The sequence below is a fragment of the Sphingomonas sp. S6 genome (assembly GCF_043498045.1).
GTDB lineage: Bacteria > Pseudomonadota > Alphaproteobacteria > Sphingomonadales > Sphingomonadaceae > Sphingomonas.
In genome coordinates this window covers 452486-567828 of sequence record NZ_JBIEOE010000001.1, presented here as the reverse complement: position 1 = coordinate 567828, position 115343 = coordinate 452486, and the positions used below count along the sequence as shown (strand labels likewise).

Below are 115343 nucleotides of genomic sequence, written 5' to 3'. Positions count from 1 at the left end.
TTTCCGCCCGCTGCCGCGTTGGGGATCAGCGCGGTGCTGTCCACAGTCTATCCGGGTTTGCCGACGGTGCCGGTGGCGATCGCGGTCGTGGCGGCATCGACGCTGATCGCGCTGCTGCAGATCCGCGTAAATGCGTGGATCACCGGGCTGTTTCTGGCGGGCGAGGTGCTGGCGCTGCTCGTCGTCATCGCGCTCGGCTGGTCGGACGTGGTGCGGCCGTTCGCCGTGCTGTTGACCGCGCCGGTGATGCCGGAAGGCGGCGCGATGGTGCCCGCATCGGCCGCGGGGATCGGCCTTGCCACCTCGATCGCGATCTTCGCACTCAATGGTTATGGTGCGGCGGTCTATTTCGGCGAGGAGATGAAGGAGCCGTCGCGCCTGATCGCGCGGGCGATCCTGGCGAGCCTTGTCCTGACGTTGCTGTTCGAGATCGTCCCGACGATCGCCGTATTGATGGGCGCGCCCGACCTGCATGCGCTGACGACCGCCAACGATCCGTTCGGGCTGATCGCGCGGCTGCGCGGCAATGGCTGGGTGGCAGACGCGACCGCGATCGGGGTGGTCATCGCGATCGTCAATGCGATCATCGCCTGCATCCTGGCCTGTTCGCGCTTTTTCTACGGCACCGCGCGTGACGGCAGTTGGGGGCGGCCGATCGATCTGTGGATGACGCGCATCCACCCGCGCTTCGGGTCGCCCTGGGTGGGCACACTGATCGTCGGCGGGGTGGGGGTCGCCTGTTGCTTCCTGCCGCTGACGCTGTTGCTGGTGCTGAGCGGGACCGGCCTCGTCGCGATCTACGCCGGCATCGCGATCGCCGCGATGGTCGGGCGGCGGACCGGTGCGACAGCGCATGCGCGCTATCGCATGCCGCTGTATCCGATGGCCCCGATCGTGACGCTGATCGCGCTCGCCTATGTCGTGTGGACGAGCTGGCAGGACGTGCACGAGGGGCGGCCCGGCCTGCTGATGACGGGCGCGCAGATCGTCGCGTCCGCGGCCTATTACTGGTTCGTCCTGCGTCGTCGCGGCGACTGGAGCGTTCACGTTCCTGATGAGGGTTAGGAGCGAAAGGACGGACCGACGCATGATCGACCTGCGCGATTACGACAAGAAGCAGGCCTATAAGGGCCATTACAAGCGCGACCTCGCCGCGCTGCAAGAGCGGCTGGAGCGGATCCTCGTCGCCCATATCGTCCATGGCCGCCGCGCGGTCGTGATGCTGGAGGGCTGGGACGCGGCGGGCAAGGGCGGCATCATCCAGCGGCTGACGGCGGAATGGGACCCACGCTATTACGAGGTGTATCCGATCGCCGCACCGAGTGCGGAGGAAAAAGCCCATGATTTCCTGTGGCGCTTTCGCACCCGCCTGCCGAAACCGGGCAATATCATCGTCTTCGACCGGAGCTGGTATGGCCGTGTGCTGGTCGAGCGGGTCGAGCGCTTTGCCAGCGAGGCCGAATGGCGCGCGGGCTATGACGCGATCAACGCGTTCGAGGCTGAGCTGGCCGAGGGCGGCACGACGCTGGTGAAGCTGTTCGTCCACGTTTCGCAAAAGGAACAGGACAAACGGCTGGAGGCGCGGCTGGACGATCCGTGGAAGCGGTGGAAGACGGGGGTGGAGGATTATCGCAACCGCGCCAAGCGGGACGAGTATCTCGCCGCGATGCACGACATGTTCGCCCGCACCGACACCGGCGGCGCGCCCTGGACGGTGATCAACGGCAACGACAAGAAGGCGGCGCGCATCCACGCGCTGACGGAGGTCGCCAACCGGCTTGAGGCCGCGGTGGACATGACGCCCCCGCCGCTCGATCCGGAACTGGAGCGCGTCGCGCGGGCCGCATTGGGGCGGTAGGGTTCGATCCGATCGCCTGCCCTCGTCACCCCAGCGCAGGCTGGGGCGACGGCTGGTTAGAAGCTCGCCTCATCATACACGCGGGAAAGGTCGCCCGCCCAAGCGCCGTTGTAGCGATCGAGCAGCACCTGTGCGGGCACCTTGCCGCTCCGGACCACTTCGCGGAGCGGATCTAGGAAGCCGGTTTCGTTTTCGCCGATGCCGTTGATCCGCGCGCGCGCGGCGAGGCCGGCGTGGGCGATATCGAGCACGGTGCCGGCGATATCGGCCAGCCGTCCCCCGCCCGGCAGCGGCGCGTCGAGCGCCATCCGCGGCACCGCATCGCGCAGCGCCTGCCGTTCGGCGAGGCTCCAGTCCTTCACCACGTCCCATGCCGCATCGAGCGCCGCATCGTCGTAGAGCAGGCCGACCCAGAAAGCGGGGAGGGCGCAGATGCGGCCCCACGGACCGCCATCGGCGCCGCGCATTTCGAGGAAGGTCTTCAGGCGCACTTCGGGGAAGGCGGTGGACAGATGGTCGTTCCAGTCGTCCAGCGTCGGCTTTTCGCCGGGCAGCGCGCTGAGCTCGCCCGTCAGGAAGTCGCGGAACGACAGGCCGGCGGCATCGATATAGCGACCGTCGCGGTAGACGAAGTACATCGGCACATCGAGCATATAGTCGGCGTAGCGTTCGTACCCGAAGCCGTCTTCGAACACGAAGGGCAGCATGCCGGTGCGGGCGGGATCGGTGTCCGACCAGATATGGCTGCGGTACGACAGGAAGCCGTTGGGCTTGCCATCGGTGAAGGGGGAATTGGCGAACAGGGCGGTCGCGAGCGGCTGAAGCGCCAGCCCTACGCGGAACTTCTTCGCCATGTCGGCTTCCGACGCATAGTCGAGGTTCACCTGGATCGTGCAGGTGCGCAGCATCATGTCGAGCCCCATGCTGCCGACGCGCGGCATGTGGCGCAGCATGATCGCATAGCGACCCTTGGGCATGATCGGCAGCTGTTCGCGCGTCTTGTCGGGCCACATGCCCAGGCCGAGGAACCCGATGCCGAGTTTTTCGCCCGCTGCCTTCACCTGATCGAGGTGCCGCCCGGTTTCGGCGCAGGTCTGATGCAGGTTGTCGAGCGGTGCGCCCGACAGTTCGAACTGGCCGGCCGGTTCCAGGCTGACGCTGCCGTCCGCTCCGGTAAGGGCGATAAGGTTTCCGCCTTCCTCAACGGGTTGCCAGCCATATTGCTGAAGCTCTGTCAGGAGCGCGCGGATGCCGCCGGGTTCGCCCCAGCTCGGCGCGTGATGATCGGTCGTGCTGTAGACGAACTTCTCATGCTCGGTGCCGATCCGCCACCGTTCGCGCGGCTTTTCCCCGCGGGCGAAACTCGCGATCAGCTGCTCGCGCGACTCGATGAGGGGTGAGCCCTCGGCGATAACGGTCTTGGTCGTCATGGCGCGCCCTTACGCGGGGATGAACAGCGACGCCAGCAAGCTTTGCTACCAGTCGCCCGCAGCCGCCATCCATAATGCGACCGCCGCGGCCGCGGCCGTATCGGCGCGCAGGATGCGCGGCCCAAGGCTGATGCCAATCGCTTGAGAATGTTCGCGTATCATGGCGCGTTCGGCATCGGTGAAGCCGCCTTCCGGCCCGATGAGGATGGCGGCCGGGCCGGGATGCGCCCGCATCGCCGCGACGGCAGAATCGCCGCCCGCTTCGTCCGCGAAGAACAAGGTGCGCTCCGCCGGCCAGTCGCGCAGCATGGCGGCGAGCTTCACCGGCTCATCGACCGCGGGCAAGGCGGTGCGGGCGCATTGCTCGGCCGCCTCGATCATGTGGGCGCGCAGGCGATCGGTCTTCAGCTTGTCGACGATGGTGCGCGCGGTGACGACGGGGACCAGCCGGTCCACCCCCAATTCGCAGGCCTTTTCGGCCAGCCAGTCGATCCGCCCCTTCTTCAGCGGCGCCGCGCACAGCCACAGGTCGGGCACCGGCTCCCGCTCGCGCAAACGTGTCGACACGTCGACGGTCAGATCGCGCCGCCCGACCTGCATCGCGGTCGCCAGCCATTCGCCGGTGACGTCGTCGAACAGCTTCACCGGATCGCCCGGCGCGGTCCGCATCACCGACAACAGATAATGCGCCGCCGGCCCATCGATGCGCAACGGACCGGGCGCGAGGGGCTGCTCGACGAACAGGCGGGGGGTGGATTGCGGCGGCCAGGCGGGCGTGGCGGTCATGGTCGATGCTCGGATTGGGCCTTCAGGCGCTTCTGCCGCGCCCAGATCTTGCGCGCGACGATCGCGACGAGCAGAGCGCCCACCGCAATCGCCACGACGACGACGGTCACTACGCCCGCAACGCGCAGGATTGCCCAGAACAGCGCCTCGACGAAGCGGCCGACCGCGACGGACAGGCCGATCATCGGTCGTGCCGGCAGGGGCAGGAGGGGCGGGTGGCGTCCATCGCCGACGATCTGCCGCATCTTCGCGGCGATAGCGAGGCAAAAGCCCGGGAACGGCCTTGCCCGCGGGCGGTATCGCGCGGCAAAGGCGGATCATGGCCGCGCATCCCCCCACCGATATCGTCCCCGACAGCGAACATCGTGGTCTGGTCGGTCGCCTGCCGCCCCGCGTGCGGGGGCTGGCGCTGCTGGCCCGGCTCGACCGGCCGATCGGCTGGTGGCTGCTGTTCTGGCCAGGTGCGTGGGCGATCGCCCTGGCCGGGGGCGGGATCGCGCGCTGGCCGCTGCTGTTGTGGTTTCTCGCCGGTAGCATTGCGATGCGGGGCGCGGGCTGCGTGTACAACGACATCGTCGATCGCGATCTCGACGCGCAGGTCGCGCGGACGCGGGCGCGGCCGATCCCGAGTGGGTTGGTGTCGGTGCGGCTCGCCTGGGTGTGGCTGGTCGCGCTGTGTCTGGTCGGGATGGTCGTGCTGCTCCAGCTCGACACGCTGGCGACGATCGTCGCGCTGGCGAGCCTGGCGCCGGTGGCGGCCTATCCCTTCATGAAGCGGATCACCTGGTGGCCACAGGCGTGGCTGGGACTCGTGTTTTCCTGGGCGGCGTTGGTCGGCTGGGCGGAGGTGGCGGGTGCGCTGTCTACGCCGCTGTGGCTGCTCTACGCGGGCTGCATCGCCTGGGTGATCGGTTATGACACGATCTACGCACTGCAGGATCGCGAGGACGATGCGCTGATCGGCGTGCGATCGTCCGCGCTGCGGATGGGCGCGCGGGTGCGATCGGGGACGGCCGGCTTCTACGCGCTGGCGTTGCTGTGCTGGGCGGGGGCGATCTGGCTGGTTCGTGTCGATCCGCTTGCGCTGCTCGCGTTGTTGCCGGTTGCGCTGCATCTCGGCTGGCAGGTGGCGACGTTGGTGCCGGACGATGGCGCCAATGCGCTGGCACGCTTTCGCAGCAACCGCTTTGCCGGGTTGCTGATGTTCCTCGCCTGTCTGGTCGTCGGATCGACGGCCTGAGCCGCCGTCGGGCCTAGCATCGCGCCGGCCCCGCCCCTAATTGGGGTCGATGCTGACTCCCGACCAAGCGCGTGATCGCGCCGCCGATATCGTTTCCCGCGCCGTTCGGGCGGGGGCAGATGCCGCGGACGCCGTCTTCGCGGCGGATGCTTCGACCGACGTGGGTGTTCGGCTTGGCGCGCTCGAGGATCTGGGGCGGTCGGAAAGCGAAGAGCTTGGGCTGCGGGTCTTCGTTGGCCACCGCTCGGCGAGCGTCTCGACCTCCGATCCGTCCGCCGAGGCGCTCGGTGCGCTGGTGGAGCGCGCGGTGGCGATGGCGCGCGAGGCGCCGGAGGATCGCTGGGCGGGCCTCGCGCCGCAAGAGCGGTTGATGCACGGGGTACCGCCTCTGCTCGATCTCGACGATGGCGGCGACGTTTCGCCTGCCGATTTGCGCGCCTGGGCCGAGCAGGCCGAGGATGCGGCGCGCAGCGTCGCGGGCGTCAGCAACAGCGAGGGCGGCGGCGCGGCCGCGTCGCGGTCCGTCTGGGGCTTGGCGACCAGCCACGGCTTTGCCGGCGCCTATGCCACGACCACCTACAGCCTGTCCGCAAGCGTGCTGGCAGGGGACGTCGCGAGCGGCATGCAGCGCGATTATGCGCATCACGCGGCGCGCAAGCGGGCGCATCTCGAAACCCCCGAGTCGATCGGCCGGCGCGCCGGGGAGCGCGCCGTCACCCGGATCAACCCCGGTCGGCTCGCCAGTGGTGCGATGCCGGTCGTGCTCGACCCACGCGTCGGCTCGTCGCTGCTCGGCCATCTGACCGGCGCGATCTCCGGCCAGGCGATCGCGCGTCGGACCAGCTTTCTGCTCGACGCGCTGGGGACACGCGTGTTCGCCGACGGCGTCACGATCTGCGACGATCCGCATCGCCCGCATGGGCTGCGGTCGCGCCCCTTCGACGGAGAAGGGCTGCCGGTCTCGCCGACTGCGATCATCGCGGACGGTATGCTGGAGACCTGGTTGCTCGATAGCGCATCGGCACGACAGCTGGGGCTGGAGCCGACCGGTCATGCCGCCCGCGGCGTGGGTGGATCGCCCGGGGTTTCGCCCAGCAACCTGTACATGCAGGCCGGCGTGATCCCGGTCGAGACGCTGGTCGGCGACATCGCCGATGGCGTCTACATCACAGAGCTGATCGGCCAGGGGGTGAACTCCGTCACGGGCGATTACAGCCGGGGGGCGTCCGGCTTCCGCATCGTCGACGGGGCGATCGCCGGGCCGGTCGCCGAATTTACGATCGCGGGCAATCTGAAGGACATGTTCCTCAACCTGACGCCCGCGAGCGACCTCGAATTCCGCTATGGCATCAACGTGCCGACGCTGCGGATCGACGGAATGACGATCGCGAGTGGCTGATCCCGCGTTCGACCTGACGGCGGCCGTCGCCCAGATCGCGCACGAGGCGGGGCAGATGGCGCTTGCCCGCTGGCGCACCGATTTCCGTCGCTGGGAAAAGACGCCGGGCAGTCCGGTGTGCGAGGTCGACCTGGACGTCGATCGTATGTTGCGCGCACGCCTGGAGGGGCTGCTGCCCGACGCCGGTTGGCTGTCGGAAGAGACGGTGGACAATACCGATCGGCTGGCGCGTGAGGCGGTGTGGGTGGTCGACCCGATCGACGGCACCCGCGACTACATCCGCGGACGCGAGGGCTGGGCGGTTTCGGTCGCGCTGGTGCGCAACTGCGAGGTCGTGCTGGGGGTGCTCGATGCCCCGGCCCGTCGGGAACGCTGGACCGCGACGCGCGGGCAGGGGGCATGGCGCAACGGTGTAGCGCTGCACGCCGGTACGCGATCGGCCTTGTCCGGTGCGCGCGTGCCCACCGATGCGCTGCCGAAGATCGACCGCCATCTGACGATCGTCCACAAGCCTAACTCGATCGCGCTGCGCATGGCGATGGTGGCGGCGGACGAGGCCGATCTCGTCGCGACGCTGCGCTGGGGCAACGAATGGGATATTGCGGCCGCGGCGGTGATCGCGGCGGAAGCGGGGGCGGGAGTGAGCGACGCGCTGGGCGGACCGCTTCGCTATAACAAGCCCGATCCGACCGCGTTCGGCGTGATGGTCGCCGCGCCGGGCATTCATGACGAGGCGCTTGCATGGATCAGGCCGCGGGCGGAGACCGCCTCCATTCGCTGACCGCGCCCCATAAGCGCCTTATAAACCATCACTCTTCGGCCATTACGGAACCGGTATCGCCTGCGTAACGTTTTGTTGCCGACGCCGGGCGCTGGGTCCGGCGAAGAGAGGGATGCCAACCATGTTGTGGACGATTGCCGTAATCCTGCTGATCCTGTGGCTGCTGGGCTTCTCGCTCCACATCGCCGGCGGCCTGATCCACATCCTGCTAGTCATCGCGATCATCGTTGGCCTGATCCAGCTCTTCACCGGCCGCCGCGCGTTATAAATCGATTGGGGGCGGCATCGACCGCCCCCGCCTTCGTTAGTGGACGAAGCGCGCGACGACGTCGCGATAGCTGCGGCTGACCTTCACACTGGCGCCCGAATCGAGCACCAGGAAGCATTCGCCGTTGGTGTGCGGCTTAACCTGTTTGACCAGGTCCAGATTGACGATCGTCGAGCGGTGGACACGCTGGAACCGGCGTGGATCGAGCCGCTTCTCCAGATCCTTCATCGTCTCGCGCAGGATCAAGTTCCGGTCGCCGGTGTAGATCACCATGTAATCGCCCGCCGCATCGATCCGCTCGATCGTGTCGACGTCGACGCGGAAGATCTGGCCCTGATCCTTGATGTTGATGAGCTTTTCGTAGCGATTGGCGGACAGGTCGCCCGCGTCGGCGATATCGGCGGCCGCCTCGGGCGCATGCTCGGCGAGCACCTCCTTCAGCTTCTCCACCTCTTCGACGCCGCGCTTTTCGCTAAGCCTTTGCCGCACCCGTTCGATCGTATCGGCCAGCCGCGATTCCTCGACCGGCTTCATCAGATAATCGACCGCCTGCGCCTCGAACGCCCGCAGCGCATGGTCGCTATAGGCGGTGACGAACACGAACAGCGGCGGCTCGACCTCCATCAGGCCCTGCACGACCGAAAAACCGTCGAACCCGGGCATCTGGATGTCGAGGAAGACGAGGTCGGGCTTGTGCGTCTTGATCGCCCGGATCGCCTCGCGCCCATTCGAGCACTTTTCGATGATCTCGATGTCTTCATGCGCCTGGAGCCGGAGCTCCAATCCCTGGATCGCGAGCGGTTCGTCGTCCACCAGGATGGTTCTGATCGTCATGCGGCCTCTCTACTCACATCGTCGAGCTGGAAGGGAATTTCGATCTCCACCGAAAACCCGCCAGCCGGCGCGGTACGCGTCTCGAAACGGTGATCCGGGCCATAGGCCTGGAGCAGCCGCTCCCTAATATTGGGGAGACCCACGCCGGTTGAAAGGCTTGGCATCGCACGACCCTCCTGCAAACCCGGCCCCGTGTCGGATACGCCGATCTGCACGCGATCCCCGGCGAGCCGCGCGCGGATGCAGATTTCGGCGCCCTTCTCCTGCGTGCTGACCGCATATTTGATCGCATTCTCGACCAAGGGCTGCAGCAGCAGCGAGGGCAGGCGGGCGCGTTCGGCGCGCGGATCGACGTCGAATACCGGGCGCAGGCGATCCTCGAACCGCATCTTTTCGATCTCGAGGTACAGCTTCAGCGTCTCGACCTCCTGCAATACGGTGACGTGTGCGGTCGGTTCGTTGGCGAGCGTGTAGCGCAGAAAGGACGACAGCCGGCTGAGCATCGCATTGGCCCGCTCGGTCTGCTTCAGCAGCACTAGGGTCGAAATCGAATTGAGCGTGTTGAACAGGAAGTGCGGGTTGAGCTGATAGCGCAGCATCGCCAGCTGTGCCGACGAGGCCTGGCTTTCCAGATGCTGCATCTGGTCGATCTGATCCTCGACGATCAGGTAGAAGTTGATGCCGAAGTACAGCGCCGACCAGCCGAACAGCGCGGTGAAGGCGACGTAGAAGGCGACGACCATGCGCGGCAGCGTGACGCCCGGCTGTCCGTTCTGGATCAGCGACCAGGTGAAGGCATCGACGAAGGTCGAGAAGATCGTCGCGACCACGAAGGCGAGGATCGTCAGGATCAGCCCGCTGACCCGCGGCAAGCGCCGAAAATAACCGTAGAAGGTCGAGAGCAGCAGCGTGACGCAATAGCCGACGATCGCTTCGACGATCACCGGGATGATCGTGTCGAGCGACAGGTTGGTGAGCGTCGAGGCGCCGCGCAGCAGCAGATAGCCGGTCCAGCCGACTGCCTGCAGCGTCCAGAAGGCGCGGCTCTTGTTCTCGAAGAAGGGGCGCACGTTGAGCGCCGGGCGGGTGGGGGCGGGAAGGGTCGCCATATAGGCGGCGTCTCTACACGCGTGGCGCCGGGCGTGCAAAACAGAAGGGCCGCCGCTGCCCGAAGGAAGCGACGGCCCTGTCCGTCAGACTGTGTCGGTCAGGTCGATCAGAAGGCGGTGTTCACCGACAGGATGAACGCGCGCGGGCTGCCGATCTGCACGAACGGGATCGAGTTGTTGACACTCAGCGTCTGGCCACCGGTGAAGCCGCCGACGTAGAACTTGTTGAAGGCGTTCACGACGTTCAGCTGCAGATACGTCTTGTTGTTGCCGCCGATGCCGACCCAGTCGAGCGCCAGGCGCGCGTCGAAGTCGACCGTCGTGTAACCCGGGGCATAGGCACCATAGGTCTGGTAGATAATGCCGCGGGTGCCGGTGTAGCTCGCCGGGACGTTATCGACGGTCGGGCAGACGTTGTTCACGAGCGCGACGGTGCAGGCGAAGTTACCGAGGTTCTGGTCGTTAAGGTAACGACGGCCGGTCCGCTTCGCCTGGACGCCTAGTTCGAGCGGGCCGAGCGTCGCCTGGACCCGACCACCGAAGGTGTAGACCGGAGCACCCGATTCACGCTTGCCCGCCGTCTGCGCCAGGATGGGAGCGCCCGCGACCGTGCAGTTATTGGTCGTGTTCGCCGCGGTCAGCGTCGTCGGGCAACGGCCGATTTCGACGTTCGTCTTGATTTCCGACTTCAGGTACGAACCGTACGCATAGAACAGCAGTTCGCGGATTGGACGATAGGAGATGCTGCCATCGATGCCGTACTTATCGACGCGACCCAGGTTGCGGTAGATCGTCTGCTGCGTATCGACGTCATACGCGCTTGCCAGACGGTTCTGGAAACGGGTGTACCACGGACCCAGCGACGCGGTGACGCGGCTGGTGGTGTAGCGGATGCCGGCGTCGAAGTTGTCGGTGGTTTCCGGCTGCGGGTTCGCAGGGGTGGTGTTCTGCGGATAGTAGAACGCCTGATACAGGTTGTCCGTACCCGGAACCTGGATGCCCTTCGAGTAATTGCCGAAGATGCTGAACGCGTCGGTAACTTCGTATGTCAGGCCGCCGGCCGGCAGGATGCGGTCGTACTTGTAGACGCGGTTCTGCGGAGCGGCGTAGCCCGAAATGGTCGGAACGGCGGTGGTGCCACCGACGACATAGGGATTCGCTGCCGCATAGGCCGCATTCTGCGACGACGATGCCAAGCAGTCGAGGTTGCCGTTGGCGGCCGTGACGAAGCAATAGTTCGTCAGATCGCGCTTGAACCACTTGCCCGTCACCGACGCTTCGACACGCAACTTGCTGTCGAAGAAGTTGCCGATGTACTGCGCGAAGCCCTGGTTCAGGATCGCCTTCGAGAAGCGATTGCGCTTTTCGACCAAACCGCCGTTGATGGCGAGAATGCCGTTGTTAACCGGGAAGACGTCGAACGGCTTGCCATTCGCCTGCAGGAAGCCGAGTTCACCAGTCTGCTTGTGGCGGCCGTAGTCCAGCGTGTAGCCGACGCGGATGCTTTGCGTGTCTGAGAACTCGTACCGCAGCGAAGCGATCACGCCGTAACGGTTGGTTTCCGTCTGGCTGGGCGCGAGCAGCGTAACCTGATCAAGCGCGTCACCGTCGCCGTTCAGGTCGCGACCGAAGTAATACTGACCGCCGATGAAGCCGTACTGCGGGGTCGTGATGGGCACGCCCGTGGTGCGGGTGTAGGCCGTTTCCCGCGCCGTGACCGTGCCGCCGCCATTCGCCTTCGTGTACTGGTACGACGGGTCAACGAACAGGACGAGACCGTCCGCGAGCGTGAAGCGCGAGTTGATACGGATGTTGGCGGTGTTGGACGGATTATAACGCTCGTCGAAGCTCGTGCCGCAACCGCTGCCGTTGTTAGAAGCGCCCGGCGCATTGACCGTCGCAGGCGTGTCAGCGACACCCGCGCGCCCGATTGCGATCTGGCAGCGGGCGACCGAATAGGGCAGTTCGTCGCGGCTGTTCGGGAAGCGGTTGCTGCTGCCCGTGCCGGCGGTGCGGATCGCGCCGACGTTTAGCACCGGCGGATTGGCCGCCGAGGTGCCGGTGCCCGTCTGGTTGCTGTAGACGTTGGTGTCGTTGCGTAGGGGCGCCGAACCGAAGAAGTTGTTGCGGTTCTGGTTGTAGTGGCCGGAGATCGAAATGAAGTCCTTGCCGCTGCCGATCGGCTGGTAGATCTTGGCGTTATACTGCTGCTTGTTGATGCGGCCGAAATCGTTGAACACGACGTCGTTGGTCGCACTGGAACCCGAGAACCACGCCTTGGTGCCCCAGGGAGTAAAGACGCCGGTGTTGACCAGGCCGAAGACGCGGAAGAAATTGTAGTCGCCGATCGAGCCGACCATACGTGCACCGAACTGGTCGGTGGGGATCAACGTGCGGTAGTTGACTGTCGAGCCCGAGGCCGAAGCGGTGGGCGAGTCGGGATCGGTCGAGCCGAGGTTGACGTTGACCTGCTCGATCAGCTCGGGATCGAGCTGCTGATTGGAATAGATGGCGTAGTTGCCGGTGTCGTTCAGCGGGATACCATCGAACGTCTGGCTGATGCGGCTACCGTCGAACCCGCGGATGGTGAGCGTGCCGCCCGCCGAACCGAACGGATCGTTGTTCTGGAAGCTGACGCCCGGCAGCTGGTTGATGATGTCGTTGATCGTCTGACCAGGGGTCTGGTGCGAGATGAACGTCTGGTTGAGGACCTGCTTGTTCTTCGCGGTCGCGGGAATGTCCACGCCGCCGACGCCGGGTTCACGCGCGCCGGTGACGACGATGTCGCCCGTGCCGACGTTGTCGGCTTCGGTCGAACCGGTCGACTGCGCGAAGGCGGCGCCCGGCAGCATGAGCGCGGCGAAGGCAACGCCGCAAGCGAAAGTCATACGCATCTGATCTTGTCCCCTTTGAGCATGGTGCTCTTGGATTCGCGGCTCGTGTTTTTTGCCGTTGCCGCGGCCCATGTGAGATCAATATTGCGAGTTTGTGACAATCAAAGGGCAGCGATGATGACCCGCGTCGCTTCGTTCCGCTGCGTTGCAAAAAGGCAACGCCCCTGATCCATCATGCGGCCGTTTCGGCAACGATATCAGCCCATTGTGCCTCGGTAATCACCGCCACGCCGAGGTCCGTCGCCTTCTTGAGCTTGGACCCCGCATCGGCCCCTGCCACCACCAAGTCGGTCTTGGCGGACACCGAACCCGACACGCGCGCACCCAAGGCCTCGGCTTGCGCCTTGGCTTCGTCGCGACTCAGCGTTTCGAGCTTGCCGGTGAAGACGACGATCTTGCCGCTGACCTGCGAGGCACGGGTTTCCCATACGACGTCGGCGGGCGTGACCTCGCTGAGCAGGTCGTCGACGACCTCGCGGTTATGCGCCTCGGCAAAGAAGTCGAGCAGCGCGTCGGCGACTTCGGGGCCGATCTGGGGCGTGTCGATCGCCGCGACGATGGCGCGCTGGCGGCGCAGCTCGAACTTCCGGTCGGGCTCGCCCAGGGCGGGAACGGTGTCGGCCCGGACCCGAAGCGCGGCGTCGATCATCGCGCGGAAGCCCGCCATCGACACGAAGCGGCGGGCCAGATCGCGCGCGGTGATCTCGCCGACATGGCGGATGCCCAGCGCGAAGAGGAAGCGGTCGAGCGCTATGTCGCGTCGCGCGTCGATCGCGGCGAGCAGCTTGTCGACCACCAGTTCGGACATGCGCTCGCGCTGGATCAACGCCTCGCGATGCTGGTGCAGACGGAAGATATCGGCGGGCGAGACGATCAGGCCATCGCGGAAGAATTCCTCGACGCGGACAAGGCCGAGACCCGTAATGTCGAAGGCGTGGCGCGAGACGAAATGGATCAGGCGTTCCACGCGCTGCGCCGGGCAGATCAGGCCGCCGGTGCAGCGGATGACGACCTCGCCCTCCTCGCGCGTCGCCAGGCTGCCGCACTTTGGGCAGCGTTTCGGAAAATGAAATGCCCTGAGCGGCTGAGGTAGTGCTTTGCCCCCGGCGGGACGCACGGATGGGCGGCTTGCCAAATGCAATCTATACAACGTTGCCTTCGCCACCCGAACCCGCTTCCTAGAGCGGTGAAGGACGTCGATAATTTGTGGGATTACGTCGCCTGCCCGCTGCACAACGACGCGATCTCCTGGACGTACTCCTAGTCTCTCAATTTCATCTGCATTATGGAGGGTGGCGTTGGTAACAACTACTCCCCCGACAGTTACAGATTTCAGGCGGGCTACGGGCGTGAGCGCGCCTGTTCTGCCCACCTGAATCTCAATCGCTTTAAGCGTGGTCTGGGCGCGCTCGGCCGGGAATTTGTGCGCGATCGCCCAGCGCGGCGTACGTCCGACGATGCCGAGCCGGGCCTGCCAGTCGAGCCGGTCGACCTTGTAGACGACTCCGTCGATGTCGAAGGGCAGGTCGGCGCGCTGCGCCTCGATGGTGCGATAGATGGCCAGCGCGGCACCGGCATCGGGCACGCGGGCAAAGGCGTCGGCGATGGGAAAACCCCAGCGGCGCCACGTCTCGACCATGTCGAACTGGGTCTCGACCGGCACGTCGCTCGCCTCGCCCCAGCCATGGGCCAGGAAGCGCAAGGGACGCCCGGCGGTGATCGCCGGGTTCTTCTGGCGCAACGATCCGGCGGCGGCGTTGCGCGGGTTGGCGAACTGGCGCGCTTCCTTGCCGGTTTCGGCCGCTTCCTGCGCCAGCCGGGCGTTGAGCGCGGCGAAATCGGCCTTGCTCATATAGACCTCGCCGCGCACCTCAAACACGTTCGGCGCGTCGGCGGGCAGGGTCTGGGGGATGTCGGCGATGGTGCGGACATTCTCGGTCACGTCCTCGCCGATCGCGCCGTCACCGCGGGTCAACGCCTGGACCAGCCGCTGGTCGACATAGCGCAGCGAACAGGACAGGCCGTCGATCTTGGGCTCGGCGGTCAGGGTGACCGGCTCGTCCTCGGGCAGCTTGAGATAGCGGCGGACGCGGGCGACGAACTCCTCAACCTCCTCGTCGGTAAAGGCATTGTCCAGGCTGGTCATCGGCCGGGCGTGCGGCACCTTGGCCAGGTGCGCGGCGGGGGCGGCACCGACCTTGCGACTGGGCGAGTCGGCGCGGATCAGGTCGGGGAAGGCCGTCTCGATCGCGGCATTGCGGCGGACCAGCGCGTCATACTCGGCATCCGAGATCTCGGGCGCGTCATGCGTATGGTAAAGGCTGTTGTGGTGCGCGATCTGCGTGGCCAGCGCCTCCAGTTCGGCGGCGGCATCGAGCGGCGTCTGCGGCAGGTCGGTCATGGCTGCCGACTAGGGGAGAGAAAGGCGGTCGGGCAAGCGGGGAGTGGAATACCCGCGATCGACGACGGTAGATCGTTGATCCGTCGAATGAATTTCCGCCACCGATGAACCAACCACGGCCCCCGGCGATTGCGTCTTCATCTATCCGCCATCGAAGGCCGCATTATGACCGATCAGACCAATCGCCGCGATCTGTTCAAGGGCGCCGCTGTGGCGGGCGTCGCCGCCGCTGCGGCGCCGGCCTTCGCGCAAGCCGCGCCCGCACTCAGCGATCCGCAGACCCGCTACACCAGCCAGCCGTTTCCCGAACAGCGCCAGAAATGGCCCGCGCTGCAACGGGATATGAAGCCGGTCCCCGACAGCGGTGAGCGTAGCTATCGCGGGTCGGGACGGCTGGCCGGGCGCAAGGCGCTGGTCACCGGCGGCGATTCCGGCATCGGCCGGGCCGCGGTGATCGCCTTCGCGCGCGAGGGCGCCGATGTCGCGATCAATTACTATCCGACCGAGGAACCCGATGCGCAGGACGTCGCGAAGTTGCTGCGGGCCGAGGGGCGCAAGGTCGTGCTGATCCCCGGCGACCTGACCGACGAAAAGTTCTGCCGCGACCTGATCGCGCGCGCCAACCGCGAGCTGGGTGGCCTCGATATCCTGGTCAACAATGCCGCCTATCAGCAGTCGAAGGCGTCGATCGCGGAGATCAGCACCGAGCAGTTCGACCGGACGATGAAGACCAACGTCTATGCGATGTTCCACCTGTGCAAGGCGGCGATCCCGCTGATGCCGCGGGGTGCGGCGATCATCAACACCGGGTCGGTCAACTCGGTCAATCCCGGTGAAGAGCTGCTGGATTATGCCACGACGAAGGCGGCGATTCTGGTCTTCACCAAGGGGCTGGCGAAACAGCTGGGCCCCAAGGGCATCCGCGTGAACATGGTTGCGCCGGGTCCCGTGTGGACGCCGCTGCAGGTGGCGGGCGGTCAGTTGCCGGGCAAGATGGGTGAGTTCGGGCAGGACACGCCACTGGGCCGCGCGGGGCAGCCCGCGGAGCTCGCAGGGCTGTATGTGGCGCTGGCCGAGGCGGGGAACAGCTTCACGACCGGCAGTGCGTTCGGGGCAAACGGCGGCACCGGCGCGATCTGACGTTGTCCCCTCCCGATGAGGGAGGGGAGGGTCAGGCCGTCTCCAACAGACGGTCGGCCTGTGCGCGGGCTTCATCGGTGACGGTCGCGCCGGACAACATCCGCGCGATCTCTTCGCGTCGTTCCGCCTCGTCCAGCACCCGAACGCCCGTACGGGTGACGGTGCCGTCGTGGCTCTTGGCGATCAGCAGATGCTCGGCGCCGCGTGCTGCCACCTGGGGCGAATGCGTGACCACCAGCAGCTGCGTGTGTTCGGCGAGCCGCGCGAGGCGTTCGCCGATCGCGCTCGCCACCGCACCGCCGACCCCGCGGTCGATCTCGTCGAAGATCATCGTTGCCGCGCCGCCTTCTTCCGCCAGCGCGACCTTCAGGGCCAAGATGAAGCGCGACAGTTCGCCACCGCTGGCGATTTTGGCGAGCGGGGCGAAGGGTGCGCCGGGATTGGTCGCGATCTCGAACTCGACGCGGTCCTTGCCGTGCGCAGACCAACCGTCGGCACCGACCAATACCACCGTGGTGCGGAAGCGCGCCGCATCGAGCTTCAACGGCGCGAGTTCGCCCGCGACCGCTGCGTCGAGCCGTTCGGCCGCAGCACGGCGGCGTTGCGACAGGATATCGGCGGCGGCGTCATAATCGGCGCGGGTAGCGGCGACGGTCGCTTCAAGCAGCGCGATCCCGTCCTCACCGGCCTCCAGCCGCTCGAGCCGGCCGCGCAGGTCCTCGGTCAGCGTAGCGAGATCGTCGGGCTGGACGCGGTGCTTGCGCGCCATACCGCGCAGCTCGAACAGGCGCGCCTCATCCTCTTCCAGCGCCCGTGGGTCGAAGGCGAGGGCACGGCGCGCCTCCACGAGCTGCTCCTCGGCGGCGGCCGCCTCGATCACGGCGCGATCGATCGCCGCCAACGCTTCGCCGAGCGCGGGATGATCCTCGGCGATCCGTTCCAGCACACGCGCCGCCTGGCGCAGCTGGGCAAGGCCGCCGTTCGATCCTTCCAGATAATCGTCGATGGCGGCCAGTTCGTCCGCGATCTTTTCGGCGCGCTGCATGCCGCGCCGCTTGTCGGCGAGCGCTTCCTCCTCGCCCGGTTCGGCGGCCAGCGCGCTGAGTTCCCCCACCGCATGTTCAAGCCATTCGCGATCGCGCGCGGCCGTCTCGATCTCGGCCTGCGCCGCGGCGAGCTTTGCCTGCGCCTCCCGCAAGTTTGCCCAGGCGCGCGCGGTATCGCCCGGATCGACGCGCCCGAACGCATCGAGCAGCGCCCGATGTCCGCGTGGATTGAGTAGGCCGCGATCGTCGTGCTGGCCGTGGATTTCGACCAGCATCGGCGCCATCTCACGCAGCAGCGCGACGCCTGCGGGCTGGTTGTTAACGAGCGCACGGCTGCCGCCATCGGCCTTGACGATGCGGCGGACGAGTAGGGGTTCGCCCGGCTCCACCTCGACGCCATTCTCTTCGAGCAGAACGCCGAGCGCGCCGACGGGCGGATCGAAGGTCGCGGTGACGATGGCCTGTGCCGCACCATGGCGCACCAGCCCCGATTCGCCACGCCCCCCCAGCGCCAGCCCGAGGGCATCGAGCAGGATCGACTTGCCCGCCCCGGTTTCCCCGGTCAGCACGTCGAGCCCGGCCCCGAATTCGAGGTCAAGCGCCTCGATCAGCACCACATCGCGAATGGACAGCGCGGTCAGCATCGCACGCGCTATAGCGCGCCCGCGCGGCGATGTTGATCCTTAAATGTTCTCATCGCCGCCATGACGGCCGGGGCGCCGATCAGTTGGTCGGCGTCTCGGTGGTCGGCACCGGCGCGCCTGCAGTGCCACCGCTCGGAGCGACCGGCGTCGGCGGCGTGGGGGCTTCCGCCTTGGGCTTGGCGGCTTCCACCTCGCCCGGTTCGGCTAGCTTCTTGGTGCCCGGCGTGTTGGGCGGGATGATCGGCTGGCCGGCCGGGATCGGCGCGGTCGGCGTGAAGGGATGCTCCTGCATCAGCTTGTACGCATGCGCGTACCAGTCGCTGCCGGGATAGTTGGTACCGAGCACCGCCGCAGCCTTTTCGGCTTCGCCGCGCAGCCCCAGTTCCAGATAGCATTCGACGAGGCGCATCAGCGCTTCGGGCGTGTGCGTCGTGGTCTGATATTTGTCGATCACGGTGCGGAAGCGCAGCGCCGCGCCCAGCCACTGACCGCGGGTTTCGTAGAACCGCCCGATCTCCATCTCCTTGCCGGCGAGGTGATCGTTGACGAGGTCGATCTTCAGGCGCGCGTCGGAGGCGTAGCGGGTGTTGGGATAGCGGCGGGTGAGTTCGCCCAGAGCGCTCAGCGCCTGGAGTGTGATCTTCTGGTCCCGCGTGACGTCGCGGATCTGTTCGTAATAGCTCAGCGCGATCAGGTAATAGGCGTAGGGCGCGTCGCGGTTGCCGGGGTGGACCGACAGGAATCGCTGCGCCGACTGGATGCTCGCGGTGTAATCGCGGTCCAGATAGTAACTGAAGGCGCTCATCAGCTGCGCGCGGCGCGCCCAGATCGAATAAGGGTGCTGGCGCTCGACCTCGTCGAACAGCAGCGCCGCCTCCTTGTAGCGGCCCTGATCCAGTCGCGTCTTCGCGGTGGAATAGAGCGTGCCCACGTCGCGGGCGACATAGGGCAGGTCGGACTTCGCCTTGTTACGGGCGCAACCGGCGACCGGAAGCGCGAGGACGGCGATCATCGCGGCGGCAAGCGCCTTGGACTGTGGGATACGCATCGGCTAAGGCTCTTAGCGTAAGCGCGTGCCAGCGAACAATCCCCTCCGTCGCACGTTGGCGCGCCTGTTACGGACTCGAAAGGACCCTCATGCCTGCTACGTTGCTCCACACCCACCGCGTCGAAAAGCCGTGGGGCCGGCATGACCTGGGGTTCGGCTTCGAGGATGCGCCCAAGGACGGCGAGCCGATCGGCGAGATCTGGTTCCAGGAGCCGGGGGACAGCACGCCCGATCTGCTGATCAAATATCTGTTCACCGATCACAAATTGTCGGTGCAGGTCCATCCCGACGACGAGCAGGCGCATGCCCGTGGCCTGCCGCGTGGCAAGGACGAATGCTGGACGATCCTGGCTGGACGCCCCGATTCGACGATCGCGCTCGGGCCCAAGCAGCCAATTACCGCGGAGCAACTGCGCGCCGACGCGCAGGACGGCAGCATCGAGGACGATCTCGACTGGGTGCCGGTCAAGGCCGGCGACTTCTATTACGCCCCCAGCGGCACGATCCATGCGATCGGCGGCGGCCTGACGCTGATCGAGGTGCAGCAGAACAGCGAGACGACCTATCGCCTGTACGACTACGGCAGCGATCGGGAATTGCACCTGGACGACGGCGTCGCGGTATCGCACCTGACCCCATACCAGCCGATCGTTTCGCCGGGTGCGGCGGGCGAGGGCCGCGACATCCTAGTCGAAGGGCCGAAGTTCGTGCTCGAACGCTGGACGGGCGGCGATCATCAGGTCGCGCTGAAGGACGGGCAGACCGGCTGGCTGGTGCCGATCCGCGGGTCGGGCGAGGTCGCCGGCGTCGCGTTCAAGGCGGGCGAATGCGTCACCGTCACAGGTAGCGAGACGATCACGAGCAGCACCGACGCCGACCTGCTGTTCGCCTATCCGGGCACGCAGCGCATCTGATTCGCGGGCGGGGGCCGGGTAGGGGAAGCCTTAACCCGGCACCGTTAGGCAAAGCCGCAATGCTGCGCGTCCTGACCCTGTCATCCCTGTATCCAGATGCGAACCGGTCGAATTTCGGCGTGTTCGTCGAACGGCAGACGCAGGGACTGGCGGCCGCGGACGGCGTCACGGTGCGGGTCGTCGCGCCGGTCGGCATCGCGCCATGGCCGGTGTCGCGCTGGCGGCAAGGCGAACGGCTGACTCTGCCGGCGCGTGAGACCTGGCGGGGCGTCGATGTGTACCGGCCGCGCTTTACCGCGATTCCGGGCACCGCCGGTCGCTGGCATGCCCGCATGCTGGCTCGCGCGCTGGTGCCGGTGCTGGATGCGATACGGCACGACTTTCCGTTCGACGTGATCGACGCGTCGTTCTTCTTCCCCGATGGGCCGGCCGCGGTGATGCTCGGAAGGCGCTATGGCGTTCCCGTGTCGATCAAGGCACGCGGCGCGGATATCCATCTGTGGGGGCGATCGGGCCCTACGACCGCGCAGGTGCGGGCGGCGGGGCGCGGAGCGGACGGCCTGCTCGCGGTCAGCGGCGCGATGCGTGACGACATGATCGCGCTCGGCATGCCGGAAGAACGCATCCGCGTGCATCACACGGGCATCGACGCGGACGCCTTCCACCCCGTCGATCGTATCGCTGCCAAGGCCGCGCTGGGCGTCGCCGGACCGCTTGTCCTGTCCTTGGGGGCGCTGATCACGCGCAAGGGCCATGACATCGTGCTGCGGGCGGTGGCGGCGCTGCCCGAGGTCACGCTGATGATCGTCGGCGAGGGGCCGGAGCGGGCGAGCCTTACCGCGCTTGCCGCGTCATTGGGCATCGCCGATCGCGTCCGCATCATGGGCGGCGTGCCGCATCAGGCGCTGCCGGCGGTGATCGCGGCGGCCGACGTCATGGCGCTGGCGTCGAGTTCGGAAGGGCTGGCCAATGCCTGGATCGAGGCGCTCGCCTGCGGCACCCCTGTCGTCATTCCGCCCATCGGCGGGGCGGCGGAGGTGGTGACCTCAGCGGACGGCGGACGGATCGTCGCGCGGACCCCGGAGGCCTTTGCTGTCGCCATTCGGGAGCTGATCGCCGCTCCGCCTGTGCCGGACGCGGTTTCTGCGACGGTGAAGCGCTTCACGTGGGAAGCCAATACCGCGGCGCTGGTCGATCACCTCTCGAGCCTCGTCGCCCGCCGGCGCGAGCGGGATCAGGCGTCCAGCGGGTAGAGCGCTGCGCCGATCACGCGGCCCTCGCCACGCAGCACGCCCCAAGCGCGCGCCGCGGCCCGGCTGTCCATCGCCTCGACGCCGATGCCGGCGTCTTCCAGTGCGCGAACCAGAGCGACCGGCGGCCGCGTCAGCTGCGCGCCAGTGCCGATCAGGATGAACTCCGGCGCCGCGTCGACCAGCGACTGCAACGCCGCCGTGTCGAGCCGGTCGAGCGGGGGCGGCGCCCATACCGACGCCGTCTCCACCGTCATCAGCAGCGCGCGATAGACCCGCTCTTCGTCGACACGGAATCCCGAGCCGACGAAGCCGCGGACGATCGGGCCGCCCGCGGCGGCATCACGGTCCATGCGCATCGCGTCAGCCCTCGCGCGGGCCGACCCGCTCCGCGTTGCTGATGCCGCCCTTTGCCGCGCGGTCGCCGCCATTCGGATCGGCGCGCAGGCCGAGCGTGATCAGCAGCGACGACGACACGTAGATCGACGAATAGGTGCCGACGACGATGCCGAGGATCATCGCCGCGGTGAAACCACGCAGCACGTGACCGCCGAGCAGCAGCATCGCGATCAGCGCGAGCAGGATCGTGACCGAGGTCATGACGGTGCGCGGCAGCGTTTCGTTGACCGACAGGTTGATGATCTCGCGCATGTCCATCTTGCGATAACGGCGCATGTTTTCGCGGATACGGTCGTCGATGACGATCTTGTCGTTGATCGAATAGCCGATGATCGTCAGCACTGCGGCGATGATGTTCAGGTCGAACTCGAACCGCGTCAGGGCGAAGAACCCGACCGTCATCAGCAGATCGTGGACGATGGCGACGATGGTCGACACACCGAACTGCCATTCGAAGCGGACGATCGCGAACAGGCCGATGCCCAGGATCGCGAGCACGACCGCGAGTACGCCGTTGCGAATCAGCTCACCCGACACCTTGCTCGACACGGTCGAGTAGCGGCTGAACGTCGCGCCCGGGAACGCCTGGCCCAGCGCCGCCTCGACCTTCTTGACCACAGCGTTGGTCGCGCCTTCGTCCGCGCCTTCCTGCACCGGCAGGCGGATGGTCAGCGTCTTGGGATCGCCGACCTGCTGGAGCGCGGCTTCACCGACGCCCAGACCGTCGATGACCTGGCGGACCTTGGTCTGGTCGGGCTGCGTCGGAAACTTCTCTTCGATCATCAGGCCGCCGACGAAGTCGACGCCGAAGTTGAGGCCCTTCACCACCGTCAGCCCGACCGCGAGCAGGCTGAGCGCGAGCGTCAGCCCGAACGCCCAGCCGCGCAGGCGGACGAAGTCGATGTTGGTGTTGTCGGGAACGATTTTCAGGAGGCGCATGAGGTGTCCTTTCGCCTCAAATGTTGATCGTCTTGGGCTTCTCGCGCCGAATCCACTGCGCGACGAGCATGCGTGTGAACGTGACGGCGGTGAAGACCGACGTGCAGATGCCGATGAGCAGCACGACCGCGAAGCCCTTCACGGGACCCGAGCCGAGCACAAACATAATGATGCCCGAAATGGCGTGCGTCATGTTCGCTTCGAAGATGGTGCGGCTGGCCTCCTTATAGCCCAGCTCCACCGCCTGCACGACGGTGCGGCCTCGACGGCGTTCCTCGCGGATACGCTCGTTGATCAGCACGTTCGCGTCCACCGCGGTACCGATGGTCAACACGAAGCCCGCGATGCCGGGCAGCGTCAGCGTGCCGCTGAGCAGCGCCAACACGCCGAGAATGACGAACACGTTGATGACGACGGCGAGGTTCGCATAGGCGCCGAAGCGGCCATAGGTCAGGAACATGAACGCCATGACCAGCACCACCGCGACCGAACAGGCGAGGATGCCGGCGCGGATCGAATCGGCGCCGAGTTCGGGACCGACGGTCGATTCCTCGATCACCTTCAGGTTGATCGACAGCTTGCCCGACCGCAGCGCGATCGCAAGCTGGTTGGCGCTTTCAACGGTAAAGCCGCCGTTGATGACTGCCGAACCGCCGAGGATCGGTTCGTTGATGTTGGCGACCGAGACGACCTGATTGTCGACGACGACCGCGAAGGGCTTGCCGACGTTCGCTTGGGTGACGCGGGCGAAGCGATTGCCGCCGACGCCGTTGAACGTGATCTGCACGTTGGGGGCGTTGGTCTGCTGGTCGAAGCCCTGGCGGGCGTCGGCCACCATGTCGCCGGTGATGACCGCCTGGCGCTTCACCACGGCAAAGCGCGATCCGTCACGGCTGTTGGGATAGGCGAGGACCTGGCTGCCGATCGGCGCGATGCCCTTGGCCGCATCCACGGGGTTGGCGGTGGTATCGACCAGCTTGAATTCCAGTCGCGCCGTCTTGCCGAGCAGGTCCTTCAGCTGCTGCGGGTTCTGAAGACCCGGCACCTGGACGAGGATGCGATTGTCGCCTTGGCGCACGATCGTCGGTTCGCGCGTGCCGAGCGCGTCGATACGGCGACGCACGACGTCGGTGGCGTCTTCCATCGCGATCTTGATCGCCTGGTTGAGGCCCGCCTGCGTCGGGGTCAGCACGAAGCGGCTGCCGTCGACGACCTGGATGTCCCATTCGCGCTGGCCGGTCATGCCCGCGCCACCACCGGTGATGCCGAGCAGCCGTTCGCGTGCCGCATCGACCTGCGTCGGGTCGCGCAGCATGAAGCTGATCTGGTTGTTCCGCGTGGAAATGTCGCCGATGTCGATCCGGGGCGTGCCGTTGCGCATCGTGCCCTGGATCTGATCGCGCATCGCCTCGATCCGCGTGTTGGCGAGATCCTGCGTATCGGCTTCCAGCATCAGATAGCTGCCGCCGGCGAGGTCCAGCCCCTTGTTGACGCGGGGGTGGAACGGCCAGTTCGCCGTCGTCGATTCGGGCAGGAACGTCGGGATGGCGAGCGCACACAATAGCGCGAGCACCGTCCAGATCGTGACCACCTTCCAGCGCGGAAAGTCCAGCATCAGTCGTTCGCCGGCTTCGAATTGGGGCTGGTGACTTCGGCGAGCGTCGCCTTGACGACGCGGATGCGCGTGTTGGCGGCGATCTCGACCTCGACGAAGGCGTCCTCCACCTTGGTCACGCGGCCGACGATGCCGCCGGCGGTCACGACGCTGTCGTTCTTCTTCACGCCCGCGATCGCCGCCTGCAACGCCTTCATACGGCTCTGCTGCGGGCGAATCATCAGGAAGTAGAAGACGACGAAGATGAGAAGCAGCGGTGCGAAGCTGATCAGCGAGGCAAGGCCGCCGGATTCAGCGGCGCCACCCGCGGTCTGGGCATAGGCTGGGGAGATGAACATCTGATCCGTGCATGGCTGATCGGCGGAGGAAATCCCCCGCACTGGAAGCGCCGCGCGCTAGCATCGCACGCGCCGTCGCGCAATGTTGCGCCGCTGCAACGGCACCGGCCGACGCAATTGGACCGGGCAAGCGCGATCAGCGCTTGCATCGCCGGTCCGCCCCGCCTAAAGGCCCGCGCTCTGGGATCGGCAGCGAACGCCGCACGGTCCCTCGGTCGGGGCGTAGCGCAGCCTGGTAGCGCATCACACTGGGGGTGTGGGGGTCGCAGGTTCGAATCCTGTCGCCCCGACCATTTCATCTCGCGAATACATCAGCCTAAACGCGACGCCCTACGGCGTTTCGCGTGACGAGTCGTATCGTGCCGTCGCGGCGGGTCAGCGGTGGTGTGCTTGGCGGGCAATTGACGGCCGCGTCGATGCGTCGATCGCGGAGAGGATGGCGGTATGGATCGCGATCCGGGCCTCGGCGATCTGTTTGTTGGTCCGGGTGGGATTCACGCGATTGGTCAGCAGGATGACGAACGCGTCGCGCGATCGGTCGATATAGATCGACGTTCCCGTAAAACCGGTGTGGATCAGCGCATCGGGGGAGGCGAGGGGCCCCGCGAAGCTGCCCGCAGGATCGGGCATGTCCCATCCCAGCGCGCGTGAGCTTCCCGGCGGAAAGGCCTGCCGGGTCGTGAACGCGGCGAGGCTGCCAGGCTTCAGGAATTGGCGTCCGTTGTGACGGCCATGGTCGAGATAGAGCTGCGCCAATCGCGCGAGGTCTCTTGCGGTGGAAAACAGCCCCGCATGACCGGCGACACCACCCAGGACGAACGCATTTTCGTCATGCACCTCGCCCCGCACCAGGCGATGACGGAATAGGTCGTCCTGTTCGGTGGGCGGTATCCGGCGGATCCGGCTGGCTGACGGATTGAAGCCGGTGTCTCTCATGCCCAGCGGCGCGAACACGGCATCATGCAGGAAGCGGTCGAGCGGCTGACCGGAGAGACGCTCGATGATCTCGCCCATCAGGATCATATTCTCGTCGCGATACTGATAATGGGTGCCCGGCGCCCAGGCCATCGGCATCCGGTCGATCAGCGCGAGCAGCTCCTGCCGGTTGTGGCTGTGTTGCCATAACAGCTCGGACGTGAAGAGGCCCGAACTGTGGCTGAGCAGGTGACGTACGGTGATCTGCTCATGACCCGGCGTGCCGGCGAAGGATGGCAGATACGCGACGACGGGACGGTCGAGGTCGAGCAGGCCGCGGTCGTAGAGGATTTCCGCGGCAGTCGTGGTGCCGACCACCTTGGTGAGGGACGCGAGGTCGAAGATCGCATCGCGCGGCATGGGCGACGCGTCAGGTGCCGAGGAGATGTGCCCGAAGGCCTTCAACGCGACCAGCCGCCCGTGCACGCCAACCGCGACCACCGCGCCGGGGAACGCCTTGCCGACCCAGGATTGCACCTCCCCAAATGCGGCATCGAGGTGCGGCGCGCGCTCGGCCGCGACTGCTGGGGTCGGCGTTAGGCCCATGGTTACGGCGCTCAGAGCGGACATGAGGGCCGCTGCCTTGAGGAGGCCTTTCATGATCGAAGCTCCGTGATCTGGCGGATGGACGCATCGACGGCTTGCCGGCTGAAGGCGAGGCGGCGCGGTTCGCCCGCGACCCATGCGGCATAGCTGTCGCGATAATGCGGCGAGCGTGGGTCGATCGACTGGCCGGGCAGCGCGCAGACGAGCGATTCGTCCCAGTCGCCGACGTCACAGACGATCAGGAAATTGGCTCCGTGGCTCACGGTGTAATCGCGCGCCGCGACATAGCCGCGGGCCATTACCGTAAAGGCATCGCCGCCCGATCGTCCGCCCTCGATCGCTGGGCTGACGGCCGCGACCTGCGGTAGGGCGGAAAGCGGGTGGCGCAGGACGACGCGGTGCGCGTCTCCCCAGCGCCAGCCATCAGGATCGGGACCAAAAGCGGCTATGGCGGCGTCCCATCCCGCGGCCAGCGCCGTCGCCAGCAGCGTATCCCGCGCGGCTGCGGGCTCGGGACCGAAGCGGGCATCGGGATGGGACAACATCGCCAGCATCGGCCGGGGATCGACGGATGTGACGAGGTCGCGCGCCGCGTCCGGCACGATGGCCGCGAGAAAGGCCTGGCCCAGCGCGATCCAGACCATCTCGAACAGGGCCGCCGCCGCGCTGTCGACGCTCAACCGGCAGTCCCAGTCTCGGAGGATCGCGGCGGCGGTGGCCGCACTCCCATCCAGGCGGTCGGGCAATAGCGCCACCAGCGCACGTGCCGGTAGCGACAGATCGTCATGTTGCAGCACGACGCTGTCGGCAAGACTATGCTGGCCCGGTTGCCCGAGCGCTTCGACGATCCGATCGTAGCGATAAGGCGCGTTCCAGATGAAGCTGCTGACCCGTTTGTCGGGGCTCCAATCGGCGGGCAGATTGAGCTGATTGGCCGATGCGAACCAGCCGTCGGGCGGGTTCAGCAATGCCGGCATGTCCTCCGCCGCGACGAGGCCTTGCCAGTCGTACCGTCCGTCGCCTGGAACCGGCATCAGCCCGTCGTGATGCGGGCGTACCGGCACATGGCCCAGCATCCGCCAGCCGGTGTTCCCGTCGCGATCGGCATAATGCAAATTGGTGGGAGCGACATGCAGGCGCGCAGCCTGTGCCAGCTCGTCCCAGTTCCGCGCGAGGTTCAGCGCGATGATCGCAAAGGTCATGTTCGCGCCCGGTTGCAGCGACACCGACGCCATCGCCGTTGCGCGTCGGCGCGATGGGTCGTGCGACAGAACCGGGCCGTGTACGCACTGGCGGATCGTGACGGTCACGTCCGCCGCGTCCTTCACCCCGATCGTCTCGGTCAGCGTCTCGAACCGCTTCCAGGCGCCATCGTGGCGATAGGTCTCTGGATCGTCCGGGTGCAGGTCCAGGACGAACAGGTCTTCCTGATCGATATGCGAGTTGGTCCGCCCGAACGCATAATGATCGGTATGGCCCTGCATGATGCCGGGCATGCCCGGGCTGCCGGCGCCGATCACGTCGAAGTCCGGGGCGGTCAGGTGTGCGATGTGGCGCGGCGAAAAGCCGCCGATGCCGAGATGGGGATCGTTGGCCAGGATCGGGCGACCGGTTGCGGAGCGGTCCGCGGCGATCGTCCACGCATTGCTGCCATGGGCGTCGCGGTCGAGCCGATCGTGGACGGCATCGTAGCGTGCCTGCACCGCCGTGTCCCACGGCAACGGCCCATCGGTCAGCGCGAGAACGCCAAGGTCGGTGTCGGCCACCGCCGCCACGTCGAGCCCGTCCGGCACCACGGGCTGCCAATCCCAGGCGAGCGGCGTCATCAGGCAGTCGAGGTCGAGCAACCCGCGCGCCGCAAGCCGCGCGCGGCGCACCTCGTCGTCGGGCCGGCCCATGTCGCCGTTGCGGATGCGCACTAGGTCGGCGATATCCCAGCGGAGCGGCGTCAGACCCAGCGCATCATATTCGGGCGGGAGCAGCGCAGGGTCTGCCTCCAGTTCTGCAATCCGCGCATTGATTCCATCGACATAGGCGCGCGCGCACGCCACCACATCCGGCGGCAGAGTGTCGAGCTCCGCCGCGACATCGCCGCGGTACAGGAGCAGGCGGGCGGCGTGGTCATAGGGCACGAACCGCGGCCCGAAGCTTTCCGCCAGCCGCCCGAGGTCGCGGCGCAGCTGCAGGTCGATCTGGAACAGTCGATCGCGCGCGACGACATAGCCCTGGCCGAAATAGGCGTCGGGGATCGAGCCAGCCCGGATATGGGGCACGCCCCATATGTCGTCCGCGATCGTCACCGGACCGCGTGCCGCCGTACCGTTCATTCCGGCGACGCTAATCACGACCCCGCCGCCGCCGTATCGCCGGGCGGGGCGATGGCGGTGCGGGGTGCCAAACTGGCTGCGCGACGATGGGTCATCGTCGCCGCCCGGCTCAGCGCGTCTGGAAGCGGATGCCGACCCGGAAGGCGCGGCCGAGCAGATCCGAATAGGTGCTGTTCGCCGCCAGCCCGGTTTCAGGCAACAGGATAGGATCGCGATCGAACAGGTTGGTAACGTTGAGGAACAGCTCCGCGCGTCCGCCGCTGTGCGTTTCGATCTTGGTCGTCAGGTTGAGGTCGAAATAGGTGACGCCGGAGATCGAATTGTTGTCGATCGTCGGGAATTGCGAGACGGTGGCGGCGGGGCGGCCCGTCGGGCAATTGCCATCGCAGACGATATACGCATTGCCATAGGTGCCGCTGCTGACGCCGCGCGCGGTGCCGGTCACGGAGAAGCTGTCCGTCTCATAGCTGGCATTGAAGCGATAGATCCACTTGGGCGGGCTGATGCCGCTCAGCTGGCCAACGGTGTCGACCGGTATCACGTTCGGTACGCCGCTGTCGGTGATGTTATGGATGTAGCGCGTCGCCAGGCCGTGCAGCGTGACGGTGCCCGGCGCGCGCTGGATGATAGTGGCGAGCGGCAGGCGATAGCTCGCGTCGAAATCGATGCCGCGGACCCATTGGCGGGCGAAGTTGAACGGGCTGGCGCGGAAGAACAGCTCGCGATCGCCCGTCGGATCGGGGCCGTAGGCGGCGCAGAATTCGGTCCGCCCCTCAAAGCAGCGGTTGATGATGTCCTGCGCGAAGAACTGGCCGATCGCGTCCTTCAGCTTGATGTCGAACCCGTCGACGGAGGCCGAGAAGCCCGGCAGGAACGTCGGCTGCAACACCACGCCGATCGAGACCGAGTCCGCCTTTTCCGGGCGCAGGTTCGGGTTTCCGGTCGTCGTTTCGCGGAAGGTGACGGTCGTGCGCCCCGTCGCCGGATCGGTCAGCGTGTTGGTGCGCGACGTGCCCGATGCGTACAATTCGCTAAGGTTTGGCGCACGGATGTCGCGCGAGCGGGTCGCGCGGAAGCGGATGTCGGGGATCGGTTGCCACGTCGCGCCGAGCTTCCACGTCGTCACATAGCCCGACGTCGAATAGTCGGTGCCGCGCACCGCGCCGTTGAACTCCAGGCCGAGGCCCAGCGGCACGACCGTTTCGAGATAGGCTTCCTTGACGTTATAGCTGCCGAAGGTGGGCAGGAAGTTCCCCACCGACCAGCCGGTCTGGAACTGCGTCGGCACCGAGCCCGACACCGATTCGCGCCGATACTCGCCACCCACCGCGACGCTGACGTCGCCCGCCCAGGTCGCGAATGGCGTGAGCGACAGGTTGACGCCCGCCACCGTCTGCTTGAGCTTTTGGTCGCGATAGGGGTCGCCCAGCACATAGGCGAAGGCGGCCGGGTTGGCGACGCCGATGCCCAGTCGGTTCAGCGGTACGCAGCCGTTGGTCGGCGCGGTCAGCGACGAGCGGCACACGACGGTGCCCGCCGCCACGCCCAGCGCGTTGCCGGCCGGCGCCGCAACCGCATCGGTGGCATTGGCCATGTTGGCCGTGTTCATGATGTCGCGCAGCTGCTCGTGCGCGTTCGTCTCGCCATATTGGCCGTAGATGTTCCAGAACGCCTTGTGACCGAAGGCCTGGAACTCACCCTCAGCGCCGATCGCATAGCGCTGCACGTCGCGGCTGCTGTTGTTCTTGCGATAGGGCAGGTCGACCGCGGTGCTGCCGACCGTCACCGACGTGACGGCCGCGCGCTCTGCCGCGGTGATGAGGCCCGCCGACACCGCATTGGCGAGTGCGCTCTGCAAATACGGATTGGCCGACGTCAGCGTGATCGAGGTCGTCGACTGCGGCCCCGCGTTGAACAGCGTCTTCTGCCAATTGTACGAGGCTTCGGCGAAGAGCGTCACGCCGGTGGCGACTTCATAGCTCAGCCGCCCGAAGGCGCCGCGGCGATCGTCGTCGGCGTCGAGGCCGATATTGCGGCCCTGGTCGTTGACCTGCCAATCACCGCCCTGCGTCAGCGAGGGCGCCGTCGCGCCGCCGACCGCGGGGAAGGTGAGCGCGCCATATTGGAACTGGCTCGCCGCCGCGCCCTGGCCGAAATAGATGCCGCGCAGCCGGTTGGCGACGCCGCCGCTGGAATTGAGGATGATGCCGCCAGGCGTGGTGTTGGCGACGCCCACCGGCTGCCGGATCAGGAATTGCGCCTGCCCGTTGGTATTGGTGTAATTGGGGTTGGTGATCCGCACGACGCCGCGCGCGTTCCAGTCGCGATCGACGCGGAAAATGCCGTCGCGATGCGCCCATTCGCCGCTGAGCAACAAATGCCCGCGATCGTCGCTGCCGAAGGCGAGGCCCGCCGCAGCACTGAAGGAATAGTTTGCGCCGTCGCCGCGTTCGGTGACGCCGCTATCCGCCTGGATCTTGATGCCTTTGTACGTCTTGTCGAGCACGAAGTTGACGACGCCGGCGACCGCGTCGGAGCCATAGGCCGCCGACGCACCGCCGGTGACGATCTCGACGCTCTTCACCAGCGCCTGCGGGAAGGTGTTGACGTCGACCAGCCCGGTGACGCTCGACCCCACCGTGCGGCGCCCGTCGAGCAGCACCAGCGTGCGGATTTCACCCAGCCCGCGCAGGTTGAGCGCATTGATGCCGGCGAGACCGGAGCTGATCGCGAGACGCGAGTTCGAGGGGCGGGTGGACCCGACCAGCGCGGGCAGCTGGTTGACGAAGTCGGCGATATTGTTCGTCGGCGACGTGTTGAGGATATCCTCCTGCGTCGCGACGGTCAGCGGCGTCGGCGACTTGAAGCCGTCGCGGACGATTCGCGTGCCGGTGACCATGATGTCGTCCGGCGCGATGTCGCCCGGGTTGGTCTGCGGTGGGGGTGGGGTGGCGTCGGCGGGCGCCGCCGGCGTCGTCTGCGCGAAGGCCGGGGCGGCGAGCGCCATCGACAAGGCCGTCAATGCGGTCCCGGTCGCCATCAACCCGCGCCATGATCCGTCCGTCATCTGCAATCCCCCTTATTCACGATCCCTGGAGCGTGATCACCCTGCGGCCGGTCATGGTCTTGTCGCTGATCCGGGCGACGGTGATGGTGCAGGCGGGATGCAACCTAGGTCAAGGGTTGACCGACACCGATCGTTGGGTGGGCCATAGCCTGCGATTATGGTGGCATTGCGCGGCCTCGACGCCGGCCTATGCTCCGTCGCGAACCGCCCCGCCGACCGTTGCGCCGCCGATCTTGCGCGGCCGTATCGTGGGTCGGCCGGACAAGGGGAAACCATGGTCTCTCGCCGCACCTTCCTGCTCGGCGCCACGGCATTCGGCGCGCTTGCGCCCTGGCGGGCGGCGGCACGGCGTTCCGCCGCACCCGCCTATGCCACGGTGCCGGGGCTGTCACAGCCTGTCACCATCGTCGATGACCTGTGGGGCGTTCCCCATATCCGCGCGGCGACCAAGCCCGATGCCTTTTTCGGGCAAGGCTATGTGGTCGCGCGCGACCGCCTGTTCCAGATCGACTTCGCGCATCGTCGCGAGATGGGGCAGATGGCCGAGGTATTCGGCGCGGACTTCGCCGCGCATGACGCGGCGGCGCGGCTGTTCCACTATCGTGGCGATCTCGACGCCGAACTGGCCCGCATCCCGCGCGAGGTGCTGGACTGCGTGCGCGGCTATATCGCCGGCATCAACGCGCGGATCGCTGAGGTGGAGCGCGACCGGTCGTTGCTGCCGCTCGAATACCGTATCCTCGGCGTCATGCCGCTGCGCTGGGACGTGCGCGACCTCGTGCTCGCGCGGGGCGGGGGCATCGGCAATGTTGATGACGAGATTCGCCGCGCGCAGCTGGCGGCGTTGGGGCTGCTCGATCTCGACGGATTGGTGGCGCCGCTACGCCCGTCGATCCCGCTCGACGTGCCGGACGGCCTCGACCCCGCCCAGGTCAGCGAGGCCGATCTGGGCGTGCTGCGCCTGGGGCCGTTGCCGTTCGGGCGCGAGACGCACACGCAGGACCCGGACGAGCTCCTGAACGCCGCCAATGCCGGCTCCAATGCCTGGACGGTCGCGGGCAGCCGGACGGCGACCGGGCGCCCGATTCTGGCGAACGATCCGCACCTCGGCATCGGCGGGTTCGGGCCGCGCCACGTCGCGCATCTGACCGCACCGGGGCTGGACGTGATCGGCGGCGGCGCGCCGGGGCTTGCGGGCATCATGCAGGGCCACACCGACCGCTTCGCCTTCGGCCGCACCAACTTCCACATTGACCAGGAGGACCTGTTCGTCCTGGAGCTCGATTCGGCGGACCCCGAACGCTACCGCCACGATGGCGGATGGAAGCGGTTCACGGCGGTCGACGTCGCGATCCCCGTCAAGGACGCCGCGCCCCGCCACGTGCGGCTGCGCTACGCCGTGCAGGGGCCGGTCATCGCCCACGATCCGGCCCGGTCGCGCGCCACCGCACTCGCCTCGGTCGAGATGCAGCCCGGCGGATCGGGCGCGTTCGCCATGGTGGCGATCAACCTTGCGCACGATTGGGACGGCTTGCGCGATGCGTTCAAGCTGCACCCGTCGCCGACCAATTTCCATTACGCCGACGTGCGCGGCCATCATGGCTGGCAGGCCATCGGCTTCTGGCCGCAGCGCAAGCGCGGCCATGGCCTGCTGCCGGTGCCGGGCGACGGCCGTTACGACTGGAACGGGATGCGCGATTTCCGTGCCTTGCCCGGCGTCATCGATCCGCCGGCCGGCTGGTTCGCCTCGGCCAATCAGAACAATCTGCCCACCGGCTGGCCCGTAGACCACAGCCCCGCTTTTTCGTTCCGCAGCCCCGCGCGCTACGACCGGATCACCGAGGTGCTATCCGCCCAGACCCGCCACAGCATTGCCGACAGTGTCGCGCTCCAACATGATACGCTGTCGCTGCCCGCCCGGCGGTTCCAGAAGATGCTGCCTCGCGCGCCGTCGGCCGGGGCCGCTGCCGCAGTCGCGATGCTGGCGCGCTGGGACGGCCGGATCGACGGCGCGAGCGGCGCGGCGGCGTTGTACGAGATCGTGCTACGCAACCTGAACGCGAAGATGATCGCCGTGCTGGTGCCCGAGCGCGCCCGCAGCCTCATCCCCGCGATCGAGCCGCCCGAATTGCTGCGCGTCGCCGCCAAGCGGCCCGGAGTGATCGACGCTGCGCTCGCCGATGGCTGGGCACAGGCGATCACGCTGCTGGGCGGCGATCCGGCGGCGTGGCGGTGGGATATGCTCCACCGCGTCCGGATCGCCCATCCGCTGGCCCGGATCCCCGCAATCGCGGCTGCCTTTCCGCCGATCGAGGTCGGCGGGTCCGGCGGTGACGGTTTTACCGTGATGGCGCGCTGGCTCGGCAACGGGCCGGACTGGCGTGTCGGCGGCGGCGCGAGTTATCTGCAGGTGATCGATGTCGGCGACTGGGACCGATCGGTCATGCTCAATCTGCCCGGCCAGGCCAACGATCCACGCTCCGTCCATCGCGACGATCAGGCTCGCCCGTGGATCGCGGGCCGGATGCTGCCCATGCCCTTCAGCCGGGCGGCGGTCGACGCGGTTGCCGCCGCCACCACCCACCTTCGACCCGAAAGGAGCCCGCGATGAAGCGCCTCGCCCTGACCGCTCTCGTCTGGTGCATCGCCACCTCGGCCAGCAACCCGCGCGTCGATGTCGTGATCCGCGGCGGCACGATCTATACGGGGGCGGAGGCGCCGCCGTTCGTCGGCGATGTCGAGCTGACCGGCGACCGCATCGTCTATGTCGGGCGGCCGCGCGGCACTGCCGCGGGCGAGATGATCGATGCGCGGGGGATGATCGTCGCGCCGGGCTTGATCGATGCGCACACCCATCCCGACAGCTACATCCGTTCGGCCGATCCCAAGGCACGCCTCAACCTGCCGTGGCTGACGCAGGGTGTCTCTACAGTCGTCATCGGGGTCGACGGCTATGGCACGTTCGAGGTCGCCAAGGAGACGCACGCGCTGGAGGCGAGCGGGATCGGCACCAATATCGTGCCCTTCGTCGGCTTCGGCGCGATCCGCACGCAGGTGCTGGGGCAGGATGCCCGCGCGCCTAACGCGAGCGAACTTGCGGAGGAACGGCGCCTTGCCGCCAAGGGGATGTGCGAAGGGGCCTATGGTCTGTCCACCGGCCTGTTCTATCCGCCGCAAAGCTTCGCCAAGACCGACGAGGTGGCGGCCGTCGCCAGCGAATCGGGCAAGCGCGGCGGGATGTACGACACGCACCAGCGCGACGAATCCAACTATTCGATCGGCTTGCTCGCCTCGACGCGTGAGGCGATCGCGATCGGGCAGAGCGCCGGCATGCCGGTGCATATCGCGCATCTGAAGGCGCTGGGCGTGCCCGTGCAGGGGCAGGCGCCCGCGCTGATCGCGACGATCGAGGCGGCACGCCGCGCGGGGCAGGTCGTGACGGCCGACCAATATCCGTGGCTCGCCTCGGGCTCCAGCGTCGATGCCGCGCTGGTGCCGGGCTGGGCGATGGACGGCGGCTATAAGCGACTGCTTGCGCGCTTTGACGATCCGGCGACGATGGTGCGGCTGAAGTCGGCGATGGCGGACAATCTACGCCGCCGGGGCGGGGCGGGGGCGCTGCTGCTCACCGCACAGGGCCAGCCGTGGACCGGCAAGACGCTTGGCGAGATGGCGACGGCATGGCAGCTCTCGCCGATCGACGCGGCGATCCGCATCCTTCGTACGCCCAATGCAGCGGGCGACGGCCCGGCGGGGTCGGATGTCGCCAGCTTCAACATGGTCGATCGCGACGTCGACCTGATCATGAAGCAGCCGTGGGTGGTGACGTCGTCGGACGGTTCGGACGGCCACCCGCGCCAATATGCGACCTTCCCCCGGCTGTATCGCACCTATGTCGTCGATCGGAAGGTCATCACGCTGCGGCAGTTCATTCGCCGGTCGACCGGCGCGACCGCGGACATGTACCGAATTCCGCAACGCGGGTATCTTCGCCCGGGCTATTTTGCGGACGTCGTGGTGCTGGACCCCAAAGGCTATGCGCCGCGCGCCGACTATCTGCATCCCCGCGAAACGAGCGTCGGCGTCGTCGCTTTGTTCGTCAACGGCCGGCGCGCGCTGACCAATGGCACGGCGACCGGCGCCGCTGCCGGACGGGCTCTGCTCCGCCCGCGTCCCGCGGGCTGCGACCAATAGCCGAACGTTATAGGCAGCCCCGCGAGCGCGATTGGCAACACGGGCGATCCCCCCTCTATCATGCTGGCATCATGACCATTCCCGCTCCCTATCTGCTCTATCTCGGCCATTCCGATGACGAGATCGGCCTCAAGACCTCTCGCGGGCTCGCCGCCTTTCGCGGGGAGGATTGCGTCGGCGAATGGCGGCACAGCGATTGCCCCTTTACGCTCGGCCTGCCGCAGATGAATGCGGACACCGCCCGTGCCGCGGGCGCCCGGACGCTGGTGCTGGGGATCGCCAATCCCGGCGGGCGCTTTCCCGGCTGGATGATCGGCGACGCGCTCGCCGCGATCCGTGCCGGGCTGAACGTCGCCTGCGGTCTGCACGAGCGGCTGCGCGACGTGCCGGAACTGGTCGAGGCGGCGAAGGCGGCGGGGGTCGAATTGTTCGACGTGCGCGACGCGCCGGCGGGCCTTCCCGTCGGCAACGGTCGTCGGCGCGCGGGCAACCGTCTGCTCACCGTGGGCACCGATTGTTCGGTCGGCAAGATGTATGCGACGCTCGGCCTGCGCGACGCCCTGCGCGCCCGTGGCGTCACCGCCGATTTTCGCGCGACCGGCCAGACCGGCATCCTGATCGCCGGCGAGGGCGTACCGCTCGACGCCGTGGTCGCCGATTTCATCGGGGGGGCCATCGAGACGCTCGCCCCGGCACGCGAGGATGATGGCTGGGACCTGATCGAAGGGCAGGGATCGCTGTTCCACCCGGCCTTCGCTGGTGTGTCGACCGGACTGCTGCACGGCGCGCAGCCGGCCGCGCTGGTGCTGTGCCACGATCCGCTGCGCCCGCATATGCGCGGCCTGCCGCATTGCCCGATGCCTGGCCTTGCCGAATGCCTCGAGGCGAACCTGCGCGTCGCCCGGCTGACCAGCCCGAACGTGCGCGGCGTCGGCGTCGCGCTCAACACGGCGAAGCTCGACGAACTGACCGCGCGCCGGATGTGCCGCGAGGCCGAGGATGCGCTGGGCCTGCCCTGCACCGATCCCTATCGCTTCGGATCGGAGGCGATCATCGACCTGCTGCTGGAGACATCATGCGCCGCACCCTCACCGTTCGCCATGACCGCTTCCCACTGAGGGCGCCGTTCCGCATCGCCCGCGGCGTGAAGACGGCGGCCGATGTGGTGACGGTCACGATCGCGGAGGGCGACGTGCGCGGATGGGGAGAGGGCGTCCCGTATCCCCGCTATGGCGAAACGATCGATGGTGCGATTGCCGCGATCGACGGCGTCCGCGCGCTGATCGAAGCCGGCGGAACACGGCAGGATCTCGCCCGGGCGATGCCGCCGGGTGCCGCGCGCAATGCGGTGGACTGCGCCCTATGGGACCTGGAGGCGAGGCTAGGCCGTACCGACGTCGCGACGCTGGCAAGCGTGCCGCCCGTCTCGGCGCTGCCATCCGCGATCACGATCGGCATTGATACGCCCGCGGCGATGGCCGCCATCGCGGCGACGGTGGCGCACGTGCCGCTGCTGAAGATCAAGGTGAACCGCGAGGAGGCCGCAGCCCAGATCGCGGCGGTCCGTGCCGCCGCGCCTGCCCCCCGGCTGATCGTAGATCCCAATGAGAGTTGGCGGGCGGAGGATATCGCCGCGCACCTGCCGCTGCTCCGGGCGCAGCGGGTCGATCTGCTCGAACAGCCCGTCCCGGCTAATGACGACGAGGGGCTGGCGGCACTGGCCGGCGCCATCCCGATCTGCGCGGACGAAGCGCTGCACACCCGCGACGATCTCGATCGGCTGGCCGGCCGCTACAGCCATGTGAACGTCAAGCTCGACAAGACGGGCGGCTTGACCGAAGCCCTGGCGCTCGCCGGCGAGGCGCGGGAGCGGGGGTTCGGGCTGATGGTGGGCTGTATGGTATGTTCGTCGCTGGGGATCGCGCCGGCGATGCTGGTCGCGAGTGGCGCGGATTTCGTCGATCTCGACGGCCCGCTGTGGCTGGCGCAGGATCGCGACGGCGGCGCGCGGGACAGCGACGGCGTCCTGTCCGCGCCCGTGCCTGGCTTTTGGGGCACGCCCGCTTGCGCCTGATCCGGGGCTGGTTCGCCATTCCGCTGTGGCAGCGGGTGGTGAGCGGGTTGATCCTGGGCGTCGCGCTCGGGCTGTTGTGGCCCGAGGCGGCGGGCGCGATCCGGCTGATCGGCGATCTGTTCGTCCGGTTGATCAAGATGCTGGTGGTGCCTGTGGTGCTGGTCACCATAGCTGCCGGGATCGCCACGCTGGGTGATCCGCGCCGGCTGGGGTCGATCGGCCTGCGTACCGTAGGCCTGTTTGCGGCTACCACCCTGGTTTCGGTATCGATCGGCATGGCGGCAGGCCTGATCTTGCGCCCCGGCGCGGCCATGTCGCTGGGCAGCGTCGTGCCGCATCCTCTGGGTGCAGCAGTGACGCCGGCCGATCAGCTCCTGTCGATCGTACCGCTCAACATCGTCGAAGCGCTGGTCCGCGGCGACATGCTTGCAATCATCTTCGTTGCGGTGCTGCTGGGCACAGGGACCATCCTGGCGGGTGAGGCGGGCAAGCCGGTCGCGGCATTGTTGCAGGGCTTGTCGGCGGTGCTGCTGCAGATCGTCCGGTTGGTGATGGAGGTGACCCCGTTCGGCGTATTGGCGCTGATCGCGCAGGCGGTCGCGGCCAATGGCGCGGGCGTGTTCGTCCATGTCGGCTGGCTGGCGCTTGCCGTGGTGCTCGCCTCGCTGGTCCAGATGCTGGTGGTGCATGCCGGGCTGATCCGATTCGTCTCGCGCCTGCCGGTGACGCGGTTTTTCCGGGGAATCGTGGACGCGCTGATCGTCGCCTTTTCGACGGCATCGTCGTCGGCGACGCTTCCGGTCGCACTGAGGGTGGCGCAGGACAATCTGGGCGTCTCGCGCGCGATCGCCTCCACCGTCCTGCCACTCGGCGCGTCGATCGGCAAGGACGGCACCGCCATGTATGTCGGGCTGCTCGGCCAGTTTGCGTTGCAGGCGCTGGGCATCGTTCCCGACGCGACGATGCTCGTCACCATGCTGCTGACTGGCGCGCTCGCTGCGTTCGGCACCGCACCCGTGCCGTCCGCCTCGCTGTTCATGCTGGCGGCGATGCTGTCGGCGGTGGGGGTCAGCACGGAGCAGACCGCGCTGGTGATCGGGCTGGTGCTGCCGTTCGACCGTCTGCTCGACATGACGCGCACCGTCCCCTCGGCCTCCGCCAATCTGACGGTGGCGACCCTGGTCGCGCGCGGCGAAGGGGCGTTGGACGCCGCGCGGTTCCGCGGGCCGGTGGCCGAATAGCCTCGGCTTCGCTAGGCTGTTGTCCATGAACCTGCGCCACATCGAGATCTTCCACGCCGTCTACGTCAACGGCTCCGTCTCGGCCGCGGCGCGCGCGCTCAACGTGTCGCAACCGTCGGTATCGAAGACGCTGCGGCATGCCGAAAGCCTGCTGGGGTTCGAGCTGTTTCAACGCTCCAACGGACGGCTGCTGCCGACTGAGGACGCACATGCCCTGTTCGCCGATGTCGCCGACATTCAGGAACGCGTCCGCGCGCTGCGCGAGGCGGGCCGCAACCTGCGCGTCGGTGCCGGGACGACGCTGCGCATCTCGGCGCTGCCCAGCCTGGCACTCAGCGTCCTGCCCGATGCGGTCGCGCGGTTTTTGACGCGCCATCCCGACGTCAGTTTCGACTTGCAGACCGTCCACCACGACGACCTGCTGCGCAAATTGTACGAGCGCGAAAGCGACATCGCCATCGCCAGCGAGCCGCCGCGCGGCGTCGCTTTGTCGCGCAGTTGGCTGGGCGAGGGGGAGCTCGTGGTGCTGTATCGCGAGCAGACGATGCCGGATGCGCCGCCGCGGATCGAGCTGTCGCAACTGGTCGATCAGCCGATCATTTCGATGAAGGGCAGCGGCCCGATCGGCAAGCTGCTCGGCGATGAGATCGACCGTCTGGGTCTCGCGTTGAACGAGGTAGCCGTCGCGCGCACCTTCTACATCGCCGCCGCTCTAGTGCAGGCGGGGGTGGGCGTGGCGATTGTCGACAATTTCACCGCAGCGGCGTCGATCAGCCAGGGCCTGTCGATGCGCCCGCTGCGTCCTTCGGTGACGTTCGATGTCCATGCGATCCACCTACTCGACCGCCCGCCATCGGCGCTGGCCGCCGAGTTTCTGACCCTGTTGAGCGAGGAAATCGAACGCCGATGATCGGTACGGCCCTGCTGCTACCCCTGATGCTGGCGGGACAGGCGGCCCTGCCATCCCCACCGTCGTCGCCGACCCCGCCTCCACCCCCGCCTGCGGTGGCGGAGGGACTGGCAAAGGCTCCGCCCGGCACGCGCATCGGTTTGCTCGTGGTCGATGCCGATGGGCGTCAGATCGTCGCGATCCGGCCCGACGAGCGTTTCATTCCCGCATCGAACACCAAGCTGTTCACCACCGCTGCCGCCTTCGCGACGCTTGACGTAGCCGCGCCGGATACGAGCAGCGGTGCGACGGTGCGGCTCGAAGGCGCGGAAAGGCCCACCGTGATCCTCGCTGGCCATGGCGACGCGCGGCTCTCCTCCGCGCCGGATTGCCGGGTCGATTGCCTGTCGACGTTGGCGACCGCGGTGGCGGAGCGCACGCGGATCGTCGGCGATGTCGTCGGCGACGATACCGCGTTCCCGGACGAACGCTGGCCGCAGGGCATGAGTTGGAATAACATGGACAGCGTCTATGGCACCGGCGTGTCGGCATTGACGCTGGACGACAATGCCCTGCCACTCACTGTCGTGCCGACGACGCCAGGGTCGCCGCTTACGGTGACGGGCGACGGCTATTTCCAGATCGACAATAGCGCGACGACCGGTCCGGCTGGCAGCGCTCGCACGCTGACGGTCGAGCGTATGCCGGGGAGCGATCGCGTGCACGTCTCGGGCAGCGTTCCCGCCAAACACGCGCCGATCGTCGTCCCCCTCGGGATCGATGATCCTGCGCATCACGCCGCCTGGCGTTTCGCGCAGCTGTTGCGCACGGCCGGCGTGATGGTGACGGGGCGCATCGCCGTGCGGCACCGTCCGCCCGCTCCCGCGGCAATGCAGGGCGATGGTGGCCCGACGGCTGGCGCAACCCCGCTGCCGGTACTTGCTCGGCTGACCCCGCTGCCGCTGGTCGAAGACCTCCAGCGCACCAACAAGATGAGCCAGAACCTCCATGGCGAACTGCTGCTGCGCCGGCTGACGGCCAGTGGGTCGGTCGCGGATGGTCATGCGGTGGTTGCCGCTACGCTTGCCCGCGCGGGCGTGGCGACGCCGGCGTTCGACTTTGCGGACGGGGCGGGCATGTCGAACTATAACCGCGTGACGCCGCGCGCGACGGTGGCCTTGCTCCGCTGGGCGATGACCCAGCCATGGGGCGCCGCGTGGCGGGCGACGCTGCCGATCGCGGCGACCGATGGTACGCTGACGCGGCGGTTCGTCGGCACGCCACTGGCGGGACGGCTGTCTGCCAAGACCGGGACGCTCAACGCAGCCAATGCTTTGTCCGGCTATCTCACGGCAGCGAGTGGGCGGACGCTGATCTTCTCGGCCTATGCCAACGATATGCCGGGGGACGCGAGCGCGACCGCGGCAATCGATGCAGCCCTGGTCGCGGTTGCCGCCGCGAACTGAGTGGCGGGGTCTTAGGCCAGCAATGCGGCCAGCGCGCTCGATGCGAGTAGCGGGGGCGCCGGGGGCAGCGCTATGGCGCGAGCCACCGGCGCCAGCGCGGCGCTGCCGACGGCGGCGAGGACCCTGCGGCGGTCGATCATGCCATGCCCTCCTTCGGGCAGACGGGCAGTCCCGCGAGATACAACGCGCCGTCCAGTGCATCCCCCAGCGGCTCGCTGAGCCGCGCCACGGTCCGCGCCCGTAACCACGGACGCATCGCCTGCGACAGACCACCCAGCAGGGCACAGCGGGTCGCACCGCGTTCGAAGATCGTCTCGATGAAGCGCTCGATATGGCCCGCCGCATCCTCGACGATCGACCGCGCGATTACGTCGTCCGCCTCCGCATGCGCCATGACCAGCGGTGCGAAGCTGCCATAATCGCGCGGGGTCGCCTGATCCATCCACGCGATCGCCCGGGCGGTGTCGTGGTCGAATCGTTCGGTCACGGCCGCGCTCAGCGGCGTCGCGCGGGTGCGGCCGTCCAGTGCGCGCATTGCATGGCGCATCGCGCTGAGGCCTAGCGCGGCGCCGCTACCTTCGTCCGATATCGGGAAGCCATAGCCGCCGATGCGAAAGGTATCGCCGTTCGCGCGCACCAGCGCGATACTGCCCGTGCCGATGATCAGGATCGCGCCATCGGCACCGCCGTGCGCCCCCAGGTTTGCGATCACCGCATCGCTGTCGAAGACCGTGGCGGCGAAGGGAAACGCGAAGCCTTCCAGCGCCGCGCGTACGCCAGCGCGGGAAATGCCCGCCACGCCCATCGCCGCACTGGTCTGGGCCACGTCGGCCGCGTCGAGCCCCGCCTGATGAACCACCTGATCGGTCACGTCGCGCAGCGTCGCGTGGAGCGCGTTCAGCCCCAGTCCGGCATTGGCAGGCCCAGCCTGAGCCTCAGCCAGTACCCGGCCGCTCGCATCGACCAGACGACTGCGGCAATGGCTGCCGCCGGCATCCACGCCCAGGAAAAAACGCGTCATTCCGGTCCCCCGCTATTGCGTCTGCACCTCTTCCAGCGTCGTGCGGAAGCGGCCGTCCAGCCAGTCGGTAATCTCGCGTGCTGCCGGATGATCGATGGCACCATAGCGCGCGCGCAATTCGGCATGGCGGGGCCCCAGATTGTCGAGCCCCGTATCCTGCAGCGGCAGGATGTCACGGCGCAGCGTCGCCGCGAAATCGGGCCCCAGCACCGCCGTCGCCGCAGTCAAAAACGCCTGGCCATAGGCATAACCGTCCCCCTCGCGATAGCTCGCCGCCAGCGTCAGCGCCGGGATGCAGGACAGCAACGGTTGCGAGGCGGGATTGATCGCATGGCCGCTGACATGGTTCCGGATCGCCGCAGGTCGCCCGGTAAAGGCGCGCAAGTGAAGGTATTGCGACATCCGCACACCGTCATTGACCGGATAATTGTCCCACAGGCACACTTTGCGACCCAGTTCGTCCTGCACCCGCTTCAGATGTGCGACGCCGATCTCTCGCGAAATTACCTCTTCGCCGGTCCAATAGACCTGGACGCGTCGGTCGAGAAACCGGCCGAGATCCGCCAGATAGGCCGGCGGGCGGCGGCCCCAGGCCCGTTCGAGGATGGGGTCGTCCGAATAGAAGCTGGGGCAGAAGAACACGCGGCTTGCGCGGGTGGCGTTCGCGCAAAAATCGACGAGATCCGCTTGGCTCCGCGCCAGGTCGGGCAGTTCGGCGGGCAGATCGTCGAACAGGATGGCGAGGTCGTCGAGACCGAGCGTGTCGAGGTGGGCGAGCTTTCGCCGCAGCGCTGCGCGCGATGCGTCATCGAAGGGATGCGTGCTGCCGACCGGGGTCAGCGCCACGCCGAAGCGAACGCCCCGCGCCCGGCACTCCGCTGCAAAAGCGGCCAGCGCGGCGAACTGTTCGGGCGGGTGGGGTTCCTGCCAGCGACGGCGGAGGAAGGGATCGGCCTTGGGCCCGTAATGGTAGAATCGATAGCCCGCCGGGGCGAGCGTTCGCAATACGGTGGTGCGATCGGCCCAGCTCCAAGGCTTGCCGAACAGCCCTTCGATCACGCCGAGGTTCACCGTCATAGCCGTACCTTTCTGCCGTCTCGGATCATTGGCCAGACGCCGCCACCGCGCCGCGCAACACCGTCTCGCGTAGCGCCTCGAGCGATGGATACGGCTCGCCATCGGGGCGATGGACGCGATTGGTGAGCAGGACGACGGTCAGGCCCAATTGCGGGGAGACGGCGAACCACGCGCCCGTAAAGCCGGAATGGCCGAAGAAGGGGGCCGCTATGCCGGCGAGCTGCGTCTTGTGGAAGCCGAGGGCCTGATCGGGATCGAACGGCGTCTGCTCGAACGTCGACACCGTCGCGGCCGGCGCCAGGCGCCAGCGGCCGTAGCAGCCGCCGTTGCTGAGCACCTGCGCGTAGCGCGCAAGGTCCGTCGCCGTCGAGAACAGTCCCGCATGCCCTGCGACGCCGCCCCAGCCGAGCGCGGCATTCGCGTCGTTCGCCTCGCCGACCAGCACACGGCTTCGATAGCCTGAAAATGACTGTGCCATCGGGTAGGGGGCCTGCGGATAGGGCTTACCCGTCTCTGCCATCCGGCGCTGGTACCCATCCCCTTGCGAGGTTGCCGCAGCCCGTCGACGCTGGCCCGCGTCCGGCAGGAAGCCGGTGTCGGTCATGCCGAGTGGCCGGTAGATCTGCTCGCGGACGTAGCGATCCAGCGGCATCCCCGAAACCTTAACGACGACCTCGCCCAGGATCATGAAGCCGAGGTCGGAATAGGCGAAGCGCGCCCCCGTCGGATAGCGCAGCGGTAGCGCCGCGAGATAGGGCAGGGCGTTCCCCGACGATGCCCGATGCAGCCACGTCGGCTGCCATTCCCACAATCCGCTGCGATGCGTCAGCAGCTGGCGCACGGTGATGCCCGCCTTGTCGGTATTGCGGAAGGCGGGCAGCAGCGTGCCGAGCCTATCGTCGAGCGACAGCTGACCGCGCCCCACGAGGTGAAGGATCGCGGCGGTGGTCGCCTCCACCTTGGTGATCGACGCCATGTCGAACGGCGTATCGACCGTCATCGGCCGCGGCGGGGAGAGGGGGCGTAGATTGCCCTCCGACGTCGAGGTCAGCGTCTGCGCATTGCCGAAGGCGACGCGATGCACGATCGCGCCATGATGCGCGATCAGCAGCACCGCGCCGGGGTACAGCGTGCCGACACCCCCTAGCACGGCGGCGTCGATCGGTGCGAACCGCGTGTCGGGCCTTGGTGCCTGATCGTGGAGGATCGGACATCTGTCGGCCGCGGCCGCCGCACTGGCAGGAGAGGCGGCGAGGCATACCGCCCCTGCTACCAGCCACCCGACACGCGAGAGGCGGTGGAAGCGGGGTCTGGCCGCGCCTCGGATCGTCCTGCCGTCCATGACAGCGCGCATAGCATGGCCGCTGCCCGCAACCCATTCCACCATGACGCCCGCCCATAACGAAGCGTCATAGGCTGCCCGCGCGACCTCATCGGCCTTCAGCGTCGTCAGCGTTGCACGACGTTGTTCGACCGATCACGGTCGGGCAGCTTATGGCCGGGGTCGAGTTCCGCCTTTACGATCGTCCCCGCGGGCACGGACACCGCGGTCGATGCCTGCCGGATCCAGGTTTCGGCGGGCAGGCGTACATCGCGTGTCGTGCCGTTGTCATAGGTCACGCGCAACGTCGCGGGCATCACCAGTCGGTCGCGCGACGTGACCCGGACCAGCGGCGTCCCGTCCTTCGCCGTCTCGATCCCCGCCACGGCCAGATCGAGCTGCCAATTGTGCGCATACCAGCCGTCCCACCAATAGGACAGATCCTCGCCCGCCTCGCTTTCCATCGCACGGAAGAAGTCCGCGGGCTGCGGGTGACGATAGGCCCAAGCAGCGATGAACCGGCGGAAGGCGGGGTCGAAGCGGTCCGGTCCCAATATCTGCTCGCGCAGCAGGACAAGGCCCAGCGCCGACTTAAAATAGGTGACCGGATGCCGCCACTTCTCGATCACCGTATCGGCGCGGGACAGGATCGGTGGCGCGGTAGGATCGGCGAGGACGGGGAGGATTTCGTCGACCGGATTGCCGCCGCCTTCGGCATATTCGCTGTCGCGCTTGGGCGCATATTCGCCGCGATTGAAATCGTCCGATTGGTAGACGTCGATGAACGTGTTGAAGCCCTCGTCCATCCATGCATGCCGCCGTTCGTCGAAACCGACGATCATCGGAAACCAATTGTGCCCGATCTCATGCGCGGTGACCCAGAACAATTCCTTGCCCGCATCTTCCGGCGCATCGAATACGATGCCGGGATATTCCATGCCGCTCGTCGGGCCGGCGACGTTGATCGCGGCCGGCCATGGATAGGGATACCAGCGCGCCGAGAAGCGCTCGACCGTATCCTTCACATATTCCGTCGATCGGCCCCAGCGCGCGGTGCCGGCGCTTTCGGCGGGGTAATAAGACATGGCGAGCGCGGTCTTGCCGTCCGGCAGGCGGATACGCGCCGCATCCCAGGCAAAGGCGGACGAGGCCGAAAACGCGACGTCGCGCGTATTCTGCATGCGATAATGCCAAGTCAGCGTGCCGGTGTTTCGCGGCCGTGACCCCGGGTCGCCGATCTCCGCGACGCTGCGGATCGGCACCGTCGTGTCGCTGCGCCGCGCCGCATCGAGCCGCCCGGCCTGCGTCGGGGTCAGGACCTCGCGCGGGTTCATCAATTCGCCGGACCCCGCCATCAGCATCGATGCCGGCAGCGTCACCCAATAATCGAAGTCGCCATATTCGAGGTAGAATTCCTGCGCGAGATACGGCGCCGTGTCCCAGCCGCGGATGTCGTCGTACACCGCCATGCGCGGATACCATTGCGCGATGTCGTAAATCTCGCCGTCCCGCGATCGCCCCCAGGAGGTGCGTCCGCCCCATTCCCCCGGGATGGTGTAATGATAGCGGATCGTGACCACCGCCTTCGCATGCGGCGCAAGCGCGGTCGGCAACCGCAGCTGCGCCCGCGTATCGCTGACCAGAGGCGTGACGGACACGGCCTTGCCGGTGCCGACCGCGACGCCGACCGCATCCAGCGTCATCCCGTCGGTATGGCCACCCGCCGCGCCGCCCCGCGCCATGCCGCCGCGCGAGCCGGGCTTGTAGAGGTTCTGATCAATCTGCAGCCACAGGACGTCGAGCGTATCGGGGCTGTTGTTGGTGTAGGTGATCGTCGCCCTCCCGGCGATCGTCTTAGCGACGGGATCGAGCGTCACGCGCAGCTGATAGTCGGCGCGGTTCTGCCAATAATCCGGGCCGGGCAGCCCGTTCGCGCTGCGATAGCGATTGATCGGCTGCGCCATGTCGAATGGCGCGAACGTCTCACGCGGCTGATAGTCCTGCGCGCTGGCGGCCGTGGCGGCCAGCGCGATCAGGATTGGTGCCGACCTCAACGGTCGAGCTTCGGCATCACGCGTTGCGCGACCAGCGCCTCTTCCGCGGCGCAACCCTGCGGGCGGGGCGTCGCGGGATCGGCGCGCAGCCGGTCGATCTCGGCGCGCGCAGCTGCCAAGTCCTGCTGGAATGCCGGCTTGGTCCGCACCAGCGCCATCGTCGCGCTCGCCGACAGCATGCCGCCCTCGACCGCGCTTTCGTTATGCGCGCCGCAGACGAAGCGGCTGTCGCCATAGGCCCGGCCGCGCCGGAGGATCGGCCCGGCGCGATCGGGCGCCAGTTCGGTGAGGATCAGCGCCCAAGTCCACCCCCAGGTGGTATGCCCCGACGGATAATCGTAACTGTCGGCAAGCTGCGCGACCGGCTGGCACACCTTGCCCTTGTCCTGATGATAGGGGCGGGCGCGGCGGTAGAAATTCTTGGCGATATTGGTCTGCGCCGCCGTATCGGCGCCGGCGCGAGAAATCAGGCGCAGCGTCAACGGCGCGGTCTCCGGCGTCAGCGTGACGCCGATCGCGCAGTTGAAGTCGCGCATCAGCGCCGGCCGCGAGGTATCGGCGTCGTTCGTCGCGAGCTGCCACCGCGGCGTACCGACCAGCTTGCGCGTCGCCCGGAAGATAATCCGGTCCGTGTCATAGCGCGGATCGCCCTTGCGCGGCGCCGGTTCGAGGACATGCGTCACGTCAAACTCCCCGGCGCTGAGATAACCGGGCGTATCGCTCTTCGCAGTGCTGCCACCTGCGCCGAAGGCGAGCAGCAGGCCGCTCGCGACGATCGCCGCGGTGCGGATGGGAGGGCGGGTAACGGACGAGGGGAGGGTGTCGATGGGCATGACCGAACTCGGATGTGAGACTCGGCGGTGACTTTGTATCATTCCTGCGGGGTCCACAACCGGCTGCGATCATGCCGACGGCTGTTCGTCGGCACGGCGTCGCGCCGCCCGCCGTTCGATCCAGGCGTACAGGCTGGGTAACAGCAGCAACGTCAGGATCGTCGAGGTGATGATCCCGCCGATGACCACGGTGGCGAGCGGCCGCTGCACCTCCGCCCCCGCGCCCGTCGCGATCGCCATCGGCACGAACCCGACAGAGGCCACCAGCGCGGTCGACAGCACTGGTCGCAACCGATCGTGCGCACCTTGCCGCACCGCATCCTCGACCGGCAGCGGATCGCCCTCGCGCCCGTCGCGGAGCGCGTTGATATGGTCGATCAGGACCAAGCCGTTCAGCATCGCGATTCCGGACAAGGCGATAAAGCCAATCGCGGCGGTGATCGAAAACGGCATGCCGCGCAGCCACAGCGCCAGGACGCCGCCGGTCACGGCAAAGGGGATGCCCGTGTAGACGATCGCCGCCTCGCGCACGCTGCCGAGCGCCGCATAGACCAACGCGAAGATCAGGATCAGCGCGACCGGCACGACGATCGACAGGCGTTTCTGCGCCGCTTCCAGCTGGTGATATTGGCCGCCGAACTCGATGCGATAGCCCGGCGGCAGCTTCACCTGCCCGTCGATTGCGGCTTTCGCCCTTTGGACATAGCCTTCGAGATCACTGGTCGACAGATTGACCATCAGCGCGGCCCGGCGGTTGGTGTCGTCGTGTAGAATTGGCTCGACGATCCGTGTCTGCCGCAACCGCGCGACCCGCGACAGCGGCACCATGCCGTACTCGCCGACCCGCAGGGGGAGTGCGAGGATCGCGGACGGATCGGCGCGCAGGCTTTCGGGCATGCGGATCACGATCGCATGGCGCGCGGGGCCATGCGGGATGAAGCCCACCTCTGCCCCGGCAAGGGCGTCGCGGATCGCGTTGTTCACCTCCTCGGCGCCGAGATTGAGGCGCATCAACGCCTCGCGATCGAGATCGACGACGATGCTCTTGGGGCGGCCGGCCGTCTCGAACTCGACGCCCTCGGTGCCGGGCAGCTTTTCCAGAATGGCCTTCGCCTTCGCGGCGGCCTGCTCCAGCCGGTCGTAATCGTCGCCGTAGATCTTGACCGACACGTCGGCGCGCACACCCTCCAGCATCTCGTTGAAGCGCATTTCGATCGGCTGGGCGAATTCGAAATTCTGGCCGGCGTAGACGCGGCGTGCGACCTTTTCGATGCCGGCGATCAGCTCCTGCTTCGTGCGCGGCATGCCGTCGCCGGTCGGCCAGTCCTTTGGGGGGCCGTAGAAAATGTAGAGGTCGTTCTCGTTCGGCGGCATCGGATCGGTCGCGACCTCGCTGGTCCCGATCCGCGAGAAGGTGTGCGTGACCTGCGGATAGGCGCGGCGGATCGCGGTCTCGGTCCTCTGCTCGATCGCCAGGCTTTCTTCCAGCGACATGCCGACCGGGCGATAGACCATGGCGGTGATCGCGCCTTCGTCGAGCTGCGGGGTAAATTGCGATCCCAGCGTCTTGAAGACGAGGAACGTCGCGGCGAGCAGCGCCACCGCGCCGATGACGAGCAACACCGGATGCGCCAACGCCCGGTTCAGCGCGGGGGAGTAGACACGCTCCGCCACGCCGACGAAGCCTTTGCGATGATCCTCCTCCGCGTCGGCGGCGGGGGAGCGCAGCAGCCATGCCGACAAAGCGGGGACGATCGTGAAGGTCCACGCCAGCCCCGCGACGATCGCCAGCATCACCGCCTGCGCCATCGGCTGGAACAGCTTGCCCTCCACTCCGCCGAGGCTCAGCACCGGGACATAGACCAGGGCGATGATCGCGATGCCGAAGAAGGTCGGGCGCGCGACCATGCGCGCCGCATGGGCGACGACATCACGGCGTTCCTCCACGGTCAGGTCTTCGCCCTTGTCGCGGCGGCGGACGGCCATCAACCGCAGGCTGTTCTCGACCACCACGATCGCGCCGTCGACAATCAGCCCGAAATCGAGCGCGCCGAGGCTCATCAGATTGCCCGACACGCCGATCGCATGCATCCCAGACACGGTGACGAGGAAGGCGAGCGGGATGACGAGCGCCACGATCAGCGCCGCGCGCCAATTGCCCATGACCAGCAACAATACGAGCGCGACCAGCAGCGCGCCCTCGCCCAAATTCTTCTCGACCGTATGGATGGTGCGGTCGACCAGATCGGCGCGGCTATACTGGCGATCGATCACCATGCCTTTGGGCAGCGCGGCGCGGATGCCCGGCAACGCGTCCTCGACCGCCAAAGCGGTTTCGCGGCTGTTCTGCCCGACGAGCATCATCACCGTGCCCAGCACCGTCTCGCGCCCGTTCTGTGTGGCTGCGCCCTGCCGCGGGGCCGCGCCGATCACGACATCGGCGAGGTCGCGCACCTGCAACGGCAGGACGCCGGCAGCGAACTTCACGGGGATCGCGCCGATTTGCGTCGCATTCAGCACGCGCGCATCGGTGCGGACGGTGAAACGCTCAGGCCCGCGCCGGATGATGCCGCCGCCCGCGTTCTCGACATTCTTCGCCACCGCCGCGGCAAGTTCGCCGGCCGTGACGCCATGCAGCCTCAGCCGCACGGGATCGGGCGCGACGACGAACTGCTCCTCCAGCCCGCCGTTCGAATTGACGTCGGCGACACCCGCCACCGCGCGCAGCATCGGGCGGACGGTATATTCCTGTGCCTCGTAGAGCTCCATCAACTGGCGCTGCGCGTCCATGCCCGCCGGCGGGCGGCGCCATTCCAGCGTGTAGTAATAGATCTCGCCCAAACCGGTGGTGATCGGGGCGAGTTGCGGCGTGCTGCCGGGGGGCAATTGGTTCTGTACCGCGGTCAGCCGTTCGGTGACGAGCTGGCGGGCCTTCAGCTGATCAGTGCCGTCCTTGTAGAGCAACGTGACCTGGCTGAGCCCGGTCTTGGTCAGCGAACGCGTCTGGTCGAGCCCGGGTTGCCCCCCCATCGCGCGCTCGATCGGCAGCGTCACCAGCCGCTCGATCTCCTCGGGCGCCAGCGCGGGAACCTGCGTGTTGATCTGCACCTGCACGCCGGTGATATCGGGGATCGCATCGATTTGCAGACTGGCGAACGACCACAGGCCTGCCGCGGCGACAAGTACTGTGATAAGCGCCACCGCAAACCGGTGGTGCGTGACATAATGCAGCCAGCGGTTCATCGCGCCAGCGGTTCCCCGCCGTTCAGCGCGCGCAATTGCAGCAGCGCCTCCAGTGCTTCGCGCCGGGTATCGAGCATGGCGTTGACCGCCTCGACATAGCTTTGCTGCATCTGGGTGTAGGTGGTCAGCGGGATCGCCCCCAACCGATAGTTGCGATCGGCGTCGACCGCCGCCTGTGCGAAGCGTTTGGGGGTCTCGCCGTCCCATTGCGCCAGCGCCTCGCGCTTTGCCGCATATTGTGCCGTCCGATCGAAGACGTCGCGCGCGATCCGGCGTTCGGCATTGATCAGCGTCGCATTGGCCTGCGCCTGCCGACCCTGTTCGACCGCGACCTCGCCCGCCTGCCGGTTCCACAGCGGAATGCTGGTCGACAGGCGGACGCCGTAATTGGTTTCGCGGATGTCGGACCGGGCACGGTCGTAATAGGGGCCGACGCTGACGATCGGGATACGCGCCTTCTTCGCGAGATCGACGCGTAACCCCTGCTGCTCGAACTGCGCGCGCAGCGCCTTCAGCTCGAAGTTGTTTTCGGAGGCCCGGTTCGCCAGCACCTGTCCGGAGGGCAGGGCGGGCAGCGCCATATCCGGGCGGACGATGCGGATGCGCGCGGCGAAGGGGGCGCCGCGCAGCTGGTTGAGTTCGTAGAGGATCGAATTGGCTTCTGCATCGGCCGTCGCGGCGGTGCGCTCCGCGCCGATCGCGCTGGCGACCAGCGATGCAGCCTCCAGCTGCGGCGACGGCCCGGCAGGATCGCGCGAGACGATCACCTTCGCCAGTGTCCGCATCCGCCCGGCGACCTCGCGCGCGGCGGCGGCCTTTTCGTCCGCGGCGAACAGGCCATAGCCCAACGAGCGGGCGCGGGCGGCGAGCGTCGCGTCGAATTGCTGCAAGCCGATCCGTGCCAGCGCCACCTGCCGGTCAGCAATCGCCCGGCGCAGCGCGATACGCCCGCCGAACTCGATCGGCTGGACGACCGACACGGCATAGGTCAGCCCTTCGCCGGTGACCGCGCCACTGGTGACGTCCTGCGCGCGGCGCTGTCCGAATTCGACCACTGCCTCGGGATCGGCCCAGCGCCCAGCCGCATCGCGCTCGACGCCCGCCGTCTCGATCTGCCGCTGGTAGAATTGCCGTTCGGGATTGTGGGTGACGACGTCCTGCGCGAGCGCATCGAGCGATAGCGCGGTAGACTGGGCGGTGGATTGGGCCGCCGCAGGCGACGCCGCAACCATCAGACAGACGCACGCAACGGTCCGCATCGCAAACTCCGGGGTTCCTGTTGTCCGGCTGGTAGGCATCGGCGCGGCCAGGTGTCGACTAAATCACGGTTTATTTTCCGTGGCCGATCGCCGTCCGGCGGAGTGTGCCCTTGTCTCCCCAGCCAAAGGGTGATGAGCCGTTAGCGCCGCACACGCCGGTCAAACCTAAACTGCTATTCAGTTGACCCAGACCCAGCCGCAAGGCGATCAGACCCGTCATGGCGCGCATTCTGCTCATCGAAGACGACGACGGCACGGCCGACGAGATCAGTCTGGAGCTGACCTCGAGCGGGCATGGCGTTACGCGCGCCGCCGCGCTGGAACCGGCACGGGCGCTGTCGACCGGCGAGCCCTTCGATCTGTTGATCCTCGATCGCCAGCTGCCCGATGGCGAGGGGCTGGAGCTGCTGTCCGACCTCAGACGGAACGGCCAGCGCACGCCTGCGCTGGTGCTGAGCGCGCTGGGCAGCTTGGACGACCGGGTGCGCGGCCTGCGCGCGGGTGGCGACGATTATCTCCCCAAACCCTTCGCGCTGGTCGAACTGGTCGCGCGGGTCGAGGCGTTGCTGCGCCGGCCCAACGATACGCGCGCGACGCGGCTGATCGCCGGGCCGTTGGAGCTGGACCTCTTGGCCGGCACCGCGACGCGGGCCGGACGCCCGCTGGGCTTGCTGCCGCGCGAACTCAAGCTGCTCGACTATATGGTGCGCCGCGCCGGCCAGATCGTGACCCGCGCAATGCTGCTGCGCGACGTCTGGGGCTATAGCTTCGAACCCGACACCAATGTCGTCGATGTCCACCTCGGTCGCCTGCGCCGCAAGATCGATGGAGAGGGCGAAACACCGATGATCCGCAACGTGCGCGGCCAGGGGTATATCCTTGACGCGCCGCTTTGATCCGCGCACCCGATCGACGTGGCGCTGGGGCGGGGCACTGGCGGCGATGCTGGTCGTCCAGTCGCTGGTGATGACCGCCGCCTTCTGGATGCTCGCCAACGGCAGCCACCGCCGCGCGATCGAACATGCGCTGGGCGAGGATTGCGCCTTCTTCGCCCTGACCCCGGCGGAGGAGCGGCCCGAGGAATTGCGCGAAAAGCTGACCCGCGACATTCATCGCGATCGCTTCCTGGGGCTGTTCGACGCGCGCGGTCGCCTGATCGCGGGGAACATTGCCCGACTTCCGACGGCGCAGCCGAAGAACCGATCCTTCGTCGCCGATCTCGCGCCGACGGAATTGCCCGGCAAGCGGAGCGACGAAGCGCGCGTCATGGTCTGTCCCATGCCCGATGGCACGCGGTTGCTGACCGGCATCGACCTCGACGATACCGAAGAAGCGTTGCAGTTGATCTGGCAATCCTTGCTGCTGGGGCTGGTGCCGGGCGTGCTGCTCGCCGTTGCTTTCGGCTTCGTCGCCGGGCGCCGCGCCGCGCGGCAGGTGGATACCGTCCGCCGCCTGACGCAGCAAATCGTGTCGGGGGACCTCGAACAGCGGCTCCCGGTGGCGCCCTACCCCGACAGTTTCGGGCTGCTCTGTGCGCATATCAACACGATGCTCGACCGGCTCCAGCAATTGGTGGGCGACGTGCGCGGGATCGGCGACGACATCGCGCATCAAATGCGAACCCCTCTCACGCGCCTGCGTGCCAGGATTGATCGGGGGTTGCGCGATGCCGCCGATCGCGCGGCGTTCGCTGCCGTGGCGGATCAGGCGCTTGCCGAGATCGATACGTTGCTCGGCATCGTCAGCGCGCTGCTGCGGCTGCGGGAGATGGAGGATCATGCTCGCCGCAGCCGCTTCGCGCCCGTCGACCTCGCGCGCTTGGTCGACGATGCCTGCGACCTGTATCGCCCCGCCGCGGAGGATCGCGGCCTGACGCTGCTGTGCTCGATCGAGCCGGTGCCGCCCGTCGAGGGCGACGCCAGCCTGCTGATGGAAGCGCTCGCCAATCTGATCGACAATGCGATGAAATTCGGCCCGGCGGGCGGGACGGTCCACGTCTCGGTCGGGCTCCTCAGCGAGGGCGCGGTCGTTTCCGTCGCGGTCGATGGCGATGGCATACCCCCCGCCGATCGCGCCTTCGTGACCCAGCGTTTCTATCGCGCGCGCGCCGATGGCGGCGGCGCGGGGCTGGGGCTCAGCCTGGTCAAGGCGATTGCAGATCTGCACGCCTTCGACCTCCGCTTCGCCGACACTGGTAGCGCCGTGTCGCTCATCGTCAGGCGATCGGAGGCGCGCGCGTCGGGCTGACCCGGGCCGCGGCTATTTCGCCGGGGTCGCCTCGACCGTCGGCAACGGCGCCCAACCGAGGCCCAGCGCCTTTTGGAGCGAGACGTAATCGCCGGTGAGTGCCGCGAGGCCGGCCGACAGATTTTGCTCCGCGGCAACACGCTGGCGCTCCGCGTCCAGCGTATCGATCAGCGTCGCGGTACCCGCCCGGAACCGCTGCTGCATCAGCCCCGCCGCGCGATCGGCGCTCGCCTTGCTTCGCATCAGGCTCGCCACCGTTTCGCGACGGCGGCCGAAGCGCGACAGCGAATCCTCCGCGTCGCGCAGCGCCCCCAGCACCGCGCCGCGATATTGCGCCTCCGCCTCGTCGCGCTGGCCCTTGGCCTGATCGACACGCGCCCGGCCGCGGCCAAAATCGAGGAAATTCCACTGCAGCATCGGCGCTGCAATGCCGAGCAGCTTGTCGGGGCTGATGTCGGACAGTTGCGTGCCACCGAGTCCGATCAGCCCCAGGATGTTGAGCCGGGGGAAGCGCGCCGCATCGGCGATGCCGACCTGCGCGGTGCGCTGCGCGAGCTGGCGTTCGGCAGCGCGGATATCGGGGCGGCGTTGCAGTAGCGCGGCGGGATCGCCGATGGCGACCGACGCGGGCGGCAGCGGCACCGGTGCGGGGGCCGTCAGCTGGGCATCGAGCGCGCCCGGCTCCTGTCCCGTCAGCACGGCCAGCGCGTTGAGATAGCTTTCGAGTTCGGCCTGCAACGGCACGATCTGCCCATTGGTCGCCTCGAGCTGCCCGGTCAGCCGCTCGACGTCGAGCGCCGAGGCGGCACCCTGATCGAACCGCTGGCGGGTGAGGTCGAGCATGCGCTGCTGCATTTCGGCCGAGCGGCGCGACAGCGCGATCCGCTGCTGCCGATCGCGCAGCGCGACATAAGCGTTGGCGACATCGGCGGTCAGGCTGACCTGCGCGTCGGCGACATTGGCCTCCGCCGCCTGCGCCTGCGCACGCGCCGCTTCCACCTGCCTACGCTGACCGCCGAACAGATCGACCTCCCAACTCGCATCGAAGCCGAGGTTGTACAGGTCGACCGCGCTCGCGCCGGTATCGCCCTTACCGGTCAGGTCGATACCGGGGATGCGGGCATGCGCGTAGACGGCAGAGGCATTGGCGCTCGGTGCCTGATTGGCGCGTTGCAGGCGCAAGCCCGCGCGGGCCTGGCGCAGCCGGGCTTCCGCCACGGCGATGTTGGGATTGCCCGCCAGCGCCTGCCGCTCGAGCGCGGTCAGAGTCGGGTCGTTCAGCTGCGTCCACCAATCTGCGACGGCCGGTGCCGCGGTGGTGGTCGCGGGCCCCGCGCGCTTGAAGCCAGCGGTGCCGGTCGCATCGGCGAGCGTCTTCGGCGGGCCGGCATAATTGGGACCGACGGTGCAGGCGCCAAGCAGCAGCGCCGGGACGAGAAGGGGGAGGGTACGCATCAATCGCCTCAATGCATCGCCGCCATCTTGCCTTGCGGCAGGGGGCGCAGGAACAGGACCAGCGGCACGACACAGCAGATGCCGACCGACAACAGCCAGAACAGATCGTTATACGTCATCACCAACGCCTCGCGCTGGATCGTGCCACCAAGGGCCCTGAGCGCCGCAGCGGGATCGCCCAGCGCCCGCCCCGTGGCGGCGAGATAGGATTGCAGGTCGATCGAGTTGGCGTTCAGCGTCTCGTCGATCCGGCGTGCGTGCAGGTAGCTGCGCTGATCCTGCAACGTCGCGATGCCCGCGAGCGCAAACGATCCGCCGATGTTGCGCGCGGCGCTGAACAGTCCCGCGGCATCGCCCGCCTCGGATGGTTTGACCGAGGCGATCGCCGCCTGGTTGAGGAACACGAAGCCCAGGATCGTGCCGACCCCGCGCAGCAGCTGCGAATCGGTGAAAGCGCTGCCCACCGAGTCCGCCGTCAGCGTCGTGTCGAGGTGACAGCTCAGGGCCATCAGCAACAGGCCCGATGCCACCGCCAGCCGGATGTCGAGATGCCGGATCATGATCGGCACCAGCGGCATCATCAGCAGGCTGGGGATGCCGCTGAGCAGCACGACCTTGCCCGATTGCAGCGCGTTATAATCCGCGATCGCCGCAAGAAACTGCGGGATCACATAGCTGCTGCCGTACAGCACCATGCCGAGCACCAGGCCCATCGTCGCGACGCTACCGAACTGGCGGTCGAGCAACAGGCGCAGCTTTACCACCGGGTTCTTGGCGATGAACTGCCCTGCGAACAGCATGACCAGGCCGAGCACCGTCAGCGCAGTGAGCTTGATGATGAGCGCCGACTGGAACCATTGCTCGCGCTGCCCCTCTTCCAGCACGACGGTAAGGCCGCCGAGCCCGAGCGCGAGGCCGGCGATACCGAGCCAGTCGGCCTTCAGCAGCTCCTCGAGATGCGCCTTCTGGTGCGGCAGACCGACGAGCAGCAGCGCGAGCAGCACCGCGCCGACGGGTACGTTGAGGAAGAAGGCATAATGCCAGCTGACGTTCTCCGTCAGATAGCCGCCGATCAGCGGCCCGAGCACGGGGCCGAGGATGGCGGTGACGCCGAACAAGGCGGTGCCGATCGGCTGTTGCGATCGCGGGAGGCGGGTCGCGATGATCGTCATCGCGGTGGGGATCAACGCGCCACCGGTGATGCCCTGTCCCGCACGGCCGACGATCATCATGCCGAGCGAGGTCGACAGGCCGCACACCACCGAAAAGCCGGTGAACAGGATCGAGGCGATCAGCAGGAAGGTGCGCAGGCCCAGCACCCGCTCCAGCCAAGCCGCGAGCGGGATGATGATGATTTCGGCGACAAGGTAGGAGGTCGCGATCCACGTGCCCTCGGTCCCGCTCGCGCCGATCTCGCCCTGGATGACGGGAAGCGCCGAATTGACGATCGAGATGTCGAGCGTCGCCATCAGCGCCCCGAGGCTGCCCGCCGCCACCGCCAGCCACGCGCCGAGGTCGGCACGTTCGGGCGGTGCGTCGGCGTCCCGCTTCGGCGACGCCGTGTCGGCGGGGAGCGCCGCGCTGCTCATTGCGCCCGGCGTTCGTTATGCTGGTCCTGCTCCTCACGGATGCGCTGCACCGCACCCTTGGCCGAGCGCGTGTCGACCGTCACGTCCGCGGACATGCCGGGAACGAGCAGGGCACGCGTTTCGGGGCCGGCATCGATCGCGATGCGGACGGGGATGCGCTGGACGATCTTGGTAAAATTGCCCGTCGCATTCTGCGGCGGCAGCAGCGAGAATTGCGCGCCCGTGCCCGGCGATACGCTCTGCACGTGGCCCTTGATCTCGACACCCGGCAGCGCATCGACCTCCAGCGTCACCGGCTGGCCGACCCGCATCAGGCCGAGCTGCGTTTCCTTGAAGTTCGCCTCGACGTACAGCTGCTTGACCGGCACGATCGACATCAGGCGCGTGCCCGCCTGCGCGAACTGGCCGACGCGCACCGTCTTGTCGCCGACGCGGCCGTCGATGCTGGCGCGCAGGACAGTCGCACCGACGTTGACGTTGGCGGCGGTCAGCTGTGCCCGGCTCGCTTCGCCCTGCGCGCGCGCCTGCTGCACCTGCGCCTGCAACGTGCCCACGCGGCGATTGGCGCTGGTCAGCGCGGCCTGCGCTGCGGCGACCTGCGAATCGGCTTGACGCGCCTGATTTTGCAGCTGCGACAGACGCTCGCGCGTCTCGGCGCCCGACGCCGCGAGCGGTTGGTACCGGGCCACTTCGGCATGCGCGAAGGCGGCGTCGCTGCGCGCTGCGGTGAGGTCGGCCTGCGCCTTGGTGATGGCCGCCTGCTGTTCGCGGATCTGGGCACGCACGCCCTCCGCATTCGCGCGCGCCACGTCGATCTGCGCCTCGACCTGCGCGGCCTGCGCGCGATAGTCGCGGGCGTCGATCCGCAGCAGCGGCTGCCCGGCCTTAACCGCCTGATTATCCGTGACGAACACCTGGTCGACATAGCCCGATACCTTGGGCGCGATCGTCACGGCGTCCGCCTGGATATAGGCGTCGTCGGTGGCCTGCATGAACTTGCCCACGCTCTGGTAGCGGACATACCACAGCACGCCGCCGATCACCGCGACGGCGAGGACCAGCAACAGGATGATCCGCACCCGCGGGTTCTTCAGCGGCGACGCCTTCTTCGCTTCGGCATCGTCCTGCGAATCGGAATGATCGTCCTGCGTCTGCTCGTGGTCTGCCATGCTCTTCATCTTTTCAGACTGCGTGAGGCGCCTACATGCTCGCACTTGCAGCATAGCGCAAGACCATTTAATGAGGGTCCTCAGTTATGGCCTGCACCGAAAATCTCGCCTCCGACCTGTTCAGCCTGTTCCTGCGCATGCACCGGATGATGAATAAGCGTCTGGCGGAGCAGGGCGCTTCGTTGGCGCGCACGAAACTGCTGCTGTTTCTCGACCGGCGGGGGCCGTCCCGCGCAGCGGATATCGCCGACTTCTTCGATCAGGCGCCGCGCACCGTCACCGAGGCGATCGACGGGCTGGAGCGTGATGGGCTCGTCGTACGCCGGCCGCATCCGCACGATCGCCGCGTCAAGCAGATCTCGATCACCGAAGCGGGCGGGCGCGTGCTGGGTGAAACCGAACCGCTGCGGCAGGAGCTGATCGGCGGCGTGTTCGGCGCCCTCGACGACGACGAGCAGGCACAGCTTTCAATGCTGTTCGCGAAACTGTCTGCCAAGCTCGATGCGCAGGAGCCGCCCGCCGCCTGACTCGCAAATCCGGGCTATTTCCTTCCGATCCGGCCCATGTTACGCTCCGTTCGTCGCGCAACGACGCGATCGACAGGAGAGGTGCTGTGGACCGGTATCAACCGACCTTGTGCCAATGCGGATTTGGAATCCTGTGCTGCGCCAGCGGCATGGCGGCTTCGATCTGTGCGGTGACGTTCCTGCTGCTCGGCTGACCGCCGACAGCGTCATGGCCGAACCCTTCGCTGCGCGTCAGCAGCAACGGCCGCCGTTGCGCCCGCCGTACCGGGCTTGCTGCCGGTCGCGGAAGAACGCGCTTTCGCTCATGATCGGCCGGTCCGGATGTACCTCCGCCATATGCGCCCGGTATTTCTCGTAGGACGGCATGCCCACCAATAGGTGCAGGGCATCGCGGAGCGTACGGATCGTCCACGCAACCGTCACGCTGCCGCTCCCGCGGTCGCTGGTAGCTCACTGACCGACGGGGCGTCGATCCGCCGTGCCGCGAGGCACGTACGAACGCCGTAAGCGACGATCGAGACCACCACCGCCAGGAACAGCGCGCACAGCGCCGCATCGATCCGGTCGTTCATCACGATCCGCTGCATCTCGGCCAGCGACTTCGCCGGTGCCAGCACCTCGCCGCGTGCCGCCGCATCGGCGAAACGGCTGGCATGCGCAAGGAAGCCCACGCGCGGATCGGATGCGAACAACTTCATCAGGCTTGCCGTAACGGTGCAGAGCACCAGCCAGCTCGCCGGCAGGATCGTGACCCAGGCGTAGCGCTGCCGCTTCATGCGGAACAGCACGACCGTCGCCAGCGTCAGCGCGACCGCGGCGAGCATCTGGTTCGAAATCCCGAACAACGGCCACAGCGTATTCACGCCGCCCAACGGATCGGTGACGCCTTGGTAGAGGAAGAACCCCCAAGCCGCGACACACAGACCTGTGCCGATCAGCCCCGGTACGATGGAGGTCGCATTGCGGAAGCTCGGCACCACCAGCCCGATCAGATCCTGCAACATGAAGCGCCCCGCACGGGTGCCGGCGTCAACCGCGGTCAGGATGAACAGCGCCTCGAACAGGATCGCGAAATGATACCAGAAGGCCATCATCTCGCGGCCGCCGATCAGCCGGCTGAAGATGTGCGCCATGCCGACCGCCAGCGTGGGCGCGCCCCCTGCGCGACTGATGATCGTCGTCTCGCCGACGTCTTTTGCGGTCGCGGCGATCGTATCCGCACTGACGGCAAAGCCCATCTTGGTGACCGCGGCGGCCGCACTGGCGGGGTCGGTGCCGACGACCGCGGCGGGGCTGTTCATCGTGAAATAGACGCCCGGATCGATCACCGATGCCGCGACCAGCGCCATGATCGCGACGAAGCTTTCCATCAGCATCGCGCCATAGCCGATGAAACGCGCATCTCCTTCGCTCGCGATCAGCTTGGGCGTCGTACCGCTGGCGATCAGCGCGTGGAAGCCGGACACCGCGCCGCAGGCGATGGTGATGAACAGGAACGGGAACAAGGATCCCGACCACACTGGCCCGCTGCCGTCGATGAATTGCGTCAGGGCCGGCATGCGCAGCGGCGGGGCGACTACCACGATACCGATCGCCAGGGCAGCGATCGCGCCGATCTTGAGGAAGGTCGACAGGTAATCGCGCGGCGCAAGCAACAGCCACACCGGCAGCAGGGCGGCGATGGCGCCATAGCCGATCAGGATCCAGCACAGCTGGACGGGCGTATAGGTGAAACACGGCGCCAGCGTCGCCGATTCCGCGACATTTTGGCCGTAGATGATGGCAAGGATCAGGCCGACGAGCCCCAACAGCGACACCTCGCCGATGCGCCCCGGCCGGATCCAGCGCGTATAGACGCCCATCAGCAGTGCGAGCGGGATCGTGGCGGCGACGGTGAACAGGCCCCATGGGCTGCCGGCGAGCGCACGCACGACGATCAACGCCAGCACCGCCAGGATGATCACCATGATCATGAAGGCGCCGAACAGCGCGATCGTGCCCGGCACCGCGCCCATTTCCATGCGGATCAGCTCGCCGAGTGAGCGCCCGTCGCGTCGCATCGACAGGAACAGCACCATGAAGTCCTGCACCGCCCCCGCCAGCACGACGCCGGCGAGCAGCCACAGCATGCCGGGCAGATAGCCCATCTGCGCCGCCAGCACCGGCCCGACGAGCGGCCCCGCGCCGGCGATCGCCGCGAAATGATGACCGAATAGCACGCGCCGATCGGTGGGGACGAAATCGAGACCATCGGGATGGCGCACCGCCGGGGTGGGGCGGGCGGGGTCGATGCCGACGATCTTGGCAAGGTACAGCGCGTAGAAGCGATAGGCGATCAGATAGACGGAGACGGCCGCGACGACGATCCAGACGGCATTCACCGCCTCACCGCGTGCGGTCGCCACGACGCCCAACGCCGCTGCCCCGACCAGTGCGAGGACGATCCAGCCGATCCTGCTAGCGATGCCCATCGTTCCGTCTCCCTTTGTAGAAGACGCGTAGAGGGGCGGGACAGGAGGGGCAACCCGTGTCTCCCCTCCCTGGAAGGGAGGGGCAGGGGGTGGGTAGGGTCCTGGTGATACGATTCCGGCAGCGCGCGAGCGGCCGTACCACCTGGACGCCACCCACCCCCAACCCCTCCCTTGAAGGGAGGGGGGTGAAGCTACTCCACCCGGTTCGCCACCAGATCGTCCACCACCGCAGGATCGGCCAGCGTCGACGTATCGCCAAGGCTCGACACATCGCCCTCGGCGATCTTGCGCAGGATGCGGCGCATGATCTTGCCCGATCGCGTCTTGGGCAATGCGGGCGCGAACTGGAGCTTGTCGGGCGTGGCGATCGGCCCGATCTCCTGCCGCACCCAGGCGACCAGCGCCTTGCGCAGTTCGTCCGAACCCTCGCGGCCGGCATTCAACGTCACATAGGCGTAGATGCCCTGGCCCTTGACGTCATGCGGCATGCCGACGACCGCGGCCTCCGCCACCGCCTCGTGCAGCACCAGCGCGCTCTCGACTTCGGCGGTGCCCATCCGGTGACCGCTGACGTTGATGACGTCATCGACGCGGCCGGTGATCCAATAATAACCGTCCGCGTCGCGGCGACAGCCGTCCCCGGTGAAATAGCTGCCCTTGTAGGTCGTGAAATAGGTCTGGAAGAACCGTTCGGCATCGCCCCACACGCCGCGCATCTGCCCCGGCCAGCTTTCGGTGATGCAGAGGTTGCCCTGCGCTTCGCCGATTAGCGGGCTGCCCTGATCGTCGACCAGTTGCAGCGTGACGCCCGGCACGGGTTTGGACGCAGAGCCCGGCTTCATCGGCACCGCACCGGGGATCGGCGCGATCATGATGCCGCCCGTTTCGGTCTGCCACCAGGCATCGACGATCGGCGCACGGCCTTCGCCGACCACGTCGTGGTACCAGCGCCACGCCTCCGGATTGATCGGCTCGCCGACCGATCCCAGCACCTTCAGCGAACTGCGGTCGGTCTTGCGGACGAAATCGTCGCCCTCCTTCATCAGCGCACGCAGTGCCGTGGGGGCGGTGAACAGCGTATGGACCTTGTGCCGGTCGACCACCTGCCAGATGCGGCTGGCGTCGGGCCAGGTCGGCAGCCCTTCGAACATCACCGACGTCGCGCGGTTCGCGAGCGGGCCGTAGAGGATGTAGGTGTGGCCGGTCACCCAGCCGATATCGGCCGCGCACCAGAAGATCTGGCCGGGCTTGTAATCGAACGCGATCTCATGGGTCAGGCTGGCCCAGAGCAGATACCCGCCCGAGGTGTGCATCACGCCCTTGGGCTTGCCGGTCGAACCGCTGGTGTAGAGGATGAAGAGCGGGTCCTCGGCGTCCATCTCCTCTGCAAGGCAATCGGTGCCCACCGCCGCTGCCGCGTCATGATACCAGACGTCGCGGTCGCCCATCGGCACATCGGCGCCGGTCGCCTTGACGACGATGACCTTCTCCAGCGTCGGCGCACGCGCAGCCGCTTCGTCGACACACGCCTTCAGCTTGATCCGCTTGCCGCCGCGCCGGCCTTCGTCGGCGGTGATGACGATGCGCGATCCGCAATCCTCGATCCGGCCCGCTAGCGCGTCCGCCGAAAAGCCGCCGAACACCACCGAATGGATCGCGCCGATCCGGGCACAGGCGAGCGCGGCATAGGCCGCCTCGGGGATCATCGGCATATACAGGGTGACGCGATCGCCCTTGCCGACGCCCTGGCTTTTGAGCACATTGGCGAAGCGACAGACCTCGGCGTGCAGGTCGCGATAGGTGATGTGCCGCGCCTCTTCGGTCGGCACGTCGGGTTCCCAGATGATCGCCACCGTGTCGCCATGCGCGGCCAGATGCCGATCGATGCAATTGGCAGCGACGTTCAGTTTGCCGTCGGCGAACCATTTGATGTGAAAATCGGCCTCGGCGAACGACCAATCGCCGGCAATCGTGGGCGCGCGCGTCCAGTCGAGGCGCTTGGTCGCCTGGTCTAGCCAGAAGCCACCCGGGTTGCTCGCCGCCGCTTCGTACAGCTCGGCATAGGTCTTGGCGTTGAGGCTGGCGTTCGTCCAATTGCCGGTGATCGGATAGATTTCTGGATCGGTCATCACGCTCCCCCAACTCAAAACCGCGGGCACCTCCTGGGCGCCCGCGGCACTGCTTACCGATGCATCTCGCCCGGCGCCAGCCGTAGCGTCAGCGGCCGAGGAAGGTGAGCAGATCGTTGGTCAGCCGGTCGCCGTGCGTGGCGAACAGGCCGTGCGGCGCGCCGTCATATTCGACCAGCTGGCTGTCCGCGATCGCTTCCGCCGCCGCGCGGCCAGTAGCGTCGATCGGCACCGTCACGTCGGACGTGCCGTGGATGATCAGCGTCGGCACGCGGAAGGCGCTGAGGTCGGGGCGGAAATCGGTGTGGCCGAACGCCTCGGCGCAGGCGAGCGTCGGCTTCAGCCCCGCCTGCATCGCGGTCGCCGTCGCCGCATCCAGCACCGCATCGCTCACCGGATGGCTGATCACGCCCACGCCGAAGAACTGCTTGAAGAAGGTGCTGCGGAAGAAGTGTGCCCGATCCTTTTGGATATTCTCGCCGATCTCGGCCAGATCCGCTTCGGCGACGCCGTTGGGATTGTCATCGGTCTTCAGCATATAGGGCACGACCGATCCGACCAGCGCGGCGGCGATCACGCCCTTGCCGCCATGACGGCTCATGTAACGCGCGACCTCGCCGCCGCCCATCGAGAAGCCGACCAGCGTCGCCTCGCTGTCTGCGCCGGTCGCGGCCATCACATCGGCGAGATCGTCGGCGAGCGTGTCGTAGTCATAACCGCTCCACGGCTGGCCGGACCGTCCGAACCCGCGCCGGTCATAAGCGATCGCGCGGAAGCCAGCGTCGGCCAGCGCCATCATCTGCGGGTCCCAGCTGTCCGCCGACAGCGGCCAGCCATGGATCAGGATCACCGGACGGCCGGAGCCCCAGTCCTTGACGTAAATGTCGGTGCCGTCACGGGTTTTGATATAGGGCATGGCGATCGTCCTCTTGGGTAATGCGCTGCCCCCAACGAGGCGGATCATGAGGCCGTTCCGTAACCTGGATCACATTTCGGCCAGACCGTTCGCCAGGGGGGTCGCATGTCTGCAATCCGGGGAAGGGGGTGGCGCCATCCGGTCCGGCCTGTCAGGATCGGCTGCGACAAGCGCCGGAACGGCGGAGTGGAGACGGATATGACGGTGAGGGTAACGGCATCCCTTTTGGCAATGGCGATCGCGGCGACGGTATCGGCCGGCTGTTCGCGCGGCGCGGCGCCTGCCGCCAATCAGGCTGCCACTGCGCCCACGCCGAAACCCGTCGCGACCCCGAGCAACTGGGCGCGCTTTCGCGACGGTTTCATCGAAAGCTGGTTCCGGATCGATCCCGCGTTCGCGGTATATGAAGGCCGCCACGATTTCGACGGCCAGCTGCCCGACTGGAGCGCAGCCGGGCTGAAGCGCCAGTCCGAATTCCTCCACCAGACGATCGATCGCGCCAAGGCGTTCGGCAACGCCGATCTGTCCCCCCAGGAACGGTTCGAACGCGACTATCTGGTGCGCGTAGCGGAGGGCAAGCTGTTCTGGCTCGACGACGCTGACCAGCCGCACAGCAACCCGGCCTATTATGTCGGCGGCGGCCTCGATCCCAATGTCTATATCGCACGGCCCTATGCCGATGCGCCGACGCGCATGAAGGCGGTGATCGCCTTCCTGCAACGCGTGCCGTCGGCGGTCGGCAACATCCGCGCGAACCTGAAGACGCCGATGCCGCTGTCGTTCGTCGATTATGGCGTCGCCGGCTTCAACGGATTTGCCGATTATTACAGCGGTGACGCGGTCAAGGCCTTCGCCGACGTCAATGATCCCGCGCTGCAGGAGCAGCTCAAGACCGCCTCTGCCGCGGCTAGCGAGGCGATGCGCGGCCTCGGCACGTGGCTCGCCTCCCAACGCGGCAGCGCGACGCAGGATTTCGCGCTCGGTGCCGATCGCTTCCAGCGGATGGTCCGCGCGACCGAGGGCGTGGACGCCTCGCTCGATCAGCTCGAGGCAGCGGGCCGGGCCGACCTGAAGCGCAATCAGGACGCGCTCACCGCCGCCTGTGCGCTGTATGCCAAGGGCAAGACGATCCCGCAGTGCATCGACAAGATGAACGCGGACAAGGCGCCCGACGGTCCCGTCGCCGAAGCACGTCGTCAGATCCCGACCTTGCGGGCCTTCGTGATCGCCAAGGACCTGGTCACCATCCCCGGCACCGAAGAGGCGAAGGTCGAGGAAAGCCCGCCCTATAACCGACAGAATTCGGCGTACATCGATCCCGCAGGGCCGTTCGAGAAGAACGTGCCTTCGGTCTATTATATCTCACCGCCCGATCCCGCGTGGGACAAGAAGACGCAGGACGCGTTCGTTCCGGGGCGCAAGGACCTGCTGTTCACCTCGATCCATGAGGTGATGCCTGGCCACTTCCTCCAGTTCCTGCATTCGAACCGGGCCAAATCGCCGATCGGTCGCCTGTTCGTCGGCTACGCCTTCGCCGAAGGGTGGGCGCATTATGCCGAGGAGATGATGTGGGAAGCCGGCGTCGACAACGGCAAGCCCGAAACGCACATCGGCCAGCTGAGCAACGCCCTGCTGCGCGACTGCCGCTTCCTGTCCGCCATCGGCCTGCACGCACGCGGCATGACACAGGCGCAGAGCCTCCAGATGTTCCGCGAGCAATGCTATCAGGATGAAGGCAATGCGCGGCAACAGGCGGCGCGTGGCACCTACGACCCCGCCTATCTCAATTACACGATGGGCAAGCTGCTCATCCGCAAGCTCCGCGACGACTGGACCGCCAGCCGCGGCGGGCGCAAGGCGTGGAAGGCATTCCACGATCAGTTCCTCAGCTACGGCGGCCCGGCCATCCCGCTCGTCCGACAGCAGATGATGGGCGAGGACACGGCGCGGGCGGTGTTCTGATCCCGCCTCACCCGTCACCCCGGGTCAAGCCCGGGATGACGGAGTGTGGTTGGATGCCCCACCGCGACACCGGCGTGCCCGGCTGCTCATCCTCCGCCTCGTCGCTGCGCAGACTGGGGATCGACGGCCGCTGTTTAACGAGGCTGCACAGGCGGCCACCAGCGCCAGCCCGGCGCGGCAGTCGAAAGGCGTGGAAGGCATTCCACGGGCCATTCCGCAGCTGCAGCGGCCTAGGCGGTGTTGTGGTCGTAACCTACCCGTCACCCCGGGCTTGACCCGGGGTCCCGCTTCTTGCGCGCATCAGGTATTGAAGCGGGACCCCGGCTCTTCGGCCGGGGTGATGGAATGCTGTCGGATGCCGCTACCGCGACACTTGCGTGCCCGGCTGCTCATCCTCCGCCTCGTCGCTGCGCGGATTGCGGATCGACGGGCGCAGTCGAGCGAGGCTGCACAGGCCCGCCACCAGCGCCAGCCCCGCAGCGACCAACGGCGGGGTTGATGTCGCCCCCACGCCCATCGCCAGCAGCGCCGCGACCAGCGTGGCCCCGGTCGTCTGGCCGACCAGCCGCACCGTGCCGACCAGCCCGCCGGCCGCCGCCGCCCGCTCGCGCGGGGCGGAACCGATGATCAGCCGCGCATTGGGCGGCAGGAACAGCCCGAACCCCGATCCGCACAGCGCCATCCGCCACGCGATATCAATATAGGTCGCATCCGCCGGCAGCAGCGCGATCAGCGTCAGCGCGACGATCGATACCGCCATGCCGATGCCGCCGAGCAGCCCCGCGGGCACCCGGTCGGACAGCCAGCCAGCCAGCGGCGCGACGATCATGTTGGTCAGCGGCCACGGCGCGATCGCCGCGCCCACCGCGGCGGCGCTCCAGCCATAGCCGTGCGTCAACCGGAACGGCGTCGACAGCAGCAGCGTCATCGATGCAGTGAAGGCGGTGTAGGCGCCGATCGCCGACAGCGCGATCACGGGCTTCGCCAGCAGATCGACCGGCAGGATGGGCTTGGCTTCGCCACGCTCGCGACGGATGAACACCCAGCCGATCGCGGCGCCGACCGCGACGATCGCGGCGGAGACGACCGGGCTGTCGCCGTGCACCGCGCTTTCCGCCCCGGAAATGACGAGGCCGATCATACTCGCGCACATCACCGCGCCAAGCACGTCGAACGGTTCCTTGCGCGGCTGCGGCGCCGGCAATGCACGGCCGAGAACGAGGCTGATGATCGCGAACGGCACAGCGCTCGCGAACACCCACGGCCATGGCGCGATTCCGAGCACCAGCCCGCCCAAGGTGGGCGCCAGCGCGGCCGAGCTCGACACGACGACCGAGTTGATACCGAGGCCCCGGCCAAGCTGCGACGAGGGATAGATCGACCGGATCAGCGCCGACGACACGCTCAACGCCGCCGCCGCACCCAAAGCCTGCGCCGCCCGCACCACCAGCAGGAACGGCAGGCTCTTGGCGAAGAAGCACAGCACCGTCGCCACCGTGAACAGCAGCTGCCCGAATTGATAGGTGCGCTTCAGCCCGAACCGGTCGCCGAGGCCGGCGAAGGGCAGGATCATCATCGCAAGGATCAGCTGGTAGACAGTGACGACCGACACCACCGCACTGCTGCCGACGTGCAGATCCGTCGCGATCGTCGGCAGCGCAACCGTGGCGATGCCGCCATCGATGATCGTCAGCGCGGTGCCGGCCGAAACCGCGCCGATTGCCACGAAGCGGCGGGGCAGGGGCAAGCCATCGCCGCTTTCGCGCGCACCCGCCTTGCCCATGGCGTCGTTGCCCGGCACAACCGGTTCATCGCTGCCCGTAGCACCCCTGGGAGATTCCACCCCGATGATCGTCCGCACGCTGCTGATCGCCTCCACCATGCTTGCCGCGACCTCCGCCTTCGCGCAGAGCACGCCCGTGACCGATACCGATCCCTATATCTGGCTGGAAGACAAGGACGGCGCCAAGCCGCTCGCCTGGGTCGAGGCCGAAAACGCCCGCACGCTGCCCCGGTTGCAGAGCGATCCGCGCTACAAGGGCTTTTACGCCGACGCGCTGGCGATCGCCTCCGCCAAGGATCGCATCCCGATGCCGAACCAACTGTTCGGCCGCATCTACAACTTCTGGCGCGACGCCGATCATCCGCAGGGCATTTGGCGCTGGACGAGCGAAGCGGATTACGCCTCGCCCCAACCCAATTGGACCACCGCGCTCGACCTCGACGCCTTGTCCAAGGCCGAGGGCAAGAAGTGGGTCTGGAAGGGCGCAAGCTGCCTCCATCCCGAAGAGCGCCTCTGTCTCGTCGCGCTGTCTGAAGGCGGCGAGGACGCGATCAGCTATCGCGAATTCGATCTGGCGACCGGGCAGTTCGTCCAGGGCGGCTTCGCGCTGCCCAAGTCGAAGCAGGGCGCGAGCTGGCTCGACAAGGATACGCTGCTCGTCAGCCGCGATTGGGGCGCCGGCACGATGACCGGGTCGAGCTATCCCTTCGTCGTCAAGATGGTGAAACGCGGCCAGCCGCTGGATGCCGCCAAGGAAATCTTCCGCGGCGCGCCGACTGATCAGCTGGGCACCTATGCCGGCGTGATGACCGACGGGCAGGGCCACCGCTTGGTCACGATCGAACGCCGCACCACCTTCTTCGGTGGCGAGACGCACGTCTGGACCCCGGAGGGCACCAAGAAGCTCGACATACCGGCGCGCACCTTCCCCGCCGGCATGGTCGCGGGGCAGGTGCTGTTCCAGACCAGCGATCCCTGGGGCGCCGTCGCCGCCGGCTCGGTCGCCTCAGCCCCGCTCGCCATGGTCGAAAGCGGCCGGGTGACGCCGACGGTGCTGTTCGCGCCTAATCCACGCCAATCGGTGGACGAGGTCGTGACGACCAAGGATCATGTCGTCCTGATCTACAATGACAACGTTCGCGGGCGTGCGGCGATCTACACCCCGGGCAAGGCCGGTTGGACCGCGCGGCCGATCGCGTTGCCGGACAACGTCTCGCTCGGCGTCGCCAGTGCCGACGATCGCAGCGACCATGGCTATATGACCGTCACCGGCTTCCTGACGCCGACGACGCTGCTGCCGCTCGATGCCGCGACGGCGAGCGTCGGCAAGCCGGTCAAGACGCTGCCGCCCAAGTTCGATTCGGCGGATCTCGTGGTCGAGCAGCATGAGGCGACCTCGACCGACGGCACCAAGGTCCCGTATTTCATCGTCCACCATAAGGACATTGCGCTCAACGGCAGCACGCCGACGATCATGACGGCCTATGGCGGGTTCGAGCTGCCGATGCTGCCCGCCTATTCGGCGATCACCGGCAAGCTGTGGCTGGAGCGTGGCGGCTCCTACGTGCTCGCCAACATCCGCGGCGGCGGCGAATTCGGCCCCGCCTGGCACGATGCCGGCCGCACGACCAAGCGCCAGATCATCTACGACGACTTCGCCAGCGTCGCGAAGGACCTGTTCGCGAGGCGGCTCACCAGCCCGCAAAAACTCGGCATTTACGGCGGTTCTAATGGCGGCCTGCTGATGGGTGTCGAATTCAATCAACACCCCGACCTCTGGAAAGCCGTGACCATTCAGGTCCCGCTGCTCGACATGATGCGCTACGAACAGATCGAGGCGGGCAAGTCGTGGGTCGATGAATATGGATCGGTCGACGTGCCGGCGGAAAAGGCGTTCCTGCGCACCATCTCGCCTTACCAGAACATCAAGAAGGGCGTGGCTTACCCCGAACCCTATATCTGGACGACTACCAAGGACGACCGTGTCGGTCCGCAGCATGCGCGCAAATTCGCCGCGCGCCTAAAGGAATACGGCCTGCCGTATCTGTTCTACGAGGACACCGCCGGCGGCCATTCGGGCGATGCCGACATCGAACAGGGCGCCCGCCTGCAGGCGCTGCAGATGACCTATTTCGCACAGAAGCTGATGGGTCCGGCGCAGCCAGCAAAGTAATCGCCGTCGCCTCCCCGGTTTCGGCCGGGGAGTCTTGGCGGAGGGGTGTTTGCAGAGGACGAGCCGCCCACGCGCTCGTCTACAGACGCCTACGTACTATAACTACTCTCCCTTCAAACTATAACTACTCTCCCTTCAAATCGCTTCAACCCCCGTACACCGGACTGTCGGTGATACGGCGCGGCTTACAGGTTGCATGCAGTGTGACAATCGACCCGATTGATCGGGACCGGCAGCGAAATGTGCCGTCGGGCTCAGGTGCGGCCTTTTGACTGAGCGGAACCGTTCAACACTTCCTCTATTGTCCCGTTCGGTGCGGCCCGGTCCAGCAGAGACGCGAGCAGGTCGACCGATTCCATCATCGCTTCCGGATCGTCGATGAACTCGCGGCCCAGTGACATGCCGCGCATTGCCCAGACCACGAGGCGAATCGCCGAATTGTCGGCGACGTTGGTGCCCAGACGCTCCCGGAACGCCTTGGCTGCAAGTTCCTCGATCGCCGTCTGCACCGGTTTGATAAGCACGGCGAGCTCGGGATCGCTGCGCGACGCGACGAAGATTTCAAGCACCGCAATGCCCGAAGGACGCGACAGCACGTCCCACGATATGCGCGGCCAGTCGGAAACGCGCGAGCCAATCTGCCGTTCGCGTTGTAATTCGCGGTAGGCGAGCACTTCTTCGTCGAAGACCCAGCGCACCACCTCGGCGATGAAGGCGGCGCGCGAGGCGAAATGGTGCGTGATCGCACCGCGGCTGACCCCGGCTTCGTCGGCGATGACCGCGTTGCTGGCGCGGGTGTAGCCCAGCTGGCTGATCGCCCGCACCGCCGCTTCGAACAGCGCCGCGCGCGTATCGGCTGTACGCTGCTCCTGCGTTCGCCGCTGCACCTTCGTCCCGCTCATCCTCGCTCCCTCGACATGCTGCGAGCATGCGCGCGTCCGGATGCGCGAGACAAGGCCGTATCCATCAAAAGCGCCACTCGAATGCACCGCCGATACGACGGAAGGCGTTGTCGGGCAGCGTCTGGACATATTGGCCGACCGAGAAGTTGCCCGGGAAGATCGCGGCGGCATAGCGCTTGTCGAACAGGTTGCGCACGAACACGCTAAAGCGGGCATGATCGCCGATGTCACCGATGCCGATCGTCCCGTTGACCACCGAATAACCCGGCTGGATCGTGTTGGGATCGTTGATCGCGTAATAGAAGCGGCTACGATAGCGCCAGTCGGCGGTCACGAAGACCTTGAGGTCGTTGCCGATCGGCTGGTCGATGCTGGCGGCAAGGCTGGTCGTCCATTTCGAGGCGCCGACGAGCGGCGTACCCGCCGCATTGAAGCTCGGCCCGGCGAGCGAACAGCCCTGCGCCGCGGTCTGCCCATAGTAACAGGCGACGTTGTAATTGCCGTAGGTCGCGTCGAGGTAGGTGACGCCGCCGTTGAGCGTGATGCCGCGGGCGGGGCGGAGGATTGCCTCTGCCTCGACGCCGCGGGTCTTGAGCGCGCTCGCGTTGCCGGTGCGGAACGAGCCGAGGCCGCCGTTGAGTGACGGATCGAACACCTGCGCCTGAAAATCGCGAAAGTCGTTGATAAAGCCCGCGACGTTGAGGCTGAGCTTGCGATCGAGCACGTCGAACTTGGCGCCGATTTCATAGGCATCGACCGTTTCGGGATCGACGGCGAAGGCGACGCCCGCGGCCGAGCTGATCGCCGGCCCCTTATAGCCGCGCGTATAGGTCGCGTAGAGCTTCGCCGTCGGCGCCACGGCATATTCGATCCCCGCGCGTCCTGAGAAGCCGTCGGCGTTGCGGCCCGACACGATCGGGGCGGCAAGCGCACCGATGCAGCGCTGTCCACCGCTTAGCAGGAACGTGACGAGATTGCAGACGCCCTGCACCGCGGTCACGGTGGTCGTCGAATCGATCTCGTCGCGGGTATAGCGGCCACCGGCGATGAGACGCAGCTGCGGCGTCAGGTTGAAGGTCAGCTGCGCGAAGGCGGCGTAGCTCTTGGTCGTGTAGTCGAAGTTCGACTGCCCGTTGACGGGGGACAGGCGGACCGGTGTGCTGGCGGGGAAGATGCCGAACGTGCCCGCCTGCAGGATCTGCGCGTCGATATGCTGGCGGAAGAAATAGAGACCGGCGGTATAGTCGATCGCGCCCCGCTCGGCATTGGCGATGCGCAGCTCTTCGGACAATTGATAGGATTGCGAGTTGGCGATGTTGGTGTCGAAGAACGGCACCGGCGTCTGGTCGACGTCGTTGTTCGCGCGCGCCTTGAGGTTGCGATAGGCGGTGACCGATGTAATTGCTACCGGACCCGCATCGTAGTTAACCGCGAGCTGCGCGCCGAAGCTCTTTTCGTCGCGCACGACGTTGGTGCTGCCGATCGCGGTCTTGTTGTTGGTGGGGGAGGCGACGACGCCCAGCGCGGTGTTCTGCGCGAACACGAAATTGGCGGGCGCCAGCGGACGAAAGGCGGCGGGAATAGGCGTCGGATCGTTGCCGCCGAACTTGCGGATTGTCGAATAGGCCTCGATCCCGCTGTTGTTCTGATTGTCGACGATCGCATACAGGCTGAGGCGATCCGTCGGCTTCCACAGCAATTTGCCCGTGCCGAACCAGCGCCGCACGGGATCGAGCCGGCCGGGGCCAACCAGCTGCGTCGACGGTTTCTGATACTGATAGCCGCCGACGACGCGGAGCGCCGCGGTATCGCCGATGGGCACGTTGACCACCGCCTGCGACTGGACCTGATCGCGACTGCCGGCCTGTACCCGGCCGCTGCTGCTCCAGGTGCCGAGCTCGGGTCGGGCGGTGGTGATCGAGATCAGGCCGGCGGTGGTGTTCTTGCCGAACAGCAGCCCCTGCGGTCCGCGCAGCACCTCGACGCGCTCGACATCCGCCAGCGAGTTGAGCGGCACGTAGCGGGGCAGGGTGATGTTGACGTCGTCGACGGCGATGCCGACCGCGGATTCGATGCCGTAATCGAACGAATTGGTGCCGACACCGCGGATGGCGAAATTGGGCACGCCGGGGGTGGCGGTGAAGTTCAGGCTGGGGGCGCGCTGCGTGATGTCGGCCAGCTGGTTCGCGCCGGTTTCGCGCAGCGACTGGCCATTCACCACCGTGATCGCGATCGGCACGTCCCGCAGGTTTTCGGTACGGCGCTGCGCCGTCACCACGATGTCGCCGTCTGCCGAGGTCGCATCGGCCGCTGGCGTGGCGGCCTGGGATTCGGGCGGGGGCGTCGTTTGCGCCTGCGCGCCGCCGGCCCATGCCAGCACGCTCGTACCCATCAGCAATGCCAATCCACGCATCGTCGTATCCTCACCCAGTCCACGGTCCACGCCGCTTGACTTTAAGCATCGCCTTGACAAAACATACTGTCAAGCTCGTATGTAAGTTGCGCATCATCTGGGAGGATGTGATGACATTTCGGCACCGACGCGCTGTGGCCTGCGCCGTCCTGCTCTGCTCGGCCGGCTCAATCGGAGCGCAAACGGCGCCACCGCGGATCGAGGCAGCGTCCGCCGAGAGGCGTGCCACGGACACCGAACGACGGATGCAAACGGACGAACGGACGGTGCTGACCCATGGTCTGTGGGCGATCCCGCTGATCCCGAACGTGACGATACCCGCCGAGGCCGTGCTGGGTGCGGGCTATGTCAGCGGCATCCCCCGGTTGAACGTTCCGGCGCTGATCGAAACGGACGCCAGCCTGGGCGTGTCGTATATCGCCGGGCTGCGCAAAGACGGCGCGACCGCGCTGCCTTCGGCGACGGCGATGGGGTCGACCTGGAACCCGGACCTGATCCGTCGCGGTGGCGCGATGATTGCAGGCGAGGCGCGGGCCAAGGGCTTCAACGTGCTGCTGGGCGGGGGCATCAACCTGATGCGCGACCCGCGCAACGGGCGGACGTTCGAATATTTCGGTGAGGATCCGCTGCATTCGGGCATGGTGGGCGGTGCGGCGATCGACGGCGTCCAATCGCAGCACGTCCTGTCGACGGTCAAGCATTTCGCGCTCAACGCGCAGGAGACGGGCCGGCATGCGGTCGATGGCCGGATCACCGACGACGCCTTCCGCATGAGCGACCTGCTCGCCTTCGAGATCGCGATCGACCAGGGGCGGCCCGGTGCGGTGATGTGCGCCTACAACCGCGTCAACGGGGCGCCGGCATGCGGCAGCGATTATCTGCTCAACCGGGTGCTGAAGCAGGACTGGCGCTATCCCGGCTTCGTAATGTCCGACTGGGGTGCGGTCGGCGCGGTCGATTACGCGCTGGCCGGGCTCGACCAGCAATCGGGTGCGCAAATCGACAAGCAGGTGTTCTTCGGCACGCCGCTAGCCGCGGCGGCGGCGCGCGATCCGGCCTATGCCGCGCGCGTCGCCGACATGAACCGGCGCATCCTGCGGTCGATCTATGCGGTCGGGCTGGATGCGCATCCGCCGGTGAGGGGGGCGATCGACTTCGCCGCCAACGCGGCTGTCGCCCGTGCGGTCGAGGATGAGGGGATCGTGCTGCTGCGCAACCGCGACGCGCTGATGCCGCTGTCGAAGGATGTCGCGTCGATCGTGGTGATCGGCGGCTATGCCGATGCCGGCGTGCTGTCGGGCGGCGGATCGACGCAGGTGCAGCCGGTCGGCGGGCCCGCGGTGTCGCTGCCGATGGGCGGCGAGGGGCCGCTCGCCAAGTACAACAACCAGACGTTCCACGGCACCGCGCCGCTCGCCGCAATCCGGGCGCTGGCGCCCAACGCAAAGGTGACGTTCGTCGACGGCCGCTACCCAGCCGAGGCGGCGGCCGCCGCCGCGCATGCCGATGTCGCGATCGTCTTCGCAACGCAGTGGATGGCAGAGGGCGCGGACGTGCCCGACCTGTCGCTGCCCGGCGGCCAGGATGCGACGATCGCCGCGGTGGCGGCGGCCAATCCCAAGACGATCGTCGTGCTCGAAACCGGCGGCCCGGTGCTGATGCCGTGGCTCGATCAGACGGCTGCGGTGCTGGAGGCTTGGTATGGCGGCGCGAAAGGCGGCGACGCCATCGCGGCAACGCTGTTCGGCGATGTGAACCCGTCGGGGCGGTTGCCGGTGACGTTCCCCGCCTCGGTCGCGCAACTGCCGCGGCCGGCGCTGCCCTATGTCGGCATGATCGACCGCGATTTCGCTGCCGGGCTGGCAGCAGGCAAGAGCTATCCGATCGATTACGACGTCGAGGGTGCGGATGTCGGCTACCGTTGGTTCGCGCGTAAGGGGATGACCCCGCTATTCCCGTTCGGGTTCGGCCTCAGCTACACGACGTTCGACCATAGCACGCTGAAGGTGATGGGCGGCTCCAGTCCGCGCGCGGCTGCCACGATCCGCAACACGGGCGCTCGCGCGGGGAGTGAGGTCGCGCAGCTTTATCTGGTCTCGACGCCAGCCGGGCGCACCCTGCGCCTTGCCGGATTTGCCAAGGTGGCGGTGCAGCCCGGCGGAGCCGCCACTGCGACCATTCCGATCGACCCGCGTCTTCTCGCCGACAGCCGGAACGGCCGCTGGACGATGCCGGCGGGTGCCTATGGCTTCGCGCTCGGCCGGTCTGCCACCGATCTTGGCCCGGTCGTCACCGTTACCCTGCCGGCGCGCCAATGGCGCTGACACTCACAGCAAAGGATCGTCCGATGTCGCGTATCCGTATCCTCGGCGCCCTGATCGCGCTTGCTACCCCTATGTCCGCCTCGGGCCAGGGCATTCCGGTCGAATCGATGGCGACGCCGGCGCAGTCGGGGGCTATCCCACTCGGCACTGGCGGCGTGCCGGGCATGCCGCCGGAAAGCTGGTTCACGCTTGCCGGCCGTCCCACCGTGCGCAACGTGTCGACCGCGACGCTGCTGCCCGTGCTGCCCGCCAAGGACAAGGCGACGGGCGCTGCCGTCGTCATCGCACCCGGCGGTGGTTTCGTGATGGAATCGATGGAGGCGGAGGCGATGAAGCCCGCGCGCTGGTTCGCCGATCACGGGATAGCCGCCTTCGTCCTGAAATACCGCCTCGATCCGACGCCCGCGCCGATGAACGCGTTTAAGCAGGCGGCGCTGGCGCGCTTCGCCGCCGCCGCGGTGGCGGGCGCGAAAGGGGGCGCGGACATTCCCGCACCCGCGCCGGCGCTTGTCGATGCACAGGCGGCGATGCGGCTGGTGCGCGCTCGCGCCGCGCAATGGGGCGTCGACCCCAAACGCGTCGCCTATGTGGGCTTTTCAGCAGGTGCGATCATGGGCGTCGATCTGGTGAAGACGGCGGCACCGGGCACGATGCCGGACCTGTTCGCCGCCATCTATCCATCGATGGCGCCGACCACCGTCGCTCCGGCCGCGCCGCCGCTGTTCGTCGCCGTGGCGAGCGATGACGAGCTGTTCGGCAAGCAGGGATATGGCCTGCCCGACAGCTGGCGCCGTGCCGGGCGGCCGGTCGAGCTCCACGTCTACGAACATGGCGGCCACGGCTTCGGCTTTGACGGCAAGTCGGGCACGACCAGCTCCGGCTGGACCCAGGCCCTGCTGACCTGGCTCGGCACGCACGGTTGGCTGACGACATGACACGAGCGGTCCCAAGAGACTGCCGCGAGAGGATGACCATCTGACGAGGAGACGGGACGATGCGTTGGGCGCTATGGTGTGCGTTGAGTGCGATGCTGCTGACCCAGTCGGCGACGGCCGCGACCTATCAGGCGAAGGGGCCGATCGAGCGGCGCTACGCCGTCGAGGGGCCGTGGGCGACCACGACCAGCGTCTCGGGCGGTCCGTGCGACCGCGAAGGCCATGTCTGCGACATCTGGTATCCTTCCGACCTCGGCTCCAACCCGCTGAAGGGGCAGGCGGACGGCTTCCGCCACCCCGTGATCGTCTTCGCCAACGGGACGGCCGACAGCGTAGCGGCGGACAAAAACGCCTATTTCCTCCGGCACCTCGCCAGTTGGGGATTCATCGTCATCCGATCGCGCGACGGCGGGACCGGGCAGGGCGACACGGTGAGGGACACGGCGCACTATCTGCTCGGCCTGTCGCGCGATCCGCAGAGCGTCTTTTTCGACAAGGTCGATGCCGCCAAGATCGGCCTGGCGGGCCATTCGCAAGGGGCGGCAACAGCGACGCTGCTCTTTTCGCGCAACGATCCCCTGTTCAAGACCTATGTGCCGATCGAAACGCCGCTGCGTGCCGTGTGCGTGGTCGCGAATTGCACGATCGACCTCGGCGCGCTGCCGCAGGTGACGCGAGGATCGATCTTCTACATCGGCGGCGATCTCGACGTGGTATCGAGCCTGCCGACAAACCTTGGCTATTACACGCCGACGTCCAACGCGGTGGACAAGGCGATGGGCGTGATCGCGTTCGGGGGGCATACCGAGATTGAGGGCAACCCGGGATGCAAGGCCGGTGAGCTGCCGGGCCTGTGCAACATCGGCGTATATCCGCTGCTTGGCTATCCGACGGCTTGGTTCATGTGGAAGCTGCAAGACGCATCAGACGGACCCGCAGCGTTCGCGGCCGACGGCGAGCTGGCGCAGGCCACGCCGGGATGGCTGGGGGTGCTGAGCAACATCCGTCGGCCATGACACGCCGGGCGGCGCTGCTGTCGCTGCTCCTCGCGGTGGGTATCGTCGTCGGGTTCGGCTTGGCGATCGGCAGCTATTTCGAGGACCGGCCGCCTCGGCAGCAGGACGAGGTGACGGTCGTATCGGCGACGGGGCAAACGGTGGATTCGGCGTCGGGCGTGCCGCGTTCCGTCCGCCGCGCCCCGTCCATCCGGAACAGTGTGGTCGCGACGAGCCACATGGTCACGCCCGCGATCGTACCCGGCAAGGCATGGCGCCACGGGATCGCCTGCTCCGCCGCCGGAGTGTAACGATAGGTCAGGACCAGCCCGGCGCCAGCCCCCAGCGTCAACGCGCCAAAGAGCGTGACCGTAGAGACAAGACGCGCTCCGGGCAGACCATCGGGCACATAGCTTTGCAGGAACGCGAGAACGGACAGGGATATCAATGCGGTCAGCACGAGTGCCGCGCAGCAAAGCACCAGCGCCGTCGACACGAGCTGCCGGCGCACGCCCTTGCGCTCCCGTTCGATCCGATACGCAAGGTTGATGCCGTGAAGCAGCGACCGTCCGGCGCGACGCGCACTGAACAACGCGAGGCCGATCGAAAGGACAAAAGCGGCGAGCGACGCCCTGTTCGGCGCCAGCGCGTTATGCAGGCCCTTAGACACGATCGGTCGGGCGTCCACTGGCATGATCGCGGTCAACGTCGCCAGATTGTGTGCGACCGTCTCAGCCGGGACGAAAAATCCGTAGGCATCAGCGATCAGGCCGATCAACGGGATCAATGCGAGGAAGGCGGCGAAGGCGATCGAACTGTCCGCCACGACAGGACCATCCAGCGCAGCATGTCCGGGCGGACCGCCTGCCGATGCCTGCCGGTCGCTCCGCTAACCCTCACGCAATCTCCATATTTCGATTGATCCGACGCCCGTGGCCGGGTGACGGACCCATAACGATCACGTTCGATTTAGGTCCTATCGATTGTGAAAAGGACTGAAGACCCGGTGATCTCCAAGGCTCGCATCGGCTGGCTCGTACGACGTGTCGCCCGGAAAATCTGGTTCCGGGCAGCGCTTATCAGCGCCGCCAGCGTGGTGGTGGCGGCGTTTGCCGGGATCGTCGCGCGAGCGGTGCCGTATCATTTCACTGGCGATATCGGACAGGATGCGGTCGGCACCCTGCTGGAGATCATCGCCTCATCGATGCTCGCCGTCACCACCTTCTCATTGACGGCGATGGTCAGCGCTTATTCCTCGGCGACCCAGCTGGCGACGCCGCGCGCGACGCAATTGCTCATCTCCGATCGCATGTCGCAGAACGCCCTCTCGACGTTTCTCGGCGCGTTCATCTTCGCGATCGTCGGCATCATTGGCCTGCAGACGCGGTTGTATGGCGGGCAGGGACGCGTGCTATTGTTGATCGCCACCATTCTCCTCGTGGCGCTCGTGGTCGTGACCCTCCTGCGCTGGATCGCCCACCTCGCGGCCTTCGGCCGGATGTCGGACGTGATCGACCGGGTCGAGGACGCGGCGCGGTCAGCGATGGTGGCTTTCGCCAACAACCCCCATGGTGGGGGGAGACCGGCGATACCAGTTCCGAGTGGCGCGCGACCGGTCCTGTCTGATACGATCGGCTATGTGACGCATATCGACTTCGATCGTCTCGCAGCACAAGCCCGGCTCTCTGGCTTGGTCATCTACGTGGCGGCCATTCCGGGTACGCTAGTACACACGGGGCGTCCGCTCCTTCACGTCGTCGGCAGCACTGAAGACGGGCAGGATCGCAGATTGGCGCAGGCTTTCATGATCGAGCGGCATCGCGATTTTGATCACGATCCCCGGCTTGGCCTGATCGCATTGGGTGAGATTGCGGGGCGGGCGCTTGCCCCTGCCACCAACGATCCCGGTACTGCGATAGAGGTTCTGAATGCGATCTTGCGGACCCTGAACGAATTGCCTGCGAAAGAGATGGTCTTGGACGGTGATCTGCCGCCCGTATATGTGCCGCGGCCGTCGGTAGAGGACTTGGTTCGCGCCGGCTTCGCGCCGATCATCCGCGAGGGTTCGGGTGAGGAGGAGATTGCGATACGCACGTTCAAGGTGCTGGCTGCCCTGGGCGAGGCGTTTCCCGACGCGCGAGAGGTCACGCAAGCATTGGTCAGCGAGCTGGAACAGAATGTCGAGCGGGAAATGCGCGATCAAGCCGCCGTCGCCAGGACGTTGGCCGCCTTGGCGAGTTGAGCGTAGAGAGGGCAGTTTCGGATGGGGATCATCACGGGCACCTGTGAACGAACGGCTCCAGACGTATCAATTACCGCGCTTGCGTCGGCAAAATAGCGATGCTGCGACGCTCGCCGAGCGTCGTCGACGCCGCGAGCGCCCCGTTCCTGTCGCTACAGTCCGCCCTCGAACTTGAAGGCGAAGCGAGATGATGTGGTGCGCGCCGTCTCACCCTTCCTGCGGGCCGGCGCGACCGAGACGAGCGTTAACTTGCCGTCGGCAACGTCGACCGGCACGCCGAGAATTTGGTCCATTGGCTTCGACCAGGAGCCGCCGCTGACGGTCGCCCGCAGAACGACCCGGCCCGCCCATACGCATGTGACGCCGACCGGGCAGCGGCTGTCCTCGATCACGCGATCGGGTCGCACGTGCGGTCCACCGACTGCCGCCGTCTGGCCGATGCCGACTGGCCCATCGATCGCGGGTGCGGCTGTGCATGCGGGCGTCAGCGATGCCAGAGCGACCAAAATAGCGTGGCGACGGGCGGTCATTTGTAGCGCGTAGCGCATATGGCAAAGAGGCGCATCTAGAAGGGTTTCAACCGTCACCCCGCGGTATGTCAGTGCCGATGAGGCAGTGTTGTGCGACCCGCCCCGCCGTGGTGACGCTGCCCGAGATATTTGTCCGGGCAGCGGAATCTACTTCGATACATCCCTTAACCACGCACAATCCCCACGCGCGACGGCCGATCATGAATTAAGCGTCATGTCTGGACACAAAAAGATACAATCGGTGTTGAGGCGGTCGGGTCGGCATGGGGTCGCCCCTTCACATGGGGAACTCCCACATGGATCAGACCGCCTTCCTGGCCGGCTTCACAATCATGTCGCTCGGCTCATTGGCTATCTATGCGACCGGCAAGAAAACCCATCCGTCAGGCCATCACACGTTGCTGCACGCCAGTGTGCCGTTCATCGCAGCGACGGCGTACCTCGCGATGGCGTTCGGTATCGGTACTCTCATCAAGCCAGACGGATCCGCGATATACCTCGCGCGCTACGTCGACTGGTCGATCACGACTCCGATTTTGCTGGCTAGTGTCGTGCTGGCCGCTTTCCATGAACGCGGGCGCACTGGTGAAGTCGGAGGGTATCTCACATCGATCATTGTGCTCGACGTGCTCATGATCGTGACCGGGCTTATCTCGTCGCTCGCAGGCGCTCCGGTAGTCAAGTGGGTTTGGTTCGGCTGGTCCTGCGTCGCCTTCGTGGGTGTACTGTATCTGCTATGGGGGCCGCTCAAAGCGCTCGCGACGAGCCGTGGGAAAGCATTGGGTGACGCCTACACAAAGAACGTGTCGTTCTTGACGGTCGTCTGGTTCCTGTACCCGATCGTGTTCGCGGTGGGGCCCGAAGGGCTGAAGATTATCACCGACAGCGCCTCGGTCTGGGCTATTCTCGTCATGGATGTCGTCGCGAAGGTCGTCTACGCCTTCTATGCCGCGTCGAACCTCGACAAGGCCCTTACCCAACACGACGAAGCACGCGACTCATTCCAGTGACCCACGCTTCGGGTGCCGGTTGGGTTGCTCTGGCGGGGGCGGCAACCGCCGCCTCCTTCGGATCGCTTGCCGTGCAGCTCGGCTTCGCGATTCTTGCCGTTGGTGTGATTGGGATGGCTCACGGCGCCAGCGATCTCGCGATCGTGCCTCGACCACAGCGCCCGTTGTTTGTGACGCTCTATCTGACAGCAGGCGCCGCGTGTCTTGCGTGGTGGGTTGCGGATCCCGCCATCGCTCTTCCGATATTTCTGATCGTATCAGCTGTTCACTTCGGACTTGAAGACGCTCCGCACGGCAGCGTTCTTGAACGTGTCGCACGAGGGGTGAGCCTGATCGCGACGCCGGCAACACTGCACGTGGCATCGCTGTCGAACATTCTTCTCGCTGCCGGTGCGCCGGAGGGTGTCTCGTCCATCATGGCCGGCTCCTTGGCCATCAGCGGCGCAATTGCTGGTGGTGCGCTGGTGATCCTCAGCATTCAGCGTACCGACACGCGCCTGCTGTTTGGAACGGCGGCGCTTTTGCTCCTCCCGCCGCTCGTCGGCTTTTCGGTCGGCTTTCTTGTCCTTCACGCCTTACCACAGACGATCGAGCGCAAAGTGCAGCTCCGCTGTTTCTCCATTGCCTCGTACTTGCGGGCGGTTAGCCCCGTCTTGGGTGCCGCTGTGCTTCTGGTCGTACTAATCGGCATCACAATGCTGAGCTGGGATCCTACCGGGGTTAGGCCGCTGTTCGCGGCCATCGCCGCGTTGGCTATTCCCCACCTGCTGATCACACCTTGGTTTGCGGCTCGCATGTATACGTCGCCCGTTGGATCACCGATCTCGGCACGTCGGACGGAAGCAGCCTGACATGCCTTGGAGGCAAACTAGGTGATCACGGCCATCGGCTGAGAAGGAAACGACGCTGCCAGCGTTAAACCCTCTCCGGTGGGTACGCGACGCCAGCGATCATGGTCATCATCGTTGGGTATCAGAATTATGACCTTAAGGTCGATCGCATCAACCCGATACGTCGCCGGATCGCCGTCATGGCAACACATCAGAACGGCGTAGGTCCGTCCCGTCTTGCACACCCAGCCCATTTCTCATGCTCAACCCCGATTATATCAGGCGCAAGCGATGGCGTTCATCGGGCAGATCGGTCTCGCCGATGCCAGACGTTCATCGATCTGTACTGGTGATGGACTACCCGCTTTTCGCAACGTGAACGATATGCGCGCCAGCGCGCTTTTACCCACTTGTCCGTTCACGTGGGCCACGCCCGTTTGCCTTGTGCCAAGCTAAGAGGACAGGACGGTCGATGCGGCACCGAAATGTAGGGGAGGGCAGGATGCACAATACGACACGTCGGGAACTGGTCGCAGGCATGGCGGCGATCGGGATCGGCACGCTTGCGAATGCGGCACCGGTCGTCAGACGCCGCGATCCCGACCTGGGTCCAAACGTTCTGGTCGTCGATGCCGACGTGCCGGGCGCGCAGGCGGTGCTCGACCGCTGGTTCAAGCAACAGGAGCGCGCGCATTTCACCGACAGGCGCCGTGCGATCCTGCTCAAACCCGGCAAACACCGCCTCGATATCAACGTCGGCTTCTTCACGCAGGTCGCGGGTTTGGGCCTCATGCCAGGCGACGTCACCGTGACCGGCCATGTCCATGCCGAGGCGGATTGGGCAAAGGGCATGGCGCTGGTCAATTTCTGGCGCGGCGTCGAAAATCTGGCGGTCCGGCCACCTGACGGTATGGATCGCTGGGCCGTGTCGCAGGCTGCGCCCTATCGCCGCATCCATCTGACCGGCGACCTGGCCCTGGACGATGGCGGCTGGTCGAGCGGCGGCTTCATGGCGGACTGCCGGGTGGACGGGACGATCCGCTCCGGTTCGCAGCAGCAATGGTTCACCCGCAACAGCCGCATGCAGCGCTGGGAGGGATCGAACTGGAACATGATGTTCATGGGTGTCGCGGGCGCGCCCGCGTCGACCTTCCCGGCACCACCCTATACGACGGTGGCGACCGTGCCGGTGGTGCGTGAGAAGCCGTTCCTGTGCGTCGGGCCGGGGGGCAAATGGACGATCTTCGTCCCGGCCCTCCGCCGTGATGCGCGCGGAATATCCTGGGATCAGGCACCCGCCGGACGCCATGTGCCGCTGGACACGGTGCTCATTGCCGATCCGACCACGCCAATCGCCACCATCAACCGCGCGCTCGCGGCGGGGCGCCATCTGCTGTTGACGCCCGGCGTGTATCGCCTGCGCGAGCCGCTGCGCGTGGTGCGGGCCGATACGGTTATCCTCGGCCTAGGTCTCGCGACCCTTCTTGCCGAAGGTGGATCAGCTGCCATCACGGTCGCCGACGTGCCGGGGGTAACGATCGCCGGACTGCTCGTCGATGCTGGGCCGCAGATGACGCCGGTACTGGTGCAAATCGGGCCGCGCGGCGCGGACGGCGATCATCGTGACAATCCGACGGTGCTCGCCGATCTCTTCTTCCGGGTCGGCGGGGCTGCCGTGGGGAACGCCGGGACCTGTCTGGAAATCAACAGCCACCACGTCATTGGCGACCATCTCTGGATCTGGCGCGCTGACCACGGCGATCGCGACGGCGGCCGCGTCCATGTCGGCTGGGACGAGAGCCGGGCGACCCACGGCCTCGTCGTCAACGGGGATCATGTCACCTGCTATGGTCTGTTCGTCGAGCATTTCCAGGGCTGGCAGACGTTGTGGAATGGCGAGGACGGCCGCACCTTCTTCTACCAGAACGAATTGCCGTATGATCCGCCTAGCCAGCGCGCCTGGCGTGCGGATTCGCCGCGCGGGTGGGCGGCGTACAAGGTTGCAGATCACGTCCGCCAGCATCAGGCGGTCGGCATGGGGATCTATGCCAATTTCACCACCGATCCGTCGATCGTGCTCGCAAGCGCGGTGGAGGTGCCCGATACGCCGGGTGTGCGCGTCTCGAATGTCACGACGATCTCTTTGGGCGGCGGCAAGGGCACGATCGCGCATCTGGTCAACGACGCGGGAGAGGCCGCTCGGCCGGGCAGCACCCGCCAGACGCTGACGCAATACGGCGACGCCCGGGCAACTCGTGCAAGTGGATCGGTGAAGGGCGGTGGTGGCTAACTGCCTGGCCGCACAGTCTGGTCGTGGCAGCGGCAAAATGGCTTACGTGAGCTGCCCGTCTGCGGTGACTGGATGACAGCCATCGGAGCGCGAGGGAGACGGACGAACGTTCATCCCGGGTCAGTCGGCACGCGCGAGGCTTAGCTGCCGCGTGATGCCATTCAACGCCGCTGTGCAACCCAAAGCGACCTGCTCGAGACGCTGGTCGCGGCGCCAGGAGGAAATCGGTGGGATCGGCGTGCCCGCTCGGGTACTAAAATGGCGGAGGGAGTGGGATTCGAACCCACGGTAGGCTTCCACCTACGGCGGTTTTCAAGACCGCTGCCTTAAACCACTCGGCCATCCCTCCGCGCGGGGACCGAATACGCGCACCGCGCTTGTCCGTGCAAGCCCCGCGACGATAGGAGGTTCACGCGGGATGCCGGCTGTGGCACCTGCGAGTGCATGTGGGGGCATCCGATGACGCGCGGGCTGAAGGCCGGTTTGATGGCGGCGATACTGGCGGTGGCTTCGGCCGGACCGGTCGCGGCGCAGGACGAGCAGGGCTTCCAGTCCTATCTCGGCACCCTGCGCGCACAGGCGTTAGCCGAGGGTGTCACGCGTCGGACAGTCGACGAAGTGTTTCCGACCCTGACGCTGAGCGAACGGACGATCGAGCTCGACCGCGCGCAGCCGGGCAATCCGGGTCGCACCGCGACACCACCCTTCGCGCCCTATCGGATCAGTCACGTCGACGCCGCGCGGATCGGCCGCGGGCGGAGCACCTATCAGGCGCAGCGGGCGCGCCTCGCCCGCGTCGAGCGTGAGACGGGCGTCCCCGAATCGATCATGGTCGCGATCTGGGGGCATGAGACAAATTACGGCGCCTATACCGGCAATTTCGATTTGCTCCGCAGCCTGGCGACGCTCGCGTACGAGGGCCGCCGACGCGAGCTGTTCGCGAGCGAGTTCATCGCGGGCTTGAAGATTCTCGACCGTGGCATCCCGCGCGAGCGACTGAAGGGCAGCTGGGCGGGCGCCACGGGCAATCCGCAGTTCCTCCCTTCGGTCTATCTGCGTCTCGCCCGTGATGGCGATGGCGATGGCCGCGCGGATATCTGGACCAGCCCGGCCGATACGCTCGCATCGATCGGCAATTATTTCGAGAACGCCGGCTGGCGGCCGGGTCAGCCCTGGGGCATCGCGGTGCGCGTCCCCGCCGGCTTCGACCGCGCCGCCCTGACGACACGGATGGTATCGCCTCGCTGTCCGCGCGTGTTCGAGCGGCACAGCCAGTGGCGGACGATGGCGGAATGGCGCGCGCTGGGCCTGGTGCCGCAGGGCAGGGGTTGGCCCGCCGACAGCGTGCAGGCGACGCTGATCGAGCCGGATGGTCCCAACGCCACCGCCTATCTGCTCACCAGCAACTACCGTGTGATTCTCGATTACAATTGCTCGAATTTCTACGCGCTGTCCGTCGGCCTGCTCGCGGACGCGGTTGAGGGCTGACGCGGCGCAGTTGCGGCGCTATGCCTGACCCATTCCACCCCTATTACCCTGCTGAAAGCCGAACCCGACGTCATGAAACCGCTGATCGCCGCTCCCTTCGCCATCGTCGCGCTCGCCATGCCCTCCGTCGCCGCGGCGCCGCAGTTCCAGGGCATCGCACCGATCGCCTTCATGCAGGATCTGTCGTCGGGCGCGGTGCTGTACCAGCGTGACGCCGATCGCCGCATGCCGCCGGCGTCGATGGCGAAGATGATGACGGTCTATGTCGCGTTCGACATGATCAAGAAGGGCGAACTGAAGCTCGACCAGATGATCACCGTCCGCCCCGAAACCTGGGCGAAGTGGCACGGACCGCAGGCGGGATCGACCATGTTCCTGTCGCCCAACGAAAACGTGAGCGTTGAAAACCTGTTGAAGGGCATCGTCACGCTGTCGGGCAACGACGCCTGCGTCGTGCTGGCCGAGGGCATTTCGGGCACCGAGCAGACCTTCACCGACCGCATGAACGCGCAGGCGAAGCGTCTGGGTCTGTCCAACAGCCATTTCGGCACCGCCAACGGCTGGCCGGACAATGGCGTGACCTACGTCACCGCGCGCGACCTCGCCCATCTCGCGACCGCCACGATCCAGGACTTCCCAGATCTCTACAAGCGCTTCTACTCGCTGCCGAACTTCACCTGGGGCAAGACTTTGGGCGCCGGGGCCGACATTACGCAGGCGAACCGCGATCCGTTGCTGGGCCGCGTCGCCGGCGCCGACGGCCTGAAGACTGGCCACACCGAAGAGGCCGGTTACGGCTTCACCGGCTCCGCCGAGCAGAACGGCCGCCGTCTGGTGATGGTCGTCGCCGGGCTGACGTCGTCCAAGGATCGCGCGGAGGAATCGGTGCGCTTCATGGAATGGGGCTTCCGCGCCTGGCAGGCGAAGCCCGTCGTCGCGGCGGGCAAGCAAGTGTCCACGGCCGAAGTGCAGATGGGCAGCTCCAGCAACGTCGGTCTCGTCGCCCCGCGCCAGCTGACCGTCACGTTGCCCGCCGGCGCCGTGCCGCAGATGAGCGCAAAGGTCGTCTACGAAGGCCCGATCAAGGCGCCGATCACCAAGGGCCAGCATATCGCCGACCTCGTCGTGACGTCGCCTGACCTGCCCGAACAGCGTCTGCCCCTCGTCGCCGACAAGGATGTCGGTCAGGCGGGCTTCTTCGGTCGCGCCTGGGCGGGGCTGACCTCGTTCTTCGGTTGATCGCGCGACCGCGATGACCGCGTTGTTCGGTAATGCCGAAGCGCAGGAGGCCTTTACGGCCGCCCTGCGTAGCGGTGTGCTGCATCACGCCTGGTTGTTGGTCGGGCCGCAAGGCGTGGGCAAGGCACGCTTCGCCGAGATGGCGGCGTTGCGCATGCTCGCCGAGGCAAGTGCGAGCGGCGTCAGCGCGCCGGGACTGATCGTGCCAGACGATCACCCCACGCGGGCGCTGGTCGACGCCGGGTCGCACCCCGACCTACGCATCCTGCGCCGTCTGCCGAAGGATGCCGACAAGTCCGACCAGGATATCGCGCGGTCGATCAGCATCGCGCAGGTGCGCAGCCTGCAACTGATGTTCGCGACGACGCCGTCGATGGGCGCGCGCCGCGTCGTCATCATCGACGCGGCGGACGATCTCGAGCGCAACGGCGCCAATGCGCTGCTCAAGAACCTGGAGGAGCCGCCGGTGGGGACGGTGTTCCTGCTCGTGAGCCATGCCCCCGGACGATTGCTGCCGACCATCCGATCACGATGCCGGGTCCTGCGCTTCGCCGCACTCGACGAAGGCGACATGCGCCGTGCGCTGCACGAGGCGTTGCCCGATGCGGACGGCGACGAGATCGGGACATTGATCGCGGCGGGGGAGGGCTCGCCGGGCCGCGCGATCCGTTATGCGGGGCTTGACGTTGCCGGCCTCGATACCGCGATCGCCGCGATCGCCACCGACGGGGATCCTATGAACACGCGCCGCGCGGCGCTTGCCAAGGCGCTAGCGGGAAAGGGGAATGCCGCGCGTTACGAAGTATTCCTGGATCGGGTTCCCGCGATCATTGCGCGCGAAGCCCGTGGACGGGCGGGGAAGCGGCTGAAAACCGCACTCGACGCCCAGGCTGCTGCGCGCGACCTCGCCGGCGCAGCGATGGGCCTTTCGCTCGATGCTCAGGCGACGGTGTTCGAGATGGCGGCGATCGTCGCGCGGCTGCGCTGACGCCGCTTCACCTCGCCGGATCGATGGACTAGGGAAGCGCGCTATGGCCGATCCCTATTACATCACCACCGCAATCCACTACCCCAACGGCCGTCCGCACATCGGCCATGCCTATGAGATGATCGCCGCGGATGCGATCGCGCGTTTCCAGCGGCAGGCGGGGCGCGACGTGCGCTTCCAGACGGGCACCGACGAGCACGGGCTGAAGATGGCGCAGACCGCGCGCACCCGCGGCATCGACGTGCGTGCCTTCGCCGACGAGATGTCGTCATATTTCAGCGGGATGGCGGACACGCTCAACATCTCATACGACCGTTTCATCCGCACCGTCGAACCCGGTCACTATGCTGCCAGCCAGGCGATCTGGCAGGCGATGCGCGATGCGGGCGACCTGTACCTCGATCGGTATGAGGGTTGGTATTCGGTGCGCGACGAAGCCTTTTACGACGAGAAGGAACTCGTCGAGGGGGAAGGGGGCGCCAAGCTGTCGCCCCAGGGTACGCCCGTGGAATGGACTGCCGAAGAGACGTGGTTCTTCCGCCTGTCGAAGTATCAGCAGCCGCTGCTCGAGCTGTACGCCGCCAACCCCGATTTCATCCGGCCCGAGGCGCGCCGTAACGAGGTGATGCGCTTCGTCGAGGGCGGTCTGTCGGACCTGTCGGTCTCGCGCACCAGCTTCGACTGGGGGGTGCCGGTGCCCGACAGCCCCGGCCACGTCATGTACGTGTGGGTCGATGCGCTGACCAATTACCTAACTGGTGCGGGTTATCCCGACGATGCCGAGACGATGGCACGCTTCTGGCCCGCCGATCTGCATCTGATCGGCAAGGACATCACGCGCTTCCACACCGTCTACTGGCCGGCGTTCCTGATGTCGGCGAACTTGCCGCTGCCGAAGCAGGTGTTCGCGCACGGCTTCGTGCTCCACCGGGGCGAGAAGATGTCGAAGTCTGTCGGCAACGTCGTCAGCCCCGACGAGCTGACCGATGCGTTCGGCGTCGATGCGGTCCGCTATTTCCTGCTGCGCGAAGTCAGCTTCGGGCAGGACGGCAGCTATTCGGCCGAGGCGATCGTGACCCGGGTCAATGCGGAACTCGCCAACAGCTTCGGCAATCTGGCACAGCGCACGCTCTCGTTCATCGCAAAGAACTTGGATGGCGCGCTGCCGGAGGCCGGTCGCAGCGATCCGGCGGATGCGATGCTGATCGAGGAGATGGTCGTCGCCTGCGCCGGACTTCGCACGGCATTCGACGACCTGATGCTGAGCCAGGGGATCGAGGCGTGGATGCGCGGCGTCTTCGCTTGCAATCAATATATCGACGCTCAAGCGCCTTGGGCGCTGCGCAAAACCGATCCCGAACGGATGCACGCGGTGCTCGGCACGCTGGTGCGGGCGATCCGTATGCTGGCGATCGCGATCCTGCCGGTCGTGCCGCAGTCGGCGGGGAAGGTGCTGGATCAGCTCGGCGCGGTCGAGCGTGACCATGCCGCGATCGACGACGATGGTTGGTATGCCCGACAGCAGGCCACAGGCTTTACGATCGCCCCCCCGTCGCCGGTCTTCCCGCGGCTCGAACTGCCTGCCGCCGAAGCATGATGTTCGCCGACAGCCACTGCCACCTCAATTACAAGGGGGTGTTCGAGCAGCAGGGTGACGTGCTTGCTCGCGCGCGGTCGCGTGGGGTGGGGGCGATGCTGAACATCTCGACGCGCGAAAGCGAATGGGACGCGGTCGTGGCTACGGCCGAGCGCGAACCCGACGTCTGGGCCTCGATCGGCATCCACCCGCACGAAGCCGATCAACATCCCGACGTGGACATCGCGCGCCTCGTCGACCGGGCGGCGCACCCGCGCATCGTCGGGATCGGTGAATCCGGCCTCGACTATTACTACGATCACTCCGATCGTGCCCGCCAACAGGCCAGCTTTCGTAGCCATATCGGAGCGTGTCGCGAAACCGGGCTACCGCTGATCGTTCATACCCGCGATGCGGAAGAGGACACGCTGGCAATCCTGCGGGACGAGATGCAGCAGGGGGCCTATACGGGCGTCATCCACTGTTTCACCGCGAGCGGCGCCTTTGCCGATGCGGCGCTAGAGCTGGGGTTCTACATTTCGATTTCTGGGATCGTGACGTTCAAGAACGCTCGCGACCTGCAAGAGACGGCGGCGCGGCTGCCGATCGAACGGCTGCTGATCGAAACCGACGCCCCATTTCTGGCGCCGGTGCCGCATCGCGGCAAACAGGGCGAGCCTGCTTTCGTCGCGGACACCGCGACCTTCCTCGCTCAGCTTCGCGGCGAGCCCATCGAAGAGTTAGCGGCACGAACCGCGGATAACTTCTTTACCTTGTTCAACAAGGCGCGCGCATGAAAGTCCGCATTCTCGGCTCGGGCACGTCATCTGGCGTGCCGCGGATCGGGAACGACTGGGGCGCCTGCGATCCCAATGAACCGCGCAACCGGCGTACGCGCGTATCGTTGCTCGTGGAGCACGACGACACGCGTATCCTGATCGACACAGGCCCCGATATGCGCGAGCAATTGCTCGCAGCGGATGTCTCGACGGTCGATGCGATCCTCTGGACGCACGATCATGCCGATCATTGTCACGGCATCGACGACGTTCGACAGATTTTCCATGCTATGCGCCGGCCGGTCCCGGGATATGCCAGGACGAGCACGCTCGCCGCGCTCCGCGATCGGTTTGCCTATGTCTTCGCCGGCCGTCAGGGCTATCCGCCAACGGTGGAGAGCGCTGTGTTACCGGACAGGCTGACGATCGGTGCGATCACGATTGACGTGGTCGATCAGCCGCATGGCCATATCACCTCGGCGGGCCTACGCTTTTCTGCGGGTGGCGCGGTGGTGGGATATGCTACCGACTTTCACGAACTGACTCCGGCGATGCGCGCGCTTTACACCGGGCTCGACGTCTGGATCGTCGATGCGCTCCGCTATGCGCCGCATCCGACCCATCCGCACGTGCCGGAGGTGCTCGACTGGATCGCAGAGCTCGGGCCGAAACGGTCAGCCTTCATACACATGGACCAGAGCATGGATTACGCCACGCTGGTCCGCGATCTGCCGTCCGGCGTCGAACCCGGCTACGATGGATTAGAATTCGTCTTATGAACCTCGACTCCGGCGGCCAGGCGGTCATCTATCTGCTGCTGCTCATCCTGCCGATCTCGGCGTTGATCGCTCGAAGAGTGCCGGTATTGCGGGTCGTCCTGTCGCTGGTCAGTTGGGCGGTGATCGCAGGCTTGCTGCTGGTGGTGATCACCGAGCGCGAGCGGTTCGACCCGTATCTGCAATATGTTACGCGGCTGCTGAAACTGGACGACCAGAATGTCGTCGGCGAGGAGACCCGCATCAGAATGTCTGCCGACGGGCATTTCTGGGCGAAAGTGACGATCGATGGCGTGAACCGGCGCATGCTCGTCGATAGCGGAGCGACCCTGACGGCATTGTCGACAGAAACCGCGACGGCGGCGTCACTCGACGTGAGGGACAGCCTGATCCCGATCGTGCTCAATACGGCAAACGGACGTATCCAGGCGCGGAGCGCGACAGTGCGAGATCTGAAACTCGGCGATATCGTCGCGCGCGATTTGCCGGTGGTCGTATCGCCCGCGTTCGGCGACACCGACGTCCTCGGCATGAATTTCCTGTCGAAGCTGAAATCGTGGCGGGTGGAGGGCAACACGCTGATCCTCGTACCACACCATCACCAGAAATTTACATAATGTATATTATCAATCTTATGGTGGAAGCCCGGTATGGCGGTTGAGCGGCTGTTGGCGATCATGGCGCGCCTGCGCGATCCGCAGCATGGTTGCGAATGGGACGTGGCGCAGACCTGGGCGACGATCGCACCCTATACGATCGAAGAAGCCTATGAGGTCGCCGATGCGATCGCGCGAAACGATGCCGACGATCTGAAAGACGAACTGGGCGATCTGCTGCTGCAAGTCGTGTTCCTTGCGCGGATTGCAGAGGAAGCCGGCGCCTTCGCCTTTGCCGATGTGGTGGCCGCCATCAGCGACAAAATGGAGCGGCGCCATCCGCACATTTTCGGCGAGGCATCGGTTAGCCCCGGTTGGGAGGAATTGAAGGCCGCGGAACGGCGCGAGATGACGAAAGACGATAGCGCGCTGGCCGGCGTCGCAGCGGGCCTTCCCGCTTTGATGCGGGCCGTAAAGCTGCAAAAGCGCGCCGCCCGAACCGGGTTCGACTGGCCCGATCAGACTGGCGCCATTGCCAAGATCGTGGAGGAAATCGAGGAGGTTAAGACGGCTTCCGAAGATCAGCGTGAGGATGAGATCGGCGATCTACTGTTCGCCGTCGTCAATTGGGCGCGACACCTGGGTGTCGATCCCGAAGCCGCCTTGCGATCAGGCAACGCCAAGTTCGAGCGTCGCTTCCGAGCCATGGAAGCCGTAGGCGGCGAGGCGTTCGCCGCACTGAGCCTCGAGGACAAGGAAGCGCTCTGGCAGCAGGTAAAGCGCGGCTGAGCCCGTTCAATCAACGCTGGAGAAAGCGCTCGTAGTCCCGCTCGGCGAGCCGAACCTCGTAGCGGGTCGACAGCCCCTCGCCCTCATCTTCCTGCCCCAGCACCTCGCCATGCGCGTGCAACCACGCGGCGCCCGCACCGTCTCCAGCCGGAAGCGTGATCCAATAGCGGCGGTGGCCGGCGGTCAGCTTCGCCGCGACCTGCTCGATGAGCTGATCCACCCCTTCCCCATCCAGTGCGGACAGCGCAACGACGTCGTCGCGGCGTGCCGCCTCCACCAGCACGTCTTCATGCTGGTCCGCGTCGAGCAGATCGAGCTTGTTCCACGCCTCAAACCGCGGCGTCGTTTCAGACACGCCAATTTCGGCCAGAACGGCTTCGACGTCGGCGCGTTGCGCCTCGGTGTCCGGATGGGCGATGTCACGAACGTGGATCAGCAGATCCGCCGATACCACCTCTTCCAACGTCGCCTTGAACGCCGCGACCAGCTGCGTCGGCAGGTCCGAGACGAAGCCGACGGTGTCGGACAGGATGGCCTTGTCGATGCCGGGTAGCGAGATCTGGCGGAGCGTCGGGTCGAGCGTCGCGAACAGCAGGTTTTCCGCCATCACGTGTGCGCCGGTCAGGCGGTTGAACAGCGTCGATTTGCCGGCATTGGTATAGCCGACCAAAGCGATCACCGGCCACGGCGCGCGCTGGCGCCGTTCGCGGTGTAGTCCGCGCGTGCGGCTCACCTGTTCGAGTTCGCGCCGCAGCCGCGCCATGCGATCGCGGATCAGCCGGCGGTCGGCCTCGATCTGCGTTTCGCCGGGGCCGCCGAGGAAGCCGAAGCCACCGCGCTGCCGCTCGAGGTGGGTCCAGCTGCGGACCAGCCGGCCGGCCTGATAATCAAGGTGGGCGAGTTCGACCTGCAACCGCCCTTCGGCCGTGGCGGCACGTTCGCCGAAGATTTCGAGGATCAGGCCGGTGCGGTCGATCACCTTGGCCTCCAGCGCGGTCTCGAGGTTGCGCTGTTGCACCGGCGTCAGGCTGGCGTCGAATACGACGAGGTCTGCTTCGTCCTGCCGCACCTGCACGGCGAGCTGCTCAACCTGACCGCTGCCGATCAGTGTCGCAGGCTTGGGCTGCCGGACGCGTACCGCCACCTTGTCGGTGACGACGAGGCCGATCGCGGCGGCGAGACCAGCGGTCTCCTCCAGCCGCGCCTCGGCGTCGCGATGCGCATCGCCCTGATCAGGCAGGACGATCAGCGCGCGACCGCCACGGGCGAACTCGTCACGGTCACGGTTGAAGCCAGTGCTCATCGCTTATTCGTCCGTCTCGCCCTCATCGGCGAGGTTGAGCGCGCGCGACGGCTGGATGGTCGATACCGCGTGCTTGTAGACGAGCTGCGCCATGCCTTCACGCTGGAGCAGCATGCAGAACAGGTCGAACCCGGCGATCTGACCCTGCAGCATCACGCCGTTGATCAGGAACATCGTCACCGAATCTTCGGATTTGCGCACCGCGTTGAGGAAAATCTCCTGCAAAAGCGGCTGCTTGCGCTGCGCTTCTCCTACGGGTTCGATGATCCCGGCCAGATCCATCGGGCCCGACGGCATGATCGTGGAAATGGCGTGCTTGTAGATCAGCTGGGACTGGCCATCGCGGCGGAGCAGCACGGAGAAATTGTCGAACCAGGTCACGATACCCTGGAGCTTGACGCCCTTCACCAGGAACATGGTGACCGGGGTCTTTGAGCGGCGCAGCGAATTCAGGAACAGATCCTGCAGCGAGCCTTGCTTTTCGGCCATGAATGTGAGCCTTTTTCCGTTATTGGCGGGACGTTCGCCCGCTATCGCGCCGTTTCCCGGCGTCGGGATCGCCGCCCATGCCGGACAGCGATCCTGTATCTATGAACGAAGGCCCGTGCCGTAAAGGCGTCAATCCTCGCGCACGTCGGTAATGCCGAGCAGCTTGAGCTTGCGGTGCAGCGCCGATCGCTCCATCCCGATGAAGCTCGCGGTACGGCTGATGTTGCCCGAGAAGCGGCGGATCTGGACGCGGAGATATTCGCGTTCGAACGTCTCGCGGGCTTCGCGTAATGGCGCACCCATGATCGCGCCGCCACCGCCGCCGGCCAGATCGCCCTGATCGCCAAGGACTTCGGCGGGCAATAGGTCGAGATCGATACGGCCGATGCGATCGCCAGGCGCGAGGATGATCGTGCGCTCCACGACGTTGCGCAGCTGGCGGACGTTGCCGGGCCAATCATAGCTTTGCAGCGCGACCATCGCGTCCGGTGCGATCTCGGGAGTCGGCACGCGGCGTTCGGAGGCGTAGTGCGCCATGAAATGCTCGACGAGCGAGGGAATGTCCTCACGGCGCTCCGCCAAAGCCGGCAGCATCACCGGCACGACGTTGAGCCGGTAATAGAGATCTTCGCGGAACCGCCCCTCGGCAATCTCCTGCGTCAAATCGCGCGAGGTGGCGGACACCACGCGGACGTCGACCTTCACCGTTCGCGTGCCGCCGATGCGGCTGAAGCTCTGGTCGGTCAGCACGCGCAGGATGCGCGCCTGCGTCGCGATCGGCATGTCCGCGATTTCGTCGAGGAACAATGTGCCGCCATGCGCCTGTTCGAGCAGGCCTGGCCGGACGAGGTCCCCCCCCTCCTCCACCCCGAACAGCTCCTCCTCGACGCGCTCCGGCGTCATCCGCGCGGCGCTGACGATGACGAAGGGCGCTTCGGCGCGATTGCTCCAGCCGTGGAGCAGGCGGGCGGCAACCTCCTTGCCGACGCCTGCCGGCCCCATGATGAGCACGCGGCTGCCGGTCGCGGCGACGCGCTTCAGTGTGGCGCGCACGCCGTTGATCGCGCCCGAGCGGCCGGTAAGGTCCGTCTCGCGACCGGCCGAGACGCGCAGGCTGGCGAGTTCGCGACGCAGCCGTTCGGTCTCGGTCGCGCGGGCGACCAGCAGCAGCAGCCGCTCTGCCTCGAACGGCTTTTCGATGAAGTCGCTGGCGCCGCGGCGGATCGCGGCGACGGCGGTGTCGAGATTGCCATGGCCCGAAATGACGAGCACGGGGATCGAGGGATCGCGCCGCTTGATTTCGTCGAGCAGTTCTAGTCCGTCGAGGCGGGAGCCCTGCAGCCAGACGTCGAGCAGCACCAGCGACGGGCGTCGAGTGGCGATCGCCTCCAGCGCGGCGTCGCTGTCCGCCGCGGAGCGCGTGTCATAGCCTTCGTCCTCCAGGACGCCGGCGACCAGTTCGCGGATATCGTGTTCGTCGTCGACGACGAGGATGTCGAGCGCCATAATCTCTAATTCCGATTGCGTGTGAGTGCAGCAAGCTGGCCGGCACCGTCATGTTCGGTCACCGGTTCGGGTGGGGCTGCCCCCTGATCGAGCGCCGCGAGTGCCGCGGCATCGAATGTCATGCGCACCACGGTGCCTCCGCCGTCACGGTCGGCGAAGGTCATGGTGCCGAAATGGTCCTCGACGATCTTCTTGACGATCGCTAGGCCTAGGCCCGTGCCGCGGGCGCGGGTCGTCATATAGGGCTCGACGATCCGGTCGCGATCCGGCGGCAGGCCGACGCCCGTATCCGCGACCTCGACGACGATCGTCGTGCCATCCTCACGGATGCCCATGGTGACGGCGCCGCCGCCATCCCCCTTGCTCTCGATCGCTTCGACCGCGTTCTTGACGATATTGGTGAAGGCGCGACCGAGCTGGTGGCGATCGCAGACGAGCTGCGGGGCCGGAAAGTCGTGGTCGAGCGCAAAGCGGATGGCGGGATGCGCGACCTCGTGCAGGAACAGAGCCTGGCGGGCGATGTCGACGAGCGATTCCTCGCGGAACACCGGCTTCGGCATGCGGGCGAAGGACGAAAACTCGTCCACCATCCGCCTGAGGTCGCCGACCTGCCGGACGATCGTTTCGGTCAATCGCGCGAAGGTGGTATCTGCGGGATCGATCTTGCTGCCGTAGCGGCGTTGCAGGCGCTCGGCGGCGAGCTGGATCGGAGTGAGCGGATTCTTGATCTCATGCGCGATGCGGCGCGCGACGTCCGACCAGGCCGCGCGGCGCTGGTCGAGCAACTGCTGCGTGATATCGTCGAAGGTCAGGATGGGCCCCGCGTCGGTCCGCGCGATCCGGACCGCGAGCGTACGCGTCTCGCCGCCGCGCACGACTTGGACGATCGCCTCGCGCTGGCCACTCGCCACCAGATCGGCGAGCTCCGGCGCGATGAGAGCCAGCGGTTGTCCCACGACGCTGTCGATGCCCGTGCCGATAAGTTCGGACGCCGAATTGTTGGCGATGCGAATCGTGCCGTCTTCGCCCGAGGCGATCACGCCCGCCGATACGCCGGCCATGACGGCCTCGATCAACGCACGCCGGTTATCGAGCTGATCGTTTGCGGTGACGAGCGCGCGGTTCTGCTCCTGCAGCCGCCCGGTCATTCGGTTGAACGCATTGGCCAGTGTGCCGACCTCATCCAAGGTGCGGGGATCAGGTACGCGCGTCGACAGATCACCGTCCGCGACGCGCCGCGCCGCGCCTACAAGCTCGCCCAGGGGGCGAACGAGACGGTCGGCAATGGCGAGCGCAATCCACACCGCAAGGGCCACGATCAACAACGAAATGCCGAGCAGGGCTGAGTTGAACCGCAACTGCAACGCCCGCGAACGCGATTGCATGTCTCGGTAGTCGGCGACGAGCTTCTCGCCGCGCTTCCACTGTTCGACCACGCCGGGATCGAAGACCCGCGCCACATAAAGATAGGCGCCCTTGCCGTACTTTAACGGCATCAACAGCGCGGCCCGATCCTTAGCCTGAATAACGACGCTCGGCGTACCAGAATCGATCTTCCTGATCATGCCGGGGGTTACGACGCGGTCCAGCCGCCGTTCGTACGGATTGACGAAGGCAATCGGAACCGGATCACCTTTCACGAAGATTGCCATTTCAGACATGTTGCGCTGCTTCAGCTGAAAGACGAGCGCCTTCGCAAACGTTTCACTATTGATTGGATATTCTCGAAAATAACCCGCAAGGTCTACGCGCATGGCGCTCGCTTCAGCAGCAATACGATCCAGTTCTTGATAATAGTTAATCTGCAGAAGTGCGGTCGAATTCTCCAACATCCCACGAGCGCGGTCCGAATACCAAAACTCGACGCCGTACTGGAACAGCAGTGACGCAAAGATATTTACCAGCACTAGCGGGACGGCTGCGACAAGCGAAAACAACGCGACCAATTGTACATGCAACTGCCCGTTGCCGCCAATCTGGGACTGCACTGCGCGCCGTCTCGCGATCCGCCGCCCGATCAGCATCATCAACGTCGTGCCGGACACCAGATTGGCGACAAGCAGCAAGGCGACCAACGGCGGTGAAATCACGCGCGTGTCGGATGCCCCCCCCGTCAGCACGAAATAGGTCGCTACCGCGATCGCCAACGCGAGCGCCAGTACCAGCCCTTCGACCGCGGGCGTGATCCGCCGGCGGCGAACCGGTAGCATATCGTTCAAATCGGGCGTGGGGGCCGCGTGCATTCGTCCCTCCGTACAACGCGGATTGTTGCACGGAAACCACATAATTGCCGGTTGCGGTGGTTTGGGGCCACAGTGCGATCAAGCGCGGCGGTCAGCCGCTACAGCTCAATCGTCGCCCTTCGCGCTGATCCCCAGCGTATCCAATCGCTTGCGCAGCGTATTGCGATTGAGCCCCAGGGCGCGCGCCGCGCGTAACTGGTTGCCGCCGTGGCGGGCCAGCATCGCCTCGATCAAGGGGCGTTCCACCTCCCCGATGACGCGATCGTATAAGGTGCCATCGTCCAGGGCACCGGGACGCTCGCGGGCGATCCGTTCGATCAGGTGGCGCACAGCCTCGGCGATCCCCGCGTCGGGCAAATCCACTTGTGCACCCGGCACACCAATCATGTCGCGGATCGTCGCCGGATCGATCAGCTCATCCCGCGCCAGCACCGCGAGACGCCGCATCAGGTTTTCGAGTTCCCGGACGTTGCCCGGCCAATCATATGCGGCGAGCGCGGCTTCTGCCTCCGGCTGCAGCTGGCGACGGGGCAGGCCCTCGGCGGCAGCGCTGTCGAGGAAGTGGCGGGCGAGCAACGGAATGTCCTGTCGCCGGTCACGCAGCGCGGGCAGCACGATCGGGACGACGTTGAGGCGATAGAACAGGTCTTCGCGAAATTGGCCCGAGGCGACCTGCTGCGTGAGGTCGCGATTGGTGGCAGCCACGACGCGCACATCGGCCCGCATCGTCCGAGCGCCGCCGACAGTGGTGAACTCGCCCGACTGGAGCACCCGAAGCAGACGCGTCTGGGCGTCCATCGGCATGTCGCCGATTTCGTCGAGGAACAGCGTGCCGCCCGCGGCCTGTTCAAAGCGGCCGGCGTTACGCTGACCCGCGCCGGTGAAAGCGCCGCGTTCGTGACCGAACAATTCCGCCTCGATCAGCTCGCGCGGAATCGCGGCCATGTTGATGGCGACGAACGGCGCGCCCCGGCGTCGCCCGAGATCGTGGATTGCGCGCGCGACCAACTCCTTGCCCGTGCCCGATTCGCCGGAGATCAGCACGGTAAGATCCGTCGCGACGACGCGGGCGATGACCCGGTAGACGTCCTGCATTGCCGGCGACCGACCGATCAGGGGTAACGCGGGGTCCTCCCCCTCCCCTTGTGGCGGCATCGCCGCGTGGCGGACCAGCGCACCGGCGACGGCGCGGGTCAGATCGTCGAGATCGAAAGGCTTGGGGAGATACTCGTACGCGCCGACCTCGTTCGCACGCACTGCCGTCGTCAGCGTATTTTGCGCCGACAGGATGATGATCGGCAGGTCGGGGTGGCGGGCATTGACCTCTGCCACATGAACGATGCCGTCGCCGTCGGGCAGCACGACGTCGCTAATCAGAACATCCGGCAGCCGCTGCGCCAAAGCGCGGTCGGCCTGCGACAGGGTCTCCGCCGTCTGAACGTCGTGTCCGGCGCGGCGTAGCGCCTGGGCGACGACGGTGCGGATTGCAGCGTCGTCGTCGACGACCAGAACGCGGCTCACTGGGCGGCCCGTGGCAGCAGGAGGCGGAGGGTCGTCATCTCGGGCAATCCTTCACGGGCATATTGAACGATCCCGCCCATGTCGCGCATCAGCTTGTCGACCAGCGCGAGGCCAAGCCCCTGCCCCTCCGGCCGGCCAGAGATGAACGGATCGAAGAGATATTCGGAGATGTCGGCGGGGGCGCCGGGACCGTTGTCGGTCACGCAGATCTCGATCGGCAAGGGCACGCGCGGGCCTCCCGGCGTCGCCGCCACCGACATGCCGTGGCGATAGGCGGTGGTAATGACGATGCGTGGATCGGCGACGGTGCGCGTCGCTTCCGCAGCATTCTTCAGCAGGTTGATCAAAATCTGGAGCAGGGCATCGCGATTGATCGCAGCATGCGGCAGCGAGGGATCGAACCGCTCCTCCATCGACACGCCGCGGGCAAAGCCGGCGAGCGCCAGCCGGCGGGCGTGCCCGATGAGCGGATAGATATTCTCCGACTGGATCGGCAGCGGGCGTGTGTCGCTGAAATCCTGCATACGGTCGATCAGCGCAGCGATGCGGTCGACCTCCGTCACGATCAACGTGGTCAGTTCGCCGGCATCGAGCAACTGCGCGGCGCCGCGGATACCGGACAGCGGGTTCTTGATCTCGTGCGCTAGCATCGCCGCGGCGCCACTCGCTGCCCGTGCACTAGCTCCGCGTCCGCCCAGCTGGCCGACGCTGCGCGTACCGGCAACGCTGTGCAGCGTGATGACGCGCCAACCGGGATAATCGGCGAGCTGCGCCTCGGAAAAGTCGACACGGATTTTGGGGCCGTGCGGCGTCGCGATCTCAGTGTCGTAGACCGCATAGCCGTGCCCCCCCTGCCGGTCGCCAGCCGGAGGGCGTGGCAGAATCGCGGACAGCGACTGCCCGCGCATGACCCGTTCGGACAAATTGAGCAGCAGCTCTGCCTGCGCGTTCCCGTGCTGGATACGGTCTTCACGATCGATCACGAGCACGGCGACGGGCAGCGCCGCGAACAGTTCGGCAAAGCCCGGACGATCGGTCACGCGCGTATCAGGCGGCTTGGCGGACGGCTGCGGAAGGCTGATCGCGGTATGGCGCGTAGAAATCGGCGAGCATCGCCTTCACCCGTGCCGCGCTCGGCTCCTGGTTCACCGCGTTACGGAACTCGGCCGATCCGGTGAGCCCCTTGGTGTACCAACCGATGTGTTTGCGCGCCATGTTGACGCCGGTCATCTCGCCATAATGGTCGAGCATGGCATCGTAATGCTCGACGATGACGCGATATTGTTCGTCGAGCGACGGGTCGGGAAGCCGTTCGCCGGTCGCGAAATAGTGCATCACCTGCCCGAGTATCCACGGCCGCCCATAGGCGCCACGGCCGATCATGACGCCATCGGCGCCGGACTGATCGATGGCGTCCACCGCATCGTCGATCGTGCAGATGTCGCCGTTGGCGATCACCGGCAGGTCGATCGCGTCCTTGACCGAACGAATGAAGCGCCAGTCGGCTGATCCCTTGTACATTTGATTGCGGGTGCGCCCGTGGACGGTGATGAGCTTCACCCCCAGGTCCTGCGCGATCCTGGACAGTTCGGGCGCGTTGAGGCTGTCGTGGCACCAGCCCATGCGCATCTTTAGTGTCACCGGAGCCTTTACCGCCTTTACCACGGCATCGATCAGGGCAGCGGCGAGTTTGAGGTCGCGCATCAGCGCCGATCCTGCGTCGCCGTTGGTCACCTTGCGGACCGGGCAGCCCATGTTGATGTCGATGATTGCCGCACCGCGATCTTCGGCGAGCTTCGCCGCCTCGCCCATTTCGTACGGGGTGCACCCGACGAGCTGCATCGACACCGGCTCTTCCGACAGGTGCCACGCGGCCTTCTGGAGCGACTGCCGCGTCTCGCGGATCGCCGCCTGGCTCGCGATCATTTCGGTGACGTTGAGACCGGAGCCGTAGCGCCGCACGAGCGTGCGGAACGGCATGTCGGTAACGCCGGTCATGGGCGCCAGCACGACGGGCTGCTCGATCCGGATGGGACCGATCTGAATGGGCGTGAGATGGGCCATGGATCTGCCTGAAAAACGGGCAGCTCTTACCGTCCTATGCCCGCTCTGGCAAGCATTGCGGGTCTGCGCTAGGCGGCAGCGATGATGCAAGAGCAACGGACGGTCGCGCTGATCGTGGCGGCGGGCAGTGGTTCGCGCGCCGGCGGAGCCATCCCGAAACAATATGCCCGCGTGGGTGGCAAGGCATTGCTGGCCCACGCCTATGACGCCTTTGCCAGCCACCCGGCGGTGGACGAGGTGGTGGTGGTGATTGCCGAGGGGGCGGAGTCGCTGGCGGCCGCCGCGCTCGGGCCGGTGCGCATGGTCGTCGGTGGGGCGACGCGGCGCGAGTCGGTCGCGCGCGGGCTCGCTGTGCTCGAGGCCGACAGGGTGCTGGTCCACGATGCCGCACGGCCGTTCGTGCCGGCGCAGGTCATCGACCGGATATTGACCGCACTCGACACCCACGAGGGAGCGATCCCCGGACTCGCGGTTGCAGACACACTGATACGCGACGGCTCGGTCGTCCCGCGCGACGGACTGTTCCGCGTCCAAACGCCGCAGGGCTTTCGCCTGTCTGCGCTACGCGACGCTCATGCCGGCTGGCCGGCCGATGAAGAGGCCACCGACGATGCGCAGATGGTGCAGCGGCTTGGCGGGAGCATCGCTTTGGTGCAGGGCGATGCGATGCTCGACAAAGTGACGCATCCGCAGGACTTCGCCGCGGCCGAAGCCCAGATCGCCTGGGAAACGCGGAGCGCCTCAGGCTTCGACGTCCACCGGCTCGAAGCGGGCGAGGAATTGTGGCTGGGCGGCGTGCTCATCCCGCACGACAAGGGTTTGTCAGGGCATAGCGATGCCGATGTCGGGCTGCATGCGCTGACCGATGCGTTGCTGGGCACGATCGCCGCGGGCGACATCGGCACGCACTTTCCGCCGAGCGACCCGCAGTGGAAGGGCGCCGATTCCGCGCAATTCCTGCAGCATGCCGCCACACTGATCGCCGACAAGGGGGGCCGAATCGACTTCGTCGATTTGACGCTGATCTGCGAGGCCCCCAAGATCGGGCCGCACCGCGAGGCCATGCGCACGCGGATCGGCGCGCTGCTCGGGCTGTCGGAAGACAGGGTCAGCATCAAGGCGACGACGACGGAGCGGCTGGGCTTTACCGGCCGCGGTGAAGGCATCGCTGCGCAGGCGGTGGCAACCGTGAGCCTGCCGCGATGAAGACCGCGCTGCTCGCCATCACAGCGCTGCTCGCGGCCGCGCCCGCCGAAGCGCAAAGCCGCTGCATCACCACGCCCGAGGCGGAGGCGATGACGCTGGTCGCCTTGCCCGATATCATTCAGCAGACCGGCATCGTGTGTTCGACTCGATTGCCCGCAACGAGCCTCATCCGGCAGACGGACAGCGACTTCTTGGCGCGCTATCAGTCCGCCGCGGATCGGGCTTGGCCCAACGCCCGTGCCGCGATCGTCAAATTGTCCGATCCGATGATCGATTCGCTGCTGCAATCCGAATTCGCCCGCCCGCTGTTGACGGCAGCGCTGGCGCCGTTGCTCGTCGGCCGGATCAATCCCGCCGATTGCGGTACGATCGATCGCTTCGTGACGCAGCTCGCGCCCCTCCCCCCGCAGAATACCGCAGGAGTCATCGTGACGACTTTGCGCTACTTCAAGGCGGAAAAGGCGAAGGGCAAGGCTATCAATGTGCCTGACCTGCCGCTGTGTCCGGAGGCGCGATAATGGACAGCCTGCTCCCCGCCGAACTGATCGATGCCGCACGGCGGGTCGTGGAGGCGAACCGCGCCGCCGGACGGACCGTGGCGTTGGCCGAAAGCTGCACCGGCGGCCTCGTCGCGGCGGCGCTGACCGAAATTCCGGGCTCGTCCGATGTTTTCGGCGCCGGCTTCGTGACGTATTCAAACGAAGCCAAGATGCGGCTTTTGAAGGTCAATTCCGACGTGCTCGAAACATTTGGCGCGGTGTCGATCGCCGTCGCCTGGAGCATGGCGCAGGGCGCGCTCGCCAATAGCGATGCGGATGTCGCGGTAGCGATCACCGGCATCGCAGGTCCCGGTGGCGGGTCGGAAAAGAAGCCCGTCGGTACGGTCGTCTTCGCCCGCGCGGAACGGGGCGGCGACCCCGCCGACGTCCATGCCGACCGCAAGCAGTTCGGCGACCTGGGACGCGGCGGGATCCGCCTTCAGGCGGCGTTGGTCGCGCTGGAGCTGCTGCTGCCGTAAAGAACGCGGGCGCGATCTTCGAACGCGCCGATCATCTTCCTGAGCGCGACGCCGAAGACCTGCCCCGCCATCATCTCGAACATCCGGTTCTTAAACTGGAAGTCGACGCTGAAATCGACCGCGCAGCCGCCCTCCTCCGGTCGGAAGCGCCAATCGTTGTGAAGGTACTTCAGCGGCCCGTCGATATATTCGACGTGGATGCTGCCCGGGCGCTGCTTCTCGACCTTCGACGTGAACGTCTCGCGCAGGCCCTTGAAGCCGACGATCATGTCGGCGAGCGTCGCGGTATCGCTGTCCTGGCGCACGCGCATCGCACTGACCCAGGGCAGAAATTCCGGATAGCGCTTCACGTCGGCGACCATGTCGAACATCTGCTCGGGCGAATACGGCAGGTGCCGCGTTTCCGAATGTTTAGGCATGGACGGCGAGCTTGGCCTCACGCGCGGCACGCATCCTCGCGAAATCGTCGCCGGCGTGGTAGCTGGAGCGGGTCAGCGGCGAGGATGCGACGAGCAAGAAGCCCTTGGCACGTGCGATCGCGGCATAGCTGTCGAACGCCTTGGGCGTGACGAACTCTGCGACCTTAGCGTGGCGAGGCGTCGGCTGGAGATACTGGCCCATGGTGAGGAAATCGATATCGGCCGAGCGCATGTCGTCCATCACCTGATGCACCTCGAGCCGTTCCTCGCCCAGCCCGAGCATGACGCCGGACTTGGTGAAGATCGACGGGTCGAGCTTCTTGACGCTCTCCAGCAGGCGGATCGACGCATAATAGCGGGCGCCAGGTCGGATCGTCGGATACAGGCGCGGCACGGTTTCGAGATTGTGGTTGTAGACGTCCGGCCGTGCGGCGACGATCGCCTCGACCGCCGCTTCGTGCTTGTTGCGGAAATCGGGCGTCAGGATTTCGATCGTCGTCTTGGGGTTCGCGCGGCGGATCGCCTCGATCACCTTCACGAACTGTTTGGCACCGCCATCGGGCAGATCGTCGCGGTCGACCGAGGTGACGACGATGTGTTCCAAGCCCATTTGCGCAGCCGCATCGGCGACGTTGTTCGGCTCCATCGGGTCGACCGCGCGCGGCATGCCGGTCTTTACGTTGCAGAAGGCGCAGGCGCGCGTGCAGGTGTCGCCGAGGATCATGACGGTCGCATGCTTCTTCGACCAGCATTCGCCGATGTTCGGGCAGGCCGCCTCTTCACAGACGGTCGTCAGGCTCTTGGACCGCATCAACTCGCGTGTCGCGGCGAAGCCGGCGCTGGTCGGCGCTTTCACGCGGATCCAGTCGGGCTTGCGCTGGCGTTCGGGGCGGGCCACCGGAGTCATCTCGTTCATCCGGGCGAGATAGCGATGTCGAGCGAATGGAACAACCGTCGCTCGATTGTGACGTTGCTTTGCTGGCGCGCCGGGAAGGGCACCAGTCGGCCCTGAACGCGTTATCCCCGCCGAACCGGACCTAGACCATAACGGAGGCACAATGACCGACTTTTCCGACATGATTGGTGGCTATCATCGGTTTCGCGACACCGGCTGGTCGGAACAGCGCGACCGCTGGGACGAACTGAAGGACGGCCAGAGCCCGAAGGTGATGGTGATCGCCTGTTCGGACAGCCGCGTCGATCCGTCGCAAATCTTCGACACCTCCCCCGGCGAAATCTTCGTCGTCCGCAACGTCGCCAATCTGGTGCCGCCCTATGAAGTCGGCGGCGGCTATCACGGCGTGTCGGCGGCGCTGGAGTTTGCGGTGACGCAGCTCGAAGTTCCCGAGGTGCTCGTGATGGGCCACGCATCGTGCGGCGGTTGCAAGGCGGCACTGACCCATGGGTTCGAGGATGCCAAGGCCGGCGAGGGCAAGTTCATTTCCGACTGGGTCGGAATGCTCGACGCCGCCCGCGAGCGGGTGATCGCGAAGCATGGCGACGGCCCGGATGCATCGCGCGAGATGGAGCATGAGGCGGTGCGCGTCAGCCTGAACAACCTGCGCACCTTCCCCTTCGTGGCGAAGCGCGAGGCGCAGGGCACGCTGAAACTGCGCGGCGCCTATTTCGCGATCGCGGACGGCGTGCTGCACGTGATGGACGACGACGGCGTGTTCGCGCCAGCCTGATGATAGATTAGCCCTCTCCCGACAGGATCGGGAGGGGGCTTATAGCGGACGCGCGTAGATCACGTCATCGCACAGGGCGCTGCCGACGCGATATTGGCGCTGTCCGACGACGTCGAAGCCCTGACGTTCGTAAAACGCGCGCGCCCGTGCATTGCGGCCCAATACGCCGAGCAGCAGGCGCGTTCGCCCCATCGCTAGGGCATCAGTGATCGCCTGATGCATGAGGGCATGGCCCAAGCCGGTACCTTGGGCGCCGGGCAGCGTGTAAATGCGCCTGAGCTCGATATCGCCGCTGTCGGTGTCGACGGGCAGATTGGGCGTGGTCAGGACGCTATAGCCGACAGGAGCAGCGCCAGTCCGGTGTTCGGCGAGGGTGACGACGCTGTCAGGATCGCCGACCCATGCGGCGAAGGTCGTCGGCGCGCTGTTCTTCGCGACGTGCGCGACGATGTCCGCGCCATCGAGGATGCCGGCGAAGGTCGTCAGAAAGCTGGCGCAGGCGACCAAAGCGACCGCGGGCGCATCCTCGACGGACGCACGCCGCAGCCGCCAGTCGGTCATCAGCCGACGATCTCTTCAGGCTTGAAGAAATAGGCGATCTCGATTTCGGCGTTCTCGTCCGAATCCGAACCGTGGACCGTGTTGGCCTCGATCGACTCGGCGAGCTCCTTGCGGATCGTGCCGGCCTCGGCGTTCGCCGGGTTGGTTGCGCCCATGATGTCGCGGTTACGCTGCATCGCGTTCTCGCCCTCGAGAACCTGAACGACAACCGGACCCGAGATCATGAACTCGACCAGGTCGTTGAAGAAAGGGCGCTCCTTGTGAACGGCGTAAAAGCCTTCTGCCTGCTCGCGGGTCATGTGGATACGCTTCGACGCGACGACGCGCAGACCTGCGTCCTCCAGCATCTTGGTCACCGCGCCGGTCAGGTTGCGGCGGGTGGCATCGGGCTTGATGATCGAAAAGGTACGGGTCGCGGCCATGATGGTCACGGGCTCCTGTGATTTGGGAGGGGTTTGAAAGTGGCGCCGCCCTAGTCGGGGGGCGGCGGCTTTGCAACCGCTTCGGGTTTAGGCCGCCTGTTCCCAGCGACCGGTATCGGACTGTTTCCAATAGCGCCGCTCCACGCCGTCGCGCCCACCCAGTGCCCTCCACGCCTCACGCGCGGCAACGATGTGCTCGTCCTCGAAGAAGTGGAAGGCGCGATCAAAGGCCAGGGCTTCATCGCGCCACTGGCCATCGACCAGCGCGACGTGGCGGGCCTGGTTGGTCGGGGTGACCGTAGGTGCAACCAGTACCGGTTGTACGCTGTCGTCCCCTGCCCCCGCCTGTGCGTGCGGCAGGAAGCTGTCGGGGCGGTACGTCCACAGCAGGCGGTCGAGGTCGGCGCGTTGCTCGTCACGCGCGGTGACGATCAGCAGGCGCGCGCCGCTTTCCACCACCTTCGCCGCGATCTGCGGCAGCGCGCGGTCCAGCGGCGTCGCGGTGAGATGGTAGAAGTCGACCTGCATGCCGGGGGGTGTAGCCTGCCGGCCGGCATGGCTCCACCCCCGCAGCGCTGCAGCTTATCCTTCGAAATGCTCCGCAACGAGGCGGTCGAGCAGCTTTACGCCATAGCCCGTCGCGCCCTTGTCATAGGTCGCGGCGGCCTTATCGCTCCACACCATGCCGGCGATGTCGAGGTGTGCCCACTGTACGCCCTCATCGACAAAACGCTGGATGAACTGCGCCGCGGTGATCGAACCGGCGCCCCGCGGTCCGACGTTCTTCATGTCGGCGATCGGGGAATCGATCAGCTTATTGTACGTGTCCGACAGCGGGAAACGCCACAATTTGTCGCCGGTCGCGGTGCCGGCGGCGAGCAACTTGTCGGCGAGGCCGTCGTCGTTGGAGAACAGGCCGCCATATTCGTTGCCCAGGCTGACGATCATCGCGCCGGTCAGCGTGGCGAGATCGATGATGGTCATCGGCCGGAACGTCTTCTGCGTCCAGGTGATCGCATCGCAGAGCACCAGCCGCCCTTCGGCATCGGTGTTCAGGATTTCGATCGTCTGGCCGGACATGGAGGTCACGACGTCACCGGGACGCTGTGCGTTGCCATCAGGCATGTTCTCGACGAGGCCCATAACGCCGACGACGTTGACCTTCGCCTTGCGACCGGCGAGCGCCTTCATCGTGCCCGCGACCGCGCCTGCGCCGCCCATGTCCCACTTCATGTCTTCCATGCCCGCGCCTGGCTTCAGCGAGATGCCGCCCGTGTCGAAGGTCACGCCCTTGCCGACCAGCGCGAGGGTGGGATCGCCCTCGCCCGCTCCGTTCCACTTCAGCGCTAGAATGCGCGCATCGCGCACCGACCCCTGGCTGACGCCGAGCAAGGCGCCCATGCCATGTTCGCGCATCTCATCCTCGCCGAGGACGATGATCTCGAGGCCAAGCCCCTCGACCGATTCGCGAACTTGTTCGACGAAGGTTTCAGGGTAGAGAATGTTGGGGGGCGCGGCGACGAGGTTCCGGGTGAGTTCCAGACCCTGCGTCACGGCGTCCTGCGCGGCCCATGCGGCATCGGTGCCGTCGGGTGCCCCGGCGATCGTCAGCGTGGTCAGACTGACCTTCTGCTTGTCGGTGAGCTTGGTGCGATAGTGATCGTAGCGCCACGCGCGCTGGGCGGCGGCGGCGGCGAAGCGCGCCGCGGCCTGCGGGGTGACGTCCACCCCACTCAGGTCGACGACCAAATCGGTCGCGCCCGACGTGAGCAACCGCGCGACCAGCGCGCCGCCGGCCTTGCTCCAGCCGGCTTCGTCGCCGGACCCGACGCCGACCAGCAGCAGCTGCGTGGCCTTGCCGTCGTCCGCGACGAACAACTCGACGATGGCACCCGCCTCACCGTCGAACCGGGCCGCCCTGGCCGCGGCATCGGCGACAGCCTGATGGCCTTCGTCCAATCCGCCCCATTGCGCGCGACCGGCAGCATCCTTGTCGATAGGAAGCGCCAGAATGGCGGGCGCGCTGGGCGCAGTGGAGGTGAAGGCGATCTGCATCTTTCGACTTTCCGGCAACGACTGTGACAGATGCCCGATCTAGGATCGCGGACGGTGAAGCACAACGATTGCAGGTGCGCATCAGGGGTGCGATAGGCGGCAGACGTGCGGCGTCGATCAGGGCGAGGCCGCCATGTACGAAAAAGGGTGCCGGGATCATCGTGTTGCGTTTCGACCTACTGGCCGGCTGTGCGCTCGCCGCGACCCTGATCGCCGGATCGGCGCATGCGCAGGATCTGCAAAGCCGACCCGTCGCGCCGCCATCCTCCAGCGATCCGGCTCTGTCTGCGCCCGCGGCCAAGCCCAATGACTCCGAGCAGGTGCAGTTCAGTGCCGGCAGCCTGGAATATGATACGAATACCGACATCGTCACCGCACTGACCGACGTCCGCATGTTCCGGCAGGGCGATCGCCTGCGCGCCGACAAGGTCGTGTGGAACCGCAAGACCGGGCGCGTCGTCGCCACGGGCAATATCGCGGTCACCAACCCCGAAGGCGACGTCGCCTACGGCGATTCGATCGAGCTGACCGATTCGATGAAGGACGGCGTCGTCGAAAACATGCTCGTCGTGCTGGAACAGGGCGGGCGCATGGCGGCCGAGCGCGGGCAGCGCTACGCCGACGGCACGCTCCAGCTCGACAAGGCGGCCTATACGCCCTGCACGGTGACCAATCCGCAGGGCTGCCCTAAGGAACCGTCGTGGAAGATCACGGCGATCCGCATCACCTACCGTCCGGATCGCGAACGCGTGTATTTCGGTGGCGGTCAGTTTCATCTGTTCGGCCTGCCAGCGCTTCCCCTGCCCGCCTTCTCCCTGCCGATCGGTGGCGGGGCAGAGAGTGGCCTGCTCGCGCCCGACTTCCAGCTCGACCGCGTCAACGGCCTCGAACTAGTGGCGCCGTATTATTTCCGGCTGGCGCCCAACAAGGGGCTGACGCTGACGCCGCACGTCTTCTCGGCCGTCTTGCCGATGATGGAGGCGCAATATGAGGCGCTGGGCACCAACGGCGCCTTCCGCATCACGGCCTATGGCACCGAAAGCCGGCGTAGCGACGATCTCGTGACGATTACCCCGACCGATACCGAGCGGGCCTTGCGCGGCTATATCGATGGCGTCGCCCGCTATCAGCTGTCACCCTATTGGAGCGTCAGCGGTTCGGTGCGCCTGGCGAGCGACCGCACCTTCCTGCGCCGCTACAACATCTCACGCGATGACCGGCTGCGCACGACGGCGTCGCTGGAGCGGATCGACCCCAATACCTATTTCGCGCTGACCGGCTGGTACGTGCAATCGATGCGCGTCAACGATCCGCAGGGGACGCAGCCGATCGCGCTGCCCGAACTCGATTTTCGCAAGCGGATGGACCTTGCCGGTGGGCGTTTGCAGCTGCAGGCCAACACGCTCGCCCTCACCCGAACCGCCGGGCAGGATACGCAACGCGCGTTCGTCGCGGGCCAATGGGACCTTCGCCGCCTGACCAATTGGGGCCAGGAAGTGACGCTCACCGGCTATGCCCGGCTCGACGCATACAACACGCAGGATACGCAGCTGACCAGCGTCGCGAGCTATCGCGGACTGGATGGGTTCCAGACCCGCGCGATCGGCGCAGTGGCGGTGGATGTGAAGTGGCCGTTCGTCGGTAGCTTCCTGGGCGGGACGCAGCGCCTGACGCCGCGGGTGCAGATCGTCGGCGCGCCGCGGATCGCGAACCTTGCCGTCCCCAACGAGGATGCGCGGGCCGTCGACCTCGAGGATTCGAACCTGTTCGCGCTAAACCGCTTCGCCGGGTACGACCGGTTCGAGGACAGCAGCCGGGCCACGTACGGCGCGGAATGGTCGGTCGCGCTGCCCGGCGCGACACTAGATGCGGTGATCGGCCAGAGCTATCGCCTGTCGGAACGGCCAACCATCCTGCCGAGCGGTACGGGTCTGTCGGATCGCTTTTCCGACATCGTCGGCCGCACGACGCTCCGCATCCGCGATTTCGTATCGATCACGCATCGTTACCGCCTCGACAAGGACGGGCTTGCCGTGCGCCGCAACGAGGTGGATGCGACGATCGGGTCGCGCTCCACCTATGTCATGGCGGGCTATCTGAGGCTAAACCGCAATATCTTTCCCGAGATCGAGGATTTGCAGGACCGCGAGGAATTGCGCCTTGCCGGCCGCGTCCAATTCGCGCGTTTCTGGTCGGCGTTCGGATCGACCGTCATCGATCTGACCGACCGCAACGAAGACCCCTTGTCGCTGTCCGATGGATTCGATCCGATCCGCCACCGTATCGGCGTGCAATATGAGGACGATTGCATCCGGCTGGGTGCGACCTGGCGCCGCGATTATCAGGATACGGGCGACGCTCGCTCGGGCAACAGCTTCCTGTTGACGCTGGCATTGACCAACCTCGGCCGCTAAGCCGAAGTTCAGCTGCGACGGGGCAAGACGGGCCGCAAGGCCGTGCTGCGGCGCGCCCGCGCTTTTTGGGGTAACGGAACGACGTGACGCACAACATTCGACGCAATCTCCGCGGCAAGGCCGTGCGCCTGCTCGGCTGGTCCGCGCTGGCCGCTTTCAGCACCGGCGCGATCGCGCAGACGGTCGCCGACCAGCAAGTGCCCGACACGAACCTGAACATCCCCGCAAACCTGCAGATCTTCGGCAAGCTCGACCCCAACGTCCGCAAGCCGACCGCGATCGTCAACGACACGGTGATCACCGGCACCGACGTCGACCAGCGCCTGGCGCTCACCGTCTTCAACAATGGCGGCCGCACGCCGCCGCCCGACCAGATCGACGAGTTCAAGCTCCAGATCCTGCGCCAGCTGATCGACGAGACGCTGGAAATCCAGGAGGCGAAAAGCGCCGAAATCACCGTGACGCAGGTCGAGCTCGACCAGAGCGAGGCGGGCCTCGCCAAGCGTTTCAACATGACCGTGCCGCAGCTGCGCGTCGCGTTGCGCAAGGCGGGATCGTCGGAACGCTCGCTGCGCCGCGCAATCGAGGGTGAACTGGCTTGGAGCCGTTACCTGCGCCGCAAGATCGAGCCGTTCGTCAACGTCGGCGACGAAGAAGTGTCGGCGATCCAGAAGCGGATCGAGGCATCGCGTGGCACCGAGGAATATAACCTCAAGGAAATCTACCTGAGCGCCAATGACGCGAATCGTGCGCAGGTGTTCGCCAAGGCCAAGCAGATCATCGGCGAAATCCAGAAGGCGCAGCAGCCCTTCGAACTCTTCGCGCGCAACTATTCCGAAGCCTCGACGCGCGGTGTCGGTGGCGATCTCGGCTGGATCCGCCTCGTCACGCTGCCGCAGCCTCTCGCCGAGGCGACGCAGCAGATGCAGGTCGGCCAGATCGCAGGTCCGATCGAGACGCCGGGCGGCTTCTCGATCCTGTACCTCACCGACAAGCGGACGATCGGTGCGGCCGATCCGCGCGATGCGAAGCTGAGCCTGAAGCAGCTGACCGTCGCCTTCCCGGCGGGCACGACGCAGGCACAGGCCTCGGCGCGCGCAGCGACCTTCGCCAAGACGGTCCAGTCGATCCAGGGCTGCGGTACGGTCGAGAAGATTGCCGCCGGCATCGGCGCCGAAGTGGTCGACAACGATTCGATCCGCATCCGCGACCTGCCCGCGCCGCTTCAGGAAATCCTGCTGAAGATGCAGGTTGGCCAGGCGACCCCACCGTTCGGTTCGCCGACCGAAGGCGTGCGCGCACTGGTGCTGTGCGGTCGTGACGATCCGCAGGCCTCGTCGGTGCCGGGCGCCGCGCAAATTCAGGGCCAGCTGGAACAGCAGCGCGTCAACTTACGCGCGCAAAGCAAGCTGCGCGACCTGCGTCGTGACGCGGTCATCGAGTATCGCTGATATGACGAGCGGGGCGGCGCTGGCGATTGCGATGGGCGACCCCGCGGGGGTCGGCCCGGAGATTATCGCCAAGAGCTGGGTGGTGCGCACGCTGCGCAGCCTGCCGCCCTTTGCGATGGTCGGCGATGCCGGTGCCGTCGCACGTGTGTGGGATGGCCCGATCGAGGTGATCGACGACATCGCCGCGGCGCCCGTCGTGTTCGATCGGGCGCTTCCGGTCCTGGCGACTGAGCCCGCTGGAGACGTGGTACCGGGCACGGCCACGATTCCCGGCGCGCGGGCCGCGCTGAGCGCGTTGGAATACGCGATCGCTCTGGCCCAACGTGGCGCCGCGAGGGCGTTGGTCACCGGGCCAGTTTCCAAGGCGCAACTTTACGGCATCGGCTTCAATCAGCCGGGGCAAACAGAGTTCGTCGCAGAACGCTGCGGCGTCGCAGCCGAGGATGCGGTGATGATGTTGGCGGGGCCGTCGCTGCGCGTCGTGCCGCTGACCGCCCATGTGCCGCTAGCGGCAGTGCCGTCTTTATTGTCGATCGATCTGCTCGTGACGAAGGCGCGTACGACCGCGACCGCCCTGCGGCGCGACTTCGGCATTGCGGCACCGCGCTTGGCCTTCGCTGGCGTCAATCCGCACGCGGGCGAGAGCGGGACGATCGGACGCGAGGAAATCGACATTCTGGAGCCTGCGATCGCCCAGCTCCGCGCCGAAGGCATCGACGCCAAGGGGCCGTTCGCGGCGGACACGCTGTTCCATGCCCGCGCGCGTAAACACTATGATGCGGCCCTGTGCTGCTACCACGATCAGGCGCTGGTGCCGATCAAGACGCTTCATTTCGACGAAGGCGTCAACATGACGCTGGGCCTGCCGATCGTGCGGACCTCGCCCGATCATGGCACCGCGTTCAATCTGGCGGGCAGCGACCGGGCGCATCCCGGCGCGATGATCGCGGCGATCGCGATGGCGGGACAGGCGGCGGACCGGCGCGCTCGGGCATGAGCGATGCGGCAGCAACCGGTGCGCCTGCGCCGGCCCTTCCCCCCTTGCGCGACGTCATCGCCCGGCACGGCTTGAGCGCCAGTAAGGCGCTGGGGCAGAATTTCCTGTTCGATGGGCAGTTGCTCGCCCGCATTGCGGCAGTGCCAGGCTCTTTGGCCGGTGCCGAGGTGCTGGAAGTCGGGCCCGGTCCTGGCGGCCTGACGCGGGCACTGCTGGCGGCGGGGGCGCAGGTGACCGCAATCGAGCGCGATCGACGCTGTATTCCCGCGCTCGCCGAACTCAGTGAAGCCTATCCGGGCAAGCTGCGCGTCATCGAAGGCGACGCGCTGGAGGTCGACGCGCCGACGTTGTTCGCGGGGCGGCCGCACATCGTCTCGAACCTTCCCTATAATGTCGGCACCGCGCTGCTCATCGGCTGGCTGACCAGCGACTGGCAGCCGTGGTGGCAATCATGCACGCTGATGTTTCAGAAGGAGGTCGCGGACCGGATCGTCGCCGACGCCGGGGACGATGCCTATGGCCGGCTCGCGGTGCTGAGCCAGTGGCGCTCGACCGCGCGGATCGCGATGCCGGTGCATCGCTCCGCCTTCACGCCGCCGCCGAAGGTGATGTCCGCCGTCGTCCATATCGTGCCCGGCGAAGCGCCTGACGGCGTCGATGTGCGTGTGCTGGAACGGGTAACGGCGGCGGCCTTTGGCCAGCGACGCAAGATGCTGCGCCAGAGCCTGAAGGGCGTGCCGGGCGCGCTCACCGCGCTCGAGCGGCTCGGTCTGGACGCCACCCGGCGGGCGGAAACGGTGAGCGTCGCGGAGTTCGTTGCTATTGCCCGCGAGGTTGGTGTCGGCGCTTAAGGCTTGGCGGTCGCGGGCTTCGCGTCGTTCTGTGCCGTCGTCACCGGCGGGCCCTTGGCGATCACCGCGGCGAGTTCGTTGGCCTCCGGGCA

95 protein-coding genes and 2 tRNA genes (2 of these 97 running past the window's edge) are annotated in these 115343 nt (G+C 66.7%); 45 read left to right on the top strand and 52 right to left on the bottom strand.

What is annotated here, in order from left to right; translation table 11 throughout:
* Window positions 1–1065: the 3' portion of an APC family permease gene (locus ACGVWT_RS02560; RefSeq protein ID WP_315461184.1), read on the top strand. 327 nt of this gene lie to the left of the window's left edge; the window shows 1065 of its 1392 coding nt (coding positions 328–1392); its start codon lies beyond the left edge, outside the window; its stop codon occupies window positions 1063–1065.
* 22 nt (window positions 1066–1087) lie between these two features.
* Entirely contained in the window at window positions 1088–1858 is a 771-nt protein-coding gene (locus ACGVWT_RS02555) for a polyphosphate kinase 2 family protein (protein WP_315461185.1), read from the top strand.
* 56 nt (window positions 1859–1914) lie between these two features.
* On the opposite strand, the gene ACGVWT_RS02550 is transcribed toward ACGVWT_RS02555, so the two are convergent.
* Genes ACGVWT_RS02550 through ACGVWT_RS02540 form a run of 3 tightly spaced genes read right to left on the bottom strand, consistent with a single transcriptional unit; the run spans window position 1915 to window position 4319 of the window.
* Window positions 1915–3288 carry a glutamate--cysteine ligase gene (locus ACGVWT_RS02550; protein ID WP_315461186.1) on the bottom strand — a complete coding sequence of 458 codons (1374 nt, stop codon included), beginning with the start codon at window positions 3286–3288 and terminating at the stop codon, window positions 1915–1917.
* 45 nt (window positions 3289–3333) lie between these two features.
* Window positions 3334–4074: a 16S rRNA (uracil(1498)-N(3))-methyltransferase gene (locus ACGVWT_RS02545; protein ID WP_315461187.1), complete on the bottom strand. Its 741-nt coding sequence runs from the start codon at window positions 4072–4074 to the stop codon at window positions 3334–3336.
* Entirely contained in the window at window positions 4071–4319 is a 249-nt protein-coding gene (locus tag ACGVWT_RS02540; RefSeq protein WP_315461188.1) for a hypothetical protein, read from the bottom strand. The genes ACGVWT_RS02545 and ACGVWT_RS02540 overlap by 4 nt, the downstream gene beginning before the upstream one ends.
* Window positions 4320–4393: 74 nt before the next feature.
* Here ACGVWT_RS02540 and ubiA point away from each other — a divergent pair, with 74 nt between their 5' ends.
* The 4 genes from ubiA (at window position 4394) to ACGVWT_RS02520 (ending at window position 7762) form a co-directional block, all read left to right on the top strand.
* Window positions 4394–5314, top strand: a complete 921-nt coding sequence (gene ubiA, locus ACGVWT_RS02535; RefSeq protein WP_315461189.1) for a 4-hydroxybenzoate octaprenyltransferase — start codon at window positions 4394–4396, stop codon at window positions 5312–5314.
* Between the two features lie 49 nt (window positions 5315–5363).
* Window positions 5364–6713, top strand: a complete 1350-nt coding sequence (locus ACGVWT_RS02530) for a TldD/PmbA family protein (protein ID WP_315461190.1) — start codon at window positions 5364–5366, stop codon at window positions 6711–6713.
* Complete coding sequence (locus tag ACGVWT_RS02525; protein ID WP_315461191.1) at window positions 6706–7494, top strand: 3'(2'),5'-bisphosphate nucleotidase CysQ; 789 nt, start codon at window positions 6706–6708, stop codon at window positions 7492–7494. Before ACGVWT_RS02530 ends, ACGVWT_RS02525 begins: the two co-directional genes overlap by 8 nt.
* Window positions 7495–7615: 121 nt before the next feature.
* Window positions 7616–7762, top strand: coding sequence for a lmo0937 family membrane protein (locus tag ACGVWT_RS02520; protein ID WP_017978775.1), 147 nt, complete (start codon window positions 7616–7618; stop codon window positions 7760–7762).
* Between the two features lie 36 nt (window positions 7763–7798).
* Here the strand turns inward: ACGVWT_RS02520 and ACGVWT_RS02515 are convergent, their stop codons facing one another.
* The 4 genes from ACGVWT_RS02515 to ligA form a co-directional block, all read right to left on the bottom strand.
* Window positions 7799–8596, bottom strand: coding sequence for a LytTR family DNA-binding domain-containing protein (locus tag ACGVWT_RS02515; protein ID WP_017978776.1), 798 nt, complete (start codon window positions 8594–8596; stop codon window positions 7799–7801).
* Window positions 8593–9705: a sensor histidine kinase gene (locus tag ACGVWT_RS02510; RefSeq protein WP_315461192.1), complete on the bottom strand. Its 1113-nt coding sequence runs from the start codon at window positions 9703–9705 to the stop codon at window positions 8593–8595. The genes ACGVWT_RS02515 and ACGVWT_RS02510 overlap by 4 nt, the downstream gene beginning before the upstream one ends.
* Before the next feature lie 107 nt (window positions 9706–9812).
* Window positions 9813–12593 (bottom strand): TonB-dependent receptor, encoded by a 2781-nt coding sequence (locus tag ACGVWT_RS02505; RefSeq protein WP_315461393.1) that lies wholly within the window; start codon window positions 12591–12593, stop codon window positions 9813–9815.
* Between the two features lie 178 nt (window positions 12594–12771).
* Entirely contained in the window at window positions 12772–15000 is a 2229-nt protein-coding gene (ligA, locus tag ACGVWT_RS02500; RefSeq protein WP_315461193.1) for an NAD-dependent DNA ligase LigA, read from the bottom strand.
* 165 nt (window positions 15001–15165) lie between these two features.
* On the opposite strand from ligA, the gene ACGVWT_RS02495 reads away from it, so the two are divergent.
* Window positions 15166–16140 (top strand): SDR family oxidoreductase, encoded by a 975-nt coding sequence (locus tag ACGVWT_RS02495; protein WP_315461194.1) that lies wholly within the window; start codon window positions 15166–15168, stop codon window positions 16138–16140.
* 31 nt (window positions 16141–16171) lie between these two features.
* Here the strand turns inward: ACGVWT_RS02495 and recN are convergent, their stop codons facing one another.
* On the bottom strand, window positions 16172–17830 hold the full coding sequence (recN, locus tag ACGVWT_RS02490; protein ID WP_315461195.1) for a DNA repair protein RecN: 1659 nt from the start codon (window positions 17828–17830) through the stop codon (window positions 16172–16174).
* A gap of 79 nt (window positions 17831–17909) precedes the next feature.
* Window positions 17910–18878 carry an outer membrane protein assembly factor BamD gene (locus ACGVWT_RS02485; RefSeq protein ID WP_315461196.1) on the bottom strand — a complete coding sequence of 323 codons (969 nt, stop codon included), beginning with the start codon at window positions 18876–18878 and terminating at the stop codon, window positions 17910–17912.
* Window positions 18879–18967: 89 nt separating this feature from the next.
* On the opposite strand from ACGVWT_RS02485, the gene ACGVWT_RS02480 reads away from it, so the two are divergent.
* Window positions 18968–19792, top strand: coding sequence for a phosphoheptose isomerase (locus tag ACGVWT_RS02480; RefSeq protein WP_315461197.1), 825 nt, complete (start codon window positions 18968–18970; stop codon window positions 19790–19792).
* Window positions 19793–19851: 59 nt separating this feature from the next.
* A complete protein-coding gene (locus ACGVWT_RS02475) occupies window positions 19852–21045 on the top strand; it encodes a glycosyltransferase (RefSeq protein WP_315461198.1) in 1194 nt (397 codons plus the stop codon).
* On the opposite strand, the gene ACGVWT_RS02470 is transcribed toward ACGVWT_RS02475, so the two are convergent.
* From ACGVWT_RS02470 to yajC, 4 genes are read right to left on the bottom strand one after another with little or no spacing between them, the layout of a single operon-like run.
* Window positions 21027–21395: an MTH938/NDUFAF3 family protein gene (locus ACGVWT_RS02470; protein WP_315461394.1), complete on the bottom strand. Its 369-nt coding sequence runs from the start codon at window positions 21393–21395 to the stop codon at window positions 21027–21029. The genes ACGVWT_RS02475 and ACGVWT_RS02470 overlap by 19 nt on opposite strands.
* A gap of 10 nt (window positions 21396–21405) precedes the next feature.
* Entirely contained in the window at window positions 21406–22380 is a 975-nt protein-coding gene (gene secF / locus ACGVWT_RS02465) for a protein translocase subunit SecF (RefSeq protein WP_315461199.1), read from the bottom strand.
* A 16-nt stretch (window positions 22381–22396) separates the two neighbouring features.
* Window positions 22397–23995: a protein translocase subunit SecD gene (secD, locus tag ACGVWT_RS02460; protein WP_116461146.1), complete on the bottom strand. Its 1599-nt coding sequence runs from the start codon at window positions 23993–23995 to the stop codon at window positions 22397–22399.
* Window positions 23995–24333 (bottom strand): preprotein translocase subunit YajC, encoded by a 339-nt coding sequence (gene yajC / locus ACGVWT_RS02455; RefSeq protein ID WP_116461430.1) that lies wholly within the window; start codon window positions 24331–24333, stop codon window positions 23995–23997. Before yajC ends, secD begins: the two co-directional genes overlap by 1 nt.
* A gap of 216 nt (window positions 24334–24549) precedes the next feature.
* Between yajC and ACGVWT_RS02450 the strand changes: the two genes are divergently transcribed.
* Window positions 24550–24626, top strand: a tRNA-Pro gene (locus ACGVWT_RS02450).
* A gap of 82 nt (window positions 24627–24708) precedes the next feature.
* Here ACGVWT_RS02450 and ACGVWT_RS02445 read toward each other — a convergent pair.
* The 3 genes from ACGVWT_RS02445 to ACGVWT_RS02435 all read right to left on the bottom strand — a co-directional run bounded on the left by ACGVWT_RS02445 (window position 24709) and on the right by ACGVWT_RS02435 (window position 31221).
* Window positions 24709–25878 (bottom strand): serine hydrolase, encoded by a 1170-nt coding sequence (locus tag ACGVWT_RS02445; RefSeq protein WP_315471959.1) that lies wholly within the window; start codon window positions 25876–25878, stop codon window positions 24709–24711.
* Between the two features lie 26 nt (window positions 25879–25904).
* Complete coding sequence (locus ACGVWT_RS02440) at window positions 25905–28181, bottom strand: penicillin acylase family protein (RefSeq protein ID WP_315461201.1); 2277 nt, start codon at window positions 28179–28181, stop codon at window positions 25905–25907.
* Window positions 28182–28290: 109 nt separating this feature from the next.
* A complete protein-coding gene (locus ACGVWT_RS02435; RefSeq protein ID WP_315461202.1) occupies window positions 28291–31221 on the bottom strand; it encodes a TonB-dependent receptor domain-containing protein in 2931 nt (976 codons plus the stop codon).
* A 301-nt stretch (window positions 31222–31522) separates the two neighbouring features.
* Between ACGVWT_RS02435 and ACGVWT_RS02430 the strand changes: the two genes are divergently transcribed.
* The 7 genes from ACGVWT_RS02430 to dacB all read left to right on the top strand — a co-directional run bounded on the left by ACGVWT_RS02430 (window position 31523) and on the right by dacB (window position 41112).
* Window positions 31523–33859, top strand: coding sequence for a penicillin acylase family protein (locus ACGVWT_RS02430; RefSeq protein WP_315461203.1), 2337 nt, complete (start codon window positions 31523–31525; stop codon window positions 33857–33859).
* Complete coding sequence (locus ACGVWT_RS02425) at window positions 33856–35442, top strand: amidohydrolase family protein (protein WP_315461204.1); 1587 nt, start codon at window positions 33856–33858, stop codon at window positions 35440–35442. Before ACGVWT_RS02430 ends, ACGVWT_RS02425 begins: the two co-directional genes overlap by 4 nt.
* 71 nt (window positions 35443–35513) lie before the next feature.
* Window positions 35514–36560 carry an N-acetyltransferase DgcN gene (gene dgcN / locus ACGVWT_RS02420; RefSeq protein ID WP_315461205.1) on the top strand — a complete coding sequence of 349 codons (1047 nt, stop codon included), beginning with the start codon at window positions 35514–35516 and terminating at the stop codon, window positions 36558–36560.
* Window positions 36518–37516, top strand: a complete 999-nt coding sequence (gene dgcA / locus ACGVWT_RS02415) for an N-acetyl-D-Glu racemase DgcA (protein WP_315461206.1) — start codon at window positions 36518–36520, stop codon at window positions 37514–37516. Before dgcN ends, dgcA begins: the two co-directional genes overlap by 43 nt.
* The gene (locus ACGVWT_RS02410; RefSeq protein ID WP_315461207.1) at window positions 37507–38757 is read left to right on the top strand and encodes a dicarboxylate/amino acid:cation symporter; all 1251 of its coding nucleotides are present in this window, start codon (window positions 37507–37509) and stop codon (window positions 38755–38757) included. Before dgcA ends, ACGVWT_RS02410 begins: the two co-directional genes overlap by 10 nt.
* Before the next feature lie 25 nt (window positions 38758–38782).
* On the top strand, window positions 38783–39667 hold the full coding sequence (locus ACGVWT_RS02405) for a LysR family transcriptional regulator (RefSeq protein WP_315461208.1): 885 nt from the start codon (window positions 38783–38785) through the stop codon (window positions 39665–39667).
* Window positions 39664–41112 carry a D-alanyl-D-alanine carboxypeptidase/D-alanyl-D-alanine-endopeptidase gene (gene dacB, locus ACGVWT_RS02400; protein ID WP_315461209.1) on the top strand — a complete coding sequence of 483 codons (1449 nt, stop codon included), beginning with the start codon at window positions 39664–39666 and terminating at the stop codon, window positions 41110–41112. The genes ACGVWT_RS02405 and dacB overlap by 4 nt, the downstream gene beginning before the upstream one ends.
* Before the next feature lie 11 nt (window positions 41113–41123).
* Here the strand turns inward: dacB and ACGVWT_RS02395 are convergent, their stop codons facing one another.
* The 8 genes from ACGVWT_RS02395 to ACGVWT_RS02360 all read right to left on the bottom strand — a co-directional run bounded on the left by ACGVWT_RS02395 (window position 41124) and on the right by ACGVWT_RS02360 (window position 51920).
* Window positions 41124–41252, bottom strand: coding sequence for a hypothetical protein (locus ACGVWT_RS02395; protein WP_315461210.1), 129 nt, complete (start codon window positions 41250–41252; stop codon window positions 41124–41126).
* The gene (locus ACGVWT_RS02390) at window positions 41249–42133 is read right to left on the bottom strand and encodes a BadF/BadG/BcrA/BcrD ATPase family protein (protein WP_315461211.1); all 885 of its coding nucleotides are present in this window, start codon (window positions 42131–42133) and stop codon (window positions 41249–41251) included. Before ACGVWT_RS02390 ends, ACGVWT_RS02395 begins: the two co-directional genes overlap by 4 nt.
* A gap of 12 nt (window positions 42134–42145) precedes the next feature.
* Entirely contained in the window at window positions 42146–43210 is a 1065-nt protein-coding gene (locus ACGVWT_RS02385) for a beta-N-acetylglucosaminidase domain-containing protein (RefSeq protein ID WP_315461212.1), read from the bottom strand.
* A gap of 25 nt (window positions 43211–43235) precedes the next feature.
* Complete coding sequence (locus ACGVWT_RS02380; RefSeq protein ID WP_315461213.1) at window positions 43236–44360, bottom strand: serine hydrolase; 1125 nt, start codon at window positions 44358–44360, stop codon at window positions 43236–43238.
* Window positions 44361–44659: 299 nt separating this feature from the next.
* Window positions 44660–46585, bottom strand: coding sequence for a M1 family metallopeptidase (locus ACGVWT_RS02375; RefSeq protein ID WP_394425219.1), 1926 nt, complete (start codon window positions 46583–46585; stop codon window positions 44660–44662).
* Window positions 46582–47418, bottom strand: coding sequence for a phosphatase PAP2 family protein (locus ACGVWT_RS02370; RefSeq protein ID WP_315461215.1), 837 nt, complete (start codon window positions 47416–47418; stop codon window positions 46582–46584). Before ACGVWT_RS02370 ends, ACGVWT_RS02375 begins: the two co-directional genes overlap by 4 nt.
* Before the next feature lie 69 nt (window positions 47419–47487).
* The gene (locus ACGVWT_RS02365; RefSeq protein ID WP_315461216.1) at window positions 47488–50661 is read right to left on the bottom strand and encodes an efflux RND transporter permease subunit; all 3174 of its coding nucleotides are present in this window, start codon (window positions 50659–50661) and stop codon (window positions 47488–47490) included.
* Window positions 50658–51920 carry a TolC family protein gene (locus ACGVWT_RS02360; protein WP_315461217.1) on the bottom strand — a complete coding sequence of 421 codons (1263 nt, stop codon included), beginning with the start codon at window positions 51918–51920 and terminating at the stop codon, window positions 50658–50660. The genes ACGVWT_RS02365 and ACGVWT_RS02360 overlap by 4 nt, the downstream gene beginning before the upstream one ends.
* A 218-nt stretch (window positions 51921–52138) precedes the next feature.
* Between ACGVWT_RS02360 and ACGVWT_RS02355 the strand changes: the two genes are divergently transcribed.
* Window positions 52139–52816, top strand: a complete 678-nt coding sequence (locus ACGVWT_RS02355; protein ID WP_315461218.1) for a response regulator transcription factor — start codon at window positions 52139–52141, stop codon at window positions 52814–52816.
* Entirely contained in the window at window positions 52800–54167 is a 1368-nt protein-coding gene (locus ACGVWT_RS02350; protein ID WP_315461219.1) for an ATP-binding protein, read from the top strand. The genes ACGVWT_RS02355 and ACGVWT_RS02350 overlap by 17 nt, the downstream gene beginning before the upstream one ends.
* 12 nt (window positions 54168–54179) lie before the next feature.
* Here the strand turns inward: ACGVWT_RS02350 and ACGVWT_RS02345 are convergent, their stop codons facing one another.
* From ACGVWT_RS02345 to ACGVWT_RS02335, 3 genes are read right to left on the bottom strand one after another with little or no spacing between them, the layout of a single operon-like run.
* Window positions 54180–55622 (bottom strand): efflux transporter outer membrane subunit, encoded by a 1443-nt coding sequence (locus ACGVWT_RS02345; protein WP_315461220.1) that lies wholly within the window; start codon window positions 55620–55622, stop codon window positions 54180–54182.
* Between the two features lie 8 nt (window positions 55623–55630).
* Window positions 55631–57211, bottom strand: coding sequence for an MDR family MFS transporter (locus ACGVWT_RS02340; RefSeq protein WP_315461221.1), 1581 nt, complete (start codon window positions 57209–57211; stop codon window positions 55631–55633).
* Window positions 57208–58380 carry an HlyD family secretion protein gene (locus tag ACGVWT_RS02335; RefSeq protein ID WP_315461222.1) on the bottom strand — a complete coding sequence of 391 codons (1173 nt, stop codon included), beginning with the start codon at window positions 58378–58380 and terminating at the stop codon, window positions 57208–57210. The genes ACGVWT_RS02340 and ACGVWT_RS02335 overlap by 4 nt, the downstream gene beginning before the upstream one ends.
* Before the next feature lie 86 nt (window positions 58381–58466).
* On the opposite strand from ACGVWT_RS02335, the gene ACGVWT_RS02330 reads away from it, so the two are divergent.
* Window positions 58467–58907 (top strand): MarR family winged helix-turn-helix transcriptional regulator, encoded by a 441-nt coding sequence (locus ACGVWT_RS02330; protein ID WP_116461165.1) that lies wholly within the window; start codon window positions 58467–58469, stop codon window positions 58905–58907.
* 97 nt (window positions 58908–59004) lie between these two features.
* On the opposite strand, the gene ACGVWT_RS02325 is transcribed toward ACGVWT_RS02330, so the two are convergent.
* The 5 genes from ACGVWT_RS02325 to ACGVWT_RS02305 all read right to left on the bottom strand — a co-directional run bounded on the left by ACGVWT_RS02325 (window position 59005) and on the right by ACGVWT_RS02305 (window position 64423).
* Entirely contained in the window at window positions 59005–59148 is a 144-nt protein-coding gene (locus ACGVWT_RS02325) for a hypothetical protein (protein ID WP_315461223.1), read from the bottom strand.
* Complete coding sequence (locus ACGVWT_RS02320) at window positions 59139–59330, bottom strand: YbdD/YjiX family protein (RefSeq protein ID WP_315461224.1); 192 nt, start codon at window positions 59328–59330, stop codon at window positions 59139–59141. Before ACGVWT_RS02320 ends, ACGVWT_RS02325 begins: the two co-directional genes overlap by 10 nt.
* On the bottom strand, window positions 59327–61378 hold the full coding sequence (locus tag ACGVWT_RS02315) for a carbon starvation CstA family protein (RefSeq protein WP_394425213.1): 2052 nt from the start codon (window positions 61376–61378) through the stop codon (window positions 59327–59329). Before ACGVWT_RS02315 ends, ACGVWT_RS02320 begins: the two co-directional genes overlap by 4 nt.
* A 191-nt stretch (window positions 61379–61569) precedes the next feature.
* Window positions 61570–63507 (bottom strand): acetate--CoA ligase, encoded by a 1938-nt coding sequence (acs, locus tag ACGVWT_RS02310; RefSeq protein ID WP_315461226.1) that lies wholly within the window; start codon window positions 63505–63507, stop codon window positions 61570–61572.
* An 88-nt stretch (window positions 63508–63595) separates the two neighbouring features.
* Window positions 63596–64423 (bottom strand): alpha/beta hydrolase, encoded by an 828-nt coding sequence (locus tag ACGVWT_RS02305; RefSeq protein WP_315461227.1) that lies wholly within the window; start codon window positions 64421–64423, stop codon window positions 63596–63598.
* Between the two features lie 198 nt (window positions 64424–64621).
* Here ACGVWT_RS02305 and ACGVWT_RS02300 point away from each other — a divergent pair, with 198 nt between their 5' ends.
* The gene (locus ACGVWT_RS02300; protein WP_394425211.1) at window positions 64622–66385 is read left to right on the top strand and encodes a DUF885 domain-containing protein; all 1764 of its coding nucleotides are present in this window, start codon (window positions 64622–64624) and stop codon (window positions 66383–66385) included.
* A gap of 361 nt (window positions 66386–66746) precedes the next feature.
* Here the strand turns inward: ACGVWT_RS02300 and ACGVWT_RS02295 are convergent, their stop codons facing one another.
* Window positions 66747–68168 carry an MFS transporter gene (locus ACGVWT_RS02295; RefSeq protein WP_315461396.1) on the bottom strand — a complete coding sequence of 474 codons (1422 nt, stop codon included), beginning with the start codon at window positions 68166–68168 and terminating at the stop codon, window positions 66747–66749.
* Window positions 68169–68232: 64 nt separating this feature from the next.
* Between ACGVWT_RS02295 and ACGVWT_RS02290 the strand changes: the two genes are divergently transcribed.
* Entirely contained in the window at window positions 68233–70341 is a 2109-nt protein-coding gene (locus tag ACGVWT_RS02290) for a prolyl oligopeptidase family serine peptidase (protein WP_315461228.1), read from the top strand.
* 254 nt (window positions 70342–70595) lie between these two features.
* Here the strand turns inward: ACGVWT_RS02290 and ACGVWT_RS02285 are convergent, their stop codons facing one another.
* Together ACGVWT_RS02285 and ACGVWT_RS02280 are read right to left on the bottom strand one after the other, a co-directional pair.
* Entirely contained in the window at window positions 70596–71243 is a 648-nt protein-coding gene (locus tag ACGVWT_RS02285; RefSeq protein ID WP_315461229.1) for a TetR/AcrR family transcriptional regulator, read from the bottom strand.
* Window positions 71244–71307: 64 nt separating this feature from the next.
* Entirely contained in the window at window positions 71308–73656 is a 2349-nt protein-coding gene (locus tag ACGVWT_RS02280; protein WP_394425208.1) for a TonB-dependent receptor, read from the bottom strand.
* Window positions 73657–73901: 245 nt separating this feature from the next.
* On the opposite strand from ACGVWT_RS02280, the gene ACGVWT_RS02275 reads away from it, so the two are divergent.
* Genes ACGVWT_RS02275 through ACGVWT_RS02265 form a run of 3 tightly spaced genes read left to right on the top strand, consistent with a single transcriptional unit; the run spans window position 73902 to window position 77931 of the window.
* Window positions 73902–75980 carry a glycoside hydrolase family 3 C-terminal domain-containing protein gene (locus ACGVWT_RS02275; RefSeq protein ID WP_315461231.1) on the top strand — a complete coding sequence of 693 codons (2079 nt, stop codon included), beginning with the start codon at window positions 73902–73904 and terminating at the stop codon, window positions 75978–75980.
* Between the two features lie 23 nt (window positions 75981–76003).
* Complete coding sequence (locus ACGVWT_RS02270; protein WP_315461232.1) at window positions 76004–76915, top strand: alpha/beta hydrolase; 912 nt, start codon at window positions 76004–76006, stop codon at window positions 76913–76915.
* A gap of 59 nt (window positions 76916–76974) precedes the next feature.
* The gene (locus ACGVWT_RS02265) at window positions 76975–77931 is read left to right on the top strand and encodes a hypothetical protein (RefSeq protein WP_315461233.1); all 957 of its coding nucleotides are present in this window, start codon (window positions 76975–76977) and stop codon (window positions 77929–77931) included.
* A 73-nt stretch (window positions 77932–78004) separates the two neighbouring features.
* Here ACGVWT_RS02265 and ACGVWT_RS02260 read toward each other — a convergent pair whose 3' ends face one another.
* Window positions 78005–78736 (bottom strand): YihY/virulence factor BrkB family protein, encoded by a 732-nt coding sequence (locus ACGVWT_RS02260; RefSeq protein ID WP_315461234.1) that lies wholly within the window; start codon window positions 78734–78736, stop codon window positions 78005–78007.
* 180 nt (window positions 78737–78916) lie between these two features.
* Here ACGVWT_RS02260 and ACGVWT_RS02255 point away from each other — a divergent pair, with 180 nt between their 5' ends.
* Window positions 78917–80152, top strand: a complete 1236-nt coding sequence (locus ACGVWT_RS02255; RefSeq protein ID WP_315461235.1) for a DUF2254 domain-containing protein — start codon at window positions 78917–78919, stop codon at window positions 80150–80152.
* A 152-nt stretch (window positions 80153–80304) separates the two neighbouring features.
* Here ACGVWT_RS02255 and ACGVWT_RS02250 read toward each other — a convergent pair whose 3' ends face one another.
* Window positions 80305–80682, bottom strand: a complete 378-nt coding sequence (locus ACGVWT_RS02250; protein WP_315461236.1) for a hypothetical protein — start codon at window positions 80680–80682, stop codon at window positions 80305–80307.
* A gap of 296 nt (window positions 80683–80978) precedes the next feature.
* On the opposite strand from ACGVWT_RS02250, the gene ACGVWT_RS02245 reads away from it, so the two are divergent.
* From ACGVWT_RS02245 to ACGVWT_RS02235, 3 genes are all read left to right on the top strand, one after another.
* On the top strand, window positions 80979–81692 hold the full coding sequence (locus ACGVWT_RS02245; RefSeq protein WP_315461237.1) for a bacteriorhodopsin: 714 nt from the start codon (window positions 80979–80981) through the stop codon (window positions 81690–81692).
* 71 nt (window positions 81693–81763) lie between these two features.
* Complete coding sequence (locus tag ACGVWT_RS02240; protein WP_315461238.1) at window positions 81764–82543, top strand: beta-carotene 15,15'-dioxygenase, Brp/Blh family; 780 nt, start codon at window positions 81764–81766, stop codon at window positions 82541–82543.
* A 481-nt stretch (window positions 82544–83024) separates the two neighbouring features.
* Window positions 83025–84812, top strand: coding sequence for an adenylyl cyclase (locus tag ACGVWT_RS02235; RefSeq protein ID WP_315461239.1), 1788 nt, complete (start codon window positions 83025–83027; stop codon window positions 84810–84812).
* 259 nt (window positions 84813–85071) lie between these two features.
* On the opposite strand, the gene ACGVWT_RS02230 is transcribed toward ACGVWT_RS02235, so the two are convergent.
* A tRNA-Ser gene (locus ACGVWT_RS02230) sits at window positions 85072–85161 on the bottom strand.
* A gap of 110 nt (window positions 85162–85271) precedes the next feature.
* Here ACGVWT_RS02230 and ACGVWT_RS02225 point away from each other — a divergent pair.
* The 8 genes from ACGVWT_RS02225 (at window position 85272) to mazG (ending at window position 93043) form a co-directional block, all read left to right on the top strand.
* Entirely contained in the window at window positions 85272–86300 is a 1029-nt protein-coding gene (locus ACGVWT_RS02225) for a lytic transglycosylase domain-containing protein (RefSeq protein WP_394425203.1), read from the top strand.
* A 72-nt stretch (window positions 86301–86372) separates the two neighbouring features.
* Window positions 86373–87539: a D-alanyl-D-alanine carboxypeptidase family protein gene (locus ACGVWT_RS02220; RefSeq protein ID WP_116461183.1), complete on the top strand. Its 1167-nt coding sequence runs from the start codon at window positions 86373–86375 to the stop codon at window positions 87537–87539.
* Between the two features lie 13 nt (window positions 87540–87552).
* A complete protein-coding gene (locus ACGVWT_RS02215; protein ID WP_315461241.1) occupies window positions 87553–88527 on the top strand; it encodes a DNA polymerase III subunit delta' in 975 nt (324 codons plus the stop codon).
* A gap of 43 nt (window positions 88528–88570) precedes the next feature.
* Window positions 88571–90124 (top strand): methionine--tRNA ligase, encoded by a 1554-nt coding sequence (gene metG / locus ACGVWT_RS02210; protein WP_315461242.1) that lies wholly within the window; start codon window positions 88571–88573, stop codon window positions 90122–90124.
* Window positions 90124–90900, top strand: a complete 777-nt coding sequence (locus ACGVWT_RS02205; RefSeq protein ID WP_315461397.1) for a TatD family hydrolase — start codon at window positions 90124–90126, stop codon at window positions 90898–90900. Before metG ends, ACGVWT_RS02205 begins: the two co-directional genes overlap by 1 nt.
* Entirely contained in the window at window positions 90897–91661 is a 765-nt protein-coding gene (locus ACGVWT_RS02200; protein ID WP_315461243.1) for an MBL fold metallo-hydrolase, read from the top strand. Before ACGVWT_RS02205 ends, ACGVWT_RS02200 begins: the two co-directional genes overlap by 4 nt.
* A complete protein-coding gene (locus ACGVWT_RS02195) occupies window positions 91658–92275 on the top strand; it encodes a TIGR02281 family clan AA aspartic protease (RefSeq protein WP_315461244.1) in 618 nt (205 codons plus the stop codon). The genes ACGVWT_RS02200 and ACGVWT_RS02195 overlap by 4 nt, the downstream gene beginning before the upstream one ends.
* Window positions 92276–92308: 33 nt before the next feature.
* Window positions 92309–93043, top strand: coding sequence for a nucleoside triphosphate pyrophosphohydrolase (gene mazG / locus ACGVWT_RS02190; RefSeq protein ID WP_315461245.1), 735 nt, complete (start codon window positions 92309–92311; stop codon window positions 93041–93043).
* Window positions 93044–93053: 10 nt separating this feature from the next.
* Here mazG and hflX read toward each other — a convergent pair whose 3' ends face one another.
* The 7 genes from hflX to dusB all read right to left on the bottom strand — a co-directional run bounded on the left by hflX (window position 93054) and on the right by dusB (window position 102169).
* The gene (hflX, locus tag ACGVWT_RS02185; protein WP_315461246.1) at window positions 93054–94346 is read right to left on the bottom strand and encodes a GTPase HflX; all 1293 of its coding nucleotides are present in this window, start codon (window positions 94344–94346) and stop codon (window positions 93054–93056) included.
* Window positions 94347–94349: 3 nt separating this feature from the next.
* On the bottom strand, window positions 94350–94835 hold the full coding sequence (gene hfq, locus ACGVWT_RS02180) for an RNA chaperone Hfq (protein ID WP_315461247.1): 486 nt from the start codon (window positions 94833–94835) through the stop codon (window positions 94350–94352).
* Window positions 94836–94964: 129 nt separating this feature from the next.
* On the bottom strand, window positions 94965–96341 hold the full coding sequence (locus tag ACGVWT_RS02175; protein WP_017978831.1) for a sigma-54 dependent transcriptional regulator: 1377 nt from the start codon (window positions 96339–96341) through the stop codon (window positions 94965–94967).
* Between the two features lie 5 nt (window positions 96342–96346).
* Window positions 96347–98584 carry an ATP-binding protein gene (locus tag ACGVWT_RS02170; RefSeq protein WP_315461248.1) on the bottom strand — a complete coding sequence of 746 codons (2238 nt, stop codon included), beginning with the start codon at window positions 98582–98584 and terminating at the stop codon, window positions 96347–96349.
* 105 nt (window positions 98585–98689) lie between these two features.
* On the bottom strand, window positions 98690–100105 hold the full coding sequence (gene ntrC / locus ACGVWT_RS02165) for a nitrogen regulation protein NR(I) (protein ID WP_315461249.1): 1416 nt from the start codon (window positions 100103–100105) through the stop codon (window positions 98690–98692).
* The gene (locus ACGVWT_RS02160) at window positions 100102–101145 is read right to left on the bottom strand and encodes a nitrogen regulation protein NR(II) (RefSeq protein ID WP_315461250.1); all 1044 of its coding nucleotides are present in this window, start codon (window positions 101143–101145) and stop codon (window positions 100102–100104) included. The genes ntrC and ACGVWT_RS02160 overlap by 4 nt, the downstream gene beginning before the upstream one ends.
* A 7-nt stretch (window positions 101146–101152) precedes the next feature.
* Window positions 101153–102169, bottom strand: a complete 1017-nt coding sequence (gene dusB / locus ACGVWT_RS02155; protein ID WP_315461251.1) for a tRNA dihydrouridine synthase DusB — start codon at window positions 102167–102169, stop codon at window positions 101153–101155.
* 81 nt (window positions 102170–102250) lie between these two features.
* On the opposite strand from dusB, the gene ACGVWT_RS02150 reads away from it, so the two are divergent.
* Genes ACGVWT_RS02150 through ACGVWT_RS02140 form a run of 3 tightly spaced genes read left to right on the top strand, consistent with a single transcriptional unit; the run spans window position 102251 to window position 104393 of the window.
* Window positions 102251–103375: a bifunctional 2-C-methyl-D-erythritol 4-phosphate cytidylyltransferase/2-C-methyl-D-erythritol 2,4-cyclodiphosphate synthase gene (locus ACGVWT_RS02150; protein WP_315461252.1), complete on the top strand. Its 1125-nt coding sequence runs from the start codon at window positions 102251–102253 to the stop codon at window positions 103373–103375.
* Window positions 103372–103893, top strand: coding sequence for a hypothetical protein (locus ACGVWT_RS02145; RefSeq protein ID WP_315461253.1), 522 nt, complete (start codon window positions 103372–103374; stop codon window positions 103891–103893). Before ACGVWT_RS02150 ends, ACGVWT_RS02145 begins: the two co-directional genes overlap by 4 nt.
* Window positions 103893–104393: a CinA family protein gene (locus ACGVWT_RS02140; protein WP_018250749.1), complete on the top strand. Its 501-nt coding sequence runs from the start codon at window positions 103893–103895 to the stop codon at window positions 104391–104393. The genes ACGVWT_RS02145 and ACGVWT_RS02140 overlap by 1 nt, the downstream gene beginning before the upstream one ends.
* On the opposite strand, the gene ACGVWT_RS02135 is transcribed toward ACGVWT_RS02140, so the two are convergent.
* Together ACGVWT_RS02135 and lipA are read right to left on the bottom strand one after the other, a co-directional pair.
* Complete coding sequence (locus tag ACGVWT_RS02135; protein WP_315461254.1) at window positions 104354–104812, bottom strand: type II toxin-antitoxin system RatA family toxin; 459 nt, start codon at window positions 104810–104812, stop codon at window positions 104354–104356. The two genes, ACGVWT_RS02140 and ACGVWT_RS02135, sit on opposite strands and share 40 nt — an antisense overlap.
* Entirely contained in the window at window positions 104805–105728 is a 924-nt protein-coding gene (lipA, locus tag ACGVWT_RS02130) for a lipoyl synthase (RefSeq protein ID WP_315461255.1), read from the bottom strand. Before lipA ends, ACGVWT_RS02135 begins: the two co-directional genes overlap by 8 nt.
* A gap of 142 nt (window positions 105729–105870) precedes the next feature.
* On the opposite strand from lipA, the gene ACGVWT_RS02125 reads away from it, so the two are divergent.
* Window positions 105871–106500 (top strand): carbonic anhydrase, encoded by a 630-nt coding sequence (locus ACGVWT_RS02125; protein WP_116461197.1) that lies wholly within the window; start codon window positions 105871–105873, stop codon window positions 106498–106500.
* Window positions 106501–106539: 39 nt separating this feature from the next.
* On the opposite strand, the gene ACGVWT_RS02120 is transcribed toward ACGVWT_RS02125, so the two are convergent.
* The 4 genes from ACGVWT_RS02120 to ACGVWT_RS02105 all read right to left on the bottom strand — a co-directional run bounded on the left by ACGVWT_RS02120 (window position 106540) and on the right by ACGVWT_RS02105 (window position 109538).
* Complete coding sequence (locus ACGVWT_RS02120) at window positions 106540–107061, bottom strand: GNAT family N-acetyltransferase (protein ID WP_315461256.1); 522 nt, start codon at window positions 107059–107061, stop codon at window positions 106540–106542.
* Window positions 107061–107483, bottom strand: a complete 423-nt coding sequence (gene ndk / locus ACGVWT_RS02115; protein WP_017978843.1) for a nucleoside-diphosphate kinase — start codon at window positions 107481–107483, stop codon at window positions 107061–107063. The genes ACGVWT_RS02120 and ndk overlap by 1 nt, the downstream gene beginning before the upstream one ends.
* 87 nt (window positions 107484–107570) lie before the next feature.
* Window positions 107571–108011, bottom strand: a complete 441-nt coding sequence (locus ACGVWT_RS02110) for a DNA polymerase III subunit chi (protein WP_315461257.1) — start codon at window positions 108009–108011, stop codon at window positions 107571–107573.
* 54 nt (window positions 108012–108065) lie between these two features.
* A complete protein-coding gene (locus ACGVWT_RS02105; protein ID WP_315461258.1) occupies window positions 108066–109538 on the bottom strand; it encodes a leucyl aminopeptidase in 1473 nt (490 codons plus the stop codon).
* Window positions 109539–109699: 161 nt separating this feature from the next.
* Between ACGVWT_RS02105 and ACGVWT_RS02100 the strand changes: the two genes are divergently transcribed.
* The 4 genes from ACGVWT_RS02100 (at window position 109700) to rsmA (ending at window position 115251) form a co-directional block, all read left to right on the top strand.
* Entirely contained in the window at window positions 109700–111952 is a 2253-nt protein-coding gene (locus tag ACGVWT_RS02100) for an LPS-assembly protein LptD (protein WP_315461259.1), read from the top strand.
* Between the two features lie 83 nt (window positions 111953–112035).
* Window positions 112036–113403, top strand: coding sequence for a peptidylprolyl isomerase (locus ACGVWT_RS02095; protein ID WP_315461260.1), 1368 nt, complete (start codon window positions 112036–112038; stop codon window positions 113401–113403).
* A gap of 1 nt (window position 113404) precedes the next feature.
* Window positions 113405–114400, top strand: a complete 996-nt coding sequence (pdxA, locus tag ACGVWT_RS02090) for a 4-hydroxythreonine-4-phosphate dehydrogenase PdxA (RefSeq protein WP_394425194.1) — start codon at window positions 113405–113407, stop codon at window positions 114398–114400.
* Window positions 114397–115251 carry a 16S rRNA (adenine(1518)-N(6)/adenine(1519)-N(6))-dimethyltransferase RsmA gene (gene rsmA, locus ACGVWT_RS02085; protein ID WP_315461262.1) on the top strand — a complete coding sequence of 285 codons (855 nt, stop codon included), beginning with the start codon at window positions 114397–114399 and terminating at the stop codon, window positions 115249–115251. Before pdxA ends, rsmA begins: the two co-directional genes overlap by 4 nt.
* Here rsmA and ACGVWT_RS02080 read toward each other — a convergent pair.
* A protein-coding gene (locus ACGVWT_RS02080; RefSeq protein WP_315461263.1) for a M48 family metallopeptidase crosses the window boundary here: on the bottom strand, window positions 115248–115343 show its 3' portion. Its footprint extends 405 nt past the window's final position; 96 of the gene's 501 nt are visible here — the last part of the coding sequence; the start codon falls outside the window, past its right edge; it ends in the stop codon at window positions 115248–115250. The genes rsmA and ACGVWT_RS02080 overlap by 4 nt on opposite strands.

What these genes read in the sequence shown, in the direction of transcription:
- ACGVWT_RS02555 (WP_315461185.1), top strand. Translation starts at nt 1,088, where the DNA reads ATGATCGACCTGCGCGATTACGACAAGAAGCAGGCCTATAAGGGCCAT.
- ACGVWT_RS02550 (WP_315461186.1), bottom strand. Translation starts at nt 3,288, where the DNA reads ATGACGACCAAGACCGTTATCGCCGAGGGCTCACCCCTCATCGAGTCG.
- ACGVWT_RS02545 (WP_315461187.1), bottom strand. Translation starts at nt 4,074, where the DNA reads ATGACCGCCACGCCCGCCTGGCCGCCGCAATCCACCCCCCGCCTGTTC.
- ACGVWT_RS02540 (WP_315461188.1), bottom strand. Translation starts at nt 4,319, where the DNA reads ATGCGGCAGATCGTCGGCGATGGACGCCACCCGCCCCTCCTGCCCCTG.
- ubiA (WP_315461189.1), top strand. Translation starts at nt 4,394, where the DNA reads ATGGCCGCGCATCCCCCCACCGATATCGTCCCCGACAGCGAACATCGT.
- ACGVWT_RS02530 (WP_315461190.1), top strand. Translation starts at nt 5,364, where the DNA reads ATGCTGACTCCCGACCAAGCGCGTGATCGCGCCGCCGATATCGTTTCC.
- ACGVWT_RS02520 (WP_017978775.1), top strand. Translation starts at nt 7,616, where the DNA reads ATGTTGTGGACGATTGCCGTAATCCTGCTGATCCTGTGGCTGCTGGGC.
- ACGVWT_RS02515 (WP_017978776.1), bottom strand. Translation starts at nt 8,596, where the DNA reads ATGACGATCAGAACCATCCTGGTGGACGACGAACCGCTCGCGATCCAG.
- ACGVWT_RS02510 (WP_315461192.1), bottom strand. Translation starts at nt 9,705, where the DNA reads ATGGCGACCCTTCCCGCCCCCACCCGCCCGGCGCTCAACGTGCGCCCC.
- ACGVWT_RS02505 (WP_315461393.1), bottom strand. Translation starts at nt 12,593, where the DNA reads ATGACTTTCGCTTGCGGCGTTGCCTTCGCCGCGCTCATGCTGCCGGGC.
- ligA (WP_315461193.1), bottom strand. Translation starts at nt 15,000, where the DNA reads ATGACCGACCTGCCGCAGACGCCGCTCGATGCCGCCGCCGAACTGGAG.
- ACGVWT_RS02495 (WP_315461194.1), top strand. Translation starts at nt 15,166, where the DNA reads ATGACCGATCAGACCAATCGCCGCGATCTGTTCAAGGGCGCCGCTGTG.
- recN (WP_315461195.1), bottom strand. Translation starts at nt 17,830, where the DNA reads ATGCTGACCGCGCTGTCCATTCGCGATGTGGTGCTGATCGAGGCGCTT.
- ACGVWT_RS02485 (WP_315461196.1), bottom strand. Translation starts at nt 18,878, where the DNA reads ATGCGTATCCCACAGTCCAAGGCGCTTGCCGCCGCGATGATCGCCGTC.
- ACGVWT_RS02480 (WP_315461197.1), top strand. Translation starts at nt 18,968, where the DNA reads ATGCCTGCTACGTTGCTCCACACCCACCGCGTCGAAAAGCCGTGGGGC.
- ACGVWT_RS02475 (WP_315461198.1), top strand. Translation starts at nt 19,852, where the DNA reads ATGCTGCGCGTCCTGACCCTGTCATCCCTGTATCCAGATGCGAACCGG.
- ACGVWT_RS02470 (WP_315461394.1), bottom strand. Translation starts at nt 21,395, where the DNA reads ATGGACCGTGATGCCGCCGCGGGCGGCCCGATCGTCCGCGGCTTCGTC.
- secF (WP_315461199.1), bottom strand. Translation starts at nt 22,380, where the DNA reads ATGCGCCTCCTGAAAATCGTTCCCGACAACACCAACATCGACTTCGTC.
- secD (WP_116461146.1), bottom strand. Translation starts at nt 23,995, where the DNA reads ATGCTGGACTTTCCGCGCTGGAAGGTGGTCACGATCTGGACGGTGCTC.
- yajC (WP_116461430.1), bottom strand. Translation starts at nt 24,333, where the DNA reads ATGTTCATCTCCCCAGCCTATGCCCAGACCGCGGGTGGCGCCGCTGAA.
- ACGVWT_RS02445 (WP_315471959.1), bottom strand. Translation starts at nt 25,878, where the DNA reads ATGTCCGCTCTGAGCGCCGTAACCATGGGCCTAACGCCGACCCCAGCA.
- ACGVWT_RS02440 (WP_315461201.1), bottom strand. Translation starts at nt 28,181, where the DNA reads ATGAACGGTACGGCGGCACGCGGTCCGGTGACGATCGCGGACGACATA.
- ACGVWT_RS02435 (WP_315461202.1), bottom strand. Translation starts at nt 31,221, where the DNA reads ATGGCGACCGGGACCGCATTGACGGCCTTGTCGATGGCGCTCGCCGCC.
- ACGVWT_RS02430 (WP_315461203.1), top strand. Translation starts at nt 31,523, where the DNA reads ATGGTCTCTCGCCGCACCTTCCTGCTCGGCGCCACGGCATTCGGCGCG.
- ACGVWT_RS02425 (WP_315461204.1), top strand. Translation starts at nt 33,856, where the DNA reads ATGAAGCGCCTCGCCCTGACCGCTCTCGTCTGGTGCATCGCCACCTCG.
- dgcN (WP_315461205.1), top strand. Translation starts at nt 35,514, where the DNA reads ATGACCATTCCCGCTCCCTATCTGCTCTATCTCGGCCATTCCGATGAC.
- dgcA (WP_315461206.1), top strand. Translation starts at nt 36,518, where the DNA reads ATGCGCCGCACCCTCACCGTTCGCCATGACCGCTTCCCACTGAGGGCG.
- ACGVWT_RS02405 (WP_315461208.1), top strand. Translation starts at nt 38,783, where the DNA reads ATGAACCTGCGCCACATCGAGATCTTCCACGCCGTCTACGTCAACGGC.
- dacB (WP_315461209.1), top strand. Translation starts at nt 39,664, where the DNA reads ATGATCGGTACGGCCCTGCTGCTACCCCTGATGCTGGCGGGACAGGCG.
- ACGVWT_RS02395 (WP_315461210.1), bottom strand. Translation starts at nt 41,252, where the DNA reads ATGATCGACCGCCGCAGGGTCCTCGCCGCCGTCGGCAGCGCCGCGCTG.
- ACGVWT_RS02390 (WP_315461211.1), bottom strand. Translation starts at nt 42,133, where the DNA reads ATGACGCGTTTTTTCCTGGGCGTGGATGCCGGCGGCAGCCATTGCCGC.
- ACGVWT_RS02385 (WP_315461212.1), bottom strand. Translation starts at nt 43,210, where the DNA reads ATGACGGTGAACCTCGGCGTGATCGAAGGGCTGTTCGGCAAGCCTTGG.
- ACGVWT_RS02370 (WP_315461215.1), bottom strand. Translation starts at nt 47,418, where the DNA reads ATGCCCATCGACACCCTCCCCTCGTCCGTTACCCGCCCTCCCATCCGC.
- ACGVWT_RS02365 (WP_315461216.1), bottom strand. Translation starts at nt 50,661, where the DNA reads ATGAACCGCTGGCTGCATTATGTCACGCACCACCGGTTTGCGGTGGCG.
- ACGVWT_RS02360 (WP_315461217.1), bottom strand. Translation starts at nt 51,920, where the DNA reads ATGCGGACCGTTGCGTGCGTCTGTCTGATGGTTGCGGCGTCGCCTGCG.
- ACGVWT_RS02355 (WP_315461218.1), top strand. Translation starts at nt 52,139, where the DNA reads ATGGCGCGCATTCTGCTCATCGAAGACGACGACGGCACGGCCGACGAG.
- ACGVWT_RS02345 (WP_315461220.1), bottom strand. Translation starts at nt 55,622, where the DNA reads ATGCGTACCCTCCCCCTTCTCGTCCCGGCGCTGCTGCTTGGCGCCTGC.
- ACGVWT_RS02340 (WP_315461221.1), bottom strand. Translation starts at nt 57,211, where the DNA reads ATGAGCAGCGCGGCGCTCCCCGCCGACACGGCGTCGCCGAAGCGGGAC.
- ACGVWT_RS02335 (WP_315461222.1), bottom strand. Translation starts at nt 58,380, where the DNA reads ATGGCAGACCACGAGCAGACGCAGGACGATCATTCCGATTCGCAGGAC.
- ACGVWT_RS02330 (WP_116461165.1), top strand. Translation starts at nt 58,467, where the DNA reads ATGGCCTGCACCGAAAATCTCGCCTCCGACCTGTTCAGCCTGTTCCTG.
- ACGVWT_RS02315 (WP_394425213.1), bottom strand. Translation starts at nt 61,378, where the DNA reads ATGGGCATCGCTAGCAGGATCGGCTGGATCGTCCTCGCACTGGTCGGG.
- acs (WP_315461226.1), bottom strand. Translation starts at nt 63,507, where the DNA reads ATGACCGATCCAGAAATCTATCCGATCACCGGCAATTGGACGAACGCC.
- ACGVWT_RS02305 (WP_315461227.1), bottom strand. Translation starts at nt 64,423, where the DNA reads ATGCCCTATATCAAAACCCGTGACGGCACCGACATTTACGTCAAGGAC.
- ACGVWT_RS02300 (WP_394425211.1), top strand. Translation starts at nt 64,622, where the DNA reads ATGACGGTGAGGGTAACGGCATCCCTTTTGGCAATGGCGATCGCGGCG.
- ACGVWT_RS02295 (WP_315461396.1), bottom strand. Translation starts at nt 68,168, where the DNA reads ATGGGCAAGGCGGGTGCGCGCGAAAGCGGCGATGGCTTGCCCCTGCCC.
- ACGVWT_RS02290 (WP_315461228.1), top strand. Translation starts at nt 68,233, where the DNA reads ATGATCGTCCGCACGCTGCTGATCGCCTCCACCATGCTTGCCGCGACC.
- ACGVWT_RS02285 (WP_315461229.1), bottom strand. Translation starts at nt 71,243, where the DNA reads ATGAGCGGGACGAAGGTGCAGCGGCGAACGCAGGAGCAGCGTACAGCC.
- ACGVWT_RS02280 (WP_394425208.1), bottom strand. Translation starts at nt 73,656, where the DNA reads ATGCGTGGATTGGCATTGCTGATGGGTACGAGCGTGCTGGCATGGGCC.
- ACGVWT_RS02275 (WP_315461231.1), top strand. Translation starts at nt 73,902, where the DNA reads ATGCAAACGGACGAACGGACGGTGCTGACCCATGGTCTGTGGGCGATC.
- ACGVWT_RS02270 (WP_315461232.1), top strand. Translation starts at nt 76,004, where the DNA reads ATGTCGCGTATCCGTATCCTCGGCGCCCTGATCGCGCTTGCTACCCCT.
- ACGVWT_RS02265 (WP_315461233.1), top strand. Translation starts at nt 76,975, where the DNA reads ATGCGTTGGGCGCTATGGTGTGCGTTGAGTGCGATGCTGCTGACCCAG.
- ACGVWT_RS02250 (WP_315461236.1), bottom strand. Translation starts at nt 80,682, where the DNA reads ATGACCGCCCGTCGCCACGCTATTTTGGTCGCTCTGGCATCGCTGACG.
- ACGVWT_RS02245 (WP_315461237.1), top strand. Translation starts at nt 80,979, where the DNA reads ATGGATCAGACCGCCTTCCTGGCCGGCTTCACAATCATGTCGCTCGGC.
- ACGVWT_RS02235 (WP_315461239.1), top strand. Translation starts at nt 83,025, where the DNA reads ATGCACAATACGACACGTCGGGAACTGGTCGCAGGCATGGCGGCGATC.
- ACGVWT_RS02225 (WP_394425203.1), top strand. Translation starts at nt 85,272, where the DNA reads ATGACGCGCGGGCTGAAGGCCGGTTTGATGGCGGCGATACTGGCGGTG.
- ACGVWT_RS02220 (WP_116461183.1), top strand. Translation starts at nt 86,373, where the DNA reads ATGAAACCGCTGATCGCCGCTCCCTTCGCCATCGTCGCGCTCGCCATG.
- ACGVWT_RS02215 (WP_315461241.1), top strand. Translation starts at nt 87,553, where the DNA reads ATGACCGCGTTGTTCGGTAATGCCGAAGCGCAGGAGGCCTTTACGGCC.
- metG (WP_315461242.1), top strand. Translation starts at nt 88,571, where the DNA reads ATGGCCGATCCCTATTACATCACCACCGCAATCCACTACCCCAACGGC.
- ACGVWT_RS02205 (WP_315461397.1), top strand. Translation starts at nt 90,124, where the DNA reads ATGTTCGCCGACAGCCACTGCCACCTCAATTACAAGGGGGTGTTCGAG.
- ACGVWT_RS02200 (WP_315461243.1), top strand. Translation starts at nt 90,897, where the DNA reads ATGAAAGTCCGCATTCTCGGCTCGGGCACGTCATCTGGCGTGCCGCGG.
- ACGVWT_RS02195 (WP_315461244.1), top strand. Translation starts at nt 91,658, where the DNA reads ATGAACCTCGACTCCGGCGGCCAGGCGGTCATCTATCTGCTGCTGCTC.
- mazG (WP_315461245.1), top strand. Translation starts at nt 92,309, where the DNA reads ATGGCGGTTGAGCGGCTGTTGGCGATCATGGCGCGCCTGCGCGATCCG.
- hflX (WP_315461246.1), bottom strand. Translation starts at nt 94,346, where the DNA reads ATGAGCACTGGCTTCAACCGTGACCGTGACGAGTTCGCCCGTGGCGGT.
- hfq (WP_315461247.1), bottom strand. Translation starts at nt 94,835, where the DNA reads ATGGCCGAAAAGCAAGGCTCGCTGCAGGATCTGTTCCTGAATTCGCTG.
- ACGVWT_RS02175 (WP_017978831.1), bottom strand. Translation starts at nt 96,341, where the DNA reads ATGGCGCTCGACATCCTCGTCGTCGACGACGAACACGATATCCGCGAA.
- ACGVWT_RS02170 (WP_315461248.1), bottom strand. Translation starts at nt 98,584, where the DNA reads ATGCACGCGGCCCCCACGCCCGATTTGAACGATATGCTACCGGTTCGC.
- dusB (WP_315461251.1), bottom strand. Translation starts at nt 102,169, where the DNA reads ATGGCCCATCTCACGCCCATTCAGATCGGTCCCATCCGGATCGAGCAG.
- ACGVWT_RS02150 (WP_315461252.1), top strand. Translation starts at nt 102,251, where the DNA reads ATGATGCAAGAGCAACGGACGGTCGCGCTGATCGTGGCGGCGGGCAGT.
- ACGVWT_RS02145 (WP_315461253.1), top strand. Translation starts at nt 103,372, where the DNA reads ATGAAGACCGCGCTGCTCGCCATCACAGCGCTGCTCGCGGCCGCGCCC.
- ACGVWT_RS02140 (WP_018250749.1), top strand. Translation starts at nt 103,893, where the DNA reads ATGGACAGCCTGCTCCCCGCCGAACTGATCGATGCCGCACGGCGGGTC.
- ACGVWT_RS02135 (WP_315461254.1), bottom strand. Translation starts at nt 104,812, where the DNA reads ATGCCTAAACATTCGGAAACGCGGCACCTGCCGTATTCGCCCGAGCAG.
- lipA (WP_315461255.1), bottom strand. Translation starts at nt 105,728, where the DNA reads ATGAACGAGATGACTCCGGTGGCCCGCCCCGAACGCCAGCGCAAGCCC.
- ACGVWT_RS02125 (WP_116461197.1), top strand. Translation starts at nt 105,871, where the DNA reads ATGACCGACTTTTCCGACATGATTGGTGGCTATCATCGGTTTCGCGAC.
- ACGVWT_RS02120 (WP_315461256.1), bottom strand. Translation starts at nt 107,061, where the DNA reads ATGACCGACTGGCGGCTGCGGCGTGCGTCCGTCGAGGATGCGCCCGCG.
- ndk (WP_017978843.1), bottom strand. Translation starts at nt 107,483, where the DNA reads ATGGCCGCGACCCGTACCTTTTCGATCATCAAGCCCGATGCCACCCGC.
- ACGVWT_RS02110 (WP_315461257.1), bottom strand. Translation starts at nt 108,011, where the DNA reads ATGCAGGTCGACTTCTACCATCTCACCGCGACGCCGCTGGACCGCGCG.
- ACGVWT_RS02105 (WP_315461258.1), bottom strand. Translation starts at nt 109,538, where the DNA reads ATGCAGATCGCCTTCACCTCCACTGCGCCCAGCGCGCCCGCCATTCTG.
- pdxA (WP_394425194.1), top strand. Translation starts at nt 113,405, where the DNA reads ATGACGAGCGGGGCGGCGCTGGCGATTGCGATGGGCGACCCCGCGGGG.
- rsmA (WP_315461262.1), top strand. Translation starts at nt 114,397, where the DNA reads ATGAGCGATGCGGCAGCAACCGGTGCGCCTGCGCCGGCCCTTCCCCCC.